The following is a 115,343-nucleotide window of genomic DNA, read 5'->3' as shown; positions in this document are numbered from 1 at the left end:
GGCTAAAACAGCCCCAAAGATAATCAAGGCATAGAATTGTGCGCGTCCGTTTTCTAGGTACTTCAAACCTTCACCGCTGACAAGGGTGAAAAGTCCTGTAAGGTTAACAGCACCATCGACAACCCGGAAGTCAACTTCCAAGACTTGTCTGGCTATTCTACGCAAGCCCAGAACAAATACGCGATGGTAAAAATCGTCAAAGTACCACTTGTTAAGAGATAGCTTGTAAAGTGCGGGGTATTTGGCTGCAATGGCTGCTGGGTCGATTTTTTGGACTCGATACATTAACACAGCCAAAATAATTCCCACAACGGCGATCGCCACGGAAAGACCAGCCATAGTATAAAATTCTGTGGGGTCAAATTCTGCGGCTTTTTCGATCACTTCTGCTAAGGTTTCGCTGGGTGGATAGATAAACTCCTCAAAATAGTTAGCATAAGGAGTTCCAAGCAAACCAATTAGCATCGAAGGAATCGCCAAAACCATCAACGGTAAGGTCATTGTCCAGGGAGACTCATGGGGTGTATCGCTGTGTCCATGATCGTGAGAATGGTCGTCGTGGGTAGAAGATTCCAATTCTCCCTGCTTCATTGCTCCAGGACCAAAATTAGGAGCGGCTTCTGATTCTACGAAAATTGTCGCTGCCGAGTTCTTCAACTGCTGCAAAATGTTCTCATCTTTACCCTTGAATTTGCCTTCAAATGTCATGAAATACATTCTAAACATATAAAAAGCGGTAATTCCGGCAGTTAACCAACCTACAAACCATAAAAATGGGTTAACAGCAAAAGCAGAACCGAGAATTTCATCCTTTGACCAAAAACCGGCGAAAGGTGGAATACCCGAAATTGCCAAACAACCAATCAAAAAGGTAGTTGCTGTCACTGGCATATATTTCCGCAATCCGCCCATGGCTCGCATATCTTGCGCCACACTGGGATCATGACCGACAACTCCTTCCATGCCGTGAATTACCGAACCCGAACCGAGGAACAGCATCGCTTTAAAGTAAGCGTGGGTCATTAAATGGAAGAAACCCGCAGTGTAAGCGCCTACTCCCATCGCCATTACCATATAACCAAGTTGGGAAATCGTGGAGTAAGCTAAACCTTTCTTAATGTCATTTTGGGTGATGGCAATTGTTGCCCCCATAAAGGCGGTAAATGCGCCAACATAAGCAATGACACTCATTGCTGCTGGGACGTGTTCAAATACCGGGTACATCCGAGCAATCAGAAAAACACCCGCTGCTACCATTGTTGCCGCGTGAATCAAGGCAGAAATCGGGGTAGGACCTTCCATTGCATCCGGAAGCCAAACGTGCAGCGGAAATTGAGCTGACTTCGCTACTGGACCGAGGAAAACCAAAATCGCGAATACAACGGCGAGGACGTTACTCAAAGCCCCAGTTTGTACAAGTTCGGCAAGGCGATCGCCCATAATCTCGAACTCGAAGCTTCCCGTCGCCCAAAATAGCCCTAATATACCCAACAACAGACCAAAGTCACCAACGCGGTTGGTCACAAACGCTTTTTGGGCTGCATCTGCTGCTGACTTGCGATCGTACCAGAAGCCAACCAGCAAGTAGGAACACATCCCCACCAGTTCCCAAAATATATAAATTTGTACCAGGTTCGGACTAACTACCAAACCGAGCATTGAGGAGCCGAATAAACTCAAATAGGCGTAAAACCTAACGTAACCGGGGTCATGAGCCATGTAGCCATCGGTATACACCATAACTAACAAAGCTACACTGGTGACAATCGTCAGCATTACTGCTGTCAGGTGGTCAACAGTAAAACCCATAGTCAAGTGAAAGCTACCTGCTGCTGCCCATTCTAGGGTGCGCGTATAAGTCGCGTGTCCTTGAATTTGACTCCATAACAAACTAAACGACAGCCCCATTGCCGCTGCCATTAAAGAGATAATTAAGGCGGCATTTAGCTGTCGTAGGCGATTAGTCGCCTGATTAAACGAAATTAAGCCCAAGCCGACCAGCATCGCTCCTAAAAGCGGTAAAACTGGAATCAGCCAAGCATATTGATAGATTACTTCCATCGAGTCATGCCTACTTTTAGAATTCTCCACTAACTTAGAACATTGCTACGAATTAGAAAAGAAATCGTTGCGACAGAGCATAAGTCTTTGTCCAAGTCAATTATCTATCCGCGCCGCAATTGTTCTGGTCGGAACTGTTAATAATTGTGACACACACAATTTAAGATAAAATACCCCACCCGGTAGTATTTGGGTGAGGTAATTCCAAATTATTTGATTTTTATTGCTAATTTTCGCCAATAATTTCACTTTTGCCCTTGACCTTGCAATAGAATGCAGCACTTTTACAACAGTCGAGGTCAGCTTGTATAATGTAATCTTTAATAAAATTTTTACCTTTTCTTAAACCTCTATTGCAACAAGCATAAGTTTTAGGGAGTCATCATGGGTTTTTATCCCAATTCGCCGGGGAATGTAATTCTTCGTCTAATAGTGAAAGTCCGGCTAATTAGCACTAAAATACAAGCCGTCAAATTTAATTAAATGAACTACTAGTAGTTCACCACATAAGTTATGAGGGGCTAAGATGCCTCTTGGTAGGTTGGGTTAAGCGGAGCGCAACCCAACATCAGCGTTGGGCTTCACTCCGTTCAGCCCAACCTACAATATTACATTAATTACCCATCAAAATTAATGTGGTGGACTACTAGTACTTGACCACATAAGTTTTGAGGGGTCGAGCAACGAGGGAGTTGCCGCTCGCTGGTGGTTTCGAGCCAGCGGGAGCTATGTCAAAGGCGGACACGCTACTTGTTGACCGTACTACGAATTTCTTGCCGCTCATAATTAATGTGGTCAAGTATTAGTTATCTAATTATAAAGTAGTAGCTTTTAACCTCCGTTCGGTAGAATTGTAAGTTCGCGGTAAATTTGTATAACTATCTTTAATTTCAGACAAAGCCGCAAAAAAGTCTTCTCTACCTCTAAAACCTTCCAAACGCTTTCGTACAATGCCGTTTTGAATTAATAACAAAGTTGGAAGTGTTTTTAATCGATAGGTAGTAGACAGTTTAAAATTGTCATCAGCATTAACTTCAACTAACTTAATTTCTTCGCCACATTGAGATTTAAATTGCAATAATAAAGGCTTTATGATGTGGCACAGACCACACCAAGGTGCTTCAAAATTGACTAAAACTGGAACTTGAGATTCTAAAACTTCTTTTGTAAATGTCCGTTCACTAACCGACAACACCATGACGCCTCTCGAACTTAATGGTTTTCATCTTATCTTCGATCAAACTAGCCATAATCACACCCGCCGTTTCTTGTCAGCAGTTATTTCCATCACTTTCTTAGAGATATCCTAAAGGAATATTACTTCCCTCCAGGTCACATCTATTTTTTTTATCCTCCGGGTGCGTCACTTTTTTCAATGTCGGGGTGATAACCCACTCTATAAAGCCTTGGAAGCCTTGTTCACGCAGTTGCTGACATTGCATTTGTTATCTAGTTCTGACAAAAAAAGTTACAGATGGCTGTTTTATTTTTTAATTTCGATCAAAACTGTCGTCATCCAATATAACCTTCCCAGGGCAAAAGGGGGCGTTAACTTGGTTAGACAGATGGTCAAATACAGTAGCTATTACTATTTAATCTCCACTTTGCCAAAAAAACACCCTACAACAAGATAGTTGTTTGAATTTATCCTACATGGAATTGGTCCTAAAGGATCGGCGGTAAAACTGAATATCTTTGCGCCCCAATGCTTTTGGTGTATGTCTTTGAACAAATCATAGCTCACCATTGTACCCTACTAGTTAAGCTGAATAGAAAGGGGTGAGACCACCAAAATAAAAGCACAAATACTGCAACTCCAATATAGGCAGGACGAAGAAATTCTCCTATTTTAAGAGATTGACGACCATCGAAAATTGCCGCAAAAGGAATCACGCTAGTGCGTTGCTTAGCTTTTTCAAAAGCTTCACCGTAACGGGAATGCAAACGGCGATCGCCATGCCAAACAGCAAACAAATGGTGTAATACTAAGCCGATAGAAGTGAATAGTGTAAAAGTAGTACCGATCCACAAAGTATGAGCAACACACCAAATTACTTGTCCTACCATTTGGGGATGGCGGGTAATACGAATAATTCCGGTTTCATAAAGGTGAACTTGAGGCTTGGAGATAGCAGCAACTTCCAGTAGATTAAATGTGGCAGGATATAAAAATAAAAAAGAAATTGCCGATAATACCCAAACAAGTGTCTGTATTCCAGGTACATTTTGTACCTGCCACAGTTGCAAGCCATCATAACGATGGTTAAAAAAGTAAATAATTAATATTACAGCTAAAACCAAGCTGACAAGTGCAAATAAAACTCGGTAAAGCCTTGCTCCAATCCGTTTTTCTGCTTTTTCGCGCAAGGCTGCTCCTCCACTGTGAACAATCGCAAAAGTCAATAATAGTCCCAGCATGACAAAATGAGTGGAGGTAAACCAACTCGATACAGGCACAATAGTATACATAGTTCAAGAAAGAATACAGCAAATTAAATTCAGTACAACCAATACCACAAAGTTCTGCGGAGGAGGATTTTGGTCAAGATGTTGTGCTACTGTCTTTTCGGGTAATGCCTAAGTAATTTAATACGCATTTTCATATTTATGCCTAGTAAAAAAAGCAATGAAAGCCCGAATGTTGCCAAAACTGCTCCTTTCAATTTCGTGGGTTGAGCCTTATGTCTGACCTTCCTTTTACTTTAGATCAGTTACGCATACTCAAAGCAATTGCCGCAGAAGGGAGTTTCAAGCGTGCTGCTGACAGCCTCTATGTCTCCCAACCGGCGGTAAGTTTGCAAGTGCAAAACTTAGAAAGACAACTGGATGTTCCTTTATTCGACCGTGGAGGTCGTCGGGCGCAGTTGACTGAAGCGGGACACTTACTTTTGAGTTACGGAGAAAAAATTCTCAGTCTGTGTCAAGAAACTTGTCGCGCTATCGATGATTTGCAAAATCTCCAAGGTGGTACTTTAATTGTCGGTGCTTCTCAAACCACGGGGACTTATCTTTTACCTCGGATGATTGGGATGTTCCGACAAAAATATCCAGATGTGGCGGTGCAATTACACGTTCACTCTACTCGTCGCACTGCTTGGAGCGTAGTTAACGGACAAGTTGATTTGGCAATTATCGGCGGCGAGATTCCTGGAGAATTAACGGATTCATTGGAAAAAATTCCTTATGCTGAGGATGAGTTGGCATTAATTTTACCCGTATCTCATCCATTTGCAAAACTGGAAACCATCCAAAAAGAAGACCTATACAAATTGCAATTCATTGCCTTAGATTCCCAATCTACTATCCGTAAAGTCATAGACCAAGTACTCACACGTCACGACATCGACACGCGGCGCTTGAAAATTGAAATGGAACTTAATTCTATTGAAGCAATTAAAAATGCCGTACAATCCTCCCTGGGTGCCGCATTTGTCTCAACTAGCGCCATTGCTAAAGAGTTACAGATGGGAATGCTTCATTTTACCCCGATTAATAGTGTGGTGGTTAAGCGGACGTTGTGGTTGATTTTTAATCCCAATCGCTACAAGTCGAAAGCTGCTGAAGCTTTTAGTAAAGAAATACTGCCTCAGTTTGCCGCACCTGGGTGGCATATAGATATGTTAAAATCATCACATACTTCCATTCCTGTGAATGGTTTAGAAGTACAGGCATCCAACTTTAACGAAACCTAAAGTTATGTCACTAGTCTTTTGTCATAGTTATTACTGGAAAAAGTTTCCGCCTCTATTACTAAGACAAAAATAATTACACTAAAGTAGACGATTAACTCTTGTTAAGTAAAGAAAATCATGTGTAAATATTTCTGTCGGATTACTTAAATAGGACTTCACTGTTTGACTAGCTGACAAATTGCTCATGACTTGTGACAAACAATGGAAATTTACTGTACTCGTCCCCAGTGTCCCCGTCCCCAGAACCATTTTGTCGATTTAGATGATAACGCAACTCTGAGAACGGCACAGCAAAAATACTGCACTGCTTGTGGGATGCCTTTAATTTTAGCCGGGCGTTATTTGCCAATCAAGCTGCTTGGAAGAGGGGGGTTCGGAGCAGCATTTTTGTCACGCGATCGCTATACTCCCGGAATGCGACAATGTGTAGTCAAACAGTTTCTCCCAGCCGGAAATTTGAGTGCAACTCAACTAAAACTAGCTCAAGATTTATTTGAAAGAGAAGCAGTGGTTTTAGAGGAGATTGGCTCGCAACACGAGCAAATTCCCAACTTATTTGCTTTTTTCCCTGTGATAGTTCCCGGTTTACAGCCAAACCAACAAGACCAATTTTTTTATCTGGTACAGGAATATATTGATGGAGAAAATTTAGAAGAAGAATTAACTCGTAAGGGCAAATTTTCGGAATCAGAAGCGTTGTTTCTACTACGTTCAATTCTCCCGGTACTGCAATTTGTCCACAGTAAAGGTATTATCCACCGGGACATCAAACCTTCTAATATCATGCGCCATCGTAATGGTAAGCTTTTCTTACTAGACTTTGGCGCAGTCAAGCAAGTCACAAACAGCCCTAGTGGGTCTGGTAATTCTTCTACTGGAATTTATTCTTTAGGCTTTGCACCACCAGAACAAATGTCTGGTGGAAAAGTATTTCCTTCTACGGATTTATATGCAATGGCAGTAACTGTTGTTTTGCTATTAACCGGGCAAAAAGATGTAACCGAGCTATTTGATGCTTATAGCAATCAATTGCAATGGCAAGATCAGGTAAGTGTTAGTTCTCACTTTGCCCAAATTTTAGATAAAATGCTCCGTAGTGCGCCAAATCAACGTTTTCAATCGGCAACAGAAGTTTTAGAAGCTTTTGATTCTTCCGCACAATCAATACCCGATACTTCACTAAATTACAATCAGCCACAGGTAATATCCCAACCACCACCTACACCACTTCCCAAGCCATCAACATCTTCTAGTACTCCAGTATCACAATTCTCTACACTGGAATTATTGGCTGGTTCGGCTTTTAGTGGATTTGAAGCAGCTTTAATTTCCATAGCATTTTTAAGTGTACTCAAATCACCTGGTGTTACTTTTGTGATTTCAGCTATTATTTTAGGAATATTAATATTTGCTCAAACTAGACGATGGATTGAAAAGTTCGATTTAGTAATTATTCCCGCCATAACTTTATTAATTATATTTTTTGTTCCCTTGTTACGAGGTGAACTTGTTATTCAACAAATAGTTGTTATTTCTTTAGCCGCAAGTTTAGTTACTGTTGCTTTTACTTCACTATTTCGTCTGATCTATAAAATATTATCTCTAATTTTGTAACAAACATTCAAAAATTATTAAGTTTTAATTTCATAAAATAAAGTGGCATTACTGAGAAGTAAGTATGTTAACGTGATTTCGTAGACGCAGTTGGGTGCGCCTTCTCCTTACCCAGATTTCTCACAAACAAGAAGGAAGTTGGAAGTAGTACTGAGTAGTGGGAAAATCAATCCGTCACTCAACGCTTACCATTTACTTGTGAAAAATCCAGGTTTAGAGATGGCGATTCGTCTATTACTGTTTGTCAAGAAAAGAAGCTGTAAAACTTTAATTTTTCGTCGGGTAAGAAGTCGGATTTTTACAATCTTCTATTCGTAACAGCAAAAAACATGAATCAAGACCCGATTTGTGTGATTATTACGTTATAAAACTCTTAATTCATAGCTTTATTTAGCAAAGCCAAAAATTATTTTCACAAAAAGTTAACTATTGTCAAAGTAAAAGTTAAATAAAGTATAAGACTGCGAAATTTATCAGACTTACACAATATGTCACTGAATAAGTGATTCTTACGTAGCGGTAATTCATCAATTATCTTTATTAAGAAGGTGTTTGTTTTACATAAGTCCTGATTTATTTATTTGCAATCTATACTCTTGAATCTCGAAACGGTATCGGGATATATTGTGATTGACTAATATATTGTATTTTTAACAGAAGTTTTCATCGCCAAAAATTCAATTTTTTGTCATAGGATTAACTAAAATTATGCTTAGTAAATCGTTTTTATCTATAGACAAACCAGATTTTTTATTTATCGAATCATATTACAACTAAGCTTTGCTACTAATAGCAATCAAAGCAAATTCTACAGAGTTAAAATTCCTATTCTCTAGAAAATCAATAGCTATATTTATATGTCACAGAAAAACGAGACGGCGGTTTTAGTCTTGGCTCTAACAATTACACTGGGTTTAATCGGTGGAGTCTATTGGTGGTTGGCTAGAAACTATGATATTACACTAGGTTCTATCAGCAATAATCAATCTCAGCCCAAATCTCAATCTAATCTGCAATCTAATCAAGAAAATTTTGCTTCTGTAAAAGAAGTTCCTTCTGGTTTATTTACCTATGGGGGTAGTACTACATGGGCTCCGATTCGTAAAGACGTTGACTCTGAGATCAAAACCGCTTTTCCTCAATTTCAACTCCGTTATACCAACCCAACTACAGGCAATCCAGGTTCCAGTACTGGGATTAAGATGCTGTTGAGCAATCAGTTGGCTTTTTCCCAATCTTCGCGAAGTGTGAAAGATCAAGAATACCAACAAGCAGAACAACGGGGTTTTAAACTTGAAGAAATTCCCGTTGCAATTGATGGTATTGCGATCGCGGTTAATCCTGAATTAAATATTCCCGGACTTACTTTAGCTCAAATCAAAGATATTTACACTGGTAAAATAACTAATTGGCAACAAGTTGGGGGAGAAAATTTAGCGATTAAACCTTATTCTCGCCGTTTAACAGAAGGAGGTACTGTAGAATTTTTTAATGAGAATGTTTTAGGAAGTGAAAAATTTGGTAGTAATGTCGAATTCACTCTAGATACGACTGACGGCTTAAGAAAAGTGGCACAAAACAAGGGTGGTATTTATTACGCTTCTGCACCTGAAGTGGTTGGACAGTGTGCTATCAAACCTTTACCAATAGGAGTAGCATCAAATAAATTCGTCACACCCTATATAGAACCATTGATTGAGCCTTCCAATTGTCCGCAACAGCGCAATCAACTGAATGCTGAAGCCTTTAAAAGTGGTGAATATCCAATTACTCGTCGGCTATTTGTAATTGTCAAAAGAAATGGTCAAATTGACGAACAAGCAGGTGTTGCTTACGCTAAATTGCTACTTACACAACAAGGTCAAGAATTAATTTCTCAAACAGGATTTGTCAGAATTAAGTAATGTCTAATAATTAAAAGCTAATAGTTATAAAGCATTGATAATTGCTTACTAGCTATGATTTATTTCAATTTAATCCATAAAAAATTACCAAATCACCATAAGAAGAAATAATTTAGTATGTCACAGAAAAACGAAACACCAATTCTTATTCTATCTTTATTAATTACCACTGGATTAATAGCCGGTGGATGGTGGTGGTTCAATAGAAACAATAGTTTTAATTTTAATTCTGTTACTAAGCCTCAATCAAACCAACCGGGTTCTAATACATCGAATACACCCGTAGTACCTGCAATTTCAACTCCTGTAACAAGCGGTACAACTTTCGCTTCTGTAGAAAATGTCCCCACAGGATTATTTAATTACGGAGGAAGTACCTCTTGGGCACCCATAAGAGAATCAGTAGATAAGGAAATTCAAGCAGTACGAAAGGATTTTCGCCTGCGTTACGTACAGCCATTGACTAATATTGTTGGTTCAAGTTCTGGGATTCAGATGCTAATTGATGGTCAATTAGCGTTTGCTCAGTCTTCAAGACCCTTACAAGACGCAGAATTAACCCGTGCAAAGCAACGGGGGTTTATTCTCGAACAAATTCCCGTAGCTATTGATGGGTTAGCAGTAGCTGTTAATCCTAATTTAAATGTTCGGGGACTAACTGTAGACCAGTTACGGTCAATTTACACGGGGAAAATAACTAATTGGAAGCAATTGGGAGGTGACAATATACCAATCAAAGCTTATTCTCGCCCTGTAACTGATGGGGGTACTGTAGAACTATTCGTACAAGATGTCTTGGGTGGTCAACCTATGGCTTCAACGGTGGAGTTTATCCCTACCACCACCCAAGCGCTACGAAAAGTACAATTAAGTCCCGGTGGCATCTATTATGCTTCTGCCCCAGAAGTCATTCCTCAATGTTCAATCAAGCCCTTGCCGTTGGGGCGAACGCAAGGGAAATATGTTGCTCCTTACCAAGAACCATTCATCCTCCCTTCAGAATGTCCTAGGTTACGCAACAAATTGAACATTGAGGCTTTGCAATCTGGCGATTACCCGATTACGCGCAGTCTGTTTGTGGTGGTCAAACAAAATGGGCAAACCGAACAACAAGCAGGTGTTGCTTATGCCAACTTTTTACGCACTCAGCAGGGACAGGAATTAATTACCCGGATTGGGTTTGTAAGAATTCGCTGACTCCTACTGCGGCTGTTTTAGCTGGCTCTATTGATTGATTCTGCTGGCAAGCAAATTAGATTATCCCCTTGAGTAAGGATTAAGCCGCGCTGACGTAACTTACCCATTAAGCGAGTTACGGTAACACGAGTCGAACCAATTGCACTACCAATTTGGGCGTGAGTGAGGGGGAAGGGCAGACAATAGCCACGAATTACTTCGGGGTCATTTTCGCTCATCGCTGGTTCTCCGTATTCCTCAATTAATAATGTGAGAAATCCTAGGAGTCGGTCAATGGTGCGTCGTTGTCCTAAAGCACTCAACCACAGCAATTTACGCTGGTGTTGGTATCTAAAGGCATCCATAACTTCGCGGCGAAAATGAGGCCAGTTATCTAAATCATGCCAGTACATCCACAACACTGCTGTTTGATCAACATGAGCGTATGACTGCAACGTAAAAGGCGATTGGGCAACAATTTCAAACGGCTGTCCTGCACCAACAAAACCCAAGAATGCTTCTTCTGGAGTTCTGTTAATTCGGCGAGACGTTAGTTGAGAAGCAGTAGCGCTCACTTGAGCGGTTCCTACCATGCGGATCGCACCCCTTTGCACCAAATACAGCAATCCAGGTCTAGCTGGAATTCGCTCATCTTTGCTAAAGGTGCGGCAGCGATAGTGTTCTTGCGCCCAATCAAGAATACGTTGCCAGGTTAAAAATGGACGTGATGCCTCAGAAAAAGAGGATTGAGATTGCATAGGTAACAAAGAGCGTTCGGCTGAAGACAAAGACGACATAAAAAAGGTGCAAGGAGTGTCTTTGTGAAAGGCCTTCCTAGGCTTGAAACCGTTTGGTCAGCTATCCAAAAGGTAGAAAGCCGAAGCTCCTACTCTTTTGTTATACTTCTTACTGTACAATGTTTGTAGTAAAATTTACCCAGAATTCATTAAATTTTATCTAATTCTAATTTTCTTTGACCAAATATAAAGTTATGTCTAAAGACAGATGACAGAAAATCAATGTTTCTGGGTTTACACTGTTGTCATCAGTATATTGTGTGCGTAAAAAGTTACTAGTAAGTAAATACACAGCAATAATCCAGCTAATATACGGTGAATTGACTAGCTCGGTGAGTATTTATGCTTGGTCAGAGAAAATTAAATATATAAAAAAAATAGATATTCCTCTATCAAAAGGCAAAAGTGATATTACAATTTCTTATGTATCTGGGGTAGCGTTACATCTTTCAAAATCTCATAATTCGCAGCCTTATTCGATAGCTAGCTCAATTACTTCGTATTTATCAGCAATTTGGGGCGAAGATTTATTGGTAGAAGTTTTACCTCCAGGGTTGATTCATATACAAGTCAGCGACTTAGTTTTAGGGGTTTGGTTGCAATGTTTGATTGATGGTAGGAAGAAATACAAAGGTGACTTTAACCTTTCTCAGAAAATAGTTACATCCGAGTTACTCTCTAAGGTATTTTCCCTTCAATACGTTCACGCACGCTGCTGCTCTTTGTTAAAACTTGCTCAACAAGAGAAAATAATTGACTGTAACGAATTTTCATCTCAATCCATACCTTGGCTTGACAGTCACGGAAGACTTCGTTTGAATCATCAAGCTGAACGCTGTTTAATCGCCAGTTTAGTTAAATTAGTAGATGAGTTAGAACCAGTAATAGCTCGTCCGGTAAAATGGGAAGGAGCAGCGCTTGGTTTAGTTCGGTCTTTTGAAGATTTTTGGTCTGCTTGTCGGATTTTTAGTAAGTTAAGAACGACCAATCCAGAGCTAGGGATTGCTAGAATCGGATTGGTCATGGCTACTCAGTCAGTATTAAAGTTTTTATTAGAAGAAAAATTAGGTATATCTGCTTGTGCGGAATTATGAGCGACAATCAAGCCATTACTGAAAAACATAAAAACTTTTGTAACAACTATTGACTAATCGAAGGACTTCAGGTATATTTTCAATTGTGTGAGGAGCGAACCAGTAAGGACACCGAGACGAAACACGGCCAGTCGTCGGTGTCCTTTCTGATTTAAATATTATCTGTTCGCTTTGAATCGTAATTTAGGTTTTTAGGCAGCCGAAATCCCCGCGTTACAAGATAACTATTTTTCGGTATTTGCCAATAAGAATTTTTCAATTGCTACGGCTACCCCATCTTGTTCTACATTGGGAGCTACCCAACTGGCTATAGATTGAACTTGAACTGGTGCATTACCCATTGCGACACTGATACCAGCGTATTCGAGCATTTCCACATCGTTAAAGTTGTCTCCAACAGTCATTACATTAGTTTTTTGCAATCCTAATAATTCTTCAGCGACATAACGTACAGCAGCTCCTTTATTTACTAGAGGATTAGTTGCTTCAAAAAAAGTGGCTACGGATTTAGTTAGATATAGTTCTGCTGGAGTGTATTGAAGCCGCAAGTTACCCAGCAGTTGATCGATAATCTCGCTATCTTCACATAAAGCGAGAATTTTGGTTGGTTCGTTGCTCAAGCAACTACGTAAGTCTCCTACAGGAATTGGTGTAATTCCAGAGCGTTGTCCATAGATTTGCGTTTCTTCGGTTAATTCTCGCACATAAAGTTGGTCATTTATATAAAAGTGGACGGATAAAAGTTGACGTAGTTGTGGTTGTTCAAAATAGTCCAACAGTTTTAACGCAATAGATGAGGGAACAGATAAATGCTGGTGAATTTTTTGGGAAACTGGGTCTTGAATCCAAGCTCCTTGATACGCTATTAACGGTAGAGTCGAACCAACTTGCTCGTGGAAACGCAAAGCTGAGCAGTACATTCTACCAGTTGCGATCGCCACTTGAATTCCTTTTGCTTGGACTGCATTCACAGCTTCGATAACGCGATCGCTAATTTTGTTAGATTCTCCTGCGATAGATTACCCTAAGCATAAAAGTCACCTTTCATACTCGGCTTCAAAACCGGACGTGAACCTTTCAATTCATCCGGCTCCTCAACAATCTGGTGATTGTCATTCATACCTCAGTTCTTCGAGTGAACTTGGTCATGGTAATGTTTGTGTATCAAAAGAAGATTTTCCGTTGAATTATTATAATGGTTTCCATCAATGTGATGAATTTCCATTAAATCTTCTTTTGAAAAGAACAATTCACATTTAGAGCATTTACCTTTTTGTAGTTTAATTAGTCTTGCAACTCGATTATTAACATCAGGTAATTCCCTAATTAGGTTGACTCAGTAGACCCACTTTCCATCAAAAGGACTTTTGTTTCCTTTGACCTTTATGTGTCTTTTTATAGGAGTTTCTTGATGCTTAAAAAGCCTCGAAAATTTCCCATTTTCTCTGACTGCAAATTCCCATCCTAATCCTTTATCTACTGTCCAGTATTTATTAACTATCCAGTGCATATTTTTCATAGGATGTCGGTTTTTCGCCCAAGCTAATAGCATTTGGTAAACATTAGTATGTACTATGCTAAACACTCTTTTAAGTCCAATTTGGTAATAGTTACACCAGCCAGTAATAATCGGGTTTAAACGATTAATTAATGCTATTTGAGTTCTACACCTGTGTTTATCTATTACCTGTCGGATGTTTTGAAGATGTGTTTTTATAGCCGTTTTGCTTGGTACTATCCGAGTTTTATATCCAAGAATCTTCCCGTTAGTGCTTTTGGTTGAGTAGTTTTTCCCTCTTGGTACTTGACGTATCTCAAAGCCGAGAAAGTCAAAACCTGCTTTACCATCTAAATTTTCTAAGGTATGGCATATTCTAGTTTTGCTTGGTTTAAGCTCAAGCCCCATATCTTTAAGCCAGCTTTTAATAATTAATTGGCATTGCTTTATAACAGATAAGTCTTCATGAAGAATAACAAAGTCATCTGCATACCTAATTACAAAGGGTTTCCAATTCTGGGAGATTCTCACTTTGTTGACAAATTTATTTTGCTTAAAGTGTCTCCTAACCTCTTGTTCCAATCCATGTAAAGCGATATTGGCAAGTAATGGAGAGATAATCCCCGCTTGTGGGGTTCCTTCATGAGTTGGGAACAACGTCTTACCGTCCATAACGCCCGATTTTAACCACGATTTTAGTTGTTTTCGTAGTTTTGGATAAGTGTCAATTTTATTTAGCAAGGCTTGATGATTGATGCGGTGGAAACACTTAGCAATATCAGCATCTAGGACGTATTTTGCCTTCGTGCTAATTGCCGAGTGTATTGCTACAATCGCATCATGGCTTGAGCGCCCCGGTCTAAATCCGAAGCTGTTAGGTTCAAATTTGGCTTCCCATTCCGGTTCCAACATTAATTTAACCAATGCTTGAGAAGCACGGTCAATCATCGTGGGAATATCTAATGGTTTTTTTTCCGTTGTTCCAGGTTTCGGAATCCATACCCTTCTTGTCGGATTAGCCTTTTGACCAAGTTTGAGGTTAAGTGCAAGAAATAACCTTTGTTTTGGCGTAAGGGATTTTACCCCATCTACACCAGCGGTTTTTCGTCCTTGATTATCCTGTGTAACTTTCCTAACTGCTAGTAGTTTTGCAGACCAAGATTTGGCAAGAAGTCTTTGTAACCTGTGGACTGTTTTGACATCACCATGACTAGAGGCTCGATAAATCCGTTTTTGCAGCTTAAAGATGTTCCGTTGGATTTTATTCCAAGGAATCGTCTTCCATTCATACATCGGCTTTAATTCCGTGTTCATGACGTTTTAACTGTTACTTACAACTTTACCTTCCAGACTGCCGTGTTTCTGTTTGCATATCCTTGGCGTTACCCAAGGCTTTAGCTTCTGAAACAATCTCTCACTCATATTGCTTGCGGTTGACACCTACTCAGAGCATATACTGCCATTTGAGAGCAAATATGAGCTTTACTTCGTTCCTGGTCTTTCATTTGACGTTGGGGTTAGAGTTCCTGCTCTCCACCGGGTTTATCGAGAGTACAACTAGGTCGAACGGACAAATCGCCTAGCTCTTATCCTTTCCCATTTTGGGCAAGCCTGATAACCTACGTAGGCTTGTTGACATTGACGATGGTTCGGGCGCAGAATTCGTATTCCTACTCATACCCAACTGTGCTAGACGGAATATACCTATTAGGTTCAGGTGTACCGCCGTTTATCCCCGCTTTACCCGTTTGATAGTCAGTCGCTCAGATAGGGGATATGCTTTCATCCTTGTACCTAGGAGGTGAGAATTTCACTCACATGAAAAATCAAGTTGTCAAGAAACTATGATATTTACTTCGTCTCTTGCCGCTTGTCCCTGAGTATTGATACTCATTTAAAGCGAACGAATCGCACTACCATCGATATCTAAAACTAGTAGTTTGATGTCTTGGGTGGCTGTATTTCCCATACGATTAGATTTGATGTTAATTTCAATAGTCACAGTTAGAGCGTAACAGGGGAAGCGTGAAGAATAAATAATAAATAAATAAATAATAAATAATAAATATAAATATAAATGTTAAAGCCACCAATGCTTAGTTTAAACAAAGGTGGCTTTAAGGTAAATGGGATTATATATTCGATATTTAATTTTTAGGTGATTTAAATGATTATTTGAGGTGAATCTTTAAATGAGTTGACAAAACAATCTTTTACACCGATTTACGACGACGGACAAAGGCTAGTGCAGCTACAGAACCTAAAGCAATAATAGTTCCGGGTTCGGGTACAGAAGCTACTGCGAAGTGTCCTTGAGATTTTCTGGCAATTACTTTGAAATCAGGACCATTAAAGCTTTGATCTGCGTAGATTTGAATACCACTTAAATTAGTAACTCCTAATTGATCTAAACTGACTCCCCAAGAACCAACATCCTGTATATTATTGCCAATTTCCAAAGTACTTATTTCAAAACCAGCGCTTTGTTGTTCTTTTCTGAGTAACTTAATAGCATTACCAATGATGTTTCCTTGATCATCGATAGCTTGAACTAATAAGTCACTATTCATACCCCTTTCCCAGAAAAACAAGCTATCTAATCCTGTATTATCTGCTCTAATGAGGTTATCAAAGAATAAATTAAGTTTAAAAGAACCTGTATCTTCGGTATCAATAATATTGTTTAGGTTGTTGTTTCCTAAAAATTGGGCAATTTCAAAAGCTTCTGGGTCTTCGTTTGTAGTTAGATTAGGGCTAGCGTATTTACCTTTATCTGTGCTTGCGGCACCACTATTTCTTACGCCTGCAATTTTTTCTGTATTATATAATATCTCAGCTCTTTCAACAAAGGAGAATTGATTGATTAATTTGCCATTTTGCTCAATAGATTCGAGTAAAATATCTCCTTTCGGACCATCATTTTTGCTGATATTAGTTGTGAAATTTGCGGCTTGAGCAGAATTAGAAATAAATAAAACTGTGCTGGCGGTTAAACCAATTGAAGTTATTAATTGATTGAATTTCATTTTCTTCCCTTCTCTTTTTTTATCAGGCAATTTTTATTGCGTTTATGTTTTAATTTTGTTCTATCATTCCTTGAGAAGTCATCCGCAAACATCCGGATTAAAATTTAAAGTTTAGAATTAATAAATATGGTCATTTTTATAGTTCTTTATGAAGTTAAGAACAACTATAATTCCAATACAGTTTTCAAGGTCAACTTATTAATTCACCCCTCCGAAATAACAGGATGATTTTGATAAAGATTTGATTAAACTTGGTGAAGAAATTTTGTTGATAACAATATCGGATTTAGCCACGAATATAATTGTTGCGACGGTTGGGAAGCAATCTTAAACCATTTTAAATTCGCATTCAATACTTAAGTATCAAAAAAAAAGTAGTGTTAATTGTTGCTCTAGAAATATTCCGGAACCTTGTATCTTTGCTGTCAACTACCTTTGATACGCTTAGAAGTCGGGTTTTCACAATCAATGTTCCAAAAGGGAAGCAACTGATTAAAATAAATAGATGTCCCTTATTACACGCTCTAAGCAGTTGACTTCCGATATAAATTCTGACAAAAAACCCGTATTCGTCTTAGTTGACGGACATTCCCTGGCGTTTCGTTCTTATTTCGCTTTCGCTAAAGGGCGAGATGGGGGACTTCGTACCAAAACAGGCATACCTACTAGTGTGTGTTTTGGGTTTATTAAGTCTTTGCTGGAAGTTATGGAGAAGCAACAACCTGAAGCTATAGCGGTTGCTTTTGATTTGGGTTTACCGACTTTTCGCCATCAAGCTGATGATACCTACAAAGCTGACCGTCCGGGAACCCCAGAAGATTTTATTCCCGATTTGGAAAATCTCCACGATTTACTTAGGGGATTAAATTTACCGATTGTTACTGCTCCGGGTTATGAAGCAGATGATGTTTTAGGAACTTTAGCTCAACTTGCATCTCAGGAAGGTTATCAAGTTAAAATTCTCACTGGTGACAGGGATTTATTTCAATTAATTGATCGAGATAAGCAAATAAGTGTTCTCTATTTGAGTAAGGAAGCTCTACAACGTTCAAGTACTGGACCAAAAGAATTTTACTCCGAAGAAGTCAAAGAAAAGTTAGGGGTTTTACCATCTCAGGTTGTTGATTACAAAGCGCTGTGCGGTGATAAATCGGATAATATTCCTGGTGTTAAGGGGATTGGAGAGAAGACAGCGGTACAATTGCTTGATACTTATGGTTCTCTTGAGCAAATTTATCAGTCTTTAGATGAAATTACAGGTGCAACCCATAAAAAACTCGAAACTGGTAGAGAAGATGCGGAAAAATCCAAATTTTTGGCAAAGATAGTTGAAGATGTTCCCTTAGAAGTTGATTTAGAAAAGTGTAAATTAAAAGGCTTTGAAGAAAGCGAATTAAAACCGATTTTAGAAAAATTAGAATTTAGTTCTTTTCTCAAAAAAATTAACGAGCTTCAACAAAAATTTGGCGGTAATTTAGAAGAAATAACAGAAACGGAAGTTATAGAAATTGAAGATAATGATTTGTGGTTTTGGACTGCTAAACAAACGGAAGAATTTCAACAACAAAATACTTCTCTAATTCAACCACGCATTATTGACACGGAAACAAAGTTAAAAGAATTAGTGGAAATACTCCGACAATTTACCAGTCCAGAAACACCCGTTGCTTGGGATACCGAAACTAGCGATTTAGAACCACGAGATGCTGATTTAGTCGGAATTGGTTGCTGTTGGGGAACTGAAGTTTCGCAAGTTGCTTATATTCCTTTGGGACATAAAAATGGTCAGAATCTGGATAAAGATATTGCGCTAGAAACTTTACGTCCAATTTTAGAAAGTACAGATTATCCGAAAGCTTTTCAAAATACAAAATTTGACCGCTTAATTTTACGATGTCAGGGAATTAATTTAGCTGGGGTAATATTTGACCCCATGTTAGCAAGTTATGTTCTTAATCCTGATAGCAATCACGGTTTAAGCGAACTTTCTCAAAAGTATTTGGGTTTGATGGCTAAAAGTTATCTTGAGTTGGTTCCCAAAGGTCAAACTATTGGTGATATCAGCATTACTGAAGTTGCAGATTACTGTGGTATGGATGTTTATACCACATTTCAATTAGTAGGTAAACTCCGGCAAGAATTAGAGGAAATTCCAGCTTTATTAAAGCTTTTATTAGAAGTAGAGCAGCCGCTAGAAGCAGTTTTGGCGGAAATGGAATATTTCGGTATTCGCGTTAATACAGCTTATTTAAAAGAGCTTTCACAGCAACTAGAAATTGATTTAGCTAAGTTAGAAACACAAGTATATGAGATAGCTGGAGAAACATTTAATTTAGGTTCTCCCAAGCAGTTGAGTCAGATATTATTTGAAAAGTTGGGTTTAAGTATTAAGTCTTCTCGTAAAATTAAAACTGGATATTCTACTGATGCAGCAACTTTAGAAAAACTGCGAGATGATGATGAAACTGGAATTATTGATGGGATTATTGAATATCGGACTTTATCTAAATTAAAGTCTACTTATGTAGATGCACTTCCAAATTTAGTACGGGAAGATACTAAGCGGGTGCATACAGATTTTAATCAAACAGTAACATCAACTGGAAGGCTATCTTCTTCTAATCCTAACTTACAAAATATTCCCATTCGCACAGCTTTTAGTCGTCAAATTCGTAAAGCTTTTATCCCAGAATCGGGATGGTTAATAGTCACTGCTGATTACTCCCAAATTGAGTTACGAATTTTGGCTCATTTGAGTCAGGAACCTGTTTTAGTAGAAGCTTATAACAATAATCAAGATATTCATACTGTGACAGCACGGTTAGTATATGAAAAAGATGATATTACATCCGATGAAAGACGGGTAGCAAAGACTATTAATTTTGGTGTAATTTATGGAATGGGTTCTTTGAGATTTTCCCGTTCAACTGGTATAGATAAAAATCTTGCTAATGAATTTATTAAGAGGTTTTATACTCGCTATCCGCAAGTTTTTGAATTTTTAGAAAGTTTGAAAAAGCAAGCAATTTCTCAAGGTTATGTAGAAACAATTTTAGGACGTAGACGTTATTTTGATTTTACTAGTAACAGTTTAATCAAGCTTAAAAATGCCAAACCGGAAGAAATTGATTTAAGTAAATTGAAAAATTTGGGTCCTTATGATGCGGGTTTATTGCGTGCTGCCGCTAATGCTCCAATTCAAGGTTCCAGTGCTGATATTATCAAAATTGCCACAATCCAAATACATCAACTTTTACAGAATTATCAAGCAAGATTGTTGTTACAAGTTCATGATGAATTAGTATTTGAAGTTCCTCCCCAAGAATGGGAAGAGTTGCAAATTAAAATTAAGTCGGTAATGGAAAATGCTGTCAAATTAACTGTTCCTTTATTAGTCGAAGCACGTCCAGGTGATAATTGGATGGAAGCCAAGTAAACATCAGTACCCCTAGACGCTTAAATCATAAGGAAGCTGTAAAATCTTGATTTTTAGTAGTGTGAGAAGTCGCGTTTTTTTAATGGTTTCTTGTTCTACGATTATTTCAGATTAAAAACCCGACTTCTTAAAATTTAAAAATCTTCATCAACAAAAAACTCGGCATCATCTTGATATCGTCGAGAATTGCTTTGTCGGGAATTAGCTATACCCCATAAGGGTTGCAGTACACTCATTACAATCATTCCCACTGCAACACAAAAAGCCAGTACTAACCCCACAGGAATTTGAATTGATTCAAATGTAAGAAATCTTAATGAAACTGGTGTGGCGTTTTGCACCGAAACAATGGCGATCGCCATAATCCACAATGCGACAACTATTGATAAAACGAGGTTTACGGTTGTTTTCATATTTCTCACAAAAATATCTATTCAGATGCTACCGGATTTAATCTTATTTGCGATTAGCAGAGCTAGGTAGATCGTTTGGGAGCAAAGCGATTATCCATTTCTCCAACCATAATCCCACGACCTGATAAGGCTGCATAAACTAAATAAGGCGATCGCATATCTGCTTCTAACCAGGTAATTCCGGGGAATTGCTGTTTTTCAGGGTTACTAATGAGTTTCCAGGTATTTCCCATGTTTTGCGAAATGTACATTGCATCTTTTTTAGCACCACCTACACGACCAAATATATAGATATAGGGGTTTTTCTCTGAGTTACCTTTACCAAAGGTGACGAATTCGCAGGTATCTACCGATGTAATTGGATGAAATGTGTTACCTCCATCGGTGGAACGATATAGCTTATTTCCTTCTACATCTTCGGGATTGCGAGCGAAACTCATCCACACATCACCCTGTTGTGTGGGATTAGGAACTATCGCTGGACGTACCATCCATGTAGGTAATTTTCCGGATGCTCCTTTTCTCCAATTTGCGCCGCCATCGTTGCTGTAATAAAATGTCCAGCCATTGTAATAATAGAAAGTTTTACCTTGGGGGTCTTGACGGTCGGCTGCTAAAATATACGAACTCAACCAGGGATTAATACTGTTTGCCCAGGATTTTGGTAATACATCATAATGGGTGTGTTTATCGTTGTTGGAATCGAAAGGTTGGGGTTTGGGGTCGTGGTCTAAGTTATGCGCTAACTTCCAAGTTCTACCGCCGTCTATAGTATAGTGCGTAAAAGGACCCCAAGTCGGCGACCAAACCATGTTATTTGGGTTAGTAGGTGACATGGCAATTTGACCACCCATGGCAATCGTTTTCTCTCGTTTAGATTTCTCGGCTTTCCACATATTTTCTGTGGGTACAGACTCAAAAGCCTGCCAAGTTTTACCATTATCTTTGGTATATCCATGTATCGGGTAAAACCCTTGCCATTGGTGAAAACCCACAAAAGCTGCATAGTTGGGTTTCTTGTAAGCATAATCCATACCTGTTGCTCCGGCTACGTGGGGGAATGGTACGGGATATTTTTTCCAGTCTGGGTTTGCCCATTTATAAGCTGGATTGATATCAATATTGACTGGATTAATTTTTTCCAAAGGTACTTGATGACGGTTGACGTGCCGAAAACCAATCATGTCCTGTACCGCACTAATTAAATCTGCTCCCCCCTGAAATTTGGGAACGGGTGGAACTCTTACTATATTCACGTCAAGTTCTTCTAAGTTGTCCATCAACCATTTGAAATTGGGCTTTGCAGCGGTTATGTCCGGAGTACAAGCTACACCCCAACCATTTGTCCACCATACTTGTTTGGGATTTGCTGGATCAAAAACTACTACTGATGCACCTGTTCCTGAGTAGGATTGATAATATTTGGGAGCGGATGGATTTACCTGATCTTGAGGATAATTGGCATCATAAGCCCCCATATACATTGTTTGCTTGTTCCAGGTATTCCCAGCATTCGTAGAACGGTAAAGGTATTTATCGGAAATCGCGATTACCATGGTGGGATTATTTCCCTGTACTGCTACAGCTGAATAAACTCTTGCTGTGCCGTCTGGGGTAATATCAGTCCATTTTCCGTTTTTATATTTACGCACCCCACCGGATTTGTTACCACCATTTTTACTATGGGTTCCAAAGCTGACGTAAAGTGTACCATCCTTGGCAACTGTTCCGCGTAAGGGGTCTTTTTCTCCTACAATGTCAAGCCATGTTTGACCTGCATCATTGCTACTCCATACCCCTTTTCCGTGAACTCCTACATATATTGTTTTACTTGCTTGATTCGCTTTCCCAGAATTTTGATCAAAAGCGACAAAGGTAAAACCGGGTATATCTTTATTCTCTTTACCATCGGATTTTTTGTATTCTGGTAAGCTTTTAGCCGCTGGTAATCCGCCGCTAACTTCCGTCCATTCTTGGTTTGCGCTTTTTCTCCACAATCCATCTCGACGAGAAGCAAAGTAAATTATCTCACTGTTATTGGGGTCTACTGCTAAACGTTCTCCTGTATCGGAACGATATTCTTTATCCGCTCCTACAAAGACATCTTTTTTACCCAAGCCTGTCGGTTTCCAAGTATTTCCCCTATCTTCAGAAACCATTATTTCACCGGAATATTTATACTTCTTTCTGCCATCTTCGGTAATAATCGAGCTTCCATAATTTACCGCAGCATAAACACGAATAGGCTGTTGCGGGTCAACAGTGATGCTTTCGACACCGACACCACCTCCGGAAAAGTTTGTATTAAACATATCCATTAGAGGTATCCATTTCTGATTTTGACGGTCGAAACGATAAACACCACCAATATCAGTACGGACGTAGACATCATAGGGTTTTACAGCTGCGTTACTGTGGGGTGTAGCTCCGCTAATAGTCATTCCCGTAACGTAACCCATACCTTGAATATTGACGTTACTCCATTTAAAGGATTGCGGAATTTTGGTTGGGGTGGATACAACGCTAAAGTTATTCCCAATTAAAAGTATTGCTACGGTAGATACCAGTAGCACAAAGAAACTTAATTTACGTAGTAGAGGTGTGAAATGTAGTTGCTTGCTGAGGATATTCATTGTTTTGAAACTGCATATAAACAGCAAAATTTGTTTCTATGTCTCTCCTTTAAAGCTAACGGAACAACCTCGCAACAGCACAGGTAAAATTTGGAAGCAATGGCGAAGTTAGCTCGTCAAAACTGAATAAAGTTGCAACCAGCTTGAGTTGAGCTTTGTCACGCCTATAAACTTCAACTTGCTGCGATCGCCAATCTAAAATCCAATATTCTTGTACTCCCCATCAATAATTTCGTAGCGATTGCCGTTATCGGGCAGTAATTCAATATCGGCTGTTGTCCAACGTACTCGGTCTTCAATGCTTTGACTCATGGCTTTTATCTCCCGCACTATCAGTATTTTAACAAAACTGTTATTCACAACTTGAGGGAAGTTGACACTCCCCATCCATAAATGGAAGGGGATTCTTAGCTCACAGGGAGTCCAACGACTTTACCCTCATTAAGCATCTTGACCGTATGTCCTACGGCTGCAAGTCCTCTAATTAGAACTACTTGTGCGGCTGCAACATCTCTATCGGTTTGATAGCCGCAATTATCACATTTATGAATACGCTCAGCTAATACTTTCTTGCCTGTCTCGTGCTGACAATTAGGACATATTTGAGAGGTTTTTCGGGCATCAACTTTTTGAAAAAAAACACCGCGCTTAAAACAAGTTTGTTCGAGGATATTAAAGAATTGACCAAATCCCGCATCCAAGCAATGCTTACCTAGCATTCCTCTAGATAGCCCCACAAGGTTCAAATCTTCTACAAATATCATTCCATTGTTATTGCACAACTGATGTGATAACTTCCTATGCCAGTCTTTACGACAATTAGCAACGTATTCATGTAATTTGGCAACTTTCTTGTGAGCTTTTAACCAATTGTTCGATCCTTTGTGCTTTCTACTGACACGTTGTTGCAGCAATTTAAGCTTGCCTTCCGCCTCAACAAAAAACCTTGGACGCTTAATTAAAAGTCCATTGGAAGTTGCAACCATTGAAATTAGCCCTACGTCAATCCCTATTCCCTCGCCGTGTGGTATTGGTTGTGCGTAGCTACAATCCCACTGAACAGTTAACATTACATACCATCCAGAAACACGCTTTACTATACGTGCTTGTTTTAAAATTCCCCCACCTGGAATCTCTCTGGATTGCCTAAGTTTTACTTGTCCAATTACAGGCAATTTAATAAATCCATTTTGCAGCGGATTTTTACCTAATTGCGGAAAAGAGAAAGACCGCATCCGTCCAACTTTTTTAAAACGCGGGAACCCATGATTCCTTTCCCACATACTCACAAAAGCTTTTTCAATTCTTCTCAATGTTTGCTGTAAGGATTGAGCATTAACTTTGTTTAAATACTCATTACTTTTCCTCGCAGCAGTTAAAGACTTGCATTGAGAAGCGAACGTTGGACGCGGCTCATCGGCTCTTATGATGTAACAACTGTGGAGGCTACAAGCGTTAATTTGACAAGTCCGGGATTTATACCAGTCTTTACGTTCAGATAAAGCATAGTTATAAACTCGTCTGTGAGTTTCTAACCACTCTTCAAATAAATTTATTTGATTTTTAGTTGGCTTTAATTTGAATTCGTAAGTCAGATTAAACATCTATGAATACCTCCTAACTCTACTTTACCACCATCTCCTAAAAATCAATAATTACTTTTTAGAGCATCACGGGGAATGAATTCCCGTAGCGCACTACACCCCCATAATTAGAAATCAGGGGCACTGTGCGCGGTTCTGGTAGTGCGAGCCGGAAAGCTCGCTAGCCAGCACGAGCGAGCGGGACGCTTGTCCTTATGGACACGCTACGAAGACCGCACTAGTACTCCACCACATAAGTTATGAGGGGTAATCAATGTAATATTGTAGGTTGGGCTGAATGTAGTGGAGCCTCGGCACCCGCGTTGGGTTGCGCTATGTCCTGTCGGACAGGCTTCGCCAACGCTTAACCCAACCTACGAAGAGGTATTTTAACTCCTCAAAATTAATGTGGTGAACTACTAGTACTCCAGCACATAAGTTATGAGGGGTAATCAATGTAATATTGTAGGTTGGGCTGTTCGCGCAAGCGTTGCGAAGCAAAACGTAGTGGAGCCTCGGCACCCGCGTTGGGTTGCGCTATGTCCTGTCGGACAGGCTTCGCCAACGCTTAACCCAACCTACGAAGAGGTATTTTAACTCCTCAAAATTAATGTGGTGGACCACTAGGAATACATTACCCATCAAAATTAACGTGGTGGAGTATTTACAGCACGGGAGCAAGCTTCTACTCTCAAATAACATACAAAAAAAGAGGTCTTCTTTGACCTCTTCACAACTCCCTAAAATGATATATGGTTTATTTTTGAATTATTTTAATTTAATATCTACGCTAAACCAGTATTCATACCTTGCTTTCCGGTAGCTAATTCTACTTTAACAATTGTGCCACCCATTTTTTGAATGCGTTGCTGTTCGCGGAACCAGTTTTCGTAAGGAACTAGTTTAGTAAAGTAGGTATTTTGTAGTTCGCGCTGAGTACGAATTCTACTTTGGCTGGGAACGCAAGCAGTAACTTTAAACATCCGCATGGGATTAAATCTCCTAATAGTAACAATTGAAAATTTTTTAACAAGCTGAATATCAGAAAACTACATAACGGTGTCAGTCTAAAACTTCTACACCAGAATTCTGAATTCTTTTTTATTTATTTCAAAAAGAGCAAATCTTTATCGAATTATTGCAAGGCTGGAAATCAATCATCAATACTAGACAGCTAACACATATCAGTTCAAATGCTGAAAAGATGAGCAATCAGACTTTCTAGCACTCATAACTGATTCCCAGACCTCTATCATAAAAATGCTACTAGCTTAAGCCAGAGCAAATGTAGTCGAAGTATACGCCCATTTCCTTACCAGCATCGGGCCCAACCAAGCTAGCGGTAACTTCTTTCATCGACTGGATAGCTTGTACGGTAGCTCCAACGGGTACACCCAAGGAGTTATAGGTTTCTTTCAAACCATTGAGTACGCGCTCATCCAAGATGGAAGGATCGCCAGCCAACATAGCGTAGGTAGAGTAACGTAAGTAGTAATCCAAATCGCGGATACAAGCAGCGTAACGGCGAGTGGTGTACATATTACCACCAGGACGGGTGATATCAGAGTACAACAAGGATTTAGCTACAGCTTCTTTTACAATCGCAGCAGCATTAGCCGCGATGGAAGTAGCAGCACGTACTCTCAATTCACCAGTTTGGAAATAGCCTTTGAGCTTCTCCATTGCGCCGGTATCGAGGTACTTACCTTGAACGTCCGAAGAATTGATAACAGAAGTAATTGCGTCTTGCATGATTATTATTTCCTAATTTCCAACTGTTTTACAACACCTGGGAGATGTGATACGGCAAATAGATCAGGCTCCTGTCTGTTATTATCCCCCCCTATAAATAGAGAGGCTTTCAACATTTCGCCAAAATCTATGTAAATAGGGGAATCAATTCACCCTACTGCATTGCACCTACCAAGTAGTCGAAGTAAGCACCAGCTTCACCAGAGTCTTCAGCAGACATCATGCCAGTAGCAACGTTCTTCATAGCGCGAACGCCTTCAGCAACTGCGTCGATAGGGGTTCCCAAAGACTTGTACATTTCGCGAACGCCTACAATCCCAATTTCTTCAATGGGTGTAACATCACCAGCAACGATACCGTAGGTAACTAAGCGGAGATAATAATCCATATCGCGCAAGCAGGTAGCGGTCATTTCTTGACCGTAAGCATTACCGCCAGGAGATACAACATCGGGACGCTTTTGGAACAGCTGGTCTCCAGCTTGCTTAACGATGCGCTCGCGGTTTTCGGTGAGCATTTGAGCAACACGCAAACGGCGTTCGCCACCTGTAGCAAAGCTCTTAATTCTGTCTAATTCGCCGGGGCTGAGGTAGCGAGCCTCTGCATCAGCATTCACGATGGACTTCGTGACGATACTCATTATAAGGATTCCTCCAATACGAATGAAACCTGAGTTGGCTTGAAAGTGGTGTGACTGAAAAACGGTTAGCTGAGTTTGGTGACTGCGGAACCTCTTATAGATTTCGAGCCTGTTTGAGTAAACACCAGTACGCAAAAAGGAAACTCAATTACCTTCAAAAATTATTCTCCGGCATTTTGTTGAGTATTTATGACTCTTTTTAACATTTTGTAACATTAATTTTCATGTTCGCCGGTTTTTGGTAATTGGTAATTGGTAATTGGGGATTGGTAATTGGTAATTGGTAATTGGGGATTGGGGATTGATATACCTCCCACAAAAAGGTGAGTAAGGTTTGAGGATTGTGGATTGGTAATTGGAAAGTAAAATTTTTACCCATTACCCATTACCCATTACCCATTACCCATTACCCATTCTTTTACCGTTCGTTATAACGTCCGGTGAGTACGGAAGGAGATAAGCTAGACCATGACTGCTTAACCAAATCCGCTGCGGCTTTAACGCTACCGATGTAGTTACCGGCAGGTAAAGATGGGAAACGTGGATAAGGTACTACGTCCTCACCGAAGAATCGAGAATACTCCTCACTACCTACCATTGTCTCTACGGCAGCTTTTAAACCATTATCAGCCAGCAGTTTGTTGTACTGACGAATTTCGGCTTGTGTCGCTGGTGCGCGTCCCAAGATGTGACGGAATAGGAACTCAATCACTTTGGTGTTGGGATAAGGCGTATAGAAGCGCTTGCGGTAGATTTCCGAACTTGCTAAGGTGCGGATAAACTCACGCACGGAGATTTCACCGTTTCGCAATTTACTATCCAAATCGCTACGACGGAAATATGAAGGAATTTGACCGCTAAATACATCCATTACCTGAACGTAAATTGCATCAATTACCTGTTGCTTCTCAGCTTGATTAGCTTGGTAGGTCATACGGTGAATCCGTGCTGGTCTGCGACGGGTTGTTCCGACTCCGACTTCTACCGATTGTCCCCGACCATCGTTAAAGGAACGACCCAACTGAATAAACAATGGTCTGCTCTTGTCGATTTCACGAGCTTTGGCTGCCATATCTGCAATTGCTTTGCCCATCATCGGCATTTGAGCAGCTTGCATTTTCGATTTAACCGGCTCGAAACTGGGGACAACAATGTCCTTGGTTTGCTTGGTAAGTCGGTTGTACAGCGTTTGGCTGTTGGGGAAGTTAGCTGCTGGTAAGGTTTGATAGAGGTTGTAAGGTACGGTATCTTCACCAAATGCTTTTGTATAATCGTTGCTGCTCACCATTGCATTAATGAAAGCACGCAATCCTTGAGTAGCAAGTATTTGATTATACTTACGAATTTCCTGCTGGTCTAGAGGTGCGCGTCCCAGGAAGTGCTTGGTTCCTAGTTCAATTACCTTGGTGTTGGGGTAAGGGGTATAGAACTCTTTGAGGTATAGACTAGAACATCCCAAACCTTCAATAAATTCTTTAACGTTGATTTCACCATTACCCAATCTGCTTTCTAAGTTCTTGAATTCGCTAGCACTAGTAATGTAAGGTTCAATATCGCGCTCGAAAACCTGACGGTAAGCAGCTTTAATCACACTTTGGACAGCGACTTTATTTTTGGTGTTGGCAACCAATTTAAAGATTTTACGTTGTTCGCGCTGCTTGCTAACACCTTGGTTAATCCGAGACTGAATATCTGGTTCGGTACGTGTTTGAGTAACGCTACCAAGTTCGACAAACATTGGTGTTTCTTGTTTCTCAACCTGGGTACCAACATCTTCGCGGATGCTACCAGTACGCAGTTGTCGTAAAGCTACACCTTGGGGTGTCAAATAACGTTCGTAAGGAACAGTATCTTCACCGAAGGCTTCAACATATTCTTGGCTATCAATAAAAGCGTCTACTAATGCATAGAAGCCTTTTTTGGCACAGATATCGAAGTACTTATTATTTTCCTGACGACCGTAGGTAGGACGACCCAACAAACGACGGTGGATGTATTCTACAGCTTTACAAACGTAGAGCGATGTCCAATACATTTTGCGGAATAAATCCGACTTCGCGAGCATTCGGATGAAGTCGCGGATGGTTATTTCACCGTTTTCTAATTTAATTTCCGCAACTTTCAACCGCTGACCTTCGTAAACATCGCGACCGAACACCTGTAGATAAGCAGCTTTAATCACCGCTTGAGTGGAACTTTCGGAATATTTAACTGAAGCACCTTTACCAGTTCCTTTACTTAAAGTACTGGGAACTTGGTCTAAACGGAAGACTTTTGGACCTAAAGAACCGGGGAAAGCACCGCGAGCTTTGGGATTGCTATTTTGGTTATTTATTCCGGGCCCTTGGTGAATCAGGATGCGCTTAGTATCTTTATTAAAGGGTGCGGGACGGCTGCTGGGATTTCTGGTTTCTTTGGCGAAAATTGCGCCGAATTGAATTTCTAAGGGGTCATTACCGGAACCATAAGGATGCTGGTCTGGTAAAGGTTGGGTATAGGCAGCAAAAGTTGTGATAAACTGCGGTACCTTGCGGAAAGGAGCGCTGTATCTCAACAAATCTTGTTGCGGTCCCCAGTTGCGACATTCTTGAGCTTCTTGTCCCAAACCTCTGAGGTAAGGTACAGTTTCTTCTCCAAAGTAATCAGCGTATTCGTTGGAATCTACTAAAGCATCAATTAAAGCAGGTAGACCACCTCTGGAGATGATATCAAAGTATTTCTGTACTTCTTCGCGGCTACTTGGTCCCCGTCCTAAAAAGTGGCGGAAAGCGAGTTCTAGCGCACGGCTATTAATAAATGGTTCATAAAATTGTTTGCGATAAAGGGGAGACTTACCCAAACGACGAGTAAATTCTTTCATCGAGATATCGCCATTTTTGACCTGAGATTCCAGGTAAGATATCGACTGAGAATAAGCACGGGTAATATCGCGCTCAAAGATTTGTCGATAAGCCGCTTTCACGACCATATCTTTTTCCATTCCCGACAAACCAGTCTTCATCACAAACTTGGGTCGTCTTTCTGCCGCATTAAAGTAAATTTGCGGTAATTGTAAACCCTGCTGGTCGCCGCTCGGTCGCTGACGCTTCTTAGTAGAAGGTGTGGGTGCTTTGAATTCGTTGATCAAAACATCCATGTACTGAGACACAATATCGGTCGCTTCAGCGTCTTTGCGGAAATAGGAAAGCGAAGCAATTTTGATTTCTTGTAAAGCGACAATTGTTGCGTCACCAGAACAAGCTCTTTCAATAATTTCTCGCAATCCCCGCACGTTTACGGAAATAATGTTCGGGTCGCCTGCGACAATTGCATAAGTGGCATAACGTAAAAACCACGACAAATCCCGCAAACTTTTAGACATATTGCCCGGACCGTAGCGAGCAACGTTAATCGGTCTAAATCCTGGAGGTGTCGGGCCGCTGGGAGAAGAATTAAAAATGGAACGTAAATTCTCCAAGAATCCGCCACGAGACTCCACGTAGGTGACGGTTCCTAATTCCATTTGTCTTCGCATATCGATACCTTCACCAGCAACAGCCATGGCCATTTCCGGTTGCGGTTCTCTTGGTTTTTCCAAGAAAGACATCGGTGAACCACCAACAAAAATCCGGTTCGCAGCGCGAGAAACAATAATTTCGGAATTGTCAGTCAAAGTCTGAGCAATATCCAAACGCTTCTGACCCGAAGCAAAATAACTTTCTAATTCCTTTAATTCACCAGTACCCAAAAAGCGGTCTTGCTGTTCCGCTTGAGTAATAGTTGATAAAGCTAGAGTTTGATATAGTTGCGGACGTGCAACCGAGCTTCCACCACTTGCCTTAACACTCATCTGATTATTAAAACTCCCATCTAAATATAAGCCGTGTGTGCGTATATTGGGTCGCCTTTAGGCTTCAAGGAGCGGCGTGTTTTTTTACTTTAACCGTGTTGCCTTCAAGACTGCCAAAAATTTTAACCCACTAGCTTTTAGATTAGAATGTTTTGAGTTTTATCGGGGTGTTTATTAAGAAGTGTGTCGAAAACACATAATGTAGAGACGCGATATATCCACAGACGCGAACCCTTGCGTCTCTACAATGTTGGTTCCAATCGAATCAACTGCCCATTGCTCTGATCTGTAATCACGTATAATTTACCATCGGGAGCTACCTTAACATCACGCACCCGCTGACCAATATCAATGGATTTTTCACTAATAATCTTACCTTGTCCATCTAATTCGATATGACGTACATCTTGGGAAACTAACCCCCCCGCAAATAAATCACCGTTATAAAATGCTAGTCCTGAAGGCGCGATTGCTGGTGTCCAAACTACCTTGGGGTCTACCATTCCGGGACGAGAACGTTCTTGAGAAATTTCCCCTCCACTATATTCGCGGCTGTAAGTAACAACGGGCCAGCCGTAATTTTCCCCTGCTTGTATCAGGTTGAGTTCATCACCACCACGGGAACCATGTTCGGTTGACCATATTCTTTTACTCTCCGGATCGATGGTTAGTCCTTGTATATTCCGATGTCCGTAACTCCAGATAGCTGGATTGGCATTTTTTGATGTCACAAAGGGATTGTCTTTGGGTATTGAACCATCATCATTTAAACGGACAATTTTACCTAGTTGACTATCGAGCTTTTGAGCTTGTTCGCGAGGAAGTTCCCCATTAATTTTCAGTGGTGGATTACCACCATCACCAATTGCGAACAACATCGTATTATCGGGTAGCCAAACGATGCGGGAACCGAAATGCTGTCCACCGGGTTTACTTGGCGATGCCTCAAAAATTACTTGTAAGTCGGTTAATGCTTTACCATCAAATCTGGCTCTTGCTACTCGCGTGCGGTTCGCTTGTTCGGTACCGTGGGAATAACTTAGATACACAAAACGATTTTCTGCAAAGTTGGGATGAAGCGAAACTTCCATCAACCCACCTTGACTGACGGCAAATACTTCCGGAACTCCGGTTATGGGTGTCGGATCGAGTACTCCATTACGAACAATTCGCAATCTACCGGGACGTTCGGTAATTAACATTGCTCCATCCGGCAACCATGTCATGCTCCAAGGATTTTCTAATCCTTCTAATACTGTTGTCTTTTGAAAGTTCCTAGCCTGTGGAACATCTTGGGAAGATGGGACTTCATAAGTTGACTCCGAACCGATTGCTGACGAGCCATTTAAGGGATTTTGCGCTGAGGAACAACCAACAGCGATAAGCGCGATCGATGCACCTGCAAAGCAGGTGAACGCAATACCGGATAAAAATCGCTTGGATAAATATGAGGGGGAAAACATTTTAGGTCAAAGGTTAAAGGTTAAAGGTTAAAGGTTAAAGGTTAGAGGTTGAAGGTTAAAGGTTGAAGGTTAAAGGTTAAAGGTCAAAGGTTAAAGGTTAAATTAAACATATTTAGCAATAAATTAGTTTCCCTGAACTATTTATTAGCAAAGTGAGGATAATTTTTTATATTTTTTTTTATATTTTGATTTTGATGCTCAAATGTGACATGAGAATGTCATTGAATGACAAATTGATTTTCTCACTACTCACTACTCACTATTCACTCCAACTTCCTTCTTGTTTGTGAAAAATGCGGGTTATAGTAACGGCATCTTGTGCGTGCGCTTATTATCGAACCGAAAGATGGGTTTGATTTATCTGTAAGACAAACAGTAATCAAAGATTCGAGAGCAATCTAAATTAATTCGCTTTGATAATATAGCAATCCTAAATGAATTGTGAGAAATTTATGTATAACCTGGCGGTTAAAACCGCTACTACATAAACTAAGTCCACCTGCGTGGACTCTATAAAACAACCCACGCACCATCCGGGTTTTGCCTGTGTAGCCAAGGCAGCGCGCAGAAGGGGGGTCTCCCCCATGAGCGACTGCCGTGCGACTTATAGTCGCCAGGAATGATTGAAATGTAACCTCTATTCCTCACTTTTAATCTACGTATTTTCTCACATCTCAATTCGGATTGCTATATGTCCATTTAGTAAAGTTATTTTGCTGATTTTTAGTATAAAACAATATTTTTACCCCTGTTAACTTAATTTTGATTTTATATAGTAAAAACTAATACCGCAGTCAATATTGAGTGAAACAAAGCTAGGTAAAGAGAATTATTATTTGCTGTACTGACACTTCATATTTTATTTATCAATTGTCTTAAAGTTAATATTGCTTTTTCACAATTCAACTCAGTTATTTTTCGGATTTACTTTCCAATAATGGTTTTGATAAGTTTTGATAGTTGAAGCAGAAAAAAATCACAGACAAACGAGATTTAAAATGATAAATAATTTATTGCAAAAGATTTTAGCTCCCACCGCAGTTGGTACAGTAATTGGATTCTCATCAATTCTTGGTACTATTAGTTCAGCATCTGCATTAACAATTAACTCTCCATCAGTAAATAGAGAAGGTAAAACACAAGATATTTCCAATATAGTACTTTATCTTAAAGATAATTCTGGAACAATTAGTAAAGTAAAAATTGATAGTGTTTCAGGTACAAAGTCTTACGATACTACAAATTTTTTAAACAAATATTATCAGGGTTCTGAAGTAGTAGCTTACACTGTAAAATCTGGAGATAATAAATCAGATATGGGTCCTGGAGAAGGTGAGTTGTTCGTTTTAAATCAACAAAGCAATTTACCCAAGGGTGCTGCTAACGACACTTATAAATATTCCGAAGTTTCTCAAATCCAACCTAGTCCACAAGCACCTGCTCCGACTCCAATTGTAGAAGAACCTGCTCCGACTCCAATTGTACAGGAACCTGACATACAACCAGGAAGAAATACTTATGCTCTAGCACAAGAACCTCCCACCGAAAAAGTTAAAGTTCCCGAACCTGGAAGCATAGCCGCGATCGCAATTTTTGGGATAGGTGGATTACTCGCTAAAAAGAAAGTCTCTTCTTAGGAATTTACCAGAATCAAAAGGGTTGCATCACTATTTTATAATTCTAACTAAACCAAGTTATTGTTCTTACGCTTCCAATGCCATAATTAATCTTTTACAAGATTAAATAGCCATGAATATTTAATTAAAACTTCTATACTCTATGGATGAGTGTAGAGGTTTTTGTGTATGAATAAATTGAGGGGATTAGTGAAACTATTTTTTGAATTATTGCGATAAAAATATAATGCCATTATCTAATTACTTTACAGCAAACAAAATCTAAGATAATATGCGAGCAAAAAGCATATTTAGCTGTAATTTTTCCACCATGAATGATTCTTCCCAATCTGTTGATTTTACTCCTAACACAGAAAAACTCAATTTCAAAACAAAATTAGCTTATGGTGTTGGAGAGTTATCTGGAGCAATTCCTAACAATATTTTGGTTTTTTTTGCGCTGTTTTTTTTTACCAATGTTGCTGGATTAAATCCTAGTTTAGCTGGTAGCCTTTTATTGATTGGTAAAGCCTGGGATGCCTTTAATGACCCTTTGATTGGCTGGTTGAGCGATAAAACTCGCTCTCCTCTGGGTAGACGTTACCCTTGGATGCTTGGTGGTGCGATTCCTTTGGGGATATCTTTTATATTATTTTGGATTGTTCCATCGACTCGAAACCAATGGCAACTGTTTGCTTACTATAGTATTATTTCTATTATTTATTATGCTGCTGTTAGTTCAGTTTTAGTTCCTTTTTCGACATTAGCAGCCGAACTAACTCAAGGTTACAACGAACGTACTAATTTAATTAGCTTTAAATCTTCTTTTGCGATTGGCGGAAGTATTTTTGCGTTAATATTAGCTCAAATTATTTTAGATATTGTAGAAGCACCTCGGAGCTATTTATATTTAGGTGCTATCAGTGCTTTGCTATCAATTTTGGCGATTTTGTTTTGTGTTTGGGGTACTTATAAACGCTATAAAATAATTGATAATCAACGCCAAAAAATTAAACGTAAGCCATCAGAACCAATTTTTAAACAATTCAAAATAGCTTTAAACAACAAACCTTTTCTCTATGTGATTGGGATTTATCTTTGTTCTTGGCTAGGGGTACAAGTAACGGCAGCAATCTTACCTTATTATGTCGTAGACTGGATGAAATTACCCAAATCTCACTTTACACAAATGGCTTTAGCAGTACAAGGAACGGCATTAATTATGATGTTTTTCTGGAGTGCAATGGGGCAGAAATTTGGTAAAAAAGCTATTTATTGTATGGGTATACCTGCAACAATTATTGCTCAAGCTGGATTTTTCTTTCTTCAACCAGGGCAAGTTTTGTTAATGTATATCTTGGCAGTTATGGCAGGAATTGGTATTTCTGTTGCTTATCTTGTACCTTGGTCAATGTTACCGGATGTAGTGGATTTAGATGAGTTAAATACCGGGCAACGTCGAGAAGGAATTTTTTATGGATTTGTAGTACAATTGCAAAAATTTGGTGTTGCAGGAGCGTTATTTTTGGTAGGTAAAATATTAGATTGGTCGGGATTAATACCCACCGTTGCATCTCAAACACCTCCCATACAGCCAGATTCAGCATTATTGGCAATTCGTTTAATAATTGGTCCAATACCAACTTTAATGTTAATTATTGGTTTAGTTTTAGCTTATTTTTATCCAATTACTCGTTCTAAACATGAGGAAATTGTTTTAAAAATTAATGAAAATAGGGAATAGGGAATAGTAATAAACATACCATACAAGTAACTGAGCATTAACAAATCAAGGTATTTCGGCAGCGAATGGAATAATGTCTTATTTATTCTCACCAATGAACGAAGAAAACGCCAGAATAATTGTAAATTGGCGTTATCATGAATCATTAAACTTTTACAATCACAATCTCTATCAAATTGAAGAAACTGTACAAGAATTTGTCAATCCTAAAAATGCTTACTACAGTATTTTCAATAATTATCATGAACTTGTCGCTTATTGTTGCTTCGGTGCAGATGCACGGGTAAAAGGTGGTAATTACGATATTGAAGCGTTAGATATTGGGTTTGGGATGTGTCCAAATTTAACTAGAAGAGGAATTACTTTGCGTATCATTAATGCTGTATTTGATTTCGCTCAAAGTAACTTTTCAACAACTTTGTTTCGAGTGACAGTGGCTGAGTTTAATCACCAAGCATTAAGAATATGTCAAAAAGCTGGATTTGTGCAAGTTCAAAAATTCCAAAGAGAACAAGATGGTATATATTTTTTGGTATTGCTGTTAAAAAGATAAAAAATCAATAATATGTAGTGGGAGCATCTTGCTCCCTATTATTACCTTGCTCCCTATTATTACCTTGCTCCTTACTATTACCTTGCTCCCTACTATTACAATAAAAGAATATTACATTCAACGAGTAACAAATAATTTTGTTTCAGTAAATATTTAATTGTCTAATCCAATGAATTTGAATACTTCTTATTTTCTCACTGTATTCACAACCTTATAATCAGTTAACTTAAAAAGTGTAGCTGCCCAACGCTCGTTTTGATAAATTTCTTTAACTTCCCCATTAAAACGAATCTTTAATCCATCTTGTTTAAACTTTTCAGGTAAATTACAAGGAGCAAATCTACTACGATTATCTTCAGTCACAATGATATAAAGTGTCTCATGAAGACGCTTGATTGTACCAACTTGATTTTTTACTGTTTCAACAGTTTTTCGATTATCAAAAGCGCATTTGGAATTTTCTTGCTTCTTCCCAATTAATCCCAATTCTCTCAATTCTTTCTGAGTTTCTTGATTCCAAGCACGTACTGAACCAAAAGCACCATCATAAACTGCATTCCAAGGTTGAGTACCTTGATTTTCTGCAAAAAATATAAAATTTCCACCCGGTTTTTGAATAAAATTATCACAAGAAGTCAGATTAAATCCTTTCAGATTTACAATTTCTGGACCATTACCTTTTAAATATCGTTTCACTTTAATTGTCAACGTATCTTCTTTAACTCTTTTGACAATTCCTTGAAACATAATTGGAGTTGTATTTACTCTTTGAGCAATAGTTGCTGGTTTACTTCCTGGTGCTGGAGAACAAGCATAAACTGGCTGTATAGGGGATAAAGTTAGAGCGATAGAAATTGGTAGACTTAATCCAATTATTCCTAACAAAAAGCGAGATGAAGATTTCAAGTTCAACATAAATTATCAATTAATTGCTTAATGTATAAAAATCAAAATTGAGAAACAGGTTAATAACAAATAAGACTTGATCAATTTTATTGAGGTTCCTGTAGTCAAACTATTTCACAATAATAAAATTATATCTTTAGATAGATGCGAAAGCTAGATTAATCTTACCTAATGATTGCCTCTTAATAGAAAATCATTAGAATCAATATTTCCCAAAGACTTAAAAATGTGGTAGGAAACATTGATATACTTCTTCAGCAAGTTTCAGCAAGTTTTCGGTACAAATTGAAATATAAGAAGACGTAGCAATACGCCCCGTCTCTACAGTTCTACAGAAAATATAAAAACAACTTTAATCCAAAATCTAAAATCTAAAATCTAAAATCCCATGTCCGACACCCAACAGGTAAGCAACGCTGTAGCCAATCTTTACAATACTTACCCTTTTCCCCCAGAACCTTTACTCGACGAACCACCACCGGGTTATAACTGGCGCTGGAATTGGTTGGCTGCGTACAATTTTTGTACAGGACAAAAACCGCAGAAACAAGATATCCGTATTCTCGATGCTGGTTGCGGTACAGGGGTAGGAACCGAATATTTAGTTCATCTCAATCCCCAAGCAACGGTAGTTGGAATTGATTTGAGCGGAGGTGCGCTAAATGTTGCTAAAGAACGCTGTCAACGTTCAGGTGCAAATCGGGTTGAATTCCATCACCTCAGTTTGTTTGACGTAGAACAATTACCCGGCGAATTTGATTTAATTAACTGCGTCGGCGTTTTGCATCATACATCAGAGCCGATTCGTGGCATTCAAGCTTTAGCGAAAAAACTAGCCCCCGGCGGTTTGATGCACATCTTTGTATATGCTGAATTAGGACGCTGGGAAATCAGTTTGATGCAGCAAGCGATCGCACTACTCCAAGGAGACAAACGCGGTGATTATCGTGATGGTGTCAGTGTCGGCAGAAAAATATTTGATTCTTTACCAGAAGATAATCGTATAGTCAAGCGGGAGAAAGAGCGTTGGGCTTTGGAAAATCAGCGCGATGAAAACTTTGCTGATATGTATGTTCATCCCCAAGAGATTGATTACAACATCGAAACTTTGTTTGAGTTGATTGACGCTTCTGATTTGGATTTCGTTGGTTTTTCCAACCCCGGTTACTGGAATTTAGAAAGAGTTTTAGCAAAAGCCCCAGAATTAATCGAACGAGCAGGAAATTTAGGAGAACGAGAACGTTACCGATTGATAGAATTATTAGACCCAGATATTAGTCACTACGAGTTTTTTCTGAGTCGTCCACCCCTAAGTAAAGCTGACTGGTCAGATGAAAATCAGCTTATTGCCGCAATTCCAGAGTTGAACCCTTGTATAGACGGATTTCCGGCATCAAGTATATTTAATTACGACTATCAACTAATTAGATTATCAGAAAACGAGATAGCCTTTATGCAAAACTGCGATGGAAACTCAACAGTAAAAGAAATTTTGCACAAAGTCCAACTGGATTTAGAAAAAATCAAAGAACTTCAGAAACAGCAACTAATAATGCTAAGTAAAGGCTAGAGGTTAAATTTACCGGAAACGTGATCATTACCTATCATTCAATTAACTGATAACTGATAACTGTTAACTGATAACTGATAACTGTTAACTGATAACTGATAACTGTTAACTGATAACTGATAACTGATAACTGTTAACTGTTAACTGATAACAGTTCGACCTTTACTAAATGCTAATATCACTCATGACAAACCGATCAAGTCACGGGTAAAATCCTGGATAAGAGTTTTTCTGCGAGCTATCTTCTTCTCTCCAAGAATGTCGAATATAGATAGCCTCTGATAAACACACCTATCTCTGTTTGTCATCCGTGTTTTCAAGTAACTTAAATTACTGTATTTTGCGGTGAATGTTGTTTATGTTTGTAAATGTGTCGAAAAATTAAGGCAACAGCTTAGTTGAATGATGTTTTTTGGTAACAAGAAGTTAATTGTTTTTTTCTAAAGTAATGTTACCCAACCATGATATGATTCAACTGACTGGATTTGCAGTCAACATCAAACTTCTGTACTGGTTTCAAGTCCCGTGAGCTTGTCAGACAAAACGATTGAATCCGCGCCTTCGACAATAGAAAATGCTCAACCTGGTTTTGAGGACGCAGAGCCAGGGAATCCCATGCAAGATTTCTACAACCTTTATCAAGAGTTGTTAATTATAACTCTTGCTTTAACGGGAATTGTTTTTGTGTCCGTCTGGATATTTTATTCCTTAAACATTGCTCTAAATTATTTAATTGGAGGATGTGCTGGCTTACTTTATCTGAGGATGTTGGCAAAAGATGTTGAGCGCTTAGGTAGAGAAAAGCAACAGCTGAGTAAGACTCGGTTGGCTTTAATAGTGCTATTGATTTTGCTAGCAGGAAAGTGGAATCAATTGCAAATCTTGCCTATATTTTTGGGCTTTTTAACCTATAAAGCAACGCTGATAATCTACGTAATTCGTGTGGCATTCAATCCTGACTAGCATAAAACTGGGTAACTTAAAAAGCGATCTCTCCAGTTAATATGGTCGAAACGTAGTAATGGTCAAGTAAATGGTAGATTTTCTGAACGCTTTTAATTCTGTGACTCTTGCAGAATTGGAAGTAGGAAAACATCTGTACTGGCAGATTGGAAACTTAAAATTACACGGACAGGTGTTTCTTACCTCCTGGTTCGTAATTGCCGTGCTGGTACTAGTTTCCATCTTAGCGAGTAGTAATATTAAGCGGATTCCGAGCGGTATACAGAACTTAATGGAGTATGCCCTAGAATTCATTCGGGATTTGGCTAAAAACCAGATTGGCGAAAAAGAATATCGCCCTTGGGTGCCATTCGTAGGTACTTTGTTTTTGTTCATTTTTGTGTCAAATTGGTCAGGGGCGCTTGTTCCTTTCAAGTTAATAGAGTTACCTGAAGGGGAATTAACTGCTCCTACTAGTGACATCAACACAACTATTGCTTTAGCATTGTTGACATCATTAGCGTATTTTTACGCTGGGTTCAGCAAGAAGGGTTTAGGATACTTTGGCAACTACGTTCAGCCGGTATCGTTCATGTTGCCTTTCAAGATAATTGAAGACTTTACAAAGCCTCTTTCCCTGAGCTTCCGTTTGTTCGGTAATATTTTGGCTGATGAGCTGGTAGTAGGAGTATTAGTTTTGCTAGTACCTCTATTTGTGCCACTACCTGTAATGGCTTTGGGTTTATTTACCAGCGCGATTCAGGCACTAATTTTTGCAACCTTGGCGGCTGCTTACATCGGTGAAGCGTTAGAAGACCACCACGGTGAAGAACATGGGGGACATTAAAAAGCCCCATAATTCCGTTAGTTTTTAGTATTAGATGAAGTTGGCAAGTGGTTAGTTAACAACTAACAACTAACAACTAACAAATAACAGCTAACAACCAACACATTTCAATTGAAAACCAATTCTCCTCTAGTAAACCAAGGAAATTTATCATGGATCCATTAGTTTCTGCTGCTTCCGTATTAGCTGCTGCTCTCGCTGTTGGTTTGGCTGCTATCGGACCTGGAATCGGTCAAGGTAACGCTGCTGGACAAGCTGTAGAAGGTATTGCTCGTCAACCAGAAGCAGAAGGCAAAATTCGCGGTACCTTACTTTTGAGCTTGGCATTCATGGAAGCGCTAACCATCTATGGCTTAGTTGTATCCTTGGTGCTATTGTTTGCTAACCCCTTCTCATAGTTTAAATACTGAGTACTGAAAAGGAAGTTAGGAGTTAGGAGTTAGGAGTTAGGAGTTAAGAGTGAAGAGTTAGGAGTTAGGAGTTAGGAGTTAAAAATTAAAAGTTGACTCATAACTTGTAATTCATAACTCATAACTCATAACTCATAACTGGTAAAAGTTGGAGCAAGTAATATGCATTGGATGACCTTATTAGCTGTAGAAGAAGTTGCCAAGGAGGGGGGTCTTTTTGACATAGACGCGACTTTACCTTTGATGGCAATTCAGTTTCTACTTTTAGCTTTAATTCTGAACGCGATTTTTTATAAGCCGTTAGGTAAAGCAATTGATGAACGGAACGAGTATATCCGTAACAATCAATTGGAAGCAAAAGAACGACTGACGAAAGCGGAAAAATTAGCGCAGCAGTATGAAGACGAATTAGCAAGTGCGAGAAGACAAGCACAAAAAGTTATTGCTGATGCTCAAGCAGAAGCTGAGAAAATAGCTTCCGAAAAAGTAGCAGTAGCTCAAAAAGAAGCCCAAGGGCAAAGAGAAGAAGCCGCTCAAGAAATTGAGCAGCAAAAACAACAAGCTTTTGCTTCTTTAGAAAAAGAAGTTGATGGTCTCTCTCGTCAAATATTAGAGAAGCTTTTAGGAGCGGATTTAGCAGCACAGCGTTAACAAACTGTAACTCAATGAGGCAATGGTTTGTAAATTTGTTTGGCTCAGATGAAGGTAATTACTACTTTCTAATTCGTAATTATTAACCAATATACAAATGAAGGGTCAGTGGAAATAGAAAGATATAAAATAGCAATATTTTTCTGTAAATAAAACTGCTCAAAATAAAAATTGATTAATTACGAATTATGAAACTTGTAAATTACTGCTAATTATTTGGTTATTGAGAGATTTAGATTTATAGATGCTTGAATGGTAGAGCATTGTAATTTTTTCAGCTGAAGGCAGCGCAATAGTGGATCAAATAAAATGGGGACTTTTTCAATATTAGTGGCACAAGCCAGCGCCGTCGGAAGTGAGTTAATAGAAGAAGCAGGTCATGAGGGTTTTGGTTTTAATACCAACGTCTTAGATACTAACCTGATTAACCTGGCAATTATTATTGCAGTATTGTTCGTTTTTGGACGGAAAGTTCTGGGTGGTACTCTAAAAGAACGCCGCGAAAAGATAGAAGCTGCGATAAAAAGTGCAGAAAAACGCACCCAAGACGCAGCTAGTGCTTTAGCAGAACAACAACAAAAGTTGGCTCAAGCTCAAGCAGAAGCCGAAAGAATCAAAAAAGCAGCACAAGAAAATGCTGTGAAAGCAAAAGAAGCCATACTCGCACAAGCGGCTGTTGATGTGGAAAGAATGAAGCAAACAGCAGCAGCAGACTTGAATACAGAAAGAGACAAAGCCATTAACCAACTGCGACAGCGCGTAGTCGCTCAAGCTTTAGAAAAAGTAGAGTCGCAGCTCCGTGGTGGAATTGCCGACGATGCTCAGCATACATTAGTTGACCGCAGTATCGCGCAACTGGGGAGTTAACCTTCACTAACCCCGCTCTAAAAGTGCGGGGATTGACCGAACCAATTCGGACAACGTAAGCAGTGAATAGCCCACTGAGACACAACGCCGGTAAACACTTCTGAATACTTCCCTAGTTCGGACTATCTGTAAATCTAATTGGTTAGATGCTGTTAGACAGGACATCTTGGTTGTGTTGGGCGAAGGGACTTAAACAAGTTTGCTGGTTCTTGGGATTATCTCCATTTAAAAACCAGTACTTAAAAAGCCGTGCTAAAAGCACGGGGTTTCTACCCATTTTTCTGATGAAAAGTAACATAGCAAACGCTGAAATATCCCGTCCTTATGCTGAGGCATTGATGTCGGTAGCGCAGTCAAACAACGTTGCAGATAAGTTTGACTCTGATGTACGTTCTTTATTGAACTTACTACAAGAAAGTGAAGCCCTGCGAACCTTTTTTGCCAATCCGTTTATTACTGCTGAAGATAAAAAGGGTGTTATTAGCAAGATTCTGAGCGGTGACACTAATCCCATCTTCCGTAACTTTTTGATGTTGTTGGTAGATAGACGGCGAATAATATTACTTGAGGCTATAGCTCAGGAATATTTAGCCCTATTGCGGCAATTAAATCAAATAGTATTAGCGTCCGTGATTTCTGCTGTTCCCCTCACCGACGAACAAAAGCAGACAATTAAAGAAAAAGTCAAATCAATTGAGCCAAATGCTCGTGAAGTTGAGTTAGACAGTAAGATTGATAGCGACATTATTGGTGGCGTAATTATTAAAGTCGGTTCTCAGGTAGTTGACTCTAGTTTACGGGGTCAGTTACGCCGCTTAACTTTAAGCTTGAACAGCTAAATAAAGTTAGGAGTGAGGAGTGAGGAGTTAAGAATTTAATTCAAGGTTAAATAAAGTTAGAAGTTAGGAGTGAGGAGTTAAGAATTTAATTCAGAGTTAAAAGTCTTAAAGATAAAAAAACTCATAGCTCATAACTCATAACTCATAACTCATAACTCATAACTCATAACTTAACTAATTCTCTTTTCCGTATTGTAAGAAAGAAGATAAAAAAATGGCAATTAGCATCAGACCGGACGAAATTAGTAGCATTATCCAACAGCAAATCGAGCAATATGACCAAGAGGTTAAAGTTGCTAATGTTGGTACTGTATTGCAAGTAGGTGATGGTATCGCTCGTATCTATGGCTTGGAAAAAGCTATGGCTGGTGAGTTGTTGGAATTTGAAGATGGTACCACGGGTGTTGCGCTTAACTTGGAAGAAGACAATGTTGGTGCGGTATTAATGGGTGATGGTCGCCAAATTCAAGAAGGTAGTACCGTTACAGCTACTGGTAAAATTGCTCAGGTTCCCGTTGGGGAAGCGATGATTGGTCGGGTTGTTGATGCTTTGGGTCAAGCAATCGATGGTAAAGGTGAAATCAAGACTACAGAAGGTCGTTTGATTGAATCGATGGCTCCCGGTATCATCGCTCGTCGTTCCGTACATGAACCAATGCAAACCGGAATTACCGCTATCGACGCAATGATTCCTGTAGGACGCGGACAGCGGGAATTAATTATTGGTGACAGACAAACTGGTAAAACTGCGATCGCCATCGACACTATTATTAACCAGAAGTCAGAAGACGTAGTTTGCGTTTACGTAGCTATTGGTCAAAAAGCTTCTACGGTTGCCAACGTAGTACAAACTCTGCAAGATGCAGGCGCGATGGATTATACCATCGTGGTAGCGGCTAGCGCTTCCGAACCCGCACCATTGCAGTGGTTGGCTCCTTATTCGGGTGCTGCACTCGCCGAGTACTTTATGTACAAGGGTAAAGCAACTTTAATTATTTACGACGATTTAACCAAGCAAGCCCAAGCTTATCGTCAAATGTCCTTATTGCTACGTCGTCCACCCGGTCGTGAAGCATATCCTGGAGACGTATTTTACCTCCACTCCCGCTTGTTGGAACGCGCTGCTAAACTCAGTGACGACCTCGGTGCGGGTAGTATGACAGCGTTACCAATCATTGAAACCCAAGCTGGTGACGTATCGGCTTATATTCCTACCAACGTAATTTCGATTACCGACGGTCAGATATTCTTATCTTCCGACTTATTTAACGCTGGTATTCGTCCGGCAATTAACCCTGGTATTTCCGTATCCCGCGTGGGTTCCGCCGCTCAAACCAAGGCAATGAAAAAAGTTGCCGGTAAGTTGAAATTAGAATTAGCACAATTCGACGAATTACAAGCCTTCTCGCAGTTTGCATCGGACTTAGACAAAGCGACCCAAGACCAATTGGCGCAGGGTGTACGCTTACGGGAATTATTGAAGCAGCCCCAAAACCAGCCACGTGCGGTATACGAGCAAGTTGCAATTCTGTATGCGGGTATTAACGGATATTTAAGCGATATTCCAGTTAATAAAGTTACAGATTTTGTAGAAGGATTCCAAGAATACTTGAAGAATAATAAAACTGAATTCAAGCAAGGAGTTCAAGACAAGAAAGCCCTTGGTGAAGACGAAGAAAAAGCGCTTAAAGAAGGGATTATCGACTTCAAGAAAACCTTCATGGCAACAATTTAACAAAGTTAAGAGTTAGGAGTGATGAGTTAAGAGTGAAAAGTTAAGAATTAAAAAATCAACAATTAAAACTAAGGAATAAAGAGTATTTTACTCCTAACTCCGGTGGTACTAACTCCTAACTCCTAGCTCCTAACTCCTAACTCCGGTGGTACTAACTTTAAAAAACTATGGCTAATCTAAAAACAATACGCGATCGCATATCATCAGTTAAAAATACCAAGAAAATTACAGAAGCCATGCGCCTTGTGGCAGCAGCAAGGGTACGTCGCGCACAAGAACAGGTAACTTCAACCCGTCCATTTGCTGATCGTTTGGCACAGGTATTATTTGGTTTGCAAAGCCGTCTTACCTTTGAAGATGTAGATTTACCGCTGATGAAAAACCGTGAAGTGAAAACAGTCGGGTTGCTAGTAATTTCTGGCGATCGCGGTTTATGCGGTGGCTACAATACCAACGTAATTAGACGTGGAGAAATTCGCGCCAAAGAATTACAGGCTGAAGGTTTGGATTACAAATTTGTTCTGGTTGGACGCAAAGCTACCCAGTATTTTCAACGTCGCGAACAACCCATTGACGCTACATATACCGGCTTAGAACAAATTCCCACGGCAGCGGAAGCTTCTAATATTGCGGATGAACTACTTTCCTTATTTTTATCGGAAGAGGTAGATAGAATTGAATTGGTCTATACTAAATTCGTCTCCTTAGTTAGTTCTCGACCTGTAGTACAAACTTTACTTCCCTTAGACCCCAAAGGTTTAGCAGCAGACGACGAATTTTTCCGTCTGACAAGCCGTGGTGGTGAATTTGAAGTCGAGAGAGAGAAAGTCACTACCGAAATGCGAGCTTTTCCTCGCGACATGATTTTTGAACAAGACCCGGTACAAATCCTGGATTCATTGCTACCACTATATTTGAGCAATCAACTGTTGCGAGCATTGCAAGAATCCGCAGCCAGCGAACTTGCAGCACGCATGACAGCAATGAGTAGCGCTAGCGACAACGCAGCAGAATTGATTAAAAGCCTGTCATTGTCTTACAATAAAGCGCGACAAGCTGCAATTACTCAGGAAATTTTAGAGGTTGTGGGTGGCGCTCAAGCCCTAGGTGCTTAAAACTTGAAATGTTGTTTATTATTAATAGCTAATTGTTGATTATATGTAAATTTATATATATTAATTGACAGTTAGCTATTTTAGTGCTGTGCAAATCGAAAATAATCAAAAATTAGTTAATAATTGATTACGATTATACGGTTAGTAGTTGTTTATTTGACCTACTAACCGTCAAAATATAAATCGATACAGCAACTATTTAAGCACCACGTCTTAATGCTGCTTCTACTTGCTTGAACTCTTGTTCCAAACGATTTTTCAGCTTTTCAGGTACGGGACGGTTGGGATAGGAACTGTAATGTCCAGCTAAGGAATTGAGAGCAGTTCGCATAGTGGTAAAAGAACTTAACCCAGATACAGATGTATTCCGCTGATAGCGAGCTGCGAACTCATTAATCTTTTTACGTGCTTCTCCTTGAACTGCTGCTTTATCGGCTGCATCATCAGGTAAAGCTAAGGCATTTCTCAACACATTAACTATAGCTAAGGAATCTTGCTGATAATCCCCGGTTAGATTGTCTGGACTACCAGAACATCCAGTCAAACTGATGACTGCAACCAAAACTAGGGCAAGTAAACGTGACCAATAGCGCTTCATTTTTCTTGGTTTGTGAACAAATACTTAAATCAACGTCCATCGTATCCTGTATTTGTATCGTGGGGATCGTTTTTGAAGAACCGTTAAGTATGGCAGTTGACAGTTGACAGTTGACAATTACCCATTACCCATTACCCATTACCCATTACCCATTACCCATTACCCATTACCCATTACCCATTACCCATTACCCATTACCCATTACCAATTACCAATTGTTAGACTTTTTCATACAGTGTATTCCGTTGTTGATATGGTCTTCCTAAAGAAGTTATGGTCGCTTGTAGAGTTTCTACTTCCATACAGGTACCTCCAATAGCACCTGCCATTGTGGTAATATGTTCCTCCATCAAAGTACCACCAATGTCGTTACAGCCACAATTTAAAGCTTTGGTTGCTCCTTCGATTCCCAATTTCACCCAACTTGGTTGATGGTTCGGTATCCAATTTCCTAAGTAAATTCGAGCTACAGCGGTGAGTAAGAGTGACGAATCTAACTCTGGTTGGTCGCGTCCGACACGACGACGCAAGGGTTTTGGCGCTTCTTGACCGACAAATGGTAATAAAATAAACTCCGTTATCCGAGCAGGATAAGCTTTGTTAATGGCAGTTTGTTGTTGCGATCGCAATTTTTCTAGATGTGTAATTTGCTGTTCTGGGGTTTCGATATGTCCCGATAACATGGTGCTGGTTGTGGGTAAACCTAATTGATGAGCGGTACTGACAATTTCTAACCAAGTTGCGGAGTTAATTTTTTCTGGACAAAGAATACGTCTGACTTGATCATCTAATACCTCGGCTGCTGTTCCAGGCATAGAACCTACTCCCGCTGCTTGTAAGGCTGTTATTACTTGTGCATAACTTAATCCATCAAGTCTGGCGATAAATTGCACTTCTTGGGGAGAAAAAGCATGAAGATGTAGTTGAGGAAATTCTTGTTTGATAGTTTCTACTAACTTGAGATAGTAATTCAAAGATTTACCATCTATTTTGGCTTCGGGGTTTAATCCACCTTGCATACAGATTTCCGTCGCACCGCGTTTGACTGCATCTGTAGTTTTTTCAACAATTTGCGTCCAATCCAACGAGTAAGCACCTGTATCACCATCATCTCTGCGGAAAGCACAAAAATTGCAATGTTGTTCACAGATGTTAGTAAAATTAATATTTCGGTTGATTATATAGGTAACAGTATCTCCGACTTGAGAAAATCGTAGTTTGTCGGCTGCGGTATGAATCGCAGCAATAACACTTGGTTCGGTTTGCTTTAATAATATAATTCCTTGTTCAGGAGATAAATCGTAACCCGTCAAAGCACGTTCTAGAATTGTATCAACTTTATTTTTCAGAAGATTTTTCACGGCAATGTATTAAAAAAATAGTGTTTATCAAAAATCAAAGCACATCTATTATTTTTACAGGTAATATCAAAATGAGAAGATAGTTGATGGTTAGTACCACCGGAGTTTTGAGTTTTGAGTTTTGAGTTTTGAGTTAAACCATCAACTGTCAACTGTCAACTGTCAACTGTCCACCATCCACTAACGACTAACCACTATCCACTATCCACTAAATGAGTATCATCCAACCGAAGAAGCTTTTATCAGTACCGAGCGGTTTTTTACGAATTCCTCGATTACCACAACAAGCCGATGTTAGCAATCAAAGCATTCTGTTTTCATTGGTGATTCCCACCTACCTGGAAGCTGGTAATATCAATAAAATCGTCAGGACTTTGACTAGCTTGCTTGATGAAAGTATACCGGGAGACTATGAATTAATTGTAGTTGATGATAATAGCCCGGATGGTACTTGGGAAGCTGCTTTCTCTATGATGTCAGAACTCCCGCAGTTACGGGTGATGCGACGGGAAAATGAACGGGGACTTTCTTCGGCTGTAATTCGTGGATGGCAAAGTGCGAGAGGAAGGGTATTAGGAGTAATCGATGGAGATTTACAACATCCACCCCATATATTGTTACAACTACTAAAAGCTATTGAAAAATATGATTTAGCAGTGGCAAGTCGTCATATCGAAGGTGGTGGGGTAAGTAGCTGGAGTTTTATGCGTCGTTTGTTATCACGCGGCGCTCAACTATTAGGTTTGATAATTTTACCACGAGTTATTGGTAGAGTTTCCGACCCAATGAGCGGTTATTTTATGGTACGTCGTAACTGCGTAGAAAATATAACTTTTAACCCCATCGGCTACAAAATTCTGTTGGAAGTTTTGGGAAGAGGAAGAGTAAACAAAATTGTAGAAATCGGTTATGTATTTTGCGAGCGTCAAGATGGAGAAAGCAAAGTGAGTTGGAAACATTATCTTGACTATATACGACACTTACTGAGGTTGCGTTTTTCTGTGGAAACTGAAGAAAAATTGAGTCAAAGCAGGGGTTTTCCCATCGGTAGATTTATTCGCTTTGGTTTGGTAGGGTTAAGCGGGGTATTTGTAGATATGACAATACTTTACTTACTCAGCGACCCTAATACTTTAGCTTTGCCTTTAACTCGCAGTAAAATTATTGCGGGAGAAATTGCGATTTTTAATAATTTTTTGTGGAATGACGCTTGGACTTTTGCCGATGTTGCGATGCAACAAAAAGGACTCAAACAACGTTTGAAAAGATTTTTGAAATTCAACATTATTTGTTTAGCAGGATTAGTTATTAATGTATTAGTGTTGAATTTAATATTTAATTTTGTAATTTCCAATCGTTATATAGCTAATTTAATTGCCATTGCTGTAGCTACTGTTTGGAATTTTTGGGTAAATCTGAAACTTAGTTGGCGAGTAACCCAGGTAAAGTAAGTATTGAATTGGTAATTGGTAATTGGTAATGGGTAATTGGTAATTGGTAATTGGTAATAGGTAATTAAAATCCGTGTAATCCGTGTAATCCTTTTTAATCCGTGATTAGAATGGGTAATTGGTAATATTCGCCATAATTCAATAATTTACTCAATAAAAAATTTTATTTATATTAATATTTATATGCAATTTAATTCAAACAATAATGATAAATTTATCCCACAAGAAAGATTCAATCAGTTAATCCTTTTATCGATATCGATATTAGTTGGCACTGTTTTGCGCTTTGCGAATTTGACAAGTAAACCCGTTTGGATTGATGAATTCGCGACAATAGTTTTTAGTTTGGGTAATAGTTTTAAAACAGTACCGTTAAATCAAATAATAAGTATTGATGTTTTATTGCAACCTCTACAAATTAAGGAAAACTTTGCTGTTCAAGAGGTATTGCAAAAAATACTTACAGAAGATATTCATCCACCAGTTTATTTTGTTTTGTCCCATTGGTGGATATCTTTATGGCCAGAACAACATTTAATCTTTGCAGCCCGTAGTATTAGTGCAATCTTTGGTATTGCTTCGATTCCAGTAATTTACGGTTTGGCACGACTGAGTTTTCGTTCTGTTTTAATAGCACAACTAGCTGCTGCATTTATGGCTGTGTCTCCCTACGGCATTTTTTTAGCTCAGGAAGCCCGTCATTATACTTTGGGTGTTTTATGGGTAATTGCTTCGCTATGCTGCTTAGTAGTCGCTGTACGTCGCATTCAACAACAACAGCCTTTACCTATTACCATTGCTTTGGCTTGGTTGGTTATTAATGTAATGGGAATTTCAACTCATTATTTTTTCATTTTTATTCTTTGTGGTCAAGCCATCGTGTTGATGAAATATTGGCTTAATCCTGAATCGAGAATTACTAATTTGAAATTATGGTGGACTATTTACGCCGCAGTTATTGGTACTATATGTACTGGTTTATTTTGGTTAAATTTATTTCTATATAATCCTTATACAGGAGAATTAACCCAATGGATAAAAAATAGCGATAAGCAGAGCTTGATGCCTTTGGCATATCGCAGTTTTTTGGATTTACTCAATCCGATTTTTCAATCATTAGCTGGTTGGATTACAATGATTTCTTTACTCCCAGTTGAATCACCGCATCTAGGAATTGTAATTGCTTCTGGATTAGTAATGATAATCTTCTTTGTTTGGGCAATACCAATTATATTTCGTAATTTCAAAATTCAGTATTCATCCTCTGAAAATCACCTGATGATTCAAACATTTACTGGTATTTTATTATCAGTAATTGCCTTATTTTTTATCATTACTTATTTCTTTGGTATAGATATTACCAGAGGCGCTCGTTATAACTTCGTTTATTTTCCTGTTGTCATGGTGTTGTTAGGAGCTATACTCGCCGCTTGTTGGCATCAAAATATTTTTACTAGTCCAGCCTTTCCTCAATTCAAAGTTAATGGTAAAAGCGCTGTAACTATCATGTGGATTATGGGACTATTAAGTGGAATTACAGTTGTATCTAATCTTGGTTATCAAAAATATTACCGACCAGATTTATTGCTTCCTATTATTGAAAATATATCTGAAACCAAACCCGTTTTAATTGCTAACACGCATCGCAGCTTAGCAGAAACTGGGGAAATCATGGGTATAGCGAAACAAATTCAAAAAACTAATTCGCCCATAAACGCTAAATTTTTAATTATTCCCGAAAACCAACAATTTGACACTGCGACAGCAACTTTAATCGAAAAAATCAAAACATTACCACGTCCTTTTGACCTTTGGTTAACAAACTTTCGTACAGTTCAAAAGACTCCATTAACCCTACCATCCTGTACTACTGATACTCAAGCTTTACCAGGAATCAACGGATATGAATACAAAATTTATCATTGTCTATAGGTTAGAGGTTAAAGGTTAAAGGTTACCATCAACCATCAACCAACAACTATCAACCATCAACCATCAACTGTCAACTAACTCCGAAAAACCTGCTATTGTTCGCAAATTTTGAGTACGAATTAACTCAATAAAACTTATATTAGAACGTTTTTCAACTTTAGCAACAGCTTCGATCGCTTTTAACAAATGTTCTGCGGCTTCCGCTTCTGAGCAACCTCGTCGCTGTACTAAACTAATCGCAGCTAAATCGGCAGCAATTTCCGACTCTTGAGAACGATTGTTACGTACAATTCGGAGCATGGCGATCGCGCTTAATCCAGCAGATGTAACAACACCCACTACATCACCTTGAGCCGATTCTATCAACCCACCAAATAATCCAATCAGCACAACGCCTTGATATATATCGGGCTTAAACCACCGTACCTCTATTAACCAGCTAACAGTACGTAATAAAAGCAAGTCTCTTTGTGCTTTTGTCAGATTACGCCACAAATCAAAGTTAATATATATCAATCTTTCTCGATGCCAAGGTAAGGGTAAAAATGCATCAATTACCTTTTCCTGTTCGGCTTTACTCAGAATTTTTACTGTATTTATAGCAGAAGCAGGCATTAAATCTAACAACCGACGAATTTCTACTTTTGGCTCCATATTTTAAAGAAGGGTAATTGGTAATGGGGAATGGGTAATTGGGTAAGATTGTAGGGTGTGTAGTTTAGAGATAATTGGAACCTTTTTGCTAAATCCTAATCCTTGCGGGTTGCTATTTTTTATTGTTGATAATATTTTCTTGTTTTTCTGTAAAGTAAAATTATTAGCCCATTACCAATTACCAATTACCAATTACCAATTACCCATTACCAATTACCAATTACCCATTCCCACTAAACATTAATTTTTATGGATGCTTTTGCTCCCTTACCTCCTCAATGGACAAATGAGGCAACTCATGCGTTAGAATTTTGCTGCCCTAAATGTGGTTCAACTAGTCGCGAAGCCGAAAAGGTTTGGATAAATAGACGTTCCCCTGTAGTTACAGAGCAGTATCGCCGCAAATGGCAGGAATTTTACTATTGTAACTGTGGTCATATATGGTGGGCTTGGAGTAATGATAGACCACCTGTAGATAATTCACCAATTACGCCACAATAATCAATTTTAAAGAGGAAAAATGACTCAAACCCTACCTAAAATACTAACAGAAACTATTGGCATACCCGAATACTGGATTATTGATTATTTAAGCTATTCAATCAAAAGCATTTCCTGAATTAAATTTAACTGTAGAGCAAATTTTCGATGCTGCTGCATTTTAAGATACCGCAATTAAGTAAACCTTTGTATATAGCAAATTTCAGTTGAGTCCAATACACTAAAACCTCACCCCCTTCCCCTCTCCTTAGTAAGGAGAGGGGTGCCGGAGGCGGGGCGAGGTTCTACGAAGTGTATTGCACTCAACCGAAAAGGGCTATATTTTGAAGTCTTTTATCGATACCGATTTAGAACTTAAAGGTTGTACGTAGTGTACCAACGTAAACGGTGCTGTTATCGTTGTTGTGTTCAGGATTGAAGATTACCAACAAGCCAGGAGTAATAGAAATTCTGTCGTTAATACTCATCTTGTAAAGACCTTCTAAATGGTAAGAAGTATCTTCGTCTTTAGTAGCAGTTCCAAAATTACTGATTTGGGTTATCTTGGGAGGTTGACCGAAGATTAGACCCAAGGTATTACCCTTAGCACCAAAGTCTTTCATGCCGAGTGTAGCAGCCCAGTACTGAATTTCTGAATCTCCAGCACCATTTTCTTGATCGGCATCAACAAAACCGTACCAACCACCAACAGTTGTAGTTTTGTTGAGTTGTAACGCAGCTTGTACACCGTAGTGATTGGATTTAGTTGCAACATTACCAAAAGGTCTTCTAGTACCGTTAGCACCTGTGCTACCAGTTACGTTGGTGTCCGGTAGGTCGTCGGAATCAGTAGGATTGCCAGCATCAAAACGACGCACATAGGTTGCACCGATGCTCAAAGCTTTTATAGGCTGGATTTCGATCTGACCTAAGAAAGCATTGCTGCCATTGAAAAAACCATTATCGGTGTTAGATGGATTACCGGAGGTATAAGATCCGCTCAATTTGATGGGAGAATTTTTACCACCCAACACAGCTGTTACACCAGCGTCACCACTAGCAGAGCGATAGATAGGGCTGAAACGTCCGTAACGGGAGATAGCACCACTACCACTACTGCTCAATAAGGGGTTGAATACGTTAACGTTGTCGTTAAGATCGGCTTCGTTAGCGTCAATCTTAACCATAACTCCCTTAGCAGGCTTGAAGCTGTAGTTTAATTCAGTGAGTTCAAAATTGTTTCCATCCTCACCATCAAAGCCTAAACGGGTCATTCTGGTACCAGTGACATCACCATCGAACTCAGGAGTATTCCGAGCCTGCAAACGAACTCTTAACTTGTCTTTACCAGTGAAACTGCTATCAAAGTCCAAACGAACGCGGTTGGATAGAGTTACGTTGTCATTATCTACGCTATCACCAAAAGCACCAGCGACAGCAAAGATAGCTTCACCTTTCAACTTAGCAGTTGTGGAGAACTGATTAGCTTCCAATTTAGCAGAACGGGACTCCAAAGCATCTACACGACCGCGTAGAGTAGCCAATTCCGCAGCATACTCTTCTTGCAAGCGCTTCAAGGTTTCTAAGTCACCAGAACCAACTCTTTCGGTTGCGATCGCAATCAATTCGTTAATCCGATCTAAACAAGCGTTCAAACCAGCTGCAAATTCATAACGGGTTAAAGCACGGTTTCCACGGAAGGTTCCGTTAGGATAACCAGCTATACAACCGTAGCGCTCAACCAAAGATTGTAATGCTTGGAATGCCCAATCGGTGGGCTGTACGTCGGAAAACTGGGAAACGGATGTTACTTGACCGATGTTGTTCGATTCGACCGATAGCTCAGCAACAGAAGTGGATTTTTCACTTACTTCACCAGCGAATGCGCTGTTAGCAGCGAAAAATGTTGCAGCAAGAACTATTGGACTTAATTTAAAAACGTTCCAAAAAAGCTTTGTCATTTTTTTTCTCTCTCACTCACACCTACCGTTTCAACCACCATTCAATTATTCGTGTTTTCTTTTACGAATATTTGCTGGGAGTTGTTGTATTAAATTAAAAGACAATACTAGTAGTTAAAACAAGTCAACTAACATACCTTTTCCATATTTATAATTTTTTTAGATTAATCCCTGGGCTGTAGAATATTAATAAATTAAGGGAGTATGGAGTAGGGAGTAGGGAATAGCCAAGAGCTTGCTTCTCTAAAGTTTTATATCAAAATTATTCTATTAAGTTAGTATTTTTTATCACTATCTATATTTTATTTTGTAAATTAGATTAAATTTTGGCTTAGGTTTGGTTAAGTAAGAAGTCGGGTTTTGAGGATAATTGTGTTTTTTCAGAGAATATTTGGGTTAAAAACCCGACTTCTAGTCCTGGTGGTCTGCGTCATTAGTTTTGCGGGGTTTATGTCCGAACTTGTCGGGGAATAAAATTCCCCGTCTAATAGCTCCCGTCCTCTTAAGAGGACTAAGACCCAACTCATTAAAATTAATGACATTGAGTACTAGTGGTACTTTTCATTAGTTTTGATTGGTTTTGTTTGTCTACTGACGTAATGTAGAGACGTTATATATAACGTCTCTACAAGATTTCTGGTAAAATCCGACTACTAGTAAGGTTATATTAATTAAGCCATCATAACTAATGACATGGACCACTAGGTGAGGGTTATATGTCGGGTTTTGAGGATAATTGTGTTTTTTCAGAGAATATTCAAGTTAAAAACCCGACTTCTAGTCCTAGGTGTGAGTAAGAAGTCGGGTTTTGAGGATAATTGTGTTTTCTAAGAGAATATTCGAGTTAAAAACCCGACTTCTGAGATATGATTGCTGACACAATCTTAGAATTTAAAAGTAGTACGCAGGGTACCTACATAAATAGTGTCATTATCATTATTGTGTTCCGGATTGAAAATAACCAACACTCCAGGAGTAATGGCAATATTATCGTTGATGGGTAACTTGTAAAGTGCTTCTAGATGATAAGAAGTATTTGGATCTTCTCTATCAGTAATATCATTGTTAGTGACTCTGGGTGGTTGACCAAAGATTATACCAAGGGTACTTCCTCTAGTACCAAGGTCTCTGAGAGCCAAGGAAGCTGCCCAATAGAACATTTCTGCATCAGCACCTGCATTTGGTCCGGCTTTAGCTGTAGCGTCTGTAAAACCAGCCCAACCCGAAACAGCAAACTTAGAGCTAGGGCTGACTGACGCTTGGACACCGTAGTGGTTAGCCGTAGTTGCAAAACCAACATCATCACCATCATCATCAATAATAGCAAAGGGGTTATTGGCAAAAGCGCTACCTGTAGAATCAAATAGGTTAACGCCACCTTGACTATTTTGATAGGTACGAGCGTAAGTTAAACCTACACCAAATGATTTACTCGGCTGAAAAGCAACTTGACCGATGGCTGCATAGGAACCATTAAAAACTCCCGTACCCAATCCGGGGTTGCTGTTGTCTTCTGCTAAGTAACCAACCGATGCGCTAATGGGTGATTCGGGAGCGAAAGTTAAGGTTATACCAGCACCATCACCTTGGCGGTAAATGGGACTAAAACGTCCGTAACGCGATATTGCACCACCACCGCTGCTTTCAAAAGCCGGGTGAAAGTTGTTTATATTATCGTTGTATTCACCACTTACGGCATCAATATGTACTCTTAGAGCATCGCCGAGGGGAAATTCGTACCATAATTCACCAATTTCAAAGTCGTTATCATCTTCCCCATCAAAGCCCAAACGAGTCATGTTTGTGCCAGTTCGGCTTGTATTATATTGGGTTACATTTCTAGCTTCGAGACGGACTCTTAATCTATCCGAACCTGTAAAGCTCGAATCTATATTTAAACGCACCCGATCGGTAAAGGTAGTATTAGTATCTAAATCTTCAGTACTACCTGCTACCTGGTCGCCAAAAGCTTGAGATAAAGCAAATATTACTTCACCGTTTAATTTGGCAGTAGTTGAAAACTGATTTGCTTCTATCTCAGCAGTACGTGCTTCAACTGCATCTACCCTACCTCGTAAGGTAGCTAGTTCTGCACTAAATTCTTCTTGTAAACGTTGTAAAGTTGCTAAGTCTTCTTTAGTAACTATATTCGCTGTCGCTGTGGCAATCAGCTCATTAACTCTATCCAAACAAGCATTCAAACCTGCGGCAAATTCATAACGAGTTAAAGCCCGATTTCCCCGATATGTACCGTTGGGATAACCTGCAATACAACCGTAACGCTCTACCAATGATTGCAACGCTTGAAATGCCCAATCTGTTGGCTGTACGTCAGAAAACTGCGATACTGATGTTACCTGACCCATAGGGCTTGTTTCTTCAGACAACTCAGCAACAGGTGTTACTTGTTCGTTAATTTCTTCTGCTATTGCACCATTAGCACTAAAAAATGTTGCTGCTACTATAACCGGACTCAGCTTCAGAATATTCCAAATAGTTTTTCTCATCTTCCCACACACACCGATACAATTATGTTTATTTATTTATTAAATCATAAGTTGTACCCTTAAATTAAGATTAGTTTAAGGGATTTTACTTATGAATAAACAAGCTAATTGTACCAAAAAAATGTTAAGTAGTTAACAGTGTAAACCACCTAACATTGGTGATTATTTTCTACCGTCTTTATTCGGTAAACGTAGAATGATACGACGTTTGTGACGTACTATATTCTGTTCGTCTTCAAACTGTTGCAACAAACGAGTTACGGTAACACGTGTTGTATTTAACACTTCTGCCATCTCTTGATGGGTAACGTTCAGGTCGATAAGTTTACCTTGTTCTACTTCACGACCAAATTTTTCACCCAACCAGACCAAAAATTGCCACAAACGTAGCGAAATTGGTTTACGATGTACTATACTTAATAACTCTTCTGACTGTTGAATGTGAGATATCAAGGCTTCAACGTCTTGCTGCCACATTTGAGGTGGTAGAACGCTTACTTCAACGCTGGTCAGACATTCGATTTGGTAAGGTTTAACTCTCGAAAGTGGATAGCCAACCAAATCTCCCGGACCCCAGTAACCCAGAGTGATAAATGCCCCATCTTCACTCCAGGTTAATGTCCGGATTGCACCCCGCTCAATCCGCCATAATACATCGTTACGTGGTGGAATCACTTCGCGACGTGTAAATAATCTTTGTGGCAGAGAACTGCTGTTAGTGTTATTGGCGTTGTTGTTAGCGTTTTGCGAAAAGTTACTGTTGCCAGGGCGATTTGTAGAATACATTATCAAAGATTCCGTAATTGGTAAGGTTTGTATTTGCTTGATTTAAAAGCGTTCAAAGGTATTCCATCGATTTGCCACCACCCTGTAAATATGGTCAAATCAATTTAGGATTTAACTCATGCGCTTAGCGATTTGTATTCGCAAAGAACTCTAGTTAGTTTTTTTGGCTCAGCCAAAAGGTAGATGAAGTGTTTCAAGGAACTCTGCTATTCTATAGATGAATTGTTGGTAATTATATAGTTCATCTAGAGTAAATCCCTTGAAAAAGACATACTGCTGCTGGCTCGAGAAGTCTCTTAGGAGAGCTATAAATGGTTAGCAGTAATAATAGGGGTTGCAAGTATATTTAGCCACTAATAATTAGGCATGACAAATACCATTATTGCGTAAATTCACTACTTTGTGTTTATGAGAACGTTAAAGTTCTTTTATCTTTACTTGCAAATTTATCTCAGAAAAAGTAAATTTGCCGTGTTTATAATCACAATGGAACTAATTCTAAACTAATTGATAATAATTAGCAACTAAGTTCATGAGGTTTTAGTGATATAAATAACCGCTGGCTTGGGAGGAGCGTCTGAGCTTTTGTCGGGCCAGTTAGAACCAATGGGGACTTTACGGCTTTGTGCGAACTCTTCTCCAGTAGTGGTATACACAAGATAGTCTCGGTTTTCCGAAGCTTGATTTAAGCGAGTACCGTTGGCTTCTCCAGGATGCTGGATGGCAAGAAACATCGTTTGCTCGTCGGGAGTAAAATAAAGTCCGGTTGTTTCACACTCCATCGGTCCGATGCCAAATAAGAAGGCTTTACCTGCATTTTCACCGTTTGTGGGAATATACCAAATAGTATTATTGCCAAATAATCCTGATATATTTGCAGTTTTACCTTCCTCGTCGGTACGACTTTTGACGGCACTATTTAGTTTCGATGTTGAAGTATCCGTGACCATCCAGAGATTACCACCTTTATCGATTAGCAGGTTATCGGGGTTTGCAAAACCCATCCCGCCACTCGCAGGTTCACCACCAGTACCAATCATTTCCCATTTAAAAGTCATGGCTGCTGGGTCATTCTTGTCTTCTGTGAGACGCATTACCCATCCATATTCGTAACCAACTTCACCTTTCGGACCTTGGAAAACTCTGCTATCGGCACCGCCCTCTTTACTAGGAGTACCGGAGGTAAAGCAAATATACAAGTCTCCATTCGGTGCAATTTCGGTGTCTTCCGGACGAGCTGTACAAGTTGCACCCACAGCATTAGCAGCATAATGCGCGTCAATTAATATTGCACCCTGCTTTTCTTCGTCGTTACCTGTGTATAAATCGCCGAGTTTTTTGAACTGTTGCTTATATTTAGTAACTTCTTCGTCTTTTGACGCTGCTAAATAATTGCCTTGAATCGGTTGTGGAACTTCAAAGAGTGTTCGCTTGTCCCCTGATGATTGTGTTCCTAATGGTAAATTAATTAGATTTCCAGCAATATTGCTAGGAAGCTCTGGATTTACAGAGGTATCTGCATTTAAAGGTATCCATTTACCCGTACCGTTAGCGTCGAATTTGGCTGCGTAAAGCATTCCCTCAGAAAGTAGCTGAGAATTAGCTTTGTCTTGCGGATCGGAAACTTTATCCTTACTAACGAATTTATAAACGTGTCCACCTCTTCGATCGCACCCCGAATAAAACGCTAGAGGCTTTCCTGATTCGACACGCACTCCTACGGCTTCATGACGGTAGCGTCCTAACCAACTATGTTTTGTCCCATAATCGTTGGGGTTAGCTGGATCTACTTCTACTATCCAACCGTATTTGTTCCCCGCAAGTCCAAAAACGTTACCTTGTCCGTATAAATCTCCTTCGGCTATGGTAAAACCAACTTTGTCTGGTTCAAAGGAGGTTCCATCTGCGTAAACTGGTTCGGGTACCTGAGATTGAAAATTTTCTTCCGCACTCAGCACTGTTCCCCAAGGTGTGGTTCCACCTGCACAATTGCCAAAAGTCCCAATTATGCGATCGCCAAGTTTATCGTTGTAACCAAGTCCTTGCTGTTTGCGAAATATATTTACAGCCGGACCAGTTGCTTTGAGATAACGTCCGTCTTCTAAACCGGAAATTCCGCTGATGCGTCTATCTGCATTGCTGTTAGTGCGTTCCCATTTTCCATCAGCATTTTTACGGATGGAGATAATACCTAATCCCTGATCTAATAATGCTTCGGAACAGATTTGCCGTATGTTCGCTTTTAACGGCTCATCTTCACTCAAACCATAAGCGTTTATCTCACCTTTCCCCTGGGAATCCGCGCTTAGTTTGGCAATTACCTGATCGAAGGGTAATGATTTGCCGATTACCTTCGCGTAAGTTTGCATCCAAGGAATAGCGCTAATGTACTCAAAATTAACTGAGAGATATCCTTCGTTTTCTCCTGTTGGTACAAACGATAAATAATCGTTGTTGTAGCCAAATCGAGAATCGCCGACTTTATCGCCCCAAGCAGCAATAATTTGGTATTCAAAACCATCGGGTAATACTAAATCATCAACTACTTCGTAGTTACGATAAGCTTCTTGCTGTTGTTCGGGATTAAACCCGGCAGTTTGTAATGGAATCGGGCCTTTTATAGGTTTAAATACGGATAAAGCTTTTGCTTGTGAACCATTAGGCTGCACTGTTACTTTTTGATCGCACCCTGACAGCGAATTCAGCGCTACTGCACCCGCGCTCGCTCCCATCAACAGCAAAAAATCACGACGTTTGATACTCATCAGTTTTTTTTTAATTACACCAGCATTTTAAGTTAGATAGAAAACATTTTTATCTTGCCTTCGTTACTTTAATGGTGGAAGTTTAAGAATAGGTAAGCTTCAAGTAAAAAGTAAGTTAGGTAACAAAATTTTTGGTTGTGTCTTTTTTATTTATCACTTGTAAAAATACAGTAATTACCGCTTTATTTTTACGGATAAATCTGTGTTCATTTAAACAGATAATTATTCAAAGTGTCAAATATTTTTCATGTTTTATTTGTTTTTTGGAGAGACAAATAATCTATTAATAGTAAAGCTTTCATAAAACAGCACCTGATTGCAACTTCGTTCTTCTTCTAAATAATTACTAGTATTTATGCTTAGATAAAAATTTTGTATATGTGTTTTTAAGAACTGTATTTATTCTATTAGACAGCTATAAAATATTTTTTATTAGTGTTACTTTTTACTGTATATTTTTACGTAGGTTAGATTTTTGAATCCAAGGGTCATAGCAATGTTACACCAATTTTCGATCAAGCTGGGTTCTCGGACTACGCAAACAAAAAATCCTCTCCTTACTAAGGAGAGGATGTATATAGCACGAGTAGGTTGTCCATCGTAAGTATTTTGGCAATTGGTCTTATTTACAACAATAATTGAGAATTCAAATTCTACTGTTGACGATTAACTATTTGATGAAATATAAAGAAAACATTAAGACCGCTGACCTGTAACAATATAAGCCACTCTTTGACCAATATTGGTTGCGTGGTCTGCCATTCGTTCTAAACAACGAATCGCTAATGCTAATAATACAATTGGTTCTACAGAACCTTGAATATCTCGTTGATTTGCTAAAGTCTCGTAAACTCGTTCATAAGCTTCATCTACTGCGTCATCTAGTACTTTTATACTTTTTGCACCAACTTCATCTAGATCCGCTAATGCTCCCAAACTCGTTGCTAACATTGCTTGAGCGTGACGAGACATCACCGCAATTTCTGGAATGCACGAATGAGGCTCGTAGGGAAAGATTTTTACAGCTATTTCGCTTAAATCTTCGGCATAATCGCCAATACGTTCTAAATCGCGCACTAACTGCATAAAAGCACTCAAGCAACGTAAATCTTGCTCAGAGGGCGATTGTAATGTCATAATCGCCGTACATTCTGCTTCTATTTGTTTATAGTATCGGTCTATTTTCTTATCTAATAATGGCAGCTGTTCGGCTACTGATAAATCGCGGGCGAATAATGCTTGGTGTGTCAGACGAAATGATTGTTCTACCAAAGCACCCATACGCAATACATCTCTTTCTAGCCGCCTAATATCGCGTGCTAGATGAGGTCTTACAAAATTTGGACGACTTAGGAGAGCTTTCACGCTTGTAGTTTCAAACATGAAGTTATTTTATTAAATATAATCTTGAGTTACGGATTTTGCCATGACTTGGGGGAGATGAATTTGTAGCCAAGCACCACCTGTTTGTGGATGATTCATAGCTTTGATAGTACCCCCGTGAGCGGCTAAAATTTGATAAACAATAGCTAATCCTAAGCCGCTTCCATCTAAAGTTGAATCTTCCTCCTCTTTTATAGAGCGAGAACGTGCTTTGTCTCCTCGGTAAAATCTCTGAAATATGTGGGGTAAATCCTCTTGGGCAAAACCTACGCCAGAATCTATAATGCTTATTTGTAGAAATGCCGAACTTTCAGATTGAATTTTATTCTTTTCTTCTAAAGTTAGATTAACATTAACTTCCACTCGGATAAATCCACCCGGAGGACTGTATTTTATACTGTTATGAATTAAATTAAAAAACACTTGGTAAAGCCGGGATTTATCAGCATTTACCCAGGCATCTTGAATACCAGTAAAGGCAAGTTGAACTTTTTGACGCTGCGCTATAGGTTCTAAACTTTCCCAAACAGAGTTAATCAACTCTTTGATTTCTAAAGGCTGGCAATTTAACTGAGTTGCGGGATTAGTTTCGAGTCGAGTCAGGTCTAACCAACTTTGTACTAGCTCAATGAGTCGGTCAACTTCTTTGAGAAGGCGATTAATCCAACGATTTAAAGGTGGACTTACACGGTCTTGTAAAGTTTCCACAACTAAACGAATAGAAGTTAGTGGTGTTCTGAGTTCATGGGCTAGGTCTGACAAAGTTCTATCCCGTGCTTGGCTCATTTCCAGTAGTTGCTGACGATTTTCCAGAAATACTCCTACTTGACCCTGGGGTAATGGCAAGCCGGTAGCTCGCAAAACCACAGATTTTTGTTGTAACATTGCTTCGGCATTCTCACAAGAGGGGTGAAACACCCACTCCCTCTCTTGGGAAGAATGGCGATCGCGAGTTTTTTCGATTAAACGGTCAAGTTCGTAGGAACGCACCAACTCTAATAACAAGCGCACTTGTCCGGGTTGCCATTTTTCTAAAAACAACATTTGCCGAGCTTGTTCGTTGCACCAAAGTAATTGATTTTCTTCATCAACTTGTAAATAGCCTAGCGGTGCCTGTTCTAACAAGTTTTGGTAACTTTGTAGTTGTTCTTCTAAGCATTGTTGCTGTTTTTTTAATCGAGCAAACTTATGCTGCCATCCACGAAATGACGATACCGCAACCTGAGCGAAAAAACTCTTTTTTGAAGAATCAAAACGTCCAAAGTAGCGGTGAAATTGTATTGTATGCCACACCCATAAGCAGATGCTTAGCCCTAAACCTAAGATAAATCCCAGTAACAGCATCACAATTGGTAATTTGCGTTGGGACAAATAATAACTAACAATTACCCAAATCTATACCCAAAACCCCTAACTGTAACAATATATTCCGGACGGGAAGGGTCTATTTCTACTTTTTCCCGCAACCAGCGGATATGAACATCTACAGTTTTGCTATCTCCAACAAAATCAGGTCCCCATACCTGGTCAAGCAACTGTTCTCGCGACCATACGCGACGAGTATAACTCATAAATAGTTCCAGCAAGCGAAATTCTTTGGGCGATAAGTTCGCTTCTTCTCCACGAACCAAAACGCGGCATTCTTGAGGATATAAAGTAATTTCTTTATGATTTAAGACTGGAGCTTGGGTAGTAGTACTTAAACGCTGACGGCGTAACAGCGCTCGACAACGGGCTACCAACTCTCTCATACTAAATGGCTTGGTTAGATAATCATCAGCCCCCACTTCTAAACCTAAAACTCGGTCGGTTTCGCTACCTTTGGCACTTAGCATTAAAATTGGTACTGGGTTTCCTTGATGACGCACTAACCGACAAATATCTAATCCATTAATTTGAGGCAACATTAAATCTAAAAGGACTAAATCGAAACCAGCCTCATGATTATTTGCCTCCAAACTTTGGAGTTGCTCTATGGCTAAACGTCCATCAGTGGCAATTTGCACTTCATAGCCTTCTTCCTCCAAAGCCAAAACTAGCATTTCCCTGATTAATTCTTCATCCTCTACCACCAGAACGCGATTTCTTTGTCTGATATCCCCCGCCGAAGCGTACTTCGTGGATTCATTTGTATACATTGACTTACAAAAATATGAGGATTTTACTTGTAACTATTTATCTGTGGCTTTTGAGCAATTTTACGTAGCTTACAGTCATTTAATTGATGAAAAGTGTAACATATGTAACAGCATTTTCTTTATTATAAAACACTACCGCAAAAATCAGTCAAAAACTAGTGGCTGCTTTACTTTTTTTTGTGATTTTGCAGGGGGAGTAGGATTAGTTCTTGACAAAAGTATTTTAATTCGACTAACATCAATAGTACATAAATACTATACTATGAGTAACAATCTTATTAGTTGTAGGTGGCTGAACTATTTCGGTGTTTCCACTGCGCTAACAAGGATGTTTCAAAGGCTACTCTAAAATAGCAAGGAGTATGTCTTTGTAAGGTTATTTAGAAGAAAATCATCAAACAAAGATAATTAATAGGAATCAAAAAATGAATACAGTTGGAGTCAAGGATACTAAACAACAATTGATGCAAGCATTTGAGCAAATTATTGCAGAAAAGCAAAAATTAGATTCAAAAATTGCAACTAAACAGGAAGAAGCTGAAAAAGAAAAAGACAAGCAAATTTTAACCGCAGCTTCAGCATATACGGTTGATAGTATTGTCAAAGGATTAGCAGATTTACAGTTAGAATTTGGTAGTATTGTTAACGAGCTTTCAGAAAAGCTAGCTAAGGAAAACTCAAAATTAGACGAGTTAAATCGTGCAATTGAGGTTGAAACTCAATATTTACAACAATTGCAGAAAATCAGAGTTGTTGCAGATACTTTAGATGTTTTAACTCAAGAACATCAAGAGAATTTAAGAAAATTACAAGAAGATACTAATAAAAAAAGAGAAGCATTAGAAAAAGATAAGCAGCAAACGCTTCAGGAATTAGAAAAAGAACAAGCCAAGTTTGCAGAAGCAGAACAAGCTTACAACGAATTATTAGCCAAGAATCGCGAAAAAGAGCAAGAAGAATATCAATATAAGTTAGAAAATTCCCGCAAAATTAACGAAGATAGTTACCGAGAAACAAAGCGTCAATTAGAAAGAGAAATACAAGCAGTTACTCGTCAGAAAGAAAAAGATTGGGTAGAAAGAGAAAAAATTATTAAACAACGTCAACCTTTATTGGAAGAATATCAAAAAAAAGTAGCATCTTTCCCTGCTGAGTTAGATACAGAGGTTAAAAAAGCAAGAGAAGAAGCAATAAAAGACACTTCTCAAAAAGCCAAAGTGGAAGCAGATTTGTTTGAGAAAGAGTGGGAAGGTAGCAAACAAAGCTATGAATTGAAAATTACCTCTTTAGAACAGACGATTGAAAGACAAAATCAGCAAATTGAAAGTATTTCCAATCAATTACAAGAAACTTTGAAGCAAGCAAAAGATTTAGCAATGAGAGCTTTTGATAGTTCTAATAAGTAGAGAACAGGGAGTAGTAAATTCTCTGTTTACTGTGACGAGCATTCAAATTACACATTTTTTGGAGTATTATTATGTCTGTAAATAAAATTAATCAGAAGAATACTAAAAATGAAATTTTGCAAGCTTATGATGAGTTGGAAAAAGAAAGATTAGAACTAAAAAAGCAAGTCGAGCAACTTATCAAATCTAGTAATTCTGTCAAGTCAGATAATTTTAAAACACCGGAAAAAACTGTAGTAAATCAATACTCTAAAGTGCAGCAGAAAATGAATTTTACCATTGAAAACTTAGCAAAAATTCAGTTAGGTTTTGGTAGTGCTGCAAATGAATTATCCGAACAATTGACTACAAAAGCTTCTAGATTAGCAGAAATAAAGCAAATTGTAGAAGAACAATTGCAGCAATTGCAGCAGTTACATAATTTAGAAGTTGCTGAAGATACTTTAGATAATTTGATTCAAAGTTACGAAGAGAACAACTCAGCTTACCAACAAGAGTTTAACCAACTTTCTGAAAGATTAAATCAAGAAATCCAAGAATTAAAAGAAGCTTGGCAAAAACAACAAGAAGAATCTCAGCAGAATATTAAAGAACGAAATGAAAATTCCCTCAAAAATCGTCAACGAGATGCTTCTGAGTACAAGTACAATTTAGAATTACAACGCAATTTAGAAGTAGATTTATACGAACAGCAGCAGAAGGAATTATATAAACAATTGGACGAATTTCAGCAAGAAACAGAAAAACAGTGGAATGAACGAGAAAATACAACTGCTGAAAAAGAAAAACAGTTTGAAGAATTAAAAATTAAAGTAGAGAGTTTTGCTCAGCAAAAAGAAGTAGATATTAGAAAAGCCACAGAAGAAGGTAAAGGTATTGCTCATTATCAAGCCAAAGTTAAAGCTAATTTACTTGCAAAAGAAGTAGAGGGACAAAAAGCTTTCTATGAACAAAGAATACAGTCTTTAGAACAAACAATTAACAATCAAGAAACAAGAGTTGAAAGCTTGTCGAAACAGCTTGAGTCAGCCTTGAAACAAGTACAGGATTTAGCTGTTAAAGCTATTGAAGGTTCTGCAAATATTAATTCATATCAAGCGATAAAAGAAATTGCTTTAGAACAAGCTAAAAGTCCGATGAAAAATAAATAGAACAGCGATTAAAAAAATCAGGTGTTTTCCAAATATTGGGTTTCTCGTTTATTTACAAAATAAGAAGAGAGGTAATATATAAGAAGAGACGTAATATATAAGAAGAGACGTAATATATTACGTCTCTACATTATTGATATGAATATTTAATTACATTATCTGATTTGATTCGGTTTTGTAGCTTGTTTTCTAGCACTAACATATTGGGAAAAACCAATTTCTCTTCTTTTTGGTCTACCATAATCTGGTACTTTTACTTTTCTTTTTGTTGTTGTTGTCCAACTCATTGTTATTCTCCTTAAATTTTGTATAGTATTTTGTTTGTATATCTTTATCTACATTGTCTTTTAGTTGATTCCAGAAAAAATAATTAAATGAGTTCAAATTGAATTCCAATACATTTATTAAATACTTAAATACAAAAACAGAGACGCATTTGCAGCATCTCTGTGTAGGAAACCCAATATCTTAAAAATCTGAAAAATCTATATGCAAAGTTTTTAAAAACTGAAAAATCCGGTATTTTCCCAAAGCAATACACTAATGTCAAGGGAAAAATCCCCAAGACAAACTTTTCAATAAAAGCGATGCTGGGATATATTTGTTTATGATTAAATATAAGTTATAGAAAATACTTGCTCTGTAGAAGTAACTCCCTACGCATTTGAATACAGTACCAAGGATTAACAATCCGGAAAAATAACAAACTATTTTTTTCATCCTAAAAACTGAAAAATCCAGTTTTTGAAAAAAACCGAATTCTAAAAGTTGTTGAGTTAAAAACAATATAGTTATTAAGTTATTAAGCGAAAGTAGAGAAACCATGAGGAGGTATATCTTGAATACGTCCTGAACCTACCGCTCGTACTGCTTCACGAAGAGAAATATCCTCAGTATATAAAGCACGTCCAACAATTGCACCAGTAACACCTTGGGGTTCTAACGCTAATAAGCTTAATAAATCTGTCACCGAACTAATTCCACCAGAAGCAATAATCGGAATATCCACAACAGCTGCAAGTTCCCGTAAAGCGTCTAAATTTGGTCCGCTAAGAGTCCCATCGCGGTAAATATCAGTGTAAATTATTTCTGCTGCTCCGAATTCTTGCATTTGTACCGCAAGTTGTGTTGCTAAAACCTCTGAAGTTTCCAACCATCCGCGAGTTGCAACTTTACCGTTACGAGCATCAATACCAACGATAATTTTTTGGGGGAATTCTTGAGCAAGTTCTTGCACTAATTGGGGTTGTTCAACAGCAACGGTTCCCAAAATTGCCCACTCTACACCAATATTAAATAATTGTTGCACACTTTCCCGACTACGCAATCCGCCACCCACTTCTACAGGTACAGAAACTGCATTTACAATAGTTTCAATCGCGGACAAATTGACAACTTTACCAGCTTTCGCACCATCTAAATCGACAACGTGTAATCTTGTTGCGCCTTGTTCAACCCATTTTTGGGCAATATCAGCAGGATTTTCGCTGAAGACTTCAGATTTTTCGTAATCTCCTTGATAAAGTCGCACGCAACGGCTTTCTAATAAATCTATAGCTGGAATTACTTGCATTTTTGTTGATGGTTGTTGGTTGATGGTTGATGGTTGATGGTTGATGGTTGTTGGTTGATGGTTGATGGTTGATGGTTGATGGTTGTTAGTTGTTAGTTGATGGTTGATGGTTGATGGTTGATGGTTGATGGTTGTTGGTTGATGGTTGATGGTTGATGGTTGATGGTTGATGGTTGTTGGTTGATGGTTGATGGTTGTTAGTTGATGGTTGATGGTTGATGGTTGTTGGTTGCAAACAATTTGAAGTTAAAAGATAACCTTTAACCTTTGACCTTTAACCTTTGACCTTTGACCTTTAACCTTTAACCTTTAACCTTTAACCTCTAACCTTTGACCTTATTAATTATTGCTTGGCGGAAACCTATTACAACTAAAATATTTGACAAAGTTAAAAATACTTCTGCGCTTCCGTGTAACCAATCGACATTTGCCAGAGTTTTACCGTAATGCACTTGGGAGTAAATACCTGCTGGAATAGTGACGGCGACAAATACTAAAGTGCCGTAAAATCCATACAAAGCTAATTTTGGGGTTTCAGGAGTACGAGTTATAAACCATAAAAAACCAAGGTAGGGAAATAACGATAATGCAAATAAAGTTTCTTTGGAAATCATTTTAAAGAGTGAAGAGTTAGGAGTGAGGAGTTAGGAGTTATCTTCCCAATGCCTCATGCCCAATTTGATTTGATAATTATTCTGATTTTACAAGGTTTGTGGAACGATATATCCACCAAGCTGCTGCAAAAAGGGTAAAATTACCAATTACTGTCATGCTTGCTTGCAATGTTACTAGCCATTCGAGTGATGGGGAATTCTCGAAAAAGTGCCACGTACAAGCACACATGGCGCTGACTAATGCTGGTAACATCCCAAAAGATAAAGCAAACCAAGCGCGATTACCAATAACTTCGCCGTATTTCCAGATTAACCATATTGCGGCAATCCACTCTATAACGCTGGAAACGTGAATTATCCAAGTGGGAATTGAAAGTGCGTGCATAAGTAAAGTTAGGAGTTAGGAGTTATGAGTTAGGAATTGTTTATTGTAGGGGAGCTTAACGGCAGTGTAGATTCTCTTCGGGCGTTATTGTCGTTGTGTGACAGTTTGAGCAATGCCGTTACTAGCCCCAACTTAATTTGTGGTATTGAGTTTGAATAACGAAAATATAATCAAATTTAGCTATTTGGCAGGCACCCATAACCTGATATTTATGGAATTACCAACATTAGTAGGACTTACGCAACCGGCACATTTTTCTTGTAGGGTGCTGTGACACTTTGATGAAGTTTGAACGTAGTAATAAGGTTTTTAGTGTCACGCACCAACCGGATATTGTGACAATTGCGTAAGCCCTGATTAGTTAAGATGCTAGCCGTTTTTGAGGTACTCGCAGCAGGGAAATGCCTACAATTAATATCCAGACTTCCCATAGTATAAAGCCTATGGGGGTTGTTTCGATAACGGGCATTTGAGGTATTACTGTTGCTAAAAGTTCGCTTTGCCCCAAGAGCAGCAATGGTGTAGTAAATAATCCCCACCAAGCTACCCAAGATTTAAAAAGTGGTGACGATCGCATAACTAAACCTATTCCCAAAGTCCAACCGATTAATAAAGTTTGTCCTAAATGCTCGCCGATTACAACACCGCCATATTGATGTACTGCTTGATATACTACTCTGACTGCTTCTTGTGTGGTTGCGCTGGTGTTTGGATCGGTATGAAGATTTGCTAAAACTGGAACGACGAATACCCAGCGCATTAGTCCGATTGCTTGCAAAATGCCGGAAAGTGCGCCCATTGCAGTGATAGCAGGGAGATATGGTATATGATTACGGTCTATAACGCTGTGCAACAAAATACTAACGGGTGTTAATAATAAGGCAGTTAAGCCGAAAGCAAACCAGGTAAGAATTAATTGGGTTCCTCCTGCATGAAACTTTTTCAGGACAATCTCAACTGGTTCCCGGAGAATGTCGTCATATCCAAAGGTTTGAATTAGTAGCGTGTAAGGAATATTTGATAGGATGACTAGTAAAATAAACAAAATTCCCGTAGTACGAACCAGTTTTAAACGGATCATTAGTAATTCCTTGTATGAGTGCAAACAGCAATCAATCCAACCCAAATCTTGGGTTTAACAGCTTGTAGAAATTTGGCAGGCAACCGTCAGACAAATTAGTGCGATGACAAGGAAACCAACTCGGATTGCATGAAGTCGATCCCATCGTTTTCTTAAATCTTTCCAGCCATCGGGCAACTTTTCTAAGCTCATTTGACCGATCTTGTTGTTGATCGGTACTAACTTAACAATGGTGAAGAGAATTAATAAAGACCAAATTATTGCGGCGATCGTAGTAAAAAATAGTGCCGATCTATGATGTTGGAGTATAAAAGCGATGCCAATTGTAAGTATTAGTGTCGTAACATACCAGAATGGCATAATACTGCCGTAAATACGCGCAAGAGCTTTTGTTGAAGCAGCATGACATTTATCTTCTAATTGATTCAGTTGTGGATGTACAAATGCACTTACCGCAAGTTCGTTTCCAACCATTAACCCAGTCATAATTAGCGCGATTGATTGAAGTACAATTAATTGCATGATGTATTTATTTCATTTTCAAAACTAAAAATTGAAAATCTAATAACTTTAACGCCAGTATTTGACCAAGGAATCATCAACGTCACAAACCTGGGCTACCCAAACCAAAGTGTTAATTATCGAGCTAAATAGAATTGCTCGAATACCCACAGGAATGGTATCTGAAAGTTTAAGTAACATTGCAAATTGCAAAAGATTGGTTGGCATTCCTTCAGAATTGACTTTACCGTCGATGGCTAATCCATACATTCCGCGAATAAACTGCTCAAATCCTGCTGCGGGACGGTTTTCTGTCATAAAAGTAACCCAATCATCAGAAGCATTGCAAAAGCTGTGGTGCATTCCTGGTGGTACGTGTAAGCTTTCACCTGGTTGCAGAGTGCGTCGATTTCCTTTTTGTCCCACTTCCATTTCCAGACATCCCTCAATTACCGTAAAGGTTTCATCCATTTCGGTGTGGTAATGTAATGGGCTGCCTTTCGCACCGGGGGGTAAATCAAAGCAGATTTTGGCGTAATTTCCTTGACTTTGATGTGATGGGTGCAAAATTGTCATGCGATCGCCCGTAACTGGATTTACAATTGTCTCTAGGTTTGCTATTACCGAAAAATTTGGACTTGTCATTGTCAATTTATCCTGAGAAAATATCGTTGGAATTAATTGCTAACAGTTCAACAGTAAGGCTTTGTGCCAAAGTATGGATTGACACGTTACGCCAAAAAATTGATGGATTACGCCAATTAAAATGATTGATTAAATGATGCAGGAGGCTACCTTTTCAATCGCGATCGTGCGAGATATTGTGCAGTATGTAGGGGCGCAAGGAGTTGAGGTAGATTGCTTGTACAGCAATGCGAATATCGATCCGATTTGGCTCGAAGATCCCGATCGCCAGGTTTGTGGAGAAGTACTTAAATATCTGTGGCGCGAAGCAATAAAGCAAACTGGCGATCGCGATTTAGGATTACACATTGGTGAAGCGTTTGATCTTTGTGCCATTGGCATTGTGGGTTATGTGCTGCTGAATTGCCAAACCTACGGACAAGTACTCGAAAAGCTTTCTGGGTACACTCGTTTATTTAGTCAAGGTGTGGCAATTCACCACCAAGTCTCAGATGGTTGGGTATATTGTGAGTGCGAAATTATTGGCAATGTCAAAAATTATCTGTTGGATGAACCACGCCACCCGATTGAAAGCACGTTTGCGGCTCTGATCACCGCCACTCAACAGCTTACGGGGAAACCTCTTCTAATTGATTCTGTATGGTTTCAACATCCCTCTCCCGGAGATGATTCCGAACATCAGCGGATTTTTCAAACGGCGGTAAAATTTTCTCAACCCATAAATCGTATTGTGTTTGATGCTACCTGCTTAGATTGGGCAGTGCGATCGGCGAATATTAACTTGCTCAGTGTTTTTGAACTCCATGCAGCCGGTATGCTCAGCGCCCAGAATCAAGCGCAAGATTATACCCAAAAAGTCATAAAAGCTATTACTCATTCACTACAAGGAGAAATACCATTAATTGACGCGATCGCCCGTAATTTGATGATCAGTGTACGTCAACTCCAGCGAGAGTTACAGGCTGAAAACACTTCCTATCAAAAACTTCTAGATCAAACTCGTCAACAACTTGCCCTAGAGCATTTAAACAACCCAGAAACTTCAATTCATGATGTAGCATTTTTACTTGGCTTCTCTGAACCCAGTGCTTTTTATCGTGCCTTCAAGCGCTGGATGGGACAAACACCCAGAAGCTACCGCCAGAACAAAGGTAAATTATTAAGTTAAAAAATCCCAACCTATCCTTAAACTTTACGGAAGTTGTCACAAAAGTATCTTGTAGTGTGTCGCGATTCGTGGGAAATACATTTCTGGGTGGAGATAAATAAATAAATAAATAAATAAATATACATATATTATTTATTATTTATTATTTGTTTATTTATTCAGGACTGGGCGTTGGTGCGTGACACAGAAGAAGCTTATTTTTACATTAAAAATTACTCAAAGTGTCACACACCCTACAATAAAAAATGTGCCTTTTTGCTAAGTCCTATTATTTTTAAATCCAAAATCCAAAATCTAAAATCCAAAATCGATATGCGTGCTTTATTATCTGGGTATTACGGTCAAGGAAATGGTGGTGATGAGGCTTTGTTAGCAACGCTTTTACAAATGCTTCCTGAGTCGGTTACTTCTGTGGTTCTTTCTGGCAATCCGGAGGAAACTCAACGGCGTTACAATGTAGAAGCTTGTGAACGTAAGAATTTTAATGCGGTGATGCAGGCTTTACGTTCTTGCGATGCTTTTATTTGGGGTGGTGGCAGTTTAATTCAAGATGCAACCAGCGCTATTAGCCCATTTTATTATACTGGTTTGATGACAATAGCCCAAAAAAGAGGCATGAAAACTGTGGCTTGGGCGCAAGGAATTGGTCCTTTGAAACGTAATGCTACTCGCTGGTTAGCGCGTCAAAATTTTGCTGGCTGTACGGGGGTTAGTGTTCGCGATCGCGTTTCTGCTACTTTACTTCAGGAATGGGATATCCCCCATATCCTCGCACCTGACCCGGTTTGGGCGCTGGAATCTCAGTCTACACCGGGTATTTGGGATACTCCCGCACCAAGGGTTGCTGTTACTTTACGCGCTCATCCGGAACTTACACCAGTGCGAATAGATAATTTGACTAAGGCTTTAGTCGATTTTCAAAAGGCAACCCAATCTTTTATCCTACTAATACCATTTCAAAAAAGCAAGGATTTAAGTATCGCTCAAGCAATTCAACCAGCACTCAAAGATGTCAGTAAGATTGTTACCCTAGAAGAACCAACTATATTAAAAGGAATATATAGGGGTGTGGAAATGGCGATCGGAATGCGCTTGCACAGTTTGATTATGGCAGCAAGTGAAGGTTGTCGCTGTTTTGCGCTGAGTTATGATCCCAAAATTAATCGGTTGATGGAAGAATTAGAAATGCCGGGATGGGATATCAGTGAATTACCCGAAGATCCGAATGTAATCAGTACAACTTGGATTGAGCATTTCGCAAATGGACAAGCGCTTTCGGACGATAGAATTAAGTTTCTCACCGATAGGGCTTTGATACATCGAGAAGTTTTGCTGCAAGCGTTAACCTGAATTAACCATCAATCAGTCTATAGCGGTTTTCACTTGGGTGCAATACAAATTTTACCTCACCCCGCCCTTTGGGCACCCCTCTCCAAGGCATCGGAGAGGGGGAGGGGTTAAAAAGTAAAAAGTAAAAAGTAAAAAGATAATCCCCATAAATAAATTAAGGGGATTTGATAAGGACGTATTGTTTGAAGGCACTACGTGTCTCGAAACAAATGTTTTTACTTCGTTAATTTGCTGTATCTGCTATATAAAAACTAGACAAGTCTAGACTTTTATTTCTTGTTTCAACGGGGGCATGGGAGCGGTTAACCCTCAACAAGCTTACACGGTTAAGCCATCCGCGTGATTGTTAAACATCTTGATGTAGCTACGGTTTTTGCATATCAATCAAGAAAGCTTTTCTAAGATTTTAGCAAAAAACGAAGCATAAAATACATCAAAAAAATATAGACAATTGTCCCGAATTGACATTGCTTGTCTACAAAAAAGGTTACTAGTCAAAGCTCTACACATTGCACAGGAAATACGGATCTACAACCGATAGTTTTACTGAAGATGTTTTGTCCTAACACCGGATATACTCGTGTTTTGCGGGTAGCTCCGGATATGGAATCTCTGGGTACATTGGGATGTAGATCCACAAAATTTTGCTGTGGAAAGTTAGACGTAAAATTTTACGTTTTTACAAAAGTTTATCAGTTTGCACTTTACAAAAAACTCTCATGATTAAGCCAAAAATCAAACGCAAAATACCCCATTGTATCCAATGTCGCTTTTACGAGGGTAATATTATTGTTTGTAAAATGTTTCCTCATGGTCCGGAAAATAATTCATGTCCTTACTATGCACCAGACCCAGATGTTTCTATAGACCAAAATAGCAGCAGTAAATATTAATTATTAATTAAGAAAATTTTCTCAAATTATAGCAGTTTTCAATTGGGTGCAATACCAATAAAATTGCTAAAAATTGGGCGGACAGGGATGTCTACCCCACAATTTGAATGTATTCATAGAAATCTGAGGAGACGGACTGTATTACCAACGCCTCCTCTGACCTTCGGTGCTTGGTAGCAATCACTGATTATTGCGATGAACCTGGTCTGAGTCTCTCGCGCCAAGAAGGTGATGAACCCGACGACGACGAACTAGGAGCAGATTGTTTTTTAGGAGCAGGTGCAAAAGGCTGCTTAGACTTCGCTGGTGACGAGGAACGCTGTCTCTGGGGAGATGATGAGGAACGGTTTCTAGGAGAAGAATTTGGTTGGCTAGTTCTTCTGCGCCGTTGACTACGAGATGAACCAGAAGATGAACCAGAAGATGAATTTGAATTTACCCTGGGACGACGACGTGTCGGAGTAGTGGATTGTTGTTGGGTTTGAGAAGTACTTCTTCTACGACGAGTTCTTCTACTCCTGGTTGGACTATTGCTATTGCTTTCGGAATTAGTATTAGTAGTAGTAGTTCTTCTTCTGCTAGTACTTCTGCGCCGTGAAGAATTTCTGTTGGTTGTATTTTCGGAATTTTCGTTAGTGGATTCGTCTTCTGTTTGAGGAATCGTCTTGGTGACTAATCTTCTGGGTTTAATTGGCTGTGCTTTGATACTACCTTTCCTGGCGGTTAACTTGGGTCGTTCGGGGAACTTTTCAATGGGCATTCCATCAGTGGCTTCCTTCATAAATTGTTGCCAAGTGTAAGCAGCGGTGGTACTGTCGCCGTAGGTTGGTTGGTTATTGTCGTTACCCAACCATACACCCGTTACTAATTGAGGAATAAAGCCAATAAACCATAAATCTCTGGCTTCATCGGTGGTGCCTGTTTTACCTGCCACTGGGCGACCGATTTGAGCGCGGGTAGCTGTTCCGGATGTGACTACGTTTTGTAGCATCCAAGTTGTAATCGCGGCGCTATCAGCATCTAATGCTGGTTTTCCTTTAAAATGTGATGACCAAACGACTTCACTGTTACGGTTGAGAACACGGGTAATCGCGTGGGGTTCTACGTGCATTCCTTTGTTAGCAAATGTACCGTAAGCGCTGGTTAATTCTAGTAAATTTACTTCATTAGAACCGAGAGCCATGGAAATAACGGGCTTGATTTGGGATTTTATCCCCATCTTGTGAGCTAGATCGATAGTTGGCTGATATCCTACTTTCATCAATACTCTCACCGCGACAATATTAATTGACTTAGTGAGGGCATCTCTCATATTTATCCAGCCCCGAAAGCCTTCATCGTAGTTTTTTGGCTCGTAACCATCAATTACTATTGGTGAATCCAAATAACCGTCAAGGGGATTATTTCCGGCTGCTACTGCTGCTGCGTAAACAAATCCTTTGAATGTAGAACCTGGTTGTCTTTGGGCTTGGGTAACGCGATTAAATTTGTTTTGACCAAAGTCTTTTCCTCCAACCATCGCTTTAATTTCGCCATTGCGAGGATCTATAGCAACCATTGCTGCTTGTTTAAATCGCTGCCAGCGTCCTTCATTTTGCAAGGTTTTGTCTACTGCTGCTTCTGCTTTTTTCTGCCAAGTAGGATTAAGAGTAGTTTCTACTACTAATCCTCCCCCTTCTAAAACGTCTTTTTCCAGATATTTGGGCAATTCTTTCTGAATAAAAGTAATAAAATATGGTGCTTCTATTTGCAGTCGCTTGGGTAAGCTAGCTTTCACAGTTAACGGTTCTGATGCCGCTTGTTGTTTTTCGGCAGCTGTAATAAATCCATCTTCCAACATCCGTTGTAATACTAGATTACGTCTTTGTTTAGCTGCTTGGGGATTTTCTGCGGGTGAAAAGACATTGGGAGCAGGAGCTAAACCGGCAATTGTTGCGATTTCACCTAAACTCAACTCCGAAACTGGCTTGGAAAAATAAACCCAGGCTGCATCCGCCACACCATAAGCTCCGGAACCTAAATATACTAGATTCAAATATCTTTCTAATATCTGGTCTTTAGTTAATTCTTGTTCTAATTTCTGGGCTAAACGAACTTCTTGTAATTTGCGATTGACGGTTTTATTGCGATTTAAAAACAGAATTCGCGCTAACTGTTGAGTGATGGTACTTCCACCTTCTACCACTCCTCGCGATCGCAAATTATTCGTAACCGCCCGTAAAATTCCTTGAATGTCAATTCCGCTGTGTTGAGCAAATCTTCGATCTTCGGAAGCGATAAATGCTTTTTGTAGTTTATCGGGTATTTCTTCTATATTTAACTTTTCTCTTGTCGCTTCACCTTGCTGATACAAAATCGTACCATCACCAGCTTTAATTGTCAGGGTTCGCTCTCTAGAAGCAGCATTTAATTGGTCACGAGAAGGTAAAGTTTTATCTATCGACCACACACCATAACTAACAGCAATTATTCCACCGCTAACACCTAAAGTCGCCCAAACCCAATAGCGACGATAAAGCGGTTTTCCCTTGCCGGGAAGTTTGTCAAATACTTTGGCTGTAACTTTTTTAGCTTCACCGAAAAATTGCTTTGTTTTTCCACCTAAAGTTGTTGGTGATGACTCTGTAATTGATTCCCTATGCTCCGCTTCAATCCAATGAACCGGAGGCGACAATTTTTTAGCAATCAACTGCGAATCTTCATTATTTTTACCAGCCCCAACTAATTCTGTTGGCGGCGCATCTTTTGTGATTGATTCTGAGTTCTTGTTTACAGATTGATCTGATTGAGAACTCAGCTTGTTTTTGGTTCCATTACTCAACCTATCTGCTCGTTGCCTGAACCAAGAGGTAAACTTCGCCACGTTAGTTCCTCGCTTCGACTAATTGCAACTTAACCACCACGAAAAGCGTCTCAGATTGTTGCCCCATAACCGTGTTAGTATAATACCCTATAGATATAAATATTTAAATTTATATTTAATAATAGATTTAATATCTTACAAGCTAATATGTGGGTTTTTTTTAAGATTTATTGCTGAAGGTTTGTATTTATTAATACTTTTTATCCGTAACATTAACTAATTTACCATAAGACCTGACATTTGTTTGTATTCGGGAGATATATAGTGTGCATATTAGCGCTATTGCTTTTGGTAGTAATATGGGAGATTCACGGGCAATTTTATCAGCATCTGTAAAAATTTTATGTCAAATTCCAGGCATTACACTTAAGGCAAAATCAAATTTGTACAAAACCAAAGCAGTCGGCCCACCGCAACCAGATTATTTAAACGGCTGCATCAGCGTATATGTAGATATAGAACCCTTCAAACTGTTAGAAATTTTATTAGAAATTGAAAATCAATTTGGACGCGAAAGAAAAGAACATTGGGGAGCGCGGACTTTAGATTTAGATTTGTTATTATACGATGACTTAATATTAAATACCCCGACTCTACAAATTCCCCATCCGCGAATGATACAGCGAGCTTTCGTATTAGTTCCCCTAGCAGAAATTGCTCCAGATTGGGTAGAACCAGTTAGCAAACGTGTAATAAAAGACCTTGTTAAAGAGGTAGACTGTTCTGATGTATGCCTGTTTACAGGCGACTAATTTTTAGGGTTATAAGTTACAACAAAGCCAATAAAAAATCAACTGTTGGCGTTGCAATTGGTACTTTCAAAAAACTAACTATGGCATTAGGCAGAGAACTACCGCAGTTATTAAAGCAGCGTTTATTGTATAGAGGACGAAAGTTTAATTTTGAAGTGAATCGCTTACGCTTACCCAACAAAGCCGAAGGAGATTGGGAATGTGTTCGTCATCCTGGTGGTGCTTTAGCGATTCCCGTAACTCAATACGGTAAATTAATCCTGTTGCGTCAGTATCGTTTCGCAGTTGGTGGAAGGCTATTAGAATTTCCCGCAGGTACGGTAGAAGATTCGGAAAGTCCTTTTGATACAATCAAGCGCGAAATACAAGAAGAAACAGGTTATCGTGCTGGTAAATGGCAGAAATTAGGAGAATTTTTCCTTGCACCGGGATATTCCGATGAGATAATTTACGCATATCTAGCGGAGGATTTAGAAAAATTAGAAGTACCGCCAAAATTAGATGAAGATGAAGACATCGAAGTTTTGTTTTTCACCCCCGCAGAATTAGAGAAAGCGATTTTACAAGGAGAACCCGTTGATTCTAAATCCATTTCCAGCTTTATGTTAGCTCGTCCTTATTTGAGTTAAAGCGCGATAAGCCTTCGCGATCGCATTAAGCGTGGCAAAAATAACCAATGTAGAGACGTTGCAATGCAACGTCTCCAAGATTTTGCTTGATATATAAAGGCTTTTAGATTCCCGTTGTTGAAACCAAAACTAATCCCTCCACCGGAATTAAAATGGCTGCATATCCTCATTAACTCAGCTTTTCGCGCACAAGCTTTTCAACTGTATTTAAGAGGATGTTTCAAAAGTCAAATTATATACTTTGCCTGGCGACTGTAAGTCGCACGCCACTTGCTACAACGGGGGGAACCCCCGCAACGCAGTGGCTTGGCTACACCAGCAAAACCCGCCTGCACGGGTTATAAATTGCTTAGTCCACGCAGGTGGACTTTGCCTGTCTAGTAGCGGTTTAAACCGCCGGATACTTTTAAAACATCATCTAAGCAAATACTCTCGTATTTGTTCAGATGCCAAAGTAAAAGCTATTTTTTCGACATCTGTTTTTGCTCCCCAGAATATTGCTTGTTTTCCTTTGACTCCTTCTACAGGACGGCTAAACTTGATAGGATTAGCTAATTGATAAGCATAATCTCCTGAAAAACCAACACAATTAATGATTTTGACTGCGCCAATAATCGCACCACGTTTGACTTTTGTCGGCTCGATGCCATAATCAGCAAAATAATCATCACTTTGTTTGGATTGAGAAGCGTGGATTAAAACCCATCCTCTACAATTTGTGGGTTGCGATCGATATTCATCTTTTTTGATTCCTAGACATATAGCATAGGCATGAGGAGCATGGATGCTGATAGCTTTTAGCTTTGGCGGATAATTTATTTCAATACTCATAAGTTATAAAAATCATGAAAATCAAGCGCTACTAATATAGGCGCGTTTTGATGATTTTTATGAAATCCAAGTAAAAATCACTATATATTCAGTAAAAACAAAAATACGGGAGACGTTGCAGTGCAACGTCTCTACATTAGTTACAGGTAATCAAGTAAAAATATTTGGTAATTATTCAAGAATACAATTCAATTTCTTCGGGGAGAATTTCTCCGTTTCATTCCTTGTTTAGCTCGATCTATTTCGGGTACTCTCATGGAGTTTTCATCTGGAACAATGTGAGAACCATATTTACTTGCATAAACTTGGGTAAATTCGGCACCAAAAAAGATGATTTGAGCGGCATAGTTAATCCAAGCTAAAAGTACTATCAACGAACCCGCAGCACCGTAAGCCGAACCAAAACTACCGTTACCTAAATATAAACCCAGCAGAGATTTACCAATTACGAATAATAATGAAGTAATCGCAGCACCAATCCAGACATCATTCCAAGCAATTTTCGCATCTGGCATTACTTTGTAAATTAAAGCAAACAATAGTGTAATAACTACAAAAGAAATCATAAAATTAGTAATTTGCCATAAAAAATCAAACCCCGGTAGTAAACCGCTAAAATAATTAACCATCGCAGTTAAAGTCGTATTGACAATCAGCGATACTAATAATAAAAAGCCGACACCACCAACCATTGCAAAAGATAAAAAACGTTTGCGGAGAGTTTGCCAAATATTCCTTCCTGGTTTTGGTTGTACTTCCCAAATCGTGTTGAGTGCATCTTGAATTTGAGCAAAAACGTTACTAGCACCGAATAATAAAACACCAATACTGATAATTGAAGCGATATTACGTGTATCTGGTTTTTGAGCATTTTGCAGCGCTGTTTGGATTACCTCCGCACCATCTCTACCCACCAAACCCTGTATTTGTCTGACAATCTCACCGCTAGCAGCTTCATCTCCAAATACAGCACCCGCGATCGCGATCGCAATAATCAACAATGGTGCTAAGGAAAAAATCGTGTAATATGACAAAGCAGCAGCCAAACGAGAAGCTTTATCATCATTCCATTCTTTAAATGTTTCCTTTAATAACCTCCAAATCTGCTTTAAACTCATCAAAATTCTCCTTGTAGCGGGATGTAACCGATTAATTATTCATTGATACTAAAAATATTTATTGAAAAGCATCTTCCCAAAGGTATTTGTATCGCTTTCTTGAGGAAGAGTTGCAATATTATTTACAGCGTCAATTTATGTCACAAATGAATCCAATCGAAAAATCCGAGTTAGAACAAGAATTAACTGATTTTGTTCAACAACTTGATGACTGGTTAGAAATGCCGATGGTAATATTGGGCTTTATCTGGCTGGTACTGTTAGTAGTTGAATTAATTTGGGGGGTGATTCCCTTGCTTGAAGCCGTTTCTACAACTATCTGGATTCTATTTATTTTTGATTTTCTACTTACATTTTCCATTTCTCCACATAAATTTAAATATCTCAAAAATAACTGGCTTATAGGTATTTCCCTGCTAATTCCAGCGTTACGAGTGTTTCGATTTGTGCGAGTTTTGCAGTTAGCCAAAGTTGCCCGTACCACACGCTCGCTGCGGTTATTGCGGATAGTCGGCTCCTTGAATCGGGGAATGCGATCGCTAAGAACTACTATGACGCGGCGAAATTTCGGCTATGTAGTAGGACTCACTTTAATTGTGACTTTCGTTGGTGCTGCGGGAATGTATGCATTTGAAAGTAATCTCCCCAACGGAGAAGGAATTAAAAGTTACAGCAATGCTTTGTGGTGGACAGCAATGTTAATGACCACTTACGGAGGCGATTATTCCCCCAAAACTGCGGAAGGTCGAGTATTATGCTTTATTTTAGCTCTATATGCTTTTACCGTATTCGGTTACGTTACGGCAACACTTGCGACATTTTTTATTGGTAGAGATGCGGAAGATGAAGCAACACTCGCTAGTTCCCAATCAATTACTGCTTTACATGAAGAAATTAAAGCATTAAGAACAGAAATTCAAGCAATGAGAAGTGGGAAGTAGGGAATAGGGAATAGAGAATTGATTAGTTAGAATCAAGATGTTCAACCACTACATTTTAAATCGACTGTGGACACTGCAACTTGCCCTCGCTGCAAACAAACCGTAAACTCACAGGCTGTCACCTGTCCTTTTTGTCGTACTCAACTTAAAGCTTATGGACACCCCGGAATCCCTTTACATCAAGCTGCGGGGGCGGATGAATATCTTTGTGACACCTGTACTTATCACGCTGACGATACTTGTAACTATCCCCAACGTCCCTACGCTAAGGAATGTATTCTTTACCAAAATTTAGAACAACGCAATTTAGATTTACTTTCTCAAAATCAAAAACCAAGGGTGAATGTAAGCATTAATAATTGGATAAAACGCAATCAAAGTTTATTATTAATAATTAGTTTATTCTTAATTTGTTTTTTATTAGTTTTGTCTCGTTCTTAACAGAGAACACAAGAAAAAAGAAGTTTTGAGTTAGGAGTTTTGAGTTAGGAGTTTTGAGTTAGGAGTTTTGAGTTAGGAGTTAGAGGATGTTTTGAAAGTCTAATTTAATACTTCACCTGGCGACTAGAAGTCACGGCTACACCGGCACCCGCAGTAAGGCGGGTTTGAAATTAACTAGTCCACCTTACGGTGGACTTTGTTTATGTAGTAGAGCCAGTGCGTTGCGGAGGCTCCCTCCGTTGTAGCAACTGGCGTGCGGTTTAAACCGCCGGATACTTTTAAAACATCCTCTTAGGAGTTAGGAGTTTTGAGTTTTGAGTTTTGAGTTTTGAGTTAGGAGTTTTGAGTTAGGAGTTTTGAGTTTTGAGTTTTGAGTTTTGAGTGGGAAAATCAATCCGTCACTCAACGCTTACCGCTTACCACTTACTTGTGAGAAATCCAGGATTTAACCTTTAACCTTTAACCTTTCTTTAACCTTTGGGAATTTTGTATTCAACCAGATTTAAAATTCTACCGCTTAAATTTCTTTTCTGATAAGTTCGGACAATTTCCCCACGTAATTTTTGCGGTATTCTGCGGCTGGGATAATTTTCTTGATCTACGGGATAAGTAAAATATTCGCAATCTAAATTTTCTTCACACCAATTTTTCATGGTTACGACTGTTTCTAAACCATAACCATTATGATGGGCTGTTTTTTTTAACCAAATACCAAATTCTGGGTGTTGACTATTGATGCGATGAATTCCAGCACAACCCAAAAATTCTTGAGAGTCTTTTCTTAAAATTACTACTATTAATTCATGTTCATTTTTCATCCCTTCCAGAGAGTTTTTGATGAATGATGTTGTTTCAATGATATTTTTAGCTGGACGAGGATACATATAAGTTGTAATCTCTTCAGTAAAAGTTTCAAAAATCTGTTTTTTATATGCCAATGATATCGATTTGAGCAAAAGGCGATCGCTAATCATTTCTATTTTTAATAAAGAATCCTGTGGTGTCACCTGTTCTTGAAATATTTTACTAATTAAGTCTTTGGCTAATTTCATTTTTTATACTCCTAAAATAGTTATAAATTAAACCAGATTGCCATATGTTTATTTAAGCTTGATATTATCGCTTTCCAATTGCTTGGATGTGCTGTAAATTATTTTACTAAGTTTTCATGAGTAATTTACGTAATTAATGACAATTTGATTAAAAAATCAATTTTCTATAAAACAAAATTAGCTAATATCCTGACAAAAACTCATCTAATCTTTAAAAACAAAATGTTATAACAGTATCAGTTGGAATGCTTAAGTTTTGTTAAGATACCAATATAAGTGTTTTCTCTGCGGAAATAGAACGCCAAAAGCTGGAGAATTCAATAGTACTAGTTACCCTTTTAGTTGAAATAAAAGCTATGACCACCTACATTTTCTTCGACGAAGCCCTACATATATTTGTAAAAGCCTTCTTAGCATCGATCACGTTGTTGCTCGCTACATCCGGAATTGGGCTGGTAGTAATCGGGACAATTGAAAAAACAAGCGAACATCATCCTTATTCAAAGAATTTTCGATAACACTACAGAAACAAAATATTCTTTTCTCAAAAAAGCTGGGTGCAAGTGTTCGCTTGACACTAAACTTGGGAACACTATACTTACCCAGTCTTGATGGTATGAATATTTACCAAGATTAATGAGTCTACGTAAATATACTTCCAAAAAGACTCTATTTAAGGAGTAAGTTGTAATGAGTCTATTTGATAGGGCATCCGGTTCTCAAGGTGGAGTAAAAAACGCACTCAGCCCAGCAGAAGCTTTTACAGCAATTGCTTTGATTGCAGTTGCTTCAGACGGTAATCTTTCACAAAAACAAGCCCATGAAATTTATCAAGCGCTGTCTCATCTAAAGCTGTTTAAAAGCTACTCCGAGGATGATATGCTATCGATGTTTGATATCTTGTCAGGTATTATTCGACACGAAGGTGTAAATGACTTGTTTGATTCTGCTAAAGATTCTATGCCGGAGGATTTGAGGGAAGCAGCCTTTGCAATAGCTACAGATTTAGTTTTGGCTGATGGTATCCTTGCCGAAGAAGAAGATTTTTTAACGGAGTTGTATCAAGCTTTGCGTATTCAAAGCGAGATAGGTCAAAAAATCATCGAAGTGATGTTTATTAAAAATCGTGGATAGTCACGACTTCCAATCAAAATTTAATATTTTTCTTAATCAATGGGTGATTAAAGCAGCACAGAGCGCTTTTTACCGGAACTTGTTCAATTGAATAACCATATTTTTCAATGTGCCATCATGAGTATCAACTTGTGGTGGTACATTTTACTGAGGATATTTTTTATCTAATCTGCCAACTATATGTAAAAATGTTAAATTCGGTACTTTATATTTTTCCCAAAGAAACTATAGGATTAGAGAACTTTGTTTGCTTCTATTATTTCTATTATTTGCAAACGGTTCGATAATTATTGAACTAAATAAATTAACTTTCGTAATCCCAAACACCCGGTATTATGCCCTGTTCTGCCACCCTCAAACAACTAGTTGAATTGCTTGGTGCTACTTGTGTAAATCTATCAGAAACAGCTTTTGCACAATCATTCTTTGGTATACAAACAGACAGTAGAATTATTAAGCCCGGAGAAATATTTGTCGCTTTTCGTGGTGAAAACTTTGATGGACATAGGTTTGTCGTGACAGCAATTGAAAAAGGTTCACCCGCAGCAATTGTTGATTTTGAATACGACAATCAGCAATTTCCCGTATTGCAAGTTACAAATACTCTTGAAGCTTATCAAAAAATCGGTCAATGGTGGCGCAATCAATTTTCAATACCGATAATTGGGGTGACGGGTTCGGTGGGTAAAACTACAACCAAAGAGTTAATTGCCGGAGTTTTAAGCACTCAAGGAAGAGTTCACAAAACTTATGCTAATTTCAATAATGAAATTGGCGTACCAAAAACTCTTTTAGAATTAGAGCCAGAACATGATTACGCAGTTATTGAAATGGCAATGCGGGGAATGGGACAAATTGCCGAACTTACCCAAATTACCCGTCCCACTATTGCCGTAATTACTAACGTCGGAACTGCTCATATTGAGTTACTTGGTTCAGAAGAAGCTATAGCTCAAGCTAAATGTGAAGTTTTAGCAGAAATGCCTGCTGATGGGATCGCAATTCTCAATTACGATAATCCACTTTTGATGGAAACGGCAGCGAAAGTTTGGCAAGGTAAAGTTATTAGTTTTGGTTTTACCGGCGGAGATATCCACGGTAAATTAATTGATAATTATACATTGGAAATCGCTGGTTTACGCTTACCCTTACCAATGCCGGGAAGACATATTGCCGCTAACTACATGGCAGCTTTAGCAGTCGCCCAAGTTTTAGGTATTGATTGGAATTGTTTTAAAAACGGTGTCACGGTAGATATGCCGTCGGGGCGATCGCAACAATTTACCTTGCTCAACGATGTGCTAATCTTAGATGAAACTTATAATGCTGCACCAGAAGCTATGGTCGCAGCGTTGAATTTACTAGCCGAAACTCCAGGAAAGCGACGGATTGCTGTACTCGGTGCAATGAAAGAACTCGGAGATAAATCCGAACAACTCCATCAACTCGTTGGGGAAACAGTACGCTCTCTAAATTTAGATGCCTTGATGGTATTGGTTAACTGTAAGGACGCACAAGCTATAGCCAAAAGCGCTAAAGGCATTCCCATCCAATGCTATTCCACCCACAACGAACTAGCAACCGGCTTAAAGCAATACCTCCGAGATGGCGATCGCATTTTATTCAAAGCAGCCCATTCTGTCGGACTCGATCAAGTCGTAAATCGATTACGGGAGGATTTGAGCAAATCAGCAGCCTAATAAAGGTTTAAGGTCAAAGGTTTAAGGTTAGAGGTTAAGAGTTAGGAGTTTTTCGACTTCAAGTGGGACTCCAATTAGGTTATTAATCTCGGTTGTTTGAGAAAAAAGCTTTGAAAAACGCTAAAGTTAAATATGAGCTATTAAGGCTCTAGCTCAACTCTAAAACTATTTTTTTGATATTTTTAACTTTGCCTTAATGCCACCCTATCCAGAGTTAGAGTTAGGAATTAGGAGTTAACAGTTCTTTATTACCAACCTTTAACCTTTAACCTTTAACCTGATTATCTATTTTCAGTAAAATAATAAGCCCGAATATAACGCCTTTGAAATAAAATTGCCCCTAAATTGCTGAATAAACAGGTAATTGACAACCACAACAAAATATAAGTCGGAAGCTGTACAACACCAATCATGAACCAGGTGTAAACGTGCAAAATCATTGTTAGTGCAAAAAAGGTAGCAATTGCTGCTGATTGCAAAACTTGAGACAATGGACGATGAAGCGCAGCAAGAACCATTGTTGACAATGTAGTGATTAGATTTGCTGGAACCAAAAAGGCACAAATAGTTACACAGTGGTTGCGGGAAAACTCGGTTATTGTATTAAAATCAAGCATCAATTTTTGTTAATATTTTCCACTCACTATCACTTGTTTAACACATTTACGAAAAAACTAAATGTGTTTCAATATATATTTTTCACTAAATTAAGAAAAAATTAAGATTAATCAATATAGGGAATCGATACAGAAAAATTAGTTACAGCATATTTCATCTTTATGAGGCAGATTCGGACGGGCAGGGATGCCCATCCCACAATTTATTAGAAGCTAGAAGGTTTATTTAACCCCAAAGTGTGCAGCTACAGCTTCCGAATCTCCAATTAATTTACCATCGATAAACACTTGAGGAACCGTAGTTGCACCTGTCGCAGCTCTTAAACCACGAGTATTGAAATCTCTGTTCAAGGTAATTTCTTCGTAAACTAAGCCTTGATTTTTTAATATCTCTTTAGCACGAGCGCAGAAAGGACAACCTTCTTTAGAAAACATGAAAACGCCTTGGGGCTTTGCAGCTTGGGGATTAATATACTTAAGCATTGTATCTGCATCGGATACCTTGAAGGGGTCTCCTGGCTCTTCTGGCTCGATGAACATTTTCTCAATTACACCATCCTTGACAAGCATGGAATAACGCCAGGAACGCTTACCAAAACCTAAGTCGGTTTTATCAACTAGCATTCCCATTCCATCAGAAAATTCACCGTTACCGTCGGGTATTAAAGTTACATTCTCCGCTTCTTGGTCTTTCGCCCATTCGTTCATCACGAAGGAATCATTTACCGAAATACAAATAATATCGTCTACGCCATTTTCTTTGAAAACTGGAGCCAGTTCGTTATATCCTGGTAAGTGCGTTGAGGAACAAGTTGGAGTAAACGCTCCGGGTAAAGAAAAGACAACCACAGTTTTACCTTTGAATAATTGATCTGTGGTGATATTTTTCCAATCATTGTTCTCGCGAACTCGGAATGTGACGTTAGGAACTTTTTGTCCTTCTTTGTTAGGCAACATAAATAAAACTATGAAGATAAATTCAACTCCTTAAGCGTAGTCGTTATGACTATGTTTGTCAACCTGTAAACTCTTTGCTAAGGAGATGGAAATGGGCGGCAAATTACCAATTGACAATTATCAACTGTTGATTTTTGATTTTGATGCTTAGTTTTTGGAAAATTTGTATATTATTGTCATTTAATATCCGTATATTTAACGATAAGCTTGACTGTGCAAAAGGTAAATAAGGTTGGGTTGATTACAGGAAAAAATCTATGAAAAAAATACTATCTATTGTGTTTTTGGTGATACCTTTATTGTTTTTCACCTATGCTTGTGGTGAGGAAACTCAAGCAACGGTTGCTCCAAGTGTTGAACAAGTTGCTCCTGTGGAAGTCACCAAAGTTGTTGAGAAAACTAAGACAGTTGCTGAGCCTGTTGAAATTGCCAAAGTTGCTGAAGAAAAGCCTGCTGTTGCGTCTGTAGAAGTTACTTCCGAACAAGAATCGGTAGTAAAACCTGTGGTTATGGCTGTTTCTCATGAGCAAGGTGCTAAATTGTTCACACAAAATTGTGCAGCTTGTCATGCAGGTGGAGGAAATTTAGTTAATGCACAGAAAACTTTGAAAAAAGAAGCTCTAGAAAAGTACGATATGTATTCTAAAGAGGCAATTGTTTATCAGGTAACTAATGGTAAGAATGCAATGCCTGCTTTTGGCAAACGTTTATCTAGCGAACAGATTGAACAGCTTGCTGAATATGTTTTAGCTCAAGCTGATAAAGGTTGGTAAAAATTTAGCTTGAAATTCTGATAAACATTATTAGAAAATTTAGTGGTTAATAGTGGTTGTTTCGTATAGACTAGTACGAAAATAATTGCTATTAACCATTAATTATGTATTAGCCTTTTTTCCTAACCCACTATTTTTTGATTAACATGAATAGGTTTTCCCAAATTTTTCTCAGTTTGGTTGTGGTTATTATACTGATGGTATTTTCATTTCAAACTGAGGCTTTGGCATTAAACCAGGGTGGCTCGAAAGAATTGGAGTTATTTCAATTAGGAGTAGCACAACTCGAAAGTAATAAATACACCGCAGCGATTGATAATTTTACTCAAGCAATTGAGATTAATCCTAATTACGCTAAAGCTTATTACAATCGTTGTTTTGCTTACTTACATTTATCAGATTATCAGCACACCATCGCCGATTGTAATACAGCCATTGAACAAAATTCGCAGTTATTTGAAGTTTATCTAAATCGCGGCTTTGCGTATTATAAGTTACACTTAACCGCAGCAGCGATCGCGGATTTTAATTACTTTCTGGGAACTTACCCTTCAGACTTCCGAGCCTATTACGATAGAGGTTTGGCATATTTTGAGCAAGAAAGCTATCAAAAAGCCATCAGCGACTATAAAAAAGCCTTAGAACTGATATCTCAGACAAATACTCATGATATTGCCACAATACACAACGAATTGGGTGTAGCTTATCTACAACTCAAAGAATTTGATTTAGCGATCGCCTATTTTTCTCAAGCAATTTCAAATGATATCGCAGATGCGAGTTTTTATTGCAATCGGGGTTATGCTTTTCGCGAGCTAAAAAAATATCAGCAAGCGATTGCTGATTTTACCGAATCAATTCAACGCAACCGCAACCAAGGTGCAGCATACGTTGGCAGAGGTTTCGCTCTTTATAAAGATGGTAGACAACAACAAGCGTGGGAGGATTTTCTGCAAGCTGCTGAATATTATCGCGATCGCGGAGAAATGCAGCAATTTCATCAAATTATTTATCTAATTAAAATTTTGCGTCGTGATTCTCCCTTTACATCCAAAGTTTTGTTAATCAGTTTGCTTGAAAGTTAATTATAGTATGGGCTGACAAATGTTACAGTTTACTAATTTATTCCCGAACATTTGCATTAATTATGTAAAGAATACGGTGATTCAAAGTAATTAAAAAAACTGGTAAATTTTGATAGCACTGTGATAAATATTTTGTTGATTTATAAATACTTTTGATTAGTATTTGCACTTAAATTAAATAACTTTGTAGTTAAATGAGCTACAAAATAAAAAGTTAAAGGTGTCATATATGGAGGTAATTAGATATAATACCTCACCTTGACTGCGGCATCCCTTTACCAAGGAAACAAAAGGATTAGAAGTGAGTTTTAATGTTTATATTTGTGTATATATTAATTTCAGGCACTAATTTATCTAAATTACATCTATGTACTTAATGGTAAGTTTATTTGCCTAATACTTTGGGATTATCTTGTAGATTATTTTCTGACAGAAAACAATCTACAAGTATAAAAGATATTGTCAAGCACTATTTTTTGTAAATTCAAGATAGATTGTGACAGATTTTGTAGTGGGTAACAGGAATTACAGTTCTGTAACTTGGTTGCAGATTACAATTACACAAATGCTCATAAAATTCAGATGTTGAGTTTAAAGCGAATGGTAAACATGAAGTTTAAAAAATCCATGTCGTTTATATTTGTGTTTGAATTTTTAGTATTTTGCATTCTTAATATAGAGAAAAATGTTTGATTTATATTCGCGCTTGCATCTATCTGACGCGCATCAAGGTACAGTAGAGCCATTCCTGTTTTTGAGAAGAATAACCAAACTAATTTTAAATTTTAAATTTTAAGGAGACTACGCTAGCGTGCAAAAAAAGTTCTCCCACGAACAATTCATTCGGTTTTAGCTAAATGGGCTTTACCCGCATTTCTCACAAACAAGAAGGAAGTTGGAGTGAGTAGTGGGAAAATCAATCCGCCACTCAACGCTTACCACTTACTTGTGAGAAATCCAGGTTTAGCAACCTAGGAGGAATGTCAGGGGTCTAAGTTTAAAGTAAGACAGTTGATTTCTGACTTACAGAATTTTTTGATCATCCTCATTTTTCATAAAATGCGGAGATAGTCAAATTTTTCAACCTCCAGATTCATCAGTGGGATTAATTGAAAATCAAAACGGAGAGTGACTTGTTTTTTAAGTACAAGTACGCAGTTTTCCGGAAGAACAGTAGGAAACTCTGTGTAAAGAAAATATGGGTATTAGTAAAATGAAATACCATGAATGATATTGGCTTGCTGATAACGACTGCCCTAACAACAGGACATCCATCTGTGCCTTATTTATTTAATCAAACAGCAGTCGAGCTTGATTTTAGTGTTAAAGAATCAAATCTTATTCAATCAACTGGTTTAATCACTCCTGCTCGCATTACACCACCAGAATTTATTCAATCAAATGTAATTCCAATTGCTTCAAAAGTAACTTTACAAAAAAATGAAAATATACTTAGAAAAATTAGACATAGAATTGAATCTGTTGATTGTTGCCACTTAAAAGGAGGTTATATTTCTCAAAAAAAACAGCCAATTATTTTAAAACAATCTTTAGTCAATAATTCGCTACAAGCAACTACAACTAATAAAATTATATTGCCTTCAACTTCTCCATCTAGTTTAGCTGAGGGAATACAAAATACTCCTCAACTCAAACAGATCCAGGCAGGAGGTTTTAAACAACCAAGACAAGTTAATTCAGGAAGGGTTTCTAGTAGCTACAATCAAAACTTACCAATCTTGAGTTTTGGTTCTTCCGGTTTGTCCGTTAGAGTGTTGCAACGACTGTTATTAGTCAATGGCTATCCCATTAGAGTTGATGGAAATTTCGGCGCTCTTACAGAAATTGCTGTAAAAGCTTTCCAAACTAAACGGAATTTAACTATAGATGGTGTAGTTGGACTACAAACTTGGCAAGAATTGACAAGGTAAAAATAATGTCGTGGGAAATACTTTGCATCATACTGTTAAACGAGTTAGCTTAAAGGTGATATATACTACATTAAAGTCAAGAGAATTTCCGGATGTAAACTTATGATAATGTCATAAGTAGTGTAGGTATTAGGAGGTCAAGTAGATGACCGTACTGGGTTTGCTGGTGGCAACCTTTATAACGCAGGGGCAACCGTTTCTGCCTACATTATCAACTGTATTTAGAATCAATCTAGAGAAGGCTCAGCAACGTTTAATAAATCAGCGTTTACCTGGCTCTATGGCTCAGACTAGTGATAAATCCAACTTGCCCGCGTTAAAAGTAAAGTATCAAAAGATACCTAAAGATAGCCGAAGCAAAATTTCCTGGCAAAGTTCTTATAGTTCAATCAACAGGCTTGAGAGAAAAGAAAATTTTTCTGCTGTATTAAAAGACTATTCTATGAATGGCAAATCTTTAACTTTCTCAGAGAGAAGTCTCGGACTTAATCTTAGAAAACAATGGGATATACCACAAAAGACAGATGACAATTTAGAGCAACGTTTACTAGCTCAGTATTATCGAGGTGAACAGTTACCAATTTTGCGTTATGGTCATACTGGTGATGCTGTGCGAGTTTTGCAAACGCTGTTAACTTACAATCGTTATAATGTAGGAATAACTGGAAGGTTTGATGTATTTACAGAAACAGCAGTAAAAGCCTTTCAAGAACATCGACGATTAGGAGCAGATGGGATAGTTGGACCTCGGACTTGGCAAGAATTGACCAGATATGCTGCATTCCATACAGAAAGAGACCCGATGGAAATTCCTAATTATAGCAACCAGCCAGTTTATCCTTGGCAAAGAAGCTTTAGAGGGAATTTCGCCGAGTCTGTAATAATCATATAAACAATTATTTAGCCATTTAGCGGTATTGATGTTGTTGGAGTTGTTGTTGCGCTCTTGGCTTGTACATTAAGTAAAATAATGATTCAAGGTAGCGCAACAAATCTTCTCGTTGTTCTTTAGAAGTAAAATTCCAGAAGCCATAAATTCGCGCTAAACTTAGCAACTTATTAACGTGAATTTTCCAGGTATAAGTACTATAAACTCTGTTAATACCAGCTTGAGAAATTTCCTGCCAATAATGAGGATTTTGTTTGTATTTAGTGACAAAATCTAATATTTTGCTGGCTGTCTCCTCTAGATTAGTTGGATTAATATAAAATCCATTTACTTTATCCTGAATAATTTCTAAAGGTCCGCCAAATTGGGTTCCAAAAGTTGGTAATCCCGAAATCATCGCTTCTAAAATCGTTAAACCGAAAGCTTCAAACAAAGCAGGTTGAACAAATATTCCTTGACGATCAGCTATGACTCGGTAAACTTCACCAGAATCAGCTTTGGATAAACGCACTCCCAACCAGCGAATCTTTCCATAAAGATTATATTTTTCAATCGCATTATAAAGCTTGATAATTTCGTCGCGTTCTTCGTTATCCCCCGACTCTTCAACACGCAATTTACCGGCTACCAAAATTAAATTACAATGCTTTTGTAATTCCAGACTCTGACCAAAACATTCTGCTAAACCTGTCATATTTTTAATTCGATCCAAACGTGCCATTGAAAATAAAGGGCATTTGTTTGGGTCATCAAGTTTACCAAATACTTGAGTCGAATCTTCCAAAGTAAAAAGCATTTCTTCTAATCTTTGTCTATCGCTCTCAACACGTTCCTCTTTTCTTGTATAAGGAAAAAAGCAACTCTCATTAACCCCCGGTGGTACTACATTAAACTTGGGACTAAACAGTTCAATTCCATTTACCACATGATACAAATCGGGCATGGTAAAACATTGATATGATTCATACTGTCCTACACTATCCGGCGTTCCCACAATTTCTTGATAAGTGCTGCTAACAATAAAGTTGGCAGCATTCATGGCAATTAAATCGGCAGTAAATTGTAAGGAAAAATGATACTTATCTTCTAAATCTTGCCAGTATAAATTACTAAACAGATATTTTGATTTTTCCAAAGCATGAGCAACATTACATTGAGTCACCTTTAAACGACGCGATAGTAGAAATGCAACTAAATTACCATCAGTATAGTTACCAACAATTAAATCTGGTCTACCTTGAAACTCCGCTAACAGTTCTTTTTCTGCATCAACAGCATAAGTTTCTAAATAAGGCCAAATTTCAAACCGAGAAATCCAATTTTGAGTCATATTCGGATTAAATTCCCGGAAAGGAACTCTGAGAATCCAAGCATTTTGAGTACCGTGGACTTTCTCCAAACGTTGGTTACACAAGGTACCATCACTATTAGGAATCAGACGAGTTAAAATAATTACTTTTGGCTCAACATTTAGTGATTCTAAACCAGCAAGTTGTGCATCTTCTTGGAGTTGTATTTCCAGACTTTTAGCTTGATCGAGAACATAAACTACCTGACCTCCGGTATCCGGACGACCTAAAACTCCCTCTTGAGCAAACCAACCGTGGGAAGACACCAAGACGATTTTAAAAATCATCGGAATCCGAGAAATAAATGCTTCCAAAGTTTGAGGATCTGGGGAATCCATCAACTCATCGAGAATATTTAAAGTCTCTAAAACACGAGCAGCGGTGTTACCCCAACCGGGTTCAAAACCCATGGTTTGTAATTGAAAGCGAAAATCTTCGTAAGATTCTTCTTTGGGACGATTAGTAACTAAGTCTATGGCTTTTTTCAGTTGTTGAGAAAGATGTTGTTGGGATTTTATACTACTATTTATTAGTAGTTGAACGCCGCTATATTGGTGCAGTTGAAGAAAATTAAATAAACTTTCCAGCCATTGTTTGGAGTCTGCAAATAGTTTGCTTGAGAGATAACGGTTGAGAAATTCTACTCCTTTACCGATATTTTTCGGGTCACGAATTTGCGGAGAATAGTCATAAAAAGGAGCGAAATCTAATTCTAATAAATCGCCTTCTTGAGGATTATATTTATTTACAAAACGGTCTCGTACATTCAATAATTCTTTTGTCGTCATATTCTCAATATTTAAGTCTTCTGTTAAGCGATAGACTTCTTGAGAAGCAATTTTCGGACGGATAATGAAACAGAAACTCGATTCTTCTCGAATAATTTCTTGAGTATAATAAAATAATTTACTTAAGTTTGAACCTGTATAAAACTCATCTGATTTTTTATTTTTGGCACAAAATTCACTATAAGCATTAACAATTTCATTACGTAGCAAATAACTGTGTTCTTGTTGACGTAAATCACTCAGTAATGACCGAAAATCGCTTTTTTCTTCGCTATCTAAAATTGATTGAATTAATTCTGACATTCCTGAACTCCGATAGGATGAATTTTTCATCAAAAATTTGTCAAAGGAAAAGCTTTAAGTGTGCTTTTTAACCTTTCACATCTTTACACATAACGTATTAATTGATTTTTGTACTCTAACTAAAGACGTACAATATTTGTGTTTTTTTGAAGCTTTCAAATCGGTGAGCAGTTATCAATCTGCTGATGGAGTATCTTTTCAAACAATTATTTGCTCATCACCCCATTTCTTCAACAGTTCTGGAATATTGAGATTTTTAAAAAAATTTTCCCTAAATTTTGATTGTTAAAAACTAAATTAAATCTAAATTAAATCTAAATTAATTTAAAACTAAATTAATAATTCCCTCTACTGTCTCGAAAAAATTAGCGATCGCGTTTAGCGTCACCGAACTTAATTAAAAACGCGATGGCGATACTGACAAGCAAAATTAATACTGTACTAAACGCAGAACCAAATCCCCAGTTTTGAGCGGCTCCGAGAAACTGATTGTAAATTAACCGTGCTGCTGTCATACTCGACGCACCACCGAGTAACTCCGGATTAACAAAATCTCCTAATCCCGTAATAAATACCAGCATAGAAGCAGCAGCAATACCGGGTAAAATTTGAGGTACGGTTACTTTCCAAAATACCTGTATAGAATTTGCTCCTAAATCGGATGCTGCTTCGAGCAAACGTTGATCTAGTTTTTCCAGGGAAGCGTATAAAATTAAAACCATATAAGGCAGCAAATTATAGCTCATCCCAATTAATACAGCTGATAAGCTATTAAGTAAATCTAAAATTGGTAAATTGAAATAAGCTAATACACTATTAAGTAAACCTGTAGGACGTAAAATCGTAATCCAAGCATAAGAACGAAGTAGTGAAGAAGTCCACAAAGGTAAAATAAAACCGATAAGTAGTAAATTCCGCCAAGATTTTGGTGCCATTCGTGCAATCCAAAAAGCAACGGGAAAGCCTGACACAAAACAAATTACTGTAGTTGCTAATGCTAAAACTAAAGAGCGATTTATTACCTGTAAATTAATTGGATCAAATATACGCAAATAGTTCTCAAAACCCGTTGGATTAACAATATCTCCAGGCTTAATTCCATCGACAAAACTTAGTTGAATAATTATCAGTGTTGGTAGTATTAATAATAATAAAAGCCAAATACCAGCAGGTGCTAATAATACAAAAGTTTGAAACCAATTTTGTCCTGAATTTCGGGATTTAATTTTTGGAGAAGTTTGAATTTCCGTAGTCATAAGTTTGAGTTTGGAGTTTGGAGTTTCTTGTTCCTAGGCTCAGCGTGGGAATTATAGGCTGAGTAAAAAAGCTATGTCGAAGATTGAAAGAGAAATCGAGCGTCTTACCAATTCTACAAATGCAGAATTTCTGAATTTAGGAAAGTGGTTTATTGATATATTTTGTGGAAAAACAGCCTAAATAAATCAATCTTTGTAGACAGTTTAACTTATGAAATAATCAATATCCATATCCATTATTAACTACTCGGAGTTTCATGACTTCTTCGCCGGCATCAACGTTCCGCAGGCACAAAACACGGACACTAAAAAGCCGGGGTCATGCCCCGGCTTTTTGGGTTTGATCGGCTGGGTTTTGAGTCAGAACTTGTGCGCGTGCAGTACCTCAAACACGTCACACAGATAAGCAATGCCCGAATAATCGTCGAAAAACTGCGTTGCGACCTCATCCGAAATCTTCACGGCCATATCCCGATTGGGGGTGAGTACCTCGAACTTTACATTTGAGTAGGTGTCGGAAACGGTGGGTTGTCCCGACGAGCGCACGTTGCGACTGCCTCTACCGCCAGCATCCACCACCGTATAACCAGTGGCCCCGGCTGCGTCGATGATCTTGGCGACCTTTTTCATCAGCACCTTTTCCGTGACGATGACGAGCTTGCTGGCTTTCTGAGTCATGTTGGTTACCTCCTATATTATTCATTGAACTATACTAAAATAAAAACGCTTCAAAAATGTCATTCTGTTCGCTTTCTTCCTGCGTTTGCGCTTATAATTTCTGAAATACTTCACTGCCCTTGAGTTTTTTCGCTTCGCTCAGGACTCAGTATGACAAAGTTCATTTTCCACCCTTAGCAGTATATATAGAAACTTAGGAAAACGACATCTAGCCGCTGCGTTGGTTGCCGGGTCAGGGGAACACCAGCAGACCACGACCTATCTGGAATCAGCCGCCCGCGCCCAGTGCCTGGGCGAGACCGATGTACAGCGGTATTCCCAAGGCAATCGCAACCGGCGTGCCGACGGCTGTGGATGCGCCGATGTAAGCAGAGGGATTAGCCGACGGGATACCGGCTCGTAAAGTGGGCGGCCCTGAGATGTCTGAGCTGGAGGCGGCCATGACGGACAGGACGACGACACCGCCAAGGCTGAATCCCGTGACGACGTGGGCAATCATGCCGAGACCGAAGGCGATGAAACCATGCAGCAGGGGAAACACCACTGCATATACAGCGAACCACTGAGCCACCTTACGCAGTTCGCCAAGCCTTGCCGTAGCCTCCATACCCATGATCAGCATCAGTACCGAAAGTAGTCCACGGAAGAGAGGTTCGTAGAAGCTTTCATAGACACTTTCCGGTTTGGTTAGCAAGCCTAGAGCGAGACCAAGCAGCAGTGCCGATAGGGCAGATCCTTGGAGGCTTTCCTTTACAATCGGCCATATCTTGACCCGCTTGCTTGCGGTATCGTCCTGCTTACTGGGATAACCACGTGCGATAATGCCCTGCTCGCTGGGATACCCGCCTGCGTTAACGCCCTGCTTGCTGAGATACTTCTGCTTACTGAGATACTCGTCTGCGGAATCGCGCTTGTTCTTGGTATGAACGCTAGCCAAGACGATCGCAGTCACGAGCGCTGGGATGTCCATAAAGGGATAAAGCGCAGCAGACCAAGCCTCGTATGGGATTTTTTGCGTTTCCAGTAGCGTCAGGGCGGCGGCGAAGGTAGAGCCACTCACAGCACCGAACAAGCCTGCTGTCGCAATGCCATCCTCGGTTTTGACGTTCGGCAGATTGCACAAAGTGTAGCGCCCGATGAACACGATCAGGATACCTACTACTATGGCGAATACTGCGGGCAAAAGCATCTGCACCAGATTGGCATTACGAATCTCCTGTCCACCAGTCAAACCGACTTTTATGAGCAGCATGAAGACGATGAACTTATAGACCGGATCTGGAATTGCCAGTCGGCTATGGAAGGCGGCAGCGACCATACCAGCAATCAGAAAGCCGAGTGTCGGGGACTGTAACTGCGCTAGGAAGCCCCCCAAAAAATCAGACAAAAAATCCACGTTGTAATTCCTCCTTGATTCAGATATTAAAAAACTTTGTCACGATGTTTTTTTGGTCAATTTATGTTAAGTTTGTATTACAAAACCGACCAATATCTACTGCTGTTAATAGCAAGTAAGTATCGGGAAATATCAGTTAACTCTGCTTTTTTTGATAACTGAGGTTAACAATAAGAATCTGCAATATAAACTCAAGTAAACTCCTTTTCAAGTCGGTTTACCAGAGAGTTAATTGCTGTTAAAACTAGAATATAGCCTTTGATATAAAAAAGATATACCTTGAACTGGTAATTATTAAATAAATATTAGATTAGTTATATAAGTAAAACTTTATCATTACTAAAAGCCAGTGATTATACTTAAAAAATCATAGAGTAATTGCAATGATAACTATATTATTTCTAACATTTATAGAATTTTATCTATGCAATGGATAGAAAATATGGAGTAATAAGAAGCGATATCAGTAAGCCAAAAAATCTTTATTGCGCTATTCTCAGTTTTTTTTTCGGTCCAAAATCTAAAAGTAATTCAACTCTTAACTAATTAGACATTAATAAATAAGTATGCATTTCTCCTTTGCCTTTGATGTCAATCAAATTCATTTCATTAGTTATGCGGGATTGTAGAGACGCGAAATTTCGCGTCTCTACATGGTTTCGCAGATAAATGAACCCGTCAGAATAAATGAAAAAGACTACTACTGGTCCACCACATTAATTTTGAGGAGTTAAAATACCTCTTCGTAGGTTGGGTTAAGCGTTGGCGAAGCCTGTCCGACAGGACATAGCGCAACCCAACGCGGGTGCCGAGGCTCCACTACGTTTTGCTTCGCAACGCTTGCGCGAACAGCCCAACCTACAATATTACATTGATTACCCCTCATAACTTATGTGGTGAACTACTACTACTCTGCCACATTAATTATGATGGGTAAGAAATTCGTAGTGCGTTGGCGTAGCCTGCCCCGGAGGGGCATACCGGAAAGCTCGCTAGCTATCACGAGCGAGCTAGAAGTATGTCCTTGCGGACACGCTACGCGTTCAGCTTGCTGACCCGTTAGGGTAACGCACTACCCCAACCCCGCAAAATTTCTGTGGTCAAGTACTACTAACTCCTAACTCCGGTGGTACTAACTCTTCACCCCTAACTCCGGTGGTACTAACTCCGGTGGTACTAACTCCGGTGGTACTAACTCCTCACCCCTAACTCCTAACTCCGGTGGTACTAACTCCTAACTCCCTACTTATAAACGAAATAACCAATGGACATTAAAACCAATATTAGTACTCGTATCTGCGACTAATCCCCCGATTCCATTTTGTCCACTGGTATTACTTGCGTAAATATCTAATCCTAAATCTGCCCCGGATTCAAAGTAGCGTAAACCCGTACTCCAAATTAATTCATGTCCGGGAACTGGAGTTATTTCTGCAATTAACTGTAGTTTTTTGGATAAAACTTGATTGATTCCCAATCCTAAACCGAAACGTTCTTGTTGTCGATAAAATGCTGCTTTAGGATTAAAAAATAGTGCCGTTGTATTGCTATTTTGATAAACAATGGGCATTTCAGCAGATAAAGTCCCTACTCTAGGACGTTTACTATCTCTAACACCTTTCACTTTTAAACTTAGAGAAAATGGATCTCCTTGTGCTTGGTTTAAAAATCTTAATTTTGCACCCGCACCAAATTTAGTTGCATTTCCAAAAGTTTCGGACTTAGAAAGATTATCGTCATTTCCAAATTGTTCGATGGGAATTTCTAGCTGTAAATCATTCGCTAAACCATACATCAGATTTAATTTAGCGTTACCTCCGGATGTTAAACCCGCAGTTAATCTGATTTGGTCTGGTGATAAAGTACTGGCACTACTAAGAGTTAAACCATCTAATAATAACTGTTTGTCACGATTAGATAAAGGAATATCTGGTTTATTTCCAAAACTAGAAACATAATTTTGACCGAAATCAAAAATATATTTCACATTAGCACCAAATATTACTTCATTTCCATCTGGGATAAAACTTAAAAGACTAGTGGTTGGAGTTGCACCGAATGCATTTGTTCCGTAAACTTCTATTCCAGCACGAGGATTTATTGCATAGCGGGTACCGGCAGTCCATAATAATTTACGAGAAATAGAATTATCTTGAGAATTTAAAGTATTACCACCAGGTCCTAAAGGTAAATTACCATTAGCAAATAAATTTAATTTTTCCGAACTTTGCCAACTTATTCCCGCACCGAGATTAACAAAAGTGCCGTAAAAATCTGCTCCTTTTACTTTATCGGGATAGAATACTACTCCAGGAGTGAAGTGTAACTGAAGTTTTTTATCGGCATTATAAGTAACTGGAACCTCTACTTTTCCGATGCCAAAATATTCTGAAGATTTTTTATTTGTAGTATTAAATAATCCAGGATCAGAAGAAAGTTCTAATAATTCAACTGCACCACTTACCGCTACTTTCAACCGTTCATTTTTAAATACTTGATATTTAGCACTTGGTGCAAAAGATGCAACTGTTAAATTAGGGAATGTTCCATTAATTTGAGTTTTAGTAGGATCATCAAAAAATTGTGCCGCAACACTTAACTGTAATTTATCTGTAGCTCCCCAATCTAAGGAAGTGTAATAATTTTGATAACCAGTATTTCCTCTTCGATTATCTGCGGGATTTGCTTGATGACTACCCGCTGTAAACTGTACGGAACCTTTTGGTAGTTGATTTGCAGTTTCTAAATTAAAAATTCTTGTAGGGGGTTTTTCTAAAGGAGATGAGTTACTTTCTATTTGCAAATCTTTTGCTTGAGTACTAATTGGGGAAAATTCCGCTGATAATTTATTATTGTCAAAAGTGTCAAATTCGGGAGTATTCGGAATAATTTGTTTTTGCTGTTGAACTTCTTGCTTAGCTTCTTTTAATTTAGTAATTAAAGTAATTGAATTTTCTGATTGTAATTTATAATCTTGATTGGAATTAACATTATCCTCGTTTGCAAAAGCAATTTGAGGTAGAGATAATGCTAAAAATGTGTAAGTTGCTATATTAAAAATACGCATATATATTACTTGTTAAGTATTGTTATTTTGTACTTTAAAGGCGTTTAAATAATCAATTTAGACTCTTAAGTATTGTGTGTTACGGTGATGTAAAAATTGGAAAGTTTGAAAAAGATTAATTCAGCCGTAAATCATCATATTTATTAGTGTTTTAAAGAAACCCTTAATGTATCTGACAATTTAAGGTTTACTTGACAAACAGTTTCTCAAAACCGCAGGAAAATATCGTTTATCTATATAGATAAATTTCTCAAATAAAATCTGACAGCGTATGATTATAAAAGATTTAGAATAGATGCACCAAGATATTCTAAAACTGTCGTTAGGGATGTTTAAAGAGTATTTTTATTTATTGCACCTTTATTACACCCTGATGAAATCACATGAAGTATAATATATCTGTATATAAATATAAGTATTACAATAAACATCTAGCTGTTTTTTATTATTAAATATGTCTGAAATGTTATTATCTTTTAAATTTTAATGTATGAAATTAAATGGTTTTATAAATGCTGTTATTTGTATTGTCATTTACAATTATTCAGCATGAATAAATTATGTTTAGACAAATAAAAAATTTCGTACTCTCTAATCTCTTAACGTGAGTACCCTGCAAGAAGCATTCGCTACGATGGTAAATCCTCGATTACTAGGTGCGGTAAGAAGTCGGGTTTTTATTAGTATTTTTAATGTTACGGATATTTATCGTAAAAACCCGACTTCTGTGATTGTCGTCGAATTATCAAGGTGATTTTGATTACTAAACAAGCTATCCTAAGCAAGAATACTCAGCAAACACCAAGTCTGCTGATGACTCATAACATAAAAAAAATCTTATGTTGTTATCTTTGAACTAATACAGGCTCCCTTGTAGATACAGCTTTTTCGATGATATCCGCAGCCCGTTTTACACCCCCAGCATTACGAATTGCTGTTTGTAATTTCAAAGCATTTTGCTTGTAAGAATCTTCTGTTAATACTCGCTTAATAGTTTCTCGTAATTTAGGAACACTCAATTTTTTCAAAGCAATTGCTTCCCCTGCACCACTCCAAACTGTACGCATCGCAATTCCAGGTTGTTCGCTGGTAATGGGAATTGCAACCATTGGTACACCGCTGCTTAATGCTCCTAAAGTAGTATTCATTCCTGCATGGGTAACCACTAAACTAGCTTTATCAATTAATTGTTGCTGTGGTACAAAAGGTACAACTATGGGTGAACCTGGTAATTTCATATCATAATCTTGATAATCTGGATTTCCTAATGAAATAACTAGTTGTGCTTCTAAGTCCACACAAGCTTCAGCAATACATTCAAAAATTTCTGGCTTGCGATTTTGTAAAGTTCCTAAAGCTGCATAAATTAATGGTTGACCTGTTAACTTTTCAAAAGGAAAAGATATTGAAGAAAACGATATAGGTTCTTTTCCAGAAGGGTCTTGTAAAGGTCCCGTATAATGAAAACATTCAGGTAATTCGACTCGCGGAAAGTCATATCCTGGGGGTAGTTGACATATTTGAGCTAATCTTGAGCCTATATGATTACGGTTAGCATAAGGCTTTAAGTTCCATTGACGGCGTTGGTTTTGTACAGCTTCCCAAATTGGATTTCCAAGACGATTAAGTAAAGAGTTTCCCGCACGATTTCGCAAATGCGCCCACCAAGCAGTATTGTAAGTCCAGTTGGTAAAATAAGGCGGAACGGTATCTTCTTTATTAATTAATAAAGCGTTACAAACTGTCACGTAAGGAAGTCCCAGATAATCAGCGACTGTTTCACCTGATAATGTAGTTTGGTCTACTAATAACGCTTCCACACCAGCTTGTTTAAGAACTTCTGGAAGCCTTCGGAAATGCATCATCATTTCTTTTTGAAAGAACTTAATAATCAGCTTAAGACCAGAAATTCCACTATTTTCTCCTAATTCTTTATAAAATTTGGCTATTTCTCCAGGTTCATATTCTGCCGCACCAATTTGCTGAAATTCTAATCCAGTTGTTTTGAGCTTGTTCTCCATTTCTGGAACTTGGAACAATGTGACACGATGACCTCTATGTTTTAATTCCTTTCCCAAAGCACACATTGGATTGAGATGACCAATTGCAGGGGGACAAATAATACCAAAATAAGTCATGATAGATGCTTTTAACTCCAGCGCGCTTTTTTATAATTCCTAATATTTATTAGGGTGTCTTCTTGATCAGCTTATGCACTTTTAAGTAATAAGATTTATTTAATTTCGCACCTATGTGTAAAATCATAAATTAGCGCACTTGGAAACAGTATGAACAAGAAAATATAGTATAAAAAAATAGTGCCACTTTTTCTAGAGAAATAATTATTGCATTAATTAAAACATTATAAATATGTTAAATCACTGCAACTTCAAAAACTTTTCCAAAGCAGCTACCATACTATCAGGCCAGCGTCGCACATTTTTGACCCAATCAATATCTTTGTAACGACTGTCTAATCCATAAGCTGCAACCCAGTTACTTTCGGCTTCACCTTTTTCTCCTTCTACCCAAAGTGCAGCAGTAAGTGCAGCGCGTACATCAGGAAACTGGGGATATTTACGGATAATATTCTTCATCTCCCGGATAGCTTGATCTTTTTGACCAGTTTCGTAAAGAGCAAGAACGTAATTAGCGCGAGCAAAAGCAAAATTTGGGGCGATTTCCGCTGATTTTTGATAGTCTGCTATAGCTTCATCCCATTTCTTCAAACCAGCTTCAGCATTTCCCCGATTATTATAAGCCATTGCATCGGAAGGGTCTAATTCCAAAACATGATTATAATCGGCGATCGCTTCATCCCATCTTCCCAAACCTTCTAAAGCAGTTCCTCTATTTAAATAAGGGTCAGTAACATTAGGTGCAAGCTCTACAGATTTATTAAAATCAGCTAGTGCTGCTTCTAACTTGTTTTGACTAACTCTAGAATTTCCCCGATTACTCAAAGCTGCTGCATTATCGGGAAATGCTTCGATAATTTTTGTCCAATATTTCTCCGCTGTAGCAAAATCACCTTTATTAGTTGCAGCAAAAGCTTGATTTGCAAACTCATCTTGTTGTTTTAATTGTTCTTGTGTCAGATTAGCAGGTTGATTTAAAGCAGCGACAGGCTCAACCCAATTGACAAATATTAGAAGTACACTTAGTAAAATTGCGATTAGTTTCATCATAGTAATTTATTTATAAGTAGTTGGACAAAATTAAGTTCATTTCTCACGTTGAGATAGGGAATAGGGAATGGGGAATAGGGAATAGGGAATGGGGAATAGAAAATATTAGTATGTAATTAATTCTGTCTGAGTACTTATTCAATTGAATATAGTCACACAAGAGCCAGGGAGTAGGGAGTAGGGAGTAAGGAGTAAGGAGTAAGCTTATTACCAATTACCAATTACCCATTACCCATTACCCATTACCAATTACCCATTACCCATTAACAATTACCCATTACCCAAGCAAAGATAATTGTTCATTTGGCGGTTTAAAACCTAAATGTTTGTATGCAGCAGGTGTTGCTACCCTACCACGATGAGTCCGCTGTAAGTAACCAATTTGCATTAAATATGGTTCATATACCTCCTCAATAGTTTGGGTGTCTTCACCCGTGGCAGCGGCAATTGTGTCTAATCCCACAGGACCACCATTGAATTGCTCTACAATGGTGCTTAACATAGTGCGGTCAGTCCAATCTAAGCCGCAGGGGTCTACTTGGAACAATTGTAGAGCTTCAGATGCGATGGCTTCGTTAATCTCCCCAGTTGATTTGACCTCAGCATAATCGCGGACACGTTTGAGTAATCTATTGGCAATACGCGGTGTTCCTCGCGCTCTACGAGCAATTTCCAGCGCTCCATCTTTGTTTACATCAGTTTTAAGTAATTGAGCGGTTCGCAAAACAATTTGACTGAGTTCTTCTACTTCATAAAATCTCAGTTTTTGAATTAAACCAAAGCGATCGCGCAAAGGAGAAGTCAAAGCCCCGACGCGGGTTGTTGCTCCAACTAAAGTAAACTTTGATAAAGGAATGCTGCGGGTACGAGCGCTAGAGCCTCTACCTACAGTAATATCTAAACGATAATCTTCCATCGCCGGGTATAAGATTTCTTCGGTCATCCGGGAGAGGCGATGAATTTCATCAATAAAGATAATATCCCCAGGCTTAAGGTTAATCAGCAATCCCATAATATCTCGGGGACGTTCCAAAGCAGGAGCGCTAGTAATTTTATAATTTACCCCCATCTCTGATGCTAAAATCATTGCCATTGTAGTTTTACCCAGCCCTGGAGGACCGTAAAGCAGTAGGTGGTCTAGTACTTCACCTCTGGATTTGGCTGCTTTTATGGCAATTTCGAGTACATCTTTTAAATCTTTTTGCCCAATATAATCGGCAAATCGCTGTGGACGAATACCCTCTTCTTTATTGTCAGTTTCATCTATAGCTGCTTGGGGTTGTAAAAGATTTTCATTGCTCGATTCTTTTGCAACTTGCTTTCGCTGCCGTGGTTGTTTGTCCGGTTCTTCAGGCTGGGGCTGTTTTTTAGAGGAGATAATCGCCATAGTCCGCTTATAGGTAGTGTAAAGGCTTGTTTAAAAAATTGAAGCAATGAAGAAAAATTCATCGCCCCACGAAATGCGAAAAAACACTGATGCCAAATTTTTTTTTGCCGAGTAGAGCGTGTCAGTTCTAAAATTTATATTCCGGCTCAATACAATAGGAGTACTTTCATAAATCATGCTAGCTAAGAGAATTTTACCGTGCTTAGATGTCAAAGCGGGACGAGTTGTAAAAGGAGTTAACTTTGTAGACCTCAAGGATGCTGGCGACCCAGTAGAATTAGCAAAGGTTTACGACGAAGCTGGCGCAGATGAGATAGTATTTCTGGATATTACAGCCACTCATGAAGATAGAGGTATCATTCTTGACGTAGTTCACCGTACTGCCGAACAGGTATTTATTCCCCTAACTGTCGGCGGTGGCATCCAAACCTTAGAAAATGTTAAAGAACTGTTACGAGCTGGAGCAGATAAGGTTAGTATTAATTCTACTGCGGTACGAAACCCAGATTTCATTAATCAAGCCAGCGAACGTTTTGGCAATCAATGTATAGTTGTCGCGATCGACGCTAAACGCAGGTTAGATACAAATATTTCTGGTTGGGATGTTTACATTCGCGGCGGACGAGAAAATACTGGTTTAGATGCCCTCCACTGGGCGCAAGAACTTGAAAAACGAGGTGCCGGAGAACTGTTAGTAACGAGTATGGATGCTGATGGTACTCAAGCTGGCTATGACATTGAATTAACAAAGTCAATCGCAAACTCTGTAAATATTCCGGTAATCGCCTCTGGTGGCGCGGGAAACTGCGAACACATATATAACGCAGTTACCGAAGGACAAGCAGAAGCCGCATTATTAGCATCGCTTTTGCATTACGGACAGCTTAGTGTAGCGCAAATCAAAAATTACTTAAATGAGCGAAAAATACCCGTCCGAAATTCGCTTTGAAAAGGAAAAATTTTCGCTTTCTCAACATCTAAATTGGTTCAACACAGTTCTGAGAAACAATGTTAATATAAATTAACAATAATTAATATAACTTAAGAAATATGTTGATTCCGATTTTATTTTTTGATATAGCGTTAGTAGCTTGGTCTTTACACTTAATGGAAAAAGCTTTTGAAGACAAAGAATTTTCGCTGATGCTAGCTGGTATGTTAGTTGCTTCTTCCGCTGCGGCTATGATGGTAGTCTACTTTCTGATGGGAGACTGTATGAGCTACTTACTACAAGCTTCATCATAATTTTTTTGTTACTTAATCATTATCATTAATTTCATTGTTAAATTTCTTCAAATAAAGTGTATTGACAAACAATTAATCATTAAGGCATCATTAAAGATGCATTTTGCGGGGTTATAGCTCAGTTGGTAGAGCGCCTCAATGGCATTGAGGAAGTCAGCGGTTCGAATCCGCTTAGCTCCATTTTTTAAGTAAATTACAAACCTGGCGAATAGAATTCGCGGCTACACAAACGAAACCCGCCTGCGCGGGTTTAATTTTCTTGTTTTTCTCGTTTTCTCGTTTCTCCTCGTTACAAGGCTCTGCCTTGTAATGCATTTCTGGAAGGCTCTGCCTTCCACTTATACTGGAGGCAGAGCCTCCGGTTATGGATTCCCAGCCGTCTTACTGGGAACCAGTAAACCAGTAAGACTGGGAACCAGTAAAAAGTTCTCTCGTTTTCTCGTTTCTCCTCGTTACAAGGCTCTGCCTTGTAATGCATTTCTGGAAGGCTCTGCCTTCCACTTATACTGGAGGCAGAGCCTCCGGTTAGGGATTCCCAGCCGTCTTACTGGGAACCAGTATGGGTTCCCAGCCGTCTTACTGGGAACCAGTAAAACTAGTAATAAGCAATCCAAAATCTAAAATCCAAAATCCAAAATTGAAATGACCGTACAATTGCTCAGACGGAAATTTACAGTTGAACAATTCCATAAAATGGCAGAGTCTGGCATTCTGAATGAAGACGACAGGGTGGAATTGATTCGGGGAGAAATAATTGAAATGGCGGCTATAGGAACGAAACACGCTGCTTGTGTAAGACGTTTGGATAATGTGTTACATACAAAATTGGGCGACAAAGTAATTATCAGCGTTCAAAATCCCGTTGGATTAGATGATAGTTCAGAACCACAACCAGATGTAGTTTTATTAAAACCCCGTGAAGATTTTTACGCATCAGCCCATCCGCAGCCAAAAGATATTTTGCTCGTTATAGAAGTTGCTGATAGTACTATTAAATATGACCGAGAAGTAAAAGTTCCTCTTTATGCCCAAGAAGGTGTAATAAAAGTTTGGTTAGTTGATATTAACTCCGAATGCGTAGAAGTTTATCGAGAACCTGTTAATGGTATTTATAAAAGCATACAGAAATTTAGCAGGGGTGATTTATTTATTCAGGCTTTTGATGATGTGAGTATTAGGGTAGATGAGATTTTGGGGAATATTTAAAATAATTAATTATGGTATTAGCAAGGCTTAAGTGGGATAATTTTTCTCTAGAGGATTTTACGATCAATCCACCAGAAAAAACCGAATGGGTGGATGGTCAATTAGTAGAAAAAACTGATATAACGCTCAGACATGGGAAAATTCAATTAAGGCTAGGTCGCTATTGGGAAGATTATAAAGATTCTAGCGGACAAGGAGGCGAAGTTTATACAGATGTGCCTTGTCGTACAAATCAACAAGGACGTTCTCCTGATGTAGCTTATTTAACTCCCGAACTTGTTGCAGAATTTGGCAATCTTCCGACTTTACCGATTAGTTTTCCTTTAAGTGCTGAGATTGTCTGCTATATAAAAACTAGACAAGTCTAGACTTTTATTTCTTGTTTCAACGGGGGCATGGGAGCGGTTAACCCTCAACAAGCTTACACGGTTAAGCCATCCGCGTGATTGTTAAACATCTTGATGTAGCTACGGTTTTTACATATCAATCAAGAAAGCTTTTCTAAGATTTTAGCAAAAAACGAAGCATAAAATACATCAAAAAAATATAGACAATTGTCCCGAATTGACATTGCTTGTCTACAAAAAAGGTTACTAGTCAAAGCTCTCCTACAGATTTAGCAGAAAATATATTGTTAAAAGCACAGGAATATTTAGAGTCTGGCGCTGAAGAAGTTTGGTTAGTATATCCCCAAAGCCGATGGGTGATGGTAATTACTGTAGATCGGGGTTTGATGTTTACATCTGGTCAAATTGTGAGTACGCTTCATGTTTTGAAAGGTTTTAGTGTAGCCGTAGATGATTTATTAGCATAATATTAAAATCATTAATATTTCCCTTCAAATAATACTACTCCGCTTCGCCAACCAACGTAAACGCCGCCCAATGTATGGGTTCGGGATTATTTTTCATGGTTATCAGCATAGCAGTACGCAACGAAGCAGCTTTATCTCCTGTTTTCTCCCATTGGCGATAAAATTCGGTCATCAATTCCGATGTGGAATCATCGGGAATCTTCCACAGCGAAACAATTACACTTGATGCACCAGCAGTTATCAGCGATCGCGATAAGCCTATTACGCCATCCCCGGTAATTTGTCCCCTACCAGTATCGCAAGCACTCAGTACAACTAAATCGGCGTTTAGCTTGATATCTATAATTTCTGTAGTTTTGAGTAAACCTTCGTTTACATCGCTCAATTTATTAGCTTTATTAGGGGATGATGAAACGGGGGTATCTGGTGCAAGCGCGATCGCACCGGGAGTACGTTCCCCAAAATCCTTGCCATCAAGCAATCCATGCGTTGCCAAGTGAATTATTTTAGCGCTAGATATTTTTTGTAATACGCTAGATTTGCTGGCTTGATTACCAGTGAGTGGAGTGGTGTTGAATAATTTGGCGTTAAGCGAAGCTCACCGAAGGTATCGCAAGAGCTTCCGTTTCTGCACCAGGTAGCGGGGGTAGTTGCGCGGGTGGAATTCCTACAATCGGCATGGTAGGATTACCTACAATTAATAAATCTTTTGGTTGTAAAGAGCTTAGATTTAACTTGTTTGTATTATTTTTATTTGTTAATTCCAATACCTGAATAGCTGGCGCACTCATGATGGTGTGTTTTTCGATTAGGTATTTACCCGATGCATCGATCAACGCTGGGAAAGGAACCAGAAATAAAGATTCGTGAGGGATGAAAATTACGCGATCGTCTGGATTTGTGGGGAGATGGGAAGCGATCGGTTTGATTAATAATTCATGCAGTTTTTGTAAGTTTTGTTTTTGATTAACTGGTTTAGTTGGTTCTACATTTATACCCCTTGCACCAATTGATACACGACTGCTTTTTACAAGTTCTGCTAAAGGTGTGTCGAGGGATTTGAGATCGACTTGTTTAAAGGTTATTTCTCCTGTAGGTTTGATTACCCAGATATAGAGTTTGGGATGTTGTTTCTTTTTATCCTCAACTGATTCGTTAACAAATGAATATTCGACAAATGTAGCTTTTTGTTGTTGAGCGATTTGCTTAATTTGTTCGATGTTAGGTGGTTTGATATTTGATAGTTGATTAGAGTTAGATTTAGAAGATAATAATTCTATTAATGCCCTAGCGCGACCGCGTTCGGATACTTCTAATGCTGCGATCGTTTTATTTTGGGCAATTAAGACTGTTTGGAGAAAGCGGTAAGTACCAATTTGTTTTTCAAAGATTGAGATTTTTTGGTCATCAGTTAATCCCGGTCTTAGAGATTCTAAAATGTTGATTGCAGCGAATAGATTTTTTTCAGCATCACAAAAAATTTGTAAATTCTGTACCCCATAAATAAAGAGACGTAGCACTGCTACGTCTCTACACCATTAACTTATAAACCCGCGTAGGCGGGTTTTGTTTGTGTAGCCGCGGTTTCAACCGCCAGGTAAATTCCCCACGTATTCCTTAAGACTCCGGTGTAGGAACTGGCTTAATATCCCTTGATTTATAAAAAGTCTCCAAACTATCGCGATCGCCAACAAATCTCCAGTGCCAGGGTTCGTAACTTACACCTTGTGAATTATCTTTAGGGAATGATAATTCAAAACCGTAACGAGCAGCGTTAGCTTCGAGCCATTTAAAGGCTTGAGTATTTTCAAAATTTTCACTCAGATTCGTTGCAGGTACTGCACCATCACCAATATCTACAGCATAACCCGTGTGATGTTCGCTGTGTCCGGGAGGAGCGCTAACTGATGCTCTTTGGGCTGGTGTTTGATTACGTTTGGCACCTACTTTAAAAAATAACTGTTCCTGTTCTTGAATCGAGCGAAACCCTGAAATTGGTACTAATCTGATACCAGCTTTTCGAGCATCTTTCACCATCTGCTCAAATTTTTGACCCGCAGATGCTCGCAATCTTACCCGTCCGTTGGCATTTATTGCCACAATTTCTGATTCTGGAGCTTCTGGGTATTCTAAATGACCTAAAAGAGCTTTTTTCTTGACAGAATCGGTATTCTGTGTAGTCGGAGAAAGCGAATCACTAGGCGAAGGTTGCGGCTCAACAGTATTTTTGGGAGCAGCAAGGTAAAATATCAAACCACTAATTGCAGCCAGCAGAACAAAACCCGTGACTCCGGCGATCGCCAAAAACGAGGGATTTAAACCTAGCTTGGGTACCGCATCAGGAGTATCGCGCAAAGCTTGGGGAATATCTTCGCGAATTTCAGAGGGGGTTGAGTTTTGTACTTCTTCGGAAAACTCATTATTCAAGGCTCAACTCCTGATGAATGTTCAGTAATCATTAAAGATTGTAGACTGGAGAGAAGGAAACCTGTTAGATTACAGGTTACATATGCAATTCCTACTAAAACGTTTTGACAAACCTTTTAGAACTATACCTTAAGCTATCAGGATTGGTCTTAATCGGATTTATCCTGGGACGTAGGCTCCCAAATACGGTTCCAACTCGCTTAGCTCAGTTTCTATTTTGGATAGGTATACCTATAGGAATTGTCGCTTTTTTACGGCAAGCGGATTTATCGGGAACAGTTTTGATTGCACCCGCAGTTGCTTACATAGCGATTTTACTAGGAGCATTTTTTGCTTGGGTGGGAATAAAATGCCAACATTATTTTACAAATACAGTACCGCAATCGCCGACTCAGGGAAGTTTTATTTTATCGTCAATGATTGGCAATACGGCTTTTCTTGGTTATCCAATCGCCTTAGCAATATATGGTACTGAATATTTTGCCTGGGCATTATTTTATGATTTATTAGGTTCGTTGTTTGGTACTTGGGGTTTGGGTGTGGCTCTTGCAGCCCGTTTTGGTGGTAGTGCTGCCAACTTTTGGCAAAACATCAAAGTTTTATTGATCAATCCTGCTTTATGGAGTTTCGGATTCGGCTTGTTGTTTCGTCAAGTAAAAATTCCCCAAGTCGCAGAATTTTATTTAGAAAAATTTGGTTGGAGTGGGATAATTTTATCTTTAGTTTTAATGGGGATGCGATTAAGCAAACTCCACTCTTGGCAGAATGTACCCCAAGCAGGAGCTAGCGTCGCCATCAAAATGCTGCTAGTACCAATAATTTTAGGCGGCAGTTTACCACTTTTAGGGGTAACAGGTACTCCAGCACAAATAATTTTACTACAAACAGCAATGCCTCCCGCCTTCTCCACTTTGATAATTGCCGAAGCCTTCAAACTTGATAGTGATTTAGCAGTAAGTACAATTGCCCTAGGAACTGTATTATTACTCGTAACTCTTCCGATATGGCTCGCACTATTTTAGTTAGGAGTGAGGAGTTAGGAGTTAGGAGTGAGGAGTTAGGAGTTAGGAGTTGGGAGTTGGGAGTTAGGAGTTGGGAGTTGGGAGTGAGGAGTTAGGAGTTGGGAGTTAATAAAACAACTGTCAACTGTCAACTAACTCCTAATTTTTGTTCGGCAAGTTGGGCTGGATTGATGAATTCATAATGTTCAAATGGTTGATGAATCCAAGGGTTGTCGGATAGGTAATCTGTATAGTAATCAGGAACTATTACCGAACAAGCTTTATACCAAATTACACCAGTACGAATTTCTTCAATATTAGTTTCACTATTTTTCTTTAACCAAGGAATAGTATCTTTGAGGGTGATTCCTGAATCTACTAAGTCATCAACTAACAGAATTCGCGAGCCTAAGGTTTCTGTAGTCATAGTTAAATGATGAGAAAAGGTTAATTGTCCCCTTTCTTGCTTGCCCACACCGCTGTAAGATGATGTTGCTAATATTGCTAGCGGCTGCTTGTATATACGGGAAATAATATCTCCGACTCGCAGTCCACCTCTAGCAAGGCAGACTATTTGGTTGAATTCCCAGCCGGATTGATAGATTTGAGCAGCTAGTTGTTCAATTTTGTGGTGATAATCTGACCACGAGATATAAAGGTCTGGCATAAGGGAGTTAATTTAAACCTAATACTAATAGTAGATGCCAAACTTTTTATTGTAATACGAGTGTGGGTATTATGAATGATTCTCCGGCTGATGATTATCCCCAAGATGTCGGTAAAGATAAAAAACTTGACTTAAAAACCAAGTTAGCTTATGGTGCAGGAGATTTGGGACCGGCAATTACTGCAAATATTTCCGTATTTTATCTACTATTTTTCTTTACAAATGTGGCAGGTATTCCAGCAGGTTTAGCTGGTAGTATTTTAATGGTAGGTAAGATTTGGGATGCTATTAATGACCCGATAGTAGGAGTGATGACCGATCGCACTAAATCGGGTCGTTGGGGTCGTCGTCTTCCTTGGTTATTATATGGTGCAATTCCCTTTGGTATTTTCTTCTTTTTACAGTGGATTGTACCGACTACTAATGTTTGGGGATTATTTTGGTATTACGTCATCATTGGAGTCATATCTCAAGTATTTTATACAGTAGTCAATTTGCCTTATACGGCAATGACTCCAGAATTAACTCAAGATTATGACGAAAGAACCAGTCTTAATAGTATTCGCTTTGCTTTTTCCATCGGCGGTAGTATTCTTTCATTATTTTTAGCACAACTAATATTTTCGCCAAAATTTTCGGAAATTTTTAATCGTCAACAACAGTATTTAGTTTTAGCCGCAATCTGTGGAGTAATTTCAGTATTAGGACTATTTTGGTGCGTCTGGGGAACTCGCGATCGCGTTTTGACTTTTGAAGCGAAACGTACTCAAACCGAGGAAAGCAAATCACTTCCCATCACAGAACAAATAAAGATTGTTTTTAAGAATAAGCCTTTTTTATTCGTCATTGGTATATATCTTTTTTCCTGGTTGGGGGTACAAATTACCGCTAGCGTTATCCCTTACTTTGTGATTTATTGCATGAAACTGCAAGAATCAGATGTACCCGTAGTCATGATTGGGGTACAAGGAACCGCTTTATTAATGTTGTTTGTCTGGGGTGCATTAAGTAAACGAGTTGGGAAAAAAGCCGTTTACTTTATGGGAATGTTTTTATGGATTATTGCAGCTACAGGATTATTCTTCTTGCAGCCGGGTCAAATTGGTTTAATGTATGTTTTAGCAGTAATCGCAGGTTCAGGAGTATCCGTTGCTTATTTAGTTCCTTGGTCAATGATGCCTGATGTAATTGAACTAGATGAATTACAAACCGGGCAACGTCGCGAAGGAGTATTTTATGGTTTCATGGTATTACTGCAAAAATTCGGTTTAGCGTTTGGTTTATTTTTGGTCGGAATCGCTTTAGAAGCTTCAGGTTTTCAAGAAAATATTCCCGGACAAACTCAATTACCCATACAACCAGATACAGCACTCTCAGCCATCCGTATCGCTGTTGGTCCCGTTCCCATAGTATGTTTAATTTGCGGATTATTTCTCACCTATTTTTATCCCATAACCCGCGAAATGCATGCAGAAATGTTGCTTAAACTCGAAGAAAGGCGGAAGAGTGAGGAGTGAGGAGTTAGGAGTGAGGAGTGAGGAGTTAGGAGTTAGGAGTGAGGAGTTAGGAGTTAGGAGTGAGGAGTTAGGAGTTTGGAGTTAGGAGTGAGGAGTTAGTTGACAGTTGACAGTTGACAGTTAATTTCTCCCCATCCCCCCATCTCCCCATC

Annotated in this window: 97 protein-coding genes, 1 tRNA gene and 3 pseudogenes (1 of these 101 running past the window's edge); 45 read left to right on the top strand and 56 right to left on the bottom strand. The window is 38.8% G+C overall.

Translation table 11 applies throughout. The features are described 5' to 3' along the window. The 3 genes from IQ247_RS01670 to IQ247_RS01660 all read right to left on the bottom strand — a co-directional run. On the bottom strand, positions 1 to 2,061 hold the 5' portion of the coding sequence (locus IQ247_RS01670; RefSeq protein WP_193916356.1) for an NAD(P)H-quinone oxidoreductase subunit 5. The gene continues 27 nt to the left of window position 1, outside the view; 2,061 of the gene's 2,088 nt are visible here — the first part of the coding sequence; it begins with the start codon at positions 2,059 to 2,061; its stop codon lies beyond the left edge, outside the window. 814 nt (positions 2,062 to 2,875) lie between these two features. Then, positions 2,876 to 3,259 (bottom strand): thioredoxin family protein, encoded by a 384-nt coding sequence (locus IQ247_RS01665; RefSeq protein ID WP_193916354.1) that lies wholly within the window; start codon positions 3,257 to 3,259, stop codon positions 2,876 to 2,878. Between the two features lie 542 nt (positions 3,260 to 3,801). After that, on the bottom strand, positions 3,802 to 4,479 hold the full coding sequence (locus IQ247_RS01660; protein ID WP_265579654.1) for an NnrU family protein: 678 nt from the start codon (positions 4,477 to 4,479) through the stop codon (positions 3,802 to 3,804). 263 nt (positions 4,480 to 4,742) lie between these two features. Here IQ247_RS01660 and IQ247_RS01655 point away from each other — a divergent pair, with 263 nt between their 5' ends. The 4 genes from IQ247_RS01655 (at position 4,743) to IQ247_RS01640 (ending at position 10,468) form a co-directional block, all read left to right on the top strand. After that, positions 4,743 to 5,753 carry a LysR family transcriptional regulator gene (locus IQ247_RS01655; protein WP_193916351.1) on the top strand — a complete coding sequence of 337 codons (1,011 nt, stop codon included), beginning with the start codon at positions 4,743 to 4,745 and terminating at the stop codon, positions 5,751 to 5,753. Between the two features lie 201 nt (positions 5,754 to 5,954). Continuing rightward, complete coding sequence (locus IQ247_RS01650) at positions 5,955 to 7,367, top strand: serine/threonine-protein kinase (protein WP_193916348.1); 1,413 nt, start codon at positions 5,955 to 5,957, stop codon at positions 7,365 to 7,367. 857 nt (positions 7,368 to 8,224) lie between these two features. Further along, positions 8,225 to 9,271 carry a PstS family phosphate ABC transporter substrate-binding protein gene (locus tag IQ247_RS01645; RefSeq protein WP_193916345.1) on the top strand — a complete coding sequence of 349 codons (1,047 nt, stop codon included), beginning with the start codon at positions 8,225 to 8,227 and terminating at the stop codon, positions 9,269 to 9,271. Positions 9,272 to 9,388: 117 nt separating this feature from the next. Continuing rightward, the gene (locus IQ247_RS01640; protein ID WP_193916342.1) at positions 9,389 to 10,468 is read left to right on the top strand and encodes a PstS family phosphate ABC transporter substrate-binding protein; all 1,080 of its coding nucleotides are present in this window, start codon (positions 9,389 to 9,391) and stop codon (positions 10,466 to 10,468) included. A 17-nt stretch (positions 10,469 to 10,485) separates the two neighbouring features. Here IQ247_RS01640 and IQ247_RS01635 read toward each other — a convergent pair whose 3' ends face one another. Then, positions 10,486 to 11,205 (bottom strand): Crp/Fnr family transcriptional regulator, encoded by a 720-nt coding sequence (locus IQ247_RS01635; RefSeq protein ID WP_228059401.1) that lies wholly within the window; start codon positions 11,203 to 11,205, stop codon positions 10,486 to 10,488. 299 nt (positions 11,206 to 11,504) lie between these two features. Between IQ247_RS01635 and IQ247_RS33315 the strand changes: the two genes are divergently transcribed. After that, positions 11,505 to 12,338: a DALR anticodon-binding domain-containing protein gene (locus IQ247_RS33315; protein WP_193916336.1), complete on the top strand. Its 834-nt coding sequence runs from the start codon at positions 11,505 to 11,507 to the stop codon at positions 12,336 to 12,338. Positions 12,339 to 12,562: 224 nt separating this feature from the next. Here IQ247_RS33315 and IQ247_RS01625 read toward each other — a convergent pair whose 3' ends face one another. From IQ247_RS01625 to IQ247_RS01615, 4 genes are all read right to left on the bottom strand, one after another. Continuing rightward, complete coding sequence (locus tag IQ247_RS01625; protein ID WP_322745384.1) at positions 12,563 to 13,333, bottom strand: Cof-type HAD-IIB family hydrolase; 771 nt, start codon at positions 13,331 to 13,333, stop codon at positions 12,563 to 12,565. A gap of 128 nt (positions 13,334 to 13,461) precedes the next feature. Beyond that, positions 13,462 to 13,563 (bottom strand): HNH endonuclease, encoded by a 102-nt coding sequence (locus IQ247_RS33310; RefSeq protein ID WP_322745374.1) that lies wholly within the window; start codon positions 13,561 to 13,563, stop codon positions 13,462 to 13,464. Between the two features lie 111 nt (positions 13,564 to 13,674). After that, entirely contained in the window at positions 13,675 to 15,150 is a 1,476-nt protein-coding gene (gene ltrA / locus IQ247_RS01620) for a group II intron reverse transcriptase/maturase (protein WP_322745373.1), read from the bottom strand. Positions 15,151 to 16,049: 899 nt separating this feature from the next. Then, on the bottom strand, positions 16,050 to 16,862 hold the full coding sequence (locus tag IQ247_RS01615; protein ID WP_193916332.1) for an exosortase-dependent surface protein XDP2: 813 nt from the start codon (positions 16,860 to 16,862) through the stop codon (positions 16,050 to 16,052). Positions 16,863 to 17,367: 505 nt separating this feature from the next. Between IQ247_RS01615 and polA the strand changes: the two genes are divergently transcribed. Beyond that, on the top strand, positions 17,368 to 20,298 hold the full coding sequence (gene polA / locus IQ247_RS01610; RefSeq protein ID WP_193916329.1) for a DNA polymerase I: 2,931 nt from the start codon (positions 17,368 to 17,370) through the stop codon (positions 20,296 to 20,298). A 134-nt stretch (positions 20,299 to 20,432) separates the two neighbouring features. Here the strand turns inward: polA and IQ247_RS01605 are convergent, their stop codons facing one another. From IQ247_RS01605 to IQ247_RS01560, 11 genes and pseudogenes are all read right to left on the bottom strand, one after another. Then, positions 20,433 to 20,711, bottom strand: a complete 279-nt coding sequence (locus tag IQ247_RS01605; protein ID WP_193916327.1) for a LapA family protein — start codon at positions 20,709 to 20,711, stop codon at positions 20,433 to 20,435. Positions 20,712 to 20,773: 62 nt separating this feature from the next. Next, positions 20,774 to 23,344: a sialidase family protein gene (locus tag IQ247_RS01600; protein WP_193916324.1), complete on the bottom strand. Its 2,571-nt coding sequence runs from the start codon at positions 23,342 to 23,344 to the stop codon at positions 20,774 to 20,776. Between the two features lie 55 nt (positions 23,345 to 23,399). Further along, positions 23,400 to 23,546, bottom strand: coding sequence for a hypothetical protein (locus tag IQ247_RS32270; protein ID WP_322745383.1), 147 nt, complete (start codon positions 23,544 to 23,546; stop codon positions 23,400 to 23,402). A gap of 205 nt (positions 23,547 to 23,751) precedes the next feature. Then, entirely contained in the window at positions 23,752 to 24,948 is a 1,197-nt protein-coding gene (locus IQ247_RS01590) for an RNA-guided endonuclease InsQ/TnpB family protein (protein WP_193916321.1), read from the bottom strand. 764 nt (positions 24,949 to 25,712) lie between these two features. Beyond that, a complete protein-coding gene (locus IQ247_RS01585) occupies positions 25,713 to 25,916 on the bottom strand; it encodes a phycobilisome linker polypeptide (protein WP_193916318.1) in 204 nt (67 codons plus the stop codon). 277 nt (positions 25,917 to 26,193) lie between these two features. After that, on the bottom strand, positions 26,194 to 26,679 hold the full coding sequence (gene apcB / locus IQ247_RS01580; protein ID WP_193916315.1) for an allophycocyanin subunit beta: 486 nt from the start codon (positions 26,677 to 26,679) through the stop codon (positions 26,194 to 26,196). 154 nt (positions 26,680 to 26,833) lie between these two features. Next, positions 26,834 to 27,319 carry an allophycocyanin subunit alpha gene (gene apcA, locus IQ247_RS01575; protein WP_193916312.1) on the bottom strand — a complete coding sequence of 162 codons (486 nt, stop codon included), beginning with the start codon at positions 27,317 to 27,319 and terminating at the stop codon, positions 26,834 to 26,836. A gap of 199 nt (positions 27,320 to 27,518) precedes the next feature. After that, positions 27,519 to 27,698, bottom strand: a complete 180-nt coding sequence (locus tag IQ247_RS01570) for a hypothetical protein (protein ID WP_193916432.1) — start codon at positions 27,696 to 27,698, stop codon at positions 27,519 to 27,521. Positions 27,699 to 27,737: 39 nt separating this feature from the next. After that, positions 27,738 to 28,226 (bottom strand): annotated as a pseudogene (locus IQ247_RS33500) (phycobilisome rod-core linker polypeptide); the annotation flags it as partial. A 219-nt stretch (positions 28,227 to 28,445) separates the two neighbouring features. Next, positions 28,446 to 31,148 (bottom strand): annotated as a pseudogene (locus IQ247_RS01565) (phycobilisome rod-core linker polypeptide); the annotation flags it as partial. A 242-nt stretch (positions 31,149 to 31,390) separates the two neighbouring features. Further along, the gene (locus tag IQ247_RS01560; protein ID WP_193916306.1) at positions 31,391 to 32,611 is read right to left on the bottom strand and encodes a PQQ-dependent sugar dehydrogenase; all 1,221 of its coding nucleotides are present in this window, start codon (positions 32,609 to 32,611) and stop codon (positions 31,391 to 31,393) included. Positions 32,612 to 33,609: 998 nt separating this feature from the next. Between IQ247_RS01560 and IQ247_RS01555 the strand changes: the two genes are divergently transcribed. The 3 genes from IQ247_RS01555 (at position 33,610) to IQ247_RS01545 (ending at position 36,524) form a co-directional block, all read left to right on the top strand. Further along, a complete protein-coding gene (locus tag IQ247_RS01555) occupies positions 33,610 to 34,248 on the top strand; it encodes a PEP-CTERM sorting domain-containing protein (protein WP_193916303.1) in 639 nt (212 codons plus the stop codon). 271 nt (positions 34,249 to 34,519) lie between these two features. Continuing rightward, a complete protein-coding gene (locus tag IQ247_RS01550; RefSeq protein ID WP_375341211.1) occupies positions 34,520 to 35,971 on the top strand; it encodes an MFS transporter in 1,452 nt (483 codons plus the stop codon). A 73-nt stretch (positions 35,972 to 36,044) separates the two neighbouring features. Further along, entirely contained in the window at positions 36,045 to 36,524 is a 480-nt protein-coding gene (locus IQ247_RS01545) for a GNAT family N-acetyltransferase (RefSeq protein ID WP_193916300.1), read from the top strand. A 186-nt stretch (positions 36,525 to 36,710) separates the two neighbouring features. On the opposite strand, the gene IQ247_RS01540 is transcribed toward IQ247_RS01545, so the two are convergent. Beyond that, positions 36,711 to 37,439, bottom strand: coding sequence for a hypothetical protein (locus tag IQ247_RS01540; RefSeq protein ID WP_193916297.1), 729 nt, complete (start codon positions 37,437 to 37,439; stop codon positions 36,711 to 36,713). A gap of 379 nt (positions 37,440 to 37,818) precedes the next feature. Here IQ247_RS01540 and IQ247_RS01535 point away from each other — a divergent pair, with 379 nt between their 5' ends. The 9 genes from IQ247_RS01535 (at position 37,819) to IQ247_RS01495 (ending at position 46,406) form a co-directional block, all read left to right on the top strand. Next, positions 37,819 to 39,000, top strand: a complete 1,182-nt coding sequence (locus IQ247_RS01535; protein ID WP_193916294.1) for a class I SAM-dependent methyltransferase — start codon at positions 37,819 to 37,821, stop codon at positions 38,998 to 39,000. Between the two features lie 525 nt (positions 39,001 to 39,525). Further along, the gene (locus IQ247_RS01530) at positions 39,526 to 39,963 is read left to right on the top strand and encodes an ATP synthase subunit I (RefSeq protein ID WP_193916291.1); all 438 of its coding nucleotides are present in this window, start codon (positions 39,526 to 39,528) and stop codon (positions 39,961 to 39,963) included. Between the two features lie 70 nt (positions 39,964 to 40,033). Then, positions 40,034 to 40,789: a F0F1 ATP synthase subunit A gene (atpB, locus tag IQ247_RS01525; protein ID WP_193916288.1), complete on the top strand. Its 756-nt coding sequence runs from the start codon at positions 40,034 to 40,036 to the stop codon at positions 40,787 to 40,789. Between the two features lie 152 nt (positions 40,790 to 40,941). Further along, positions 40,942 to 41,187 (top strand): ATP synthase F0 subunit C, encoded by a 246-nt coding sequence (gene atpE, locus IQ247_RS01520; protein WP_015119685.1) that lies wholly within the window; start codon positions 40,942 to 40,944, stop codon positions 41,185 to 41,187. Positions 41,188 to 41,361: 174 nt separating this feature from the next. Beyond that, positions 41,362 to 41,850, top strand: a complete 489-nt coding sequence (locus IQ247_RS01515) for a F0F1 ATP synthase subunit B' (RefSeq protein ID WP_193916285.1) — start codon at positions 41,362 to 41,364, stop codon at positions 41,848 to 41,850. Positions 41,851 to 42,159: 309 nt separating this feature from the next. Beyond that, on the top strand, positions 42,160 to 42,717 hold the full coding sequence (locus tag IQ247_RS01510; protein WP_193916282.1) for a F0F1 ATP synthase subunit B: 558 nt from the start codon (positions 42,160 to 42,162) through the stop codon (positions 42,715 to 42,717). A 284-nt stretch (positions 42,718 to 43,001) separates the two neighbouring features. After that, the gene (gene atpH, locus IQ247_RS01505; RefSeq protein ID WP_193916279.1) at positions 43,002 to 43,556 is read left to right on the top strand and encodes an ATP synthase F1 subunit delta; all 555 of its coding nucleotides are present in this window, start codon (positions 43,002 to 43,004) and stop codon (positions 43,554 to 43,556) included. A gap of 214 nt (positions 43,557 to 43,770) precedes the next feature. Next, positions 43,771 to 45,291, top strand: a complete 1,521-nt coding sequence (atpA, locus tag IQ247_RS01500) for a F0F1 ATP synthase subunit alpha (protein WP_193916276.1) — start codon at positions 43,771 to 43,773, stop codon at positions 45,289 to 45,291. 167 nt (positions 45,292 to 45,458) lie between these two features. Next, a complete protein-coding gene (locus IQ247_RS01495) occupies positions 45,459 to 46,406 on the top strand; it encodes a F0F1 ATP synthase subunit gamma (RefSeq protein WP_193916273.1) in 948 nt (315 codons plus the stop codon). 199 nt (positions 46,407 to 46,605) lie between these two features. Here the strand turns inward: IQ247_RS01495 and psb27 are convergent, their stop codons facing one another. Together psb27 and cofH are read right to left on the bottom strand one after the other, a co-directional pair. After that, positions 46,606 to 47,004 (bottom strand): photosystem II protein Psb27, encoded by a 399-nt coding sequence (gene psb27, locus IQ247_RS01490; RefSeq protein WP_193916270.1) that lies wholly within the window; start codon positions 47,002 to 47,004, stop codon positions 46,606 to 46,608. 218 nt (positions 47,005 to 47,222) lie between these two features. Then, positions 47,223 to 48,365: a 7,8-didemethyl-8-hydroxy-5-deazariboflavin synthase subunit CofH gene (gene cofH, locus IQ247_RS01485; RefSeq protein ID WP_322745371.1), complete on the bottom strand. Its 1,143-nt coding sequence runs from the start codon at positions 48,363 to 48,365 to the stop codon at positions 47,223 to 47,225. Between the two features lie 212 nt (positions 48,366 to 48,577). On the opposite strand from cofH, the gene IQ247_RS01480 reads away from it, so the two are divergent. Further along, positions 48,578 to 49,816, top strand: coding sequence for a glycosyltransferase (locus IQ247_RS01480; protein WP_193916267.1), 1,239 nt, complete (start codon positions 48,578 to 48,580; stop codon positions 49,814 to 49,816). A 183-nt stretch (positions 49,817 to 49,999) separates the two neighbouring features. Next, positions 50,000 to 51,748, top strand: coding sequence for a glycosyltransferase family 39 protein (locus IQ247_RS01475; protein WP_228059390.1), 1,749 nt, complete (start codon positions 50,000 to 50,002; stop codon positions 51,746 to 51,748). Between the two features lie 63 nt (positions 51,749 to 51,811). On the opposite strand, the gene IQ247_RS01470 is transcribed toward IQ247_RS01475, so the two are convergent. Continuing rightward, complete coding sequence (locus IQ247_RS01470; RefSeq protein ID WP_193916264.1) at positions 51,812 to 52,402, bottom strand: DUF3318 domain-containing protein; 591 nt, start codon at positions 52,400 to 52,402, stop codon at positions 51,812 to 51,814. A gap of 249 nt (positions 52,403 to 52,651) precedes the next feature. Between IQ247_RS01470 and IQ247_RS01465 the strand changes: the two genes are divergently transcribed. Next, on the top strand, positions 52,652 to 52,903 hold the full coding sequence (locus tag IQ247_RS01465; RefSeq protein ID WP_193916261.1) for a hypothetical protein: 252 nt from the start codon (positions 52,652 to 52,654) through the stop codon (positions 52,901 to 52,903). 347 nt (positions 52,904 to 53,250) lie between these two features. Here IQ247_RS01465 and IQ247_RS01460 read toward each other — a convergent pair whose 3' ends face one another. The 7 genes from IQ247_RS01460 to IQ247_RS01430 form a co-directional block, all read right to left on the bottom strand. Beyond that, the gene (locus IQ247_RS01460; protein WP_193916258.1) at positions 53,251 to 54,843 is read right to left on the bottom strand and encodes an iron uptake porin; all 1,593 of its coding nucleotides are present in this window, start codon (positions 54,841 to 54,843) and stop codon (positions 53,251 to 53,253) included. Between the two features lie 884 nt (positions 54,844 to 55,727). Further along, a complete protein-coding gene (locus IQ247_RS01455) occupies positions 55,728 to 57,350 on the bottom strand; it encodes an iron uptake porin (protein WP_193916255.1) in 1,623 nt (540 codons plus the stop codon). Positions 57,351 to 57,512: 162 nt separating this feature from the next. Continuing rightward, positions 57,513 to 58,136, bottom strand: coding sequence for a Crp/Fnr family transcriptional regulator (locus IQ247_RS01450; RefSeq protein ID WP_193916252.1), 624 nt, complete (start codon positions 58,134 to 58,136; stop codon positions 57,513 to 57,515). A gap of 530 nt (positions 58,137 to 58,666) precedes the next feature. Then, positions 58,667 to 60,901, bottom strand: a complete 2,235-nt coding sequence (locus IQ247_RS01445) for a PhoX family protein (RefSeq protein ID WP_193916249.1) — start codon at positions 60,899 to 60,901, stop codon at positions 58,667 to 58,669. Between the two features lie 696 nt (positions 60,902 to 61,597). Continuing rightward, positions 61,598 to 62,284, bottom strand: a complete 687-nt coding sequence (gene phoU, locus IQ247_RS01440; RefSeq protein WP_193916246.1) for a phosphate signaling complex protein PhoU — start codon at positions 62,282 to 62,284, stop codon at positions 61,598 to 61,600. A gap of 12 nt (positions 62,285 to 62,296) precedes the next feature. Further along, a complete protein-coding gene (locus IQ247_RS01435; protein WP_228059389.1) occupies positions 62,297 to 63,655 on the bottom strand; it encodes an ATP-binding protein in 1,359 nt (452 codons plus the stop codon). 14 nt (positions 63,656 to 63,669) lie between these two features. Next, the gene (locus IQ247_RS01430; RefSeq protein WP_193916243.1) at positions 63,670 to 64,422 is read right to left on the bottom strand and encodes a response regulator transcription factor; all 753 of its coding nucleotides are present in this window, start codon (positions 64,420 to 64,422) and stop codon (positions 63,670 to 63,672) included. A 425-nt stretch (positions 64,423 to 64,847) separates the two neighbouring features. Here IQ247_RS01430 and IQ247_RS01425 point away from each other — a divergent pair, with 425 nt between their 5' ends. Together IQ247_RS01425 and IQ247_RS01420 are read left to right on the top strand one after the other, a co-directional pair. Then, positions 64,848 to 65,828, top strand: a complete 981-nt coding sequence (locus tag IQ247_RS01425) for a coiled-coil domain-containing protein (protein ID WP_193916240.1) — start codon at positions 64,848 to 64,850, stop codon at positions 65,826 to 65,828. A gap of 71 nt (positions 65,829 to 65,899) precedes the next feature. Further along, entirely contained in the window at positions 65,900 to 66,979 is a 1,080-nt protein-coding gene (locus IQ247_RS01420) for a coiled-coil domain-containing protein (protein ID WP_193916237.1), read from the top strand. A 155-nt stretch (positions 66,980 to 67,134) separates the two neighbouring features. On the opposite strand, the gene IQ247_RS33035 is transcribed toward IQ247_RS01420, so the two are convergent. The 8 genes from IQ247_RS33035 to IQ247_RS01385 all read right to left on the bottom strand — a co-directional run bounded on the left by IQ247_RS33035 (position 67,135) and on the right by IQ247_RS01385 (position 71,778). Further along, on the bottom strand, positions 67,135 to 67,266 hold the full coding sequence (locus tag IQ247_RS33035; protein ID WP_265579653.1) for a hypothetical protein: 132 nt from the start codon (positions 67,264 to 67,266) through the stop codon (positions 67,135 to 67,137). 515 nt (positions 67,267 to 67,781) lie between these two features. After that, on the bottom strand, positions 67,782 to 68,552 hold the full coding sequence (gene hisA, locus IQ247_RS01415; RefSeq protein ID WP_193916234.1) for a 1-(5-phosphoribosyl)-5-[(5-phosphoribosylamino)methylideneamino]imidazole-4-carboxamide isomerase: 771 nt from the start codon (positions 68,550 to 68,552) through the stop codon (positions 67,782 to 67,784). Between the two features lie 85 nt (positions 68,553 to 68,637). Then, on the bottom strand, positions 68,638 to 68,787 hold the full coding sequence (locus tag IQ247_RS01410) for a hypothetical protein (RefSeq protein ID WP_193916231.1): 150 nt from the start codon (positions 68,785 to 68,787) through the stop codon (positions 68,638 to 68,640). 88 nt (positions 68,788 to 68,875) lie between these two features. Further along, positions 68,876 to 69,166: a DUF3593 domain-containing protein gene (locus tag IQ247_RS01405; protein WP_193916228.1), complete on the bottom strand. Its 291-nt coding sequence runs from the start codon at positions 69,164 to 69,166 to the stop codon at positions 68,876 to 68,878. Positions 69,167 to 69,242: 76 nt separating this feature from the next. Further along, positions 69,243 to 69,551: a DUF2499 domain-containing protein gene (locus IQ247_RS01400; protein WP_193916225.1), complete on the bottom strand. Its 309-nt coding sequence runs from the start codon at positions 69,549 to 69,551 to the stop codon at positions 69,243 to 69,245. Positions 69,552 to 69,912: 361 nt separating this feature from the next. Next, positions 69,913 to 70,632: a DUF4386 domain-containing protein gene (locus IQ247_RS01395; protein WP_193916222.1), complete on the bottom strand. Its 720-nt coding sequence runs from the start codon at positions 70,630 to 70,632 to the stop codon at positions 69,913 to 69,915. Positions 70,633 to 70,686: 54 nt separating this feature from the next. Further along, positions 70,687 to 71,154 carry an anthrone oxygenase family protein gene (locus tag IQ247_RS01390; RefSeq protein WP_193916219.1) on the bottom strand — a complete coding sequence of 156 codons (468 nt, stop codon included), beginning with the start codon at positions 71,152 to 71,154 and terminating at the stop codon, positions 70,687 to 70,689. Positions 71,155 to 71,202: 48 nt separating this feature from the next. After that, on the bottom strand, positions 71,203 to 71,778 hold the full coding sequence (locus IQ247_RS01385; protein ID WP_193916216.1) for a cupin domain-containing protein: 576 nt from the start codon (positions 71,776 to 71,778) through the stop codon (positions 71,203 to 71,205). Between the two features lie 133 nt (positions 71,779 to 71,911). On the opposite strand from IQ247_RS01385, the gene IQ247_RS01380 reads away from it, so the two are divergent. The 3 genes from IQ247_RS01380 to IQ247_RS01370 all read left to right on the top strand — a co-directional run bounded on the left by IQ247_RS01380 (position 71,912) and on the right by IQ247_RS01370 (position 75,189). Further along, entirely contained in the window at positions 71,912 to 72,946 is a 1,035-nt protein-coding gene (locus IQ247_RS01380; protein WP_228059388.1) for an AraC family transcriptional regulator, read from the top strand. Between the two features lie 312 nt (positions 72,947 to 73,258). Further along, positions 73,259 to 74,296, top strand: coding sequence for a polysaccharide pyruvyl transferase CsaB (gene csaB / locus IQ247_RS01375; protein WP_193916213.1), 1,038 nt, complete (start codon positions 73,259 to 73,261; stop codon positions 74,294 to 74,296). A 719-nt stretch (positions 74,297 to 75,015) separates the two neighbouring features. After that, positions 75,016 to 75,189 (top strand): hypothetical protein, encoded by a 174-nt coding sequence (locus tag IQ247_RS01370; RefSeq protein ID WP_193916210.1) that lies wholly within the window; start codon positions 75,016 to 75,018, stop codon positions 75,187 to 75,189. Between the two features lie 187 nt (positions 75,190 to 75,376). Here the strand turns inward: IQ247_RS01370 and IQ247_RS01365 are convergent, their stop codons facing one another. Continuing rightward, entirely contained in the window at positions 75,377 to 78,052 is a 2,676-nt protein-coding gene (locus IQ247_RS01365) for a transglycosylase domain-containing protein (RefSeq protein ID WP_193916207.1), read from the bottom strand. A gap of 266 nt (positions 78,053 to 78,318) precedes the next feature. Between IQ247_RS01365 and folK the strand changes: the two genes are divergently transcribed. Together folK and IQ247_RS01355 are read left to right on the top strand one after the other, a co-directional pair. Beyond that, entirely contained in the window at positions 78,319 to 78,804 is a 486-nt protein-coding gene (gene folK, locus IQ247_RS01360) for a 2-amino-4-hydroxy-6-hydroxymethyldihydropteridine diphosphokinase (RefSeq protein WP_193916204.1), read from the top strand. An 80-nt stretch (positions 78,805 to 78,884) separates the two neighbouring features. After that, positions 78,885 to 79,433, top strand: a complete 549-nt coding sequence (locus IQ247_RS01355) for an NUDIX hydrolase (RefSeq protein ID WP_193916201.1) — start codon at positions 78,885 to 78,887, stop codon at positions 79,431 to 79,433. A gap of 414 nt (positions 79,434 to 79,847) precedes the next feature. Here the strand turns inward: IQ247_RS01355 and IQ247_RS01350 are convergent, their stop codons facing one another. Together IQ247_RS01350 and IQ247_RS01345 are read right to left on the bottom strand one after the other, a co-directional pair. Then, positions 79,848 to 80,264: an ASCH domain-containing protein gene (locus IQ247_RS01350; protein WP_193916198.1), complete on the bottom strand. Its 417-nt coding sequence runs from the start codon at positions 80,262 to 80,264 to the stop codon at positions 79,848 to 79,850. A 188-nt stretch (positions 80,265 to 80,452) separates the two neighbouring features. Then, entirely contained in the window at positions 80,453 to 81,382 is a 930-nt protein-coding gene (locus IQ247_RS01345) for a YihY/virulence factor BrkB family protein (RefSeq protein ID WP_193916195.1), read from the bottom strand. Positions 81,383 to 81,519: 137 nt separating this feature from the next. Between IQ247_RS01345 and IQ247_RS01340 the strand changes: the two genes are divergently transcribed. Both IQ247_RS01340 and IQ247_RS01335 read left to right on the top strand, forming a co-directional pair. Beyond that, a complete protein-coding gene (locus tag IQ247_RS01340) occupies positions 81,520 to 82,323 on the top strand; it encodes a potassium channel family protein (protein ID WP_193916192.1) in 804 nt (267 codons plus the stop codon). Between the two features lie 66 nt (positions 82,324 to 82,389). Then, complete coding sequence (locus IQ247_RS01335; protein ID WP_193916189.1) at positions 82,390 to 82,764, top strand: zinc ribbon domain-containing protein; 375 nt, start codon at positions 82,390 to 82,392, stop codon at positions 82,762 to 82,764. Between the two features lie 470 nt (positions 82,765 to 83,234). On the opposite strand, the gene IQ247_RS01330 is transcribed toward IQ247_RS01335, so the two are convergent. Beyond that, positions 83,235 to 83,816 (bottom strand): GNAT family N-acetyltransferase, encoded by a 582-nt coding sequence (locus IQ247_RS01330; protein ID WP_193916186.1) that lies wholly within the window; start codon positions 83,814 to 83,816, stop codon positions 83,235 to 83,237. 690 nt (positions 83,817 to 84,506) lie between these two features. Between IQ247_RS01330 and IQ247_RS01320 the strand changes: the two genes are divergently transcribed. Both IQ247_RS01320 and IQ247_RS01315 read left to right on the top strand, forming a co-directional pair. Further along, the gene (locus tag IQ247_RS01320) at positions 84,507 to 84,950 is read left to right on the top strand and encodes a tellurite resistance TerB family protein (RefSeq protein ID WP_193916179.1); all 444 of its coding nucleotides are present in this window, start codon (positions 84,507 to 84,509) and stop codon (positions 84,948 to 84,950) included. Positions 84,951 to 85,285: 335 nt separating this feature from the next. Then, positions 85,286 to 86,650 (top strand): UDP-N-acetylmuramoyl-tripeptide--D-alanyl-D-alanine ligase, encoded by a 1,365-nt coding sequence (locus IQ247_RS01315; RefSeq protein WP_193916174.1) that lies wholly within the window; start codon positions 85,286 to 85,288, stop codon positions 86,648 to 86,650. A gap of 281 nt (positions 86,651 to 86,931) precedes the next feature. Here the strand turns inward: IQ247_RS01315 and IQ247_RS01310 are convergent, their stop codons facing one another. Both IQ247_RS01310 and IQ247_RS01305 read right to left on the bottom strand, forming a co-directional pair. After that, positions 86,932 to 87,267 (bottom strand): hypothetical protein, encoded by a 336-nt coding sequence (locus IQ247_RS01310; protein ID WP_193916171.1) that lies wholly within the window; start codon positions 87,265 to 87,267, stop codon positions 86,932 to 86,934. Positions 87,268 to 87,489: 222 nt separating this feature from the next. Beyond that, the gene (locus IQ247_RS01305; RefSeq protein ID WP_193916168.1) at positions 87,490 to 88,224 is read right to left on the bottom strand and encodes a glutathione peroxidase; all 735 of its coding nucleotides are present in this window, start codon (positions 88,222 to 88,224) and stop codon (positions 87,490 to 87,492) included. A 257-nt stretch (positions 88,225 to 88,481) separates the two neighbouring features. Between IQ247_RS01305 and petJ the strand changes: the two genes are divergently transcribed. From petJ to IQ247_RS01285, 4 genes are all read left to right on the top strand, one after another. Continuing rightward, on the top strand, positions 88,482 to 88,997 hold the full coding sequence (gene petJ, locus IQ247_RS33495) for a cytochrome c6 PetJ (protein WP_375341210.1): 516 nt from the start codon (positions 88,482 to 88,484) through the stop codon (positions 88,995 to 88,997). A 197-nt stretch (positions 88,998 to 89,194) separates the two neighbouring features. Continuing rightward, positions 89,195 to 90,082: a tetratricopeptide repeat protein gene (locus IQ247_RS01295; RefSeq protein WP_193916165.1), complete on the top strand. Its 888-nt coding sequence runs from the start codon at positions 89,195 to 89,197 to the stop codon at positions 90,080 to 90,082. Between the two features lie 1,223 nt (positions 90,083 to 91,305). Then, positions 91,306 to 92,013, top strand: coding sequence for a peptidoglycan-binding domain-containing protein (locus tag IQ247_RS01290; RefSeq protein ID WP_193916162.1), 708 nt, complete (start codon positions 91,306 to 91,308; stop codon positions 92,011 to 92,013). A gap of 145 nt (positions 92,014 to 92,158) precedes the next feature. Then, positions 92,159 to 92,905, top strand: a complete 747-nt coding sequence (locus IQ247_RS01285) for a peptidoglycan-binding domain-containing protein (RefSeq protein WP_228059387.1) — start codon at positions 92,159 to 92,161, stop codon at positions 92,903 to 92,905. Between the two features lie 16 nt (positions 92,906 to 92,921). Here the strand turns inward: IQ247_RS01285 and IQ247_RS01280 are convergent, their stop codons facing one another. From IQ247_RS01280 to IQ247_RS01260, 5 genes are all read right to left on the bottom strand, one after another. Next, positions 92,922 to 95,342, bottom strand: coding sequence for a sucrose synthase (locus IQ247_RS01280; protein WP_193916159.1), 2,421 nt, complete (start codon positions 95,340 to 95,342; stop codon positions 92,922 to 92,924). 365 nt (positions 95,343 to 95,707) lie between these two features. Next, positions 95,708 to 96,598: an ABC transporter permease gene (locus IQ247_RS01275; RefSeq protein WP_193916156.1), complete on the bottom strand. Its 891-nt coding sequence runs from the start codon at positions 96,596 to 96,598 to the stop codon at positions 95,708 to 95,710. 360 nt (positions 96,599 to 96,958) lie between these two features. Continuing rightward, positions 96,959 to 97,276, bottom strand: a complete 318-nt coding sequence (locus IQ247_RS01270; RefSeq protein ID WP_193916153.1) for a P-II family nitrogen regulator — start codon at positions 97,274 to 97,276, stop codon at positions 96,959 to 96,961. 268 nt (positions 97,277 to 97,544) lie between these two features. Further along, positions 97,545 to 98,672: a sodium-dependent bicarbonate transport family permease gene (locus IQ247_RS01265; RefSeq protein WP_193916151.1), complete on the bottom strand. Its 1,128-nt coding sequence runs from the start codon at positions 98,670 to 98,672 to the stop codon at positions 97,545 to 97,547. A 1,246-nt stretch (positions 98,673 to 99,918) separates the two neighbouring features. Beyond that, entirely contained in the window at positions 99,919 to 101,739 is a 1,821-nt protein-coding gene (locus tag IQ247_RS01260; RefSeq protein ID WP_193916149.1) for a porin, read from the bottom strand. A gap of 604 nt (positions 101,740 to 102,343) precedes the next feature. On the opposite strand from IQ247_RS01260, the gene IQ247_RS01255 reads away from it, so the two are divergent. Then, positions 102,344 to 102,493, top strand: a complete 150-nt coding sequence (locus tag IQ247_RS01255; RefSeq protein ID WP_193916147.1) for a hypothetical protein — start codon at positions 102,344 to 102,346, stop codon at positions 102,491 to 102,493. Between the two features lie 91 nt (positions 102,494 to 102,584). Here the strand turns inward: IQ247_RS01255 and IQ247_RS01250 are convergent, their stop codons facing one another. The 3 genes from IQ247_RS01250 to ruvB all read right to left on the bottom strand — a co-directional run bounded on the left by IQ247_RS01250 (position 102,585) and on the right by ruvB (position 106,314). Then, positions 102,585 to 103,877, bottom strand: a complete 1,293-nt coding sequence (locus tag IQ247_RS01250; protein WP_193916145.1) for a glycosyltransferase — start codon at positions 103,875 to 103,877, stop codon at positions 102,585 to 102,587. Between the two features lie 240 nt (positions 103,878 to 104,117). After that, a complete protein-coding gene (locus IQ247_RS01245) occupies positions 104,118 to 104,927 on the bottom strand; it encodes a tetratricopeptide repeat protein (protein WP_193916143.1) in 810 nt (269 codons plus the stop codon). A 277-nt stretch (positions 104,928 to 105,204) separates the two neighbouring features. Beyond that, positions 105,205 to 106,314, bottom strand: a complete 1,110-nt coding sequence (ruvB, locus tag IQ247_RS01240; RefSeq protein WP_193916141.1) for a Holliday junction branch migration DNA helicase RuvB — start codon at positions 106,312 to 106,314, stop codon at positions 105,205 to 105,207. 175 nt (positions 106,315 to 106,489) lie between these two features. Between ruvB and hisF the strand changes: the two genes are divergently transcribed. The 6 genes from hisF (at position 106,490) to IQ247_RS01210 (ending at position 109,579) form a co-directional block, all read left to right on the top strand. Further along, the gene (gene hisF / locus IQ247_RS01235; RefSeq protein WP_193916138.1) at positions 106,490 to 107,263 is read left to right on the top strand and encodes an imidazole glycerol phosphate synthase subunit HisF; all 774 of its coding nucleotides are present in this window, start codon (positions 106,490 to 106,492) and stop codon (positions 107,261 to 107,263) included. A 101-nt stretch (positions 107,264 to 107,364) separates the two neighbouring features. Continuing rightward, a complete protein-coding gene (locus IQ247_RS01230; protein ID WP_193916135.1) occupies positions 107,365 to 107,559 on the top strand; it encodes a hypothetical protein in 195 nt (64 codons plus the stop codon). Between the two features lie 107 nt (positions 107,560 to 107,666). Continuing rightward, positions 107,667 to 107,739: transfer RNA gene (locus IQ247_RS01225), tRNA-Ala, on the top strand. A gap of 462 nt (positions 107,740 to 108,201) precedes the next feature. After that, complete coding sequence (locus IQ247_RS01220) at positions 108,202 to 108,765, top strand: Uma2 family endonuclease (protein WP_193916132.1); 564 nt, start codon at positions 108,202 to 108,204, stop codon at positions 108,763 to 108,765. 11 nt (positions 108,766 to 108,776) lie between these two features. Next, positions 108,777 to 109,133, top strand: coding sequence for a Uma2 family endonuclease (locus tag IQ247_RS01215; RefSeq protein ID WP_322745368.1), 357 nt, complete (start codon positions 108,777 to 108,779; stop codon positions 109,131 to 109,133). Positions 109,134 to 109,339: 206 nt separating this feature from the next. Further along, positions 109,340 to 109,579, top strand: coding sequence for a PDDEXK family nuclease (locus IQ247_RS01210; RefSeq protein ID WP_193916129.1), 240 nt, complete (start codon positions 109,340 to 109,342; stop codon positions 109,577 to 109,579). A gap of 34 nt (positions 109,580 to 109,613) precedes the next feature. Here the strand turns inward: IQ247_RS01210 and IQ247_RS33030 are convergent. The 3 genes and pseudogenes from IQ247_RS33030 to IQ247_RS01200 form a co-directional block, all read right to left on the bottom strand. Next, a pseudogene (locus IQ247_RS33030) lies at positions 109,614 to 110,135 on the bottom strand (CHAT domain-containing protein); the annotation flags it as partial. Between the two features lie 31 nt (positions 110,136 to 110,166). After that, entirely contained in the window at positions 110,167 to 111,099 is a 933-nt protein-coding gene (locus IQ247_RS33305) for a CHAT domain-containing protein (RefSeq protein ID WP_322745367.1), read from the bottom strand. Between the two features lie 97 nt (positions 111,100 to 111,196). Then, positions 111,197 to 112,006, bottom strand: coding sequence for a M15 family metallopeptidase (locus IQ247_RS01200; protein ID WP_193916126.1), 810 nt, complete (start codon positions 112,004 to 112,006; stop codon positions 111,197 to 111,199). 104 nt (positions 112,007 to 112,110) lie between these two features. Between IQ247_RS01200 and IQ247_RS01195 the strand changes: the two genes are divergently transcribed. Then, a complete protein-coding gene (locus tag IQ247_RS01195) occupies positions 112,111 to 113,028 on the top strand; it encodes an AEC family transporter (protein WP_193916123.1) in 918 nt (305 codons plus the stop codon). 127 nt (positions 113,029 to 113,155) lie between these two features. On the opposite strand, the gene IQ247_RS01190 is transcribed toward IQ247_RS01195, so the two are convergent. Next, on the bottom strand, positions 113,156 to 113,674 hold the full coding sequence (locus IQ247_RS01190) for a phosphoribosyltransferase (RefSeq protein WP_193916120.1): 519 nt from the start codon (positions 113,672 to 113,674) through the stop codon (positions 113,156 to 113,158). 71 nt (positions 113,675 to 113,745) lie between these two features. On the opposite strand from IQ247_RS01190, the gene IQ247_RS01185 reads away from it, so the two are divergent. Further along, complete coding sequence (locus IQ247_RS01185) at positions 113,746 to 115,191, top strand: MFS transporter (protein ID WP_193916117.1); 1,446 nt, start codon at positions 113,746 to 113,748, stop codon at positions 115,189 to 115,191. Positions 115,192 to 115,343 lie beyond the last annotated feature (152 nt).

Source organism: Plectonema cf. radiosum LEGE 06105 (assembly GCF_015207665.1).
Taxonomy (GTDB): Bacteria; Cyanobacteriota; Cyanobacteriia; order Cyanobacteriales; family Nostocaceae; genus Rivularia; species Rivularia radiosa_A.
The sequence above is the reverse complement of the archived record's forward strand: the minus strand, read 5'-3'. Positions and strand labels throughout refer to the sequence as shown.

Coding starts and splice junctions, on each gene's coding strand:
- IQ247_RS01330 (WP_193916186.1), bottom strand. CDS start 83,816: ATGAAATTAGCCAAAGACTTAATTAGTAAAATATTTCAAGAACAGGTG.
- IQ247_RS01590 (WP_193916321.1), bottom strand. CDS start 24,948: ATGTTTAATCTGACTTACGAATTCAAATTAAAGCCAACTAAAAATCAA.
- IQ247_RS01405 (WP_193916228.1), bottom strand. CDS start 69,166: ATGATTTCCAAAGAAACTTTATTTGCATTATCGTTATTTCCCTACCTT.
- phoU (WP_193916246.1), bottom strand. CDS start 62,284: ATGTTTGAAACTACAAGCGTGAAAGCTCTCCTAAGTCGTCCAAATTTT.
- IQ247_RS01390 (WP_193916219.1), bottom strand. CDS start 71,154: ATGCAATTAATTGTACTTCAATCAATCGCGCTAATTATGACTGGGTTA.
- csaB (WP_193916213.1), top strand. CDS start 73,259: ATGCGTGCTTTATTATCTGGGTATTACGGTCAAGGAAATGGTGGTGAT.
- IQ247_RS33310 (WP_322745374.1), bottom strand. CDS start 13,563: ATGGAAATTCATCACATTGATGGAAACCATTATAATAATTCAACGGAA.
- hisF (WP_193916138.1), top strand. CDS start 106,490: ATGCTAGCTAAGAGAATTTTACCGTGCTTAGATGTCAAAGCGGGACGA.
- IQ247_RS01600 (WP_193916324.1), bottom strand. CDS start 23,344: ATGAATATCCTCAGCAAGCAACTACATTTCACACCTCTACTACGTAAA.
- IQ247_RS01385 (WP_193916216.1), bottom strand. CDS start 71,778: ATGACAAGTCCAAATTTTTCGGTAATAGCAAACCTAGAGACAATTGTA.
- IQ247_RS01315 (WP_193916174.1), top strand. CDS start 85,286: ATGCCCTGTTCTGCCACCCTCAAACAACTAGTTGAATTGCTTGGTGCT.
- IQ247_RS01355 (WP_193916201.1), top strand. CDS start 78,885: ATGGCATTAGGCAGAGAACTACCGCAGTTATTAAAGCAGCGTTTATTG.
- IQ247_RS01395 (WP_193916222.1), bottom strand. CDS start 70,632: ATGATCCGTTTAAAACTGGTTCGTACTACGGGAATTTTGTTTATTTTA.
- atpH (WP_193916279.1), top strand. CDS start 43,002: ATGAAAAGTAACATAGCAAACGCTGAAATATCCCGTCCTTATGCTGAG.
- atpE (WP_015119685.1), top strand. CDS start 40,942: ATGGATCCATTAGTTTCTGCTGCTTCCGTATTAGCTGCTGCTCTCGCT.
- hisA (WP_193916234.1), bottom strand. CDS start 68,552: ATGCAAGTAATTCCAGCTATAGATTTATTAGAAAGCCGTTGCGTGCGA.
- petJ (WP_375341210.1), top strand. CDS start 88,482: ATGAAAAAAATACTATCTATTGTGTTTTTGGTGATACCTTTATTGTTT.
- IQ247_RS01585 (WP_193916318.1), bottom strand. CDS start 25,916: ATGCGGATGTTTAAAGTTACTGCTTGCGTTCCCAGCCAAAGTAGAATT.
- IQ247_RS01645 (WP_193916345.1), top strand. CDS start 8,225: ATGTCACAGAAAAACGAGACGGCGGTTTTAGTCTTGGCTCTAACAATT.
- IQ247_RS01245 (WP_193916143.1), bottom strand. CDS start 104,927: ATGATGAAACTAATCGCAATTTTACTAAGTGTACTTCTAATATTTGTC.
- apcB (WP_193916315.1), bottom strand. CDS start 26,679: ATGCAAGACGCAATTACTTCTGTTATCAATTCTTCGGACGTTCAAGGT.
- IQ247_RS01350 (WP_193916198.1), bottom strand. CDS start 80,264: ATGAGTATTGAAATAAATTATCCGCCAAAGCTAAAAGCTATCAGCATC.
- IQ247_RS01640 (WP_193916342.1), top strand. CDS start 9,389: ATGTCACAGAAAAACGAAACACCAATTCTTATTCTATCTTTATTAATT.
- IQ247_RS01215 (WP_322745368.1), top strand. CDS start 108,777: ATGGTATTAGCAAGGCTTAAGTGGGATAATTTTTCTCTAGAGGATTTT.
- psb27 (WP_193916270.1), bottom strand. CDS start 47,004: ATGAAGCGCTATTGGTCACGTTTACTTGCCCTAGTTTTGGTTGCAGTC.
- IQ247_RS01665 (WP_193916354.1), bottom strand. CDS start 3,259: ATGGTGTTGTCGGTTAGTGAACGGACATTTACAAAAGAAGTTTTAGAA.
- atpA (WP_193916276.1), top strand. CDS start 43,771: ATGGCAATTAGCATCAGACCGGACGAAATTAGTAGCATTATCCAACAG.
- IQ247_RS01555 (WP_193916303.1), top strand. CDS start 33,610: ATGATAAATAATTTATTGCAAAAGATTTTAGCTCCCACCGCAGTTGGT.
- IQ247_RS01635 (WP_228059401.1), bottom strand. CDS start 11,205: ATGCAATCTCAATCCTCTTTTTCTGAGGCATCACGTCCATTTTTAACC.
- IQ247_RS33035 (WP_265579653.1), bottom strand. CDS start 67,266: ATGAGTTGGACAACAACAACAAAAAGAAAAGTAAAAGTACCAGATTAT.
- IQ247_RS01370 (WP_193916210.1), top strand. CDS start 75,016: ATGATTAAGCCAAAAATCAAACGCAAAATACCCCATTGTATCCAATGT.
- IQ247_RS01190 (WP_193916120.1), bottom strand. CDS start 113,674: ATGCCAGACCTTTATATCTCGTGGTCAGATTATCACCACAAAATTGAA.
- ltrA (WP_322745373.1), bottom strand. CDS start 15,150: ATGAACACGGAATTAAAGCCGATGTATGAATGGAAGACGATTCCTTGG.
- IQ247_RS01430 (WP_193916243.1), bottom strand. CDS start 64,422: ATGTATACAAATGAATCCACGAAGTACGCTTCGGCGGGGGATATCAGA.
- IQ247_RS01185 (WP_193916117.1), top strand. CDS start 113,746: ATGAATGATTCTCCGGCTGATGATTATCCCCAAGATGTCGGTAAAGAT.
- IQ247_RS01230 (WP_193916135.1), top strand. CDS start 107,365: ATGTTGATTCCGATTTTATTTTTTGATATAGCGTTAGTAGCTTGGTCT.
- IQ247_RS01470 (WP_193916264.1), bottom strand. CDS start 52,402: ATGGAGCCAAAAGTAGAAATTCGTCGGTTGTTAGATTTAATGCCTGCT.
- IQ247_RS01660 (WP_265579654.1), bottom strand. CDS start 4,479: ATGCTGGGACTATTATTGACTTTTGCGATTGTTCACAGTGGAGGAGCA.
- ruvB (WP_193916141.1), bottom strand. CDS start 106,314: ATGGCGATTATCTCCTCTAAAAAACAGCCCCAGCCTGAAGAACCGGAC.
- IQ247_RS01220 (WP_193916132.1), top strand. CDS start 108,202: ATGACCGTACAATTGCTCAGACGGAAATTTACAGTTGAACAATTCCAT.
- IQ247_RS01285 (WP_228059387.1), top strand. CDS start 92,159: ATGACCGTACTGGGTTTGCTGGTGGCAACCTTTATAACGCAGGGGCAA.
- IQ247_RS01345 (WP_193916195.1), bottom strand. CDS start 81,382: ATGAGTTTAAAGCAGATTTGGAGGTTATTAAAGGAAACATTTAAAGAA.
- IQ247_RS01650 (WP_193916348.1), top strand. CDS start 5,955: ATGGAAATTTACTGTACTCGTCCCCAGTGTCCCCGTCCCCAGAACCAT.
- IQ247_RS01320 (WP_193916179.1), top strand. CDS start 84,507: ATGAGTCTATTTGATAGGGCATCCGGTTCTCAAGGTGGAGTAAAAAAC.
- IQ247_RS01460 (WP_193916258.1), bottom strand. CDS start 54,843: ATGACAAAGCTTTTTTGGAACGTTTTTAAATTAAGTCCAATAGTTCTT.
- IQ247_RS01535 (WP_193916294.1), top strand. CDS start 37,819: ATGTCCGACACCCAACAGGTAAGCAACGCTGTAGCCAATCTTTACAAT.
- IQ247_RS01260 (WP_193916149.1), bottom strand. CDS start 101,739: ATGCGTATTTTTAATATAGCAACTTACACATTTTTAGCATTATCTCTA.
- polA (WP_193916329.1), top strand. CDS start 17,368: ATGTCCCTTATTACACGCTCTAAGCAGTTGACTTCCGATATAAATTCT.
- IQ247_RS01250 (WP_193916145.1), bottom strand. CDS start 103,877: ATGACTTATTTTGGTATTATTTGTCCCCCTGCAATTGGTCATCTCAAT.
- IQ247_RS01560 (WP_193916306.1), bottom strand. CDS start 32,611: ATGTTTTCCCCCTCATATTTATCCAAGCGATTTTTATCCGGTATTGCG.
- IQ247_RS01290 (WP_193916162.1), top strand. CDS start 91,306: ATGAATGATATTGGCTTGCTGATAACGACTGCCCTAACAACAGGACAT.
- IQ247_RS01475 (WP_228059390.1), top strand. CDS start 50,000: ATGCAATTTAATTCAAACAATAATGATAAATTTATCCCACAAGAAAGA.
- IQ247_RS01495 (WP_193916273.1), top strand. CDS start 45,459: ATGGCTAATCTAAAAACAATACGCGATCGCATATCATCAGTTAAAAAT.
- IQ247_RS01275 (WP_193916156.1), bottom strand. CDS start 96,598: ATGACTACGGAAATTCAAACTTCTCCAAAAATTAAATCCCGAAATTCA.
- IQ247_RS01510 (WP_193916282.1), top strand. CDS start 42,160: ATGGGGACTTTTTCAATATTAGTGGCACAAGCCAGCGCCGTCGGAAGT.
- IQ247_RS01550 (WP_375341211.1), top strand. CDS start 34,520: ATGCGAGCAAAAAGCATATTTAGCTGTAATTTTTCCACCATGAATGAT.
- IQ247_RS01480 (WP_193916267.1), top strand. CDS start 48,578: ATGAGTATCATCCAACCGAAGAAGCTTTTATCAGTACCGAGCGGTTTT.
- IQ247_RS01655 (WP_193916351.1), top strand. CDS start 4,743: ATGTCTGACCTTCCTTTTACTTTAGATCAGTTACGCATACTCAAAGCA.
- IQ247_RS01570 (WP_193916432.1), bottom strand. CDS start 27,698: ATGGGTAAAAATTTTACTTTCCAATTACCAATCCACAATCCTCAAACC.
- IQ247_RS01445 (WP_193916249.1), bottom strand. CDS start 60,901: ATGAGTATCAAACGTCGTGATTTTTTGCTGTTGATGGGAGCGAGCGCG.
- IQ247_RS01515 (WP_193916285.1), top strand. CDS start 41,362: ATGCATTGGATGACCTTATTAGCTGTAGAAGAAGTTGCCAAGGAGGGG.
- IQ247_RS01420 (WP_193916237.1), top strand. CDS start 65,900: ATGTCTGTAAATAAAATTAATCAGAAGAATACTAAAAATGAAATTTTG.
- IQ247_RS01425 (WP_193916240.1), top strand. CDS start 64,848: ATGAATACAGTTGGAGTCAAGGATACTAAACAACAATTGATGCAAGCA.
- IQ247_RS01400 (WP_193916225.1), bottom strand. CDS start 69,551: ATGCACGCACTTTCAATTCCCACTTGGATAATTCACGTTTCCAGCGTT.
- IQ247_RS01270 (WP_193916153.1), bottom strand. CDS start 97,276: ATGACTCAGAAAGCCAGCAAGCTCGTCATCGTCACGGAAAAGGTGCTG.
- IQ247_RS01340 (WP_193916192.1), top strand. CDS start 81,520: ATGTCACAAATGAATCCAATCGAAAAATCCGAGTTAGAACAAGAATTA.
- IQ247_RS01545 (WP_193916300.1), top strand. CDS start 36,045: ATGTCTTATTTATTCTCACCAATGAACGAAGAAAACGCCAGAATAATT.
- IQ247_RS01310 (WP_193916171.1), bottom strand. CDS start 87,267: ATGCTTGATTTTAATACAATAACCGAGTTTTCCCGCAACCACTGTGTA.
- IQ247_RS01295 (WP_193916165.1), top strand. CDS start 89,195: ATGGTATTTTCATTTCAAACTGAGGCTTTGGCATTAAACCAGGGTGGC.
- IQ247_RS01380 (WP_228059388.1), top strand. CDS start 71,912: ATGATGCAGGAGGCTACCTTTTCAATCGCGATCGTGCGAGATATTGTG.
- IQ247_RS01455 (WP_193916255.1), bottom strand. CDS start 57,350: ATGAGAAAAACTATTTGGAATATTCTGAAGCTGAGTCCGGTTATAGTA.
- IQ247_RS01605 (WP_193916327.1), bottom strand. CDS start 20,711: ATGAAAACAACCGTAAACCTCGTTTTATCAATAGTTGTCGCATTGTGG.
- IQ247_RS01615 (WP_193916332.1), bottom strand. CDS start 16,862: ATGAAATTCAATCAATTAATAACTTCAATTGGTTTAACCGCCAGCACA.
- IQ247_RS01305 (WP_193916168.1), bottom strand. CDS start 88,224: ATGTTGCCTAACAAAGAAGGACAAAAAGTTCCTAACGTCACATTCCGA.
- IQ247_RS01450 (WP_193916252.1), bottom strand. CDS start 58,136: ATGTATTCTACAAATCGCCCTGGCAACAGTAACTTTTCGCAAAACGCT.
- IQ247_RS01540 (WP_193916297.1), bottom strand. CDS start 37,439: ATGTTGAACTTGAAATCTTCATCTCGCTTTTTGTTAGGAATAATTGGA.
- IQ247_RS01465 (WP_193916261.1), top strand. CDS start 52,652: ATGGATGCTTTTGCTCCCTTACCTCCTCAATGGACAAATGAGGCAACT.
- atpB (WP_193916288.1), top strand. CDS start 40,034: ATGGTAGATTTTCTGAACGCTTTTAATTCTGTGACTCTTGCAGAATTG.
- IQ247_RS01280 (WP_193916159.1), bottom strand. CDS start 95,342: ATGTCAGAATTAATTCAATCAATTTTAGATAGCGAAGAAAAAAGCGAT.
- apcA (WP_193916312.1), bottom strand. CDS start 27,319: ATGAGTATCGTCACGAAGTCCATCGTGAATGCTGATGCAGAGGCTCGC.